The organism is Nonomuraea purpurea (genome assembly GCF_042650645.1).
In the GTDB taxonomy this organism is placed as follows: Bacteria; Actinomycetota; Actinomycetes; order Streptosporangiales; family Streptosporangiaceae; genus Nonomuraea; species Nonomuraea purpurea.
Genome location: NZ_JBHSBI010000003.1, coordinates 1 through 114,449 on the forward strand (window position 1 = coordinate 1; position 114,449 = coordinate 114,449).

The window sequence follows — 114,449 nt, forward strand, 5'->3', positions numbered from 1 at the left end:
GAACCACCACGATCGCCTTCCTCAAGGTCGGCAACACGGTGGTCATCGCAGAACCCACCAATATCCAACCCAACACCACGGTCAACGTCGGCGTCGTTAAGCTCGTCCTCAACGAGCAGATCGCATTCACCACCCCCGACAAGGGCCTGACCGTCAACGCCGTCCACATCGCCGTCGACGCCCTCGGCCTGGCCAAGACCAACGTCGTCCTGGCTTCCTCCGAAAGCGACATCGGCAACTGCCCATAACCCAACCCGAGGCCGGGCGGAACACCGTAGCTCCGCCCGGCCTCGGGGGACTGTCCAGGCGGCTTCAGGGGGGTGCCCAGGGGTGGCGCTGGAACGAACTGCGCGCAGAGATCATGTCGGGGCGTCTCCCGGTTCGCTACTCGTCTCGGCGGTGAAGTCGGCTTCGAGCTGGTAGGCGACGTGCCCGCCGAGTTCCAGGTCGGGGGTGTTGGCCGCCAGCGGGGCGCCGGGCTCGCGCACGCCGTGGCGCAGCCGCCCGTTCAACGCGTCGTCCTTGTATGCCTGCAGATGGTCCTCGGTGACGGCCAGCAGCCCGGCCGGGCGTCGGTGGGCGTCCAGCGTGTTCACCCAGGCCAGGAACCCGGACAGGGCGGCCAGGTAGGTGCGGCGGGTCTCGGCGGTCTTCAGGCTTTGCAGCCAGGTCGCCGCGGCGTGCCAGGCGGCCGGGTCGAGAGCGTCGACGCGGTCGACGTCGTGTAGCCGGTGCAGGTGGGGCGGAAGCGGGACAGCGAGATGCGGCCGACCTTGCCGCGGGTGTCCCGCAGGATCGGCCCGCTCGGGTTGCGGCCCGGCTTCGTGTAGGCGTCCAGGTCCCGCTGCGTGGCGTCGCTGTTGGTGAGGACCGTGCACACGGCCTTGTCGCCGTCGATGCTGTCGACGTGGATCGTGCGGCCCGTGCATCGTGGATCGTAGTCCGCCAGGCCGCGCCGGGCGGCCAGGCCGGCCACGATGGCGTCGCGGTCCTCGCCGCCGCGGGCGTAGAAGACCACCTCGGCCCCCAGCGCGGGCCGCAGCTCACGCGGTATCAGGTCGATCCGGTGAAAGCCGGGTATCGAGTCGAGCCTGACGATGATCAGGTGCTGCTGGTGCGGACGGCTCGTGACCCAGTGGTCTACCGGGTGGTGTGGGAGTCAGCGGGTACGGCGACGCTGGACGCCGGCTGGGCGCGCGCATGCAGGAGTGTCAGCAGCGTGCGGATCGCGATCACGTACAGCACGAGCGCGGCCGCGGCGAGAATGACAATGGTCGGAACCTGCAGCACGGGCGGGAGGCCGAGGGGGAAGGTCCAGAAGGTACGGCTCGGTGTGCGGGTCGCCAGGTTGACGAGGGACAGCACCGCGGACAACAGCGGAGTCCAAGCAGTCCCCAAGCACAGCCCGATCAGGAGCCTGCGCCGGCCGTGGCCCGGCAGTGGGACGGCGGGTCGCCCGGTCGTGGCGGACCGGCCGGTGCGCAGCCGCAACAGCAGTTCCGGACCCGCTGTCTGCAGCCGGCGATAGGCGATCCGGCCGAACAGCCATGCGTAACCGACTCCGGTCACGACGGCGAGTGCCACGCCGGCCCACTGCAACGCGATCAGGTTCAGGAGATGACCGGCGGCGACGGCAGCGGCCGACGGCAGCGCGCACGCGGCGATGAGGCCGATCATCGCCCAGACCAGCCCGACGATGTTCGCGCCGTCGGCGGCGGCGTTTCCAGTGCGGCGATGCGCGTCCGGCATCCGGACCGGTGCCATCACCGACAGCAGGACCGCGAGGCCGGCGCCGGCGCCGAGCGCGACGGCCTGCAGGGCCAGTACGGGCGGCCAGGCCCAAGCGAGCCCTGACAGACCGGTTCCGGCGACGGTGGCCACGATGCTCAGGGGAGCCACCTTCAGCAGCCAGGCGATCTGCCGACCGCGCACGTCCGTCCGCTCCGCGCCCGGCCGCATCAGGGTCAGCCACAGAGCGGTGCCGTCGGTGCTGAAGAGCGTCGCAGCTCCGGCCGCCGCCATCCAAGTGACCACGACGCCGGTCCACGGCAGGTACCAGGTGAGATCGACAGCCAGCGGCATCAGGCACAGGAACAGGCCGAACGCGATCGCGAAGTACCAGTGGTAGGAGCGCAGGGTGTCCCGCGACCACTCGCGCAGTTCCTTGGCCGCGACCGCGCCGAGCGGGGTCGCGGGCAGGTGCCGCACCAGGAGCCCGTCGCCGGCCGGGTGCCGGGTCCGGCGCGCGAGAACGCCGCTCATGCGCCGATCGAGCAGCCGGGCCCAGGCGGCCAGCAGCATGACGATCAAGAGCGCGAGGCCGATCAACGCGCTGACGCACACAAGCCAGTCGGCCCTCGCCGCCGCCTGCACCGCGACGATCCCCCAGTTGGGGGGAAAGACGAGCAGCCAGCGGCTGACGTCCACGTCATAGCGCGCGAGCGCGAGCGCGACGATGCCGATGTTGGACGCCGCGGCGATGGCCGCCGCCCACGGCAGCGCCACGAGCGCCGCGCCGAGCCGGGTACGCATCACCTCGCCGAGCAGGCCCACGACCACCCGCGAGGCGAGGACCACCAGCACGAGTTGCGCGGCCGCGGCGGGCACCGCGACCAGGCCGGCAAGCCCCCCGAGGCGAGCGCCGAAAACGACCAATGAGGCGAACGCCACCGCCGTGATCACCGGTCCCGGGCCCGCGAACGCGGCGGCCAGCAGCCCGGTGGCAAGCCCGCGCGCTGTCATCGGCAGCCGGGTGAAGTACTCGGGGCGCAGGCCTCCGTCGCCGCCGCCGGTGAACAGCGGCCCGATCAGCCAGCCGAGCGCCCACACGGCGAACGCCGCGGCGAGGACGTCCGCGGAGACACCGAAGATGACGGTGGCCAGGGCGAGGAGAAGGCCCGCCACCACACCGGCGATCAGCACGCCGTTCGTGACGCGCCACAGCAGCAGCAGCCGCATGCGGGTCAGGACGACAGCCACGACAGCCCTCCTGTCACCGTGTTCTCGGCGCCGGCCAGGCGGATGAAGGCGTCCTCGAGGCTGCCCGCGCCGCGTATCTGATGCAACGAACCCGCGGCGGCGACCTTTCCGTCGACGATGACCGCGACGTGATCACACAACCGCTCGACCAGCGCCATCTCGTGACTCGACACCACCACTGAGCCGCCGGAGTCGACGAACCGCCGCAAGATCGCCCTGATCGTGGCGGCGGACACCGGATCCACAGCCTCGAACGGCTCGTCGAGCACGAGGAGTTGTGGCCCGTGCAGCAGCGCTGTCGCCAGCCCGATCTTCTTGCGCATACCCGCCGAGTAGCCGGCCACCGGTGTCCGTTCGGCCTCCAGCAAGCCCAGCAGCGCCAGCAACTCCTGTGCCCGCTCGGCCACGACCTGCTTGTCCATCCCGTACAGCAGTCCTAGATAGGTCAGCACCTCACGCCCGGTCAGACGTTCGGGCAGCGCCAGATCGTCGGGCAGCACCCCGAGCATCGCCTTGGCACGTGCGGGATCGCGCCAGAGATCCACCCCGAAGACCCGCACGGTGCCCGCCTGCGGCCGTAGCAGGCCGGTCGCCATGGACAGCGACGTCGTCTTGCCCGCGCCGTTCGGCCCCACCAACCCGAAGAACGTGCCGCTCGGCACCCGCAGCCCTATGCCGTGCACCACGGTGCGACCGGCGAATGTCATCGATAACCCTGTGAGTTCCAGTGCCAGCTCCATGGAACCCATGCTGGCACCCTTGCTAATGTTTTGACCATGCCGTCAAAGGATCAACAGCTTGTTCAGAAGGGGCGCACCTTCACCGAGACGGCCCGCCGGACCCAGATCGTGCGGTGCGCGATCGAGACGATCGCCGACATCGGGTACGGCAAAGCGTCCTTCGAGGAGATCGCTCGCCGGGCCAATATCAGCCGCAGCCTCATCTCCTACCACTTCACCGGCCGCGACGAACTCGTCGCCGAGGTGCTCACATCGGTCTACTCTCGCGCGGCCGAATACATGACGGCCATCATCGCCGAAGCCGATACGCCCCCTGCCCAACTCGAAGCCTTCATCCGGGGCAATCTCGCCTTCATCGGTGAGAACCGGCAGGACATGGCCGCCGTCTTGGGCATCGTCTTACACGCCAGGACCCAGAGCCTGACCGCCAAGCCCGAATCCAGCGCCGCGCAGCCACGTCTCCGGGGCTTGGCGAGCATTCTCGAATGGGGCCAGCAAAGCGGTGACTTCCGGCCGTTCTCCTCCTCGGCCATGGCACTGGCGATCTTGCAGGCCATTGACGGCGCCCACCAGCTGACGTCCTCGGCCGAAGACGTCGACCTCGACGTGTACGCGGACGAACTGGTGACGATCTTCTCCAAGGCAACCCGCCAAGAGGACGTTTGATTTGAGCGGAACGTCGACGCGCAAGGTGCGCCAGTCGGCCCGGTCGAGGTCCCAGGCGATGAGGTACAGGCGGTTCTCGACGCGGACGATGTGGTGCGGGTGGACTGTCCTGGCCGCGGTATGACCAGTGCGGGTGCGGTAGGCGAACCCCACCGTCTCGGTGTCGCGGCAGGCCAGGGCGAGGGTCGTCAACGAGGCGACATCGGTGATGTCCACGCGTGCCACGGTGATGCGAGCCGCACCGGCACGACCTCCGCCCCCTGCCCGCCGATGATCCCGTCGAATACGTGCGCACCCGGATCAGGGCGATGCCCGCCAGGTATCCCGTCCGCGCCACGGTCGGAGCCCCCGCCGAAAGGGTGCGGAAGGAGATCTCGCACTACGGGACGGTGGAACCCATCGACGACACCTCATGCCGGGTGGAGATCGCCACCGACTCCCTGGGCTGGGCCACCTTCTGCATCGGAGCCCTCGAGGCCCCCGTTGTGGTCCACGGCCCACCGGAAGCCATCGCCTACATGCGCGCCCGGGGACGACGCCTCACCGCCGGCACCCAAGAGCCCCCGTAACCCGCGCAACGATCTTCAGGGGGCGTAGAACCGGGCGCCCGGAGCAGCGGGCCCAGGCCCCGGCCCACCCGCGGCCCCTTTGCGTCAACGCCCCGCGCCGGGCTGCATGGCCGGTGAAGGGTAGACGGTGAACACCCGCTGGCCGTCGAGCCACGCGCTGAGCCGCCGCGCTTCGGCCGCCAACACCTCGCGGGCCTGCGGCGGGACATCGTCATCAAGCAGGCGCAACTCGACCACACCGCCGGGATCCTGCACCCATGCACCGACGACGCGTCCATCGACCCAAGCGGTGGTCCCGGCGTTGCCCGCACTGTCGAATAACTGGGTCCTCCAGGGACACCCGCTGCGCGCCGATGTCGTCCAGCGCGGTGCGGACTGCGGACTTGGTCCCGCCGAGCCACCAAACGAGGTCATCGACGGTGCCGGGACGTAGGACCACAGCCACCGGGACACCAACTCGGCATAGCCCTGAGGCATCCTCGCCTTCGTATCCGGCGCCCCGGCCCATCGGTGACGGAACATGACCGACGGGAGGTGTCCGACTGGCGCCTGCTCTGCAGGGCTCCTCAGCCGCCGTGTCACCACCGTTTGCGCTCATCCCACACTCCAGAGCACCTGGACGATGGCTTCTTCCTCGGTGTTTGGGGTTTGAGTTTGGGAATCAGGATTTTGCACTACCCCAGCGCCTTTACATTGTAGATTTCTAACTCTCGATCAAGGCGATCCGACATAACCGCCGCGCTTCCTGGACGAGCCTGCTCGACCCCTTGCGGGCCGCGATCGCCGCCACCTCCGGCAGCTCCGCCCGCGCCCCCGCGATTCTCGCCGCCCTGGCCCCCGCCGCCAGCAGGTCGGCTGACCCGGCACGCGGCGACTCCCCGTCCTTCGGCAGCAACCCCGGCAACGCCCCCACGATCACCGCCCACACCGCCTCGTGCGCCCCCGCCTGCGTGGCGTCGTCCAGCACCGCCACGACCCGGTTGAGCTTGACGACGTCGGCGCCGACCAGCGTGGAAACCGCCTCGCCCAGCGCCGCCACCGGCACCTGCCCGCGCGCGGCCAGCGTCAGGAGGGCATCCGTGGCGGCGGCGCGGGCGCCGGCGTTCATGTGGCCCATGCCGCACACCAGCGCGTACGCCGCCCCCTCCCCCAGCGGCCCATCACCGTGGGCCAGGCCGGCCAGCGCCTGCGTCTGCCGGTCGAGGGCCTCCATCGAATGGGGTAGGTAACAGGCCAGGTGAGCGGACACGATCTCCCGATGCGAAGGCATCACGAGCGGCCACCAGGTCAGCGTGTACGAGTGACCGGACCGGGTCTCCAGCAGCTCCGCGACGAAGTCAGGCGGTTCTGCGGCCCCAGGGCGCAGGGTGAGCGCGGCCTCGAGCCCACGGAAGCCCCGGCCCGCGTTCCCGCGCACGGACACGGCCACCTCCGGATCGGCCAGCCCGCCACTCCGCATCCAGGCCGCACACCTCAGGCCCGCCCACGACCGCAGGCTCTTCGCCCGCCGGACGTCAGCGTCGGCGAACGCGCGCGGCAGCCGGAGCAGCGCCTGGGCCAGATCGGCGGGCAGGGCCTCCACCCCGGCGGCTTCCAGGCGTTCGAGCCGGTCGAGCAGCACGCCAGGATCGAGGTGGCCGGTGCCCGACGTGGGCGTGGCCAGCAGGACCGGATAGCCCGAGCCCGCCTCGAACGGCGCGACCAGCTCCAGAGCACGGCGCAGGTAGAGCCGGTCGAAGGCGGCGTACCCCGTCGGACGGTGACGTTTGGACGTGGCCTCCCCGGTCAGCGTGCTGCTGACCGCGGGGGCGAAGAACGCCAGGAACGCCCGGCGCACCCCCTCGATGACCCCCTCGTGAACCTCGCGGCTGCCGTGCCCGAACAAGTGCGGGTCGAACGGCTGCCACCCAGGACGCCGCAGCGCCTCGCGCAGCGCCTCGGGAGCCCGGTGCGACCACTCGGCCAGACCGGCCAGAAGGCGTTCGAACGTGTAGACGTCCGGCGGCCAGCCGAAGAGCGCGACCTCATGCGCGAGCTCCTCCGGCGAGCCGACGGGCGGCGGCAGCGACGGCCCGTCACCGGCCGACGGCAGCGTGGCGACGGGCGAAGGTAGCCACAGCCCATCACCGGCCGACGGCAGCGGGGCGGCCAGCGAAGGTAGCCACGGGCCGTCACCAGCCGACGGCAGCGGCGCGACGGACCCCGCCGCCACGATGTCGGCTCCGTATGCGGCCGAGATCTCCTCCCGCAGGTCGGCAGCCAGCCCCCGGGCCGCCTGCCTGACCGCTTGCCTGCCGGACTCACCCGCCTGTGGGGCCAGCTTGACGACCAGGCGTACGGCCCGTTCCTGCAGCGCAGGTGTGTCCTGCGTGAAGATCGGCGACATGGCGCGCAGCACGCCATCCACCCTGCTCACCTCACGCAGCACCGCGTCACCCGCCCATGAGACGGCGGCCCGCAGCAGCTTCTTCTCCGGCCGGGACGCCAGCGCGCCCATCGCCTCCGTGAACAACCCCTCCGCCAGCAGCCCGGCCTCCTCCAGCCGCCGCACCTGCGCCAGCGCCATGTCGGCCACCGCCACCGGACCGGCCGCCAGCATGCCCGCGTAGTCGCCGGCCCGCGCCGCCGACTCGTCGATGTCGAGGTTGAGCCGGTCGTGCAGGGTGACGAGAGCGCTCAAGGCGTTCGGCCCGTCACGCAGCAGCCGGCAGACCAGCCCGTCGATGACGGCCGCCCGATCGAGCAGACCGTCCTCCACCAGCCGGACGATCGTCCCCACCTGGTACGGCAGGGCCTCGTCCAGGGCGTCGACGTCGAAGAGGCGTGGCCCGAGCACGCCGAGCAGCGGATCTCTGCCCGCCGTCAGCGGCTCCAGCGCGCGCAGCCAGCCGACCACGAATGGGTCGCTGTCCGGCGGTTCGATGCCCGTCTCACGAACAAGCGCGGCGGCCACTCCCCAATGTCGCAAATAAGGCAGCCGAAGTCGTGCGACGATGCGGCGCGCGACGTTCGCCCGCCACGGTTCCGGACGCGAACGCAGCAGCTCGAGTATGCGGTCGTCACTGCTGATCCGCTGGAACTCGCGCCTGAACATCCACGCCGTCACCGCCGACGCCCCGCTCAAACACCCCACGCCCGCCAGCAGCAACGGCACGAGCCGCTCACGGCGTGGCGACCGGCGTTCAAGCGAGCCAGCCGAACTCTGCCGGTCCAGGGACGGACGACGTTCAAGCGAATCGGCCGAACCGTACCGGGCCAGGGACGGCCGATGTTCGGGCGAGCCGACCGAACGGTGCCGGGCCAGATAGCTGGGCAGGCGTGTCGCCACCTCCTTGCGGCCGACTGCGTCGAGCTCGCTCACCAGACGGACAGTGCCCGGGGTGTCGGCGGCCTCAATGAGTTTGACCAGGTCTTCCCAGGCGTTCACCCGCCGACCTCCCAGTAGCCCCGAACAAGCTGTTGGAGGCGGACCCGGCACCCAACGACATGACATGGCCTGATCGCGCCGAGCCTGGCGGAGTGCCACCGGAAGATAGCCGGACCGCGACGACCCGCCGCCCCCAGGCCCGGCACGGCCGCCGGATGGCCGTGTCCGGCGGGGCTCGCCGAACGTCCGCTCCGAGGAGCATCAGAAGATCCGGCGCACCGATGCGCCACCGCCACGTCAGCCATGCCGGGACACTATCGATCGCCCACGACAAAACTCGGGCGCGGCCAGGCGGCCCTGCCCGGAGGTGCGGTGAGGGAGGGCCGCCTGGATCGGTGCGGAGGTCAGGCGGTGCCGTGGGGGTTGTCGATGACGTAGCGCCATTGGCCGTCGGCGCCACGCCGGACCACGTCGGTGGCGGTGCCGCTCATGTCGATCTCGGTGCCGTCGCGGGCGGTGCCGCGCATGGACCAGTCGACGATGAGCAGTGCGATGTCGCCCGCCACGTACACGTGCCTGAGCCGCGCCTCGATGGGCAGTCCGAAGCTCTGCATGTGCTGGTTGGCAGCCAGGCGTGCGGAGCCGCTGACGGGGTGGCCAGGGACCGGGACGAGGATGCCGTCGTCCTCGTAGATGTGGTCGAGGGCTTGTGAGTCGCCGGCGTTCATGGCCGCGACGAAGCGTGCGGCGGGGCTGTCGGGGTCGCCTGCGAGCACCATGTGCGGCGGCGAGATGTCATGACTATTCATGACAAAATGATCATATCACATCTGGGAGCAGCGCCCTCATGCGAGAAAGCGGACGCCACGCTGGAACCGTCCACCGGCAAGGCGGCCACGCCACCGCGTTCGGCGGTTCAGAACGATGTTCGAGAACGGTTCGGGGCCGGGCGATGAGGATCGCGGCCCTCCGCCCGGTTGTCAGTACGTGCCCGTGAAGGCCGCGCGATCGACCTCCGGCAGCCACTGCCGTCCCGGATCGAACGGCCGGAACCTCCCCTCGACGAACTGGATGAGCCGCGCCAGCACCGGATGATGGTTCTGCCGGTGGCACAGCAGCGAGGACGGGTACACGGGCCAGGGCTCGATGAGGGGAATCCGGACCGTGCGCGGATGCCACGGCACCCGGCACGTTTCCCCTACGATCCCGATGCGTCCGCCGGCGCCGATCTCCTTGACGAAGTGGTCCCACCCGAAGTCGGGCCCTCTGTCGTCGATCCGGAGGTCGAACGCGGCGCCGAACAGGCGGTAGTACTCCGCCCATTCGCTCCCGGAGGCGTTGCCGGGCATCCACACGGCCGACCCCGACAGCCGTTCCATCTCCACCTCCCGCAGGGAGGCGAGGGGGTGGTCGCGGTCGACCAGAAGGTGCAGCGGTTCCAGGCAGGCGGGCACGGACCGCAGGTCCTCCTCCAGGGGCCCGCTGACGCGGGCGAACGCGGCGTCCACGGAGCCGCGCACGAGCGCCCCGCGGGCCGATCTGAGCCCGTTGGAGGTGGTGACGTCGATGTCGGCGTCCTCGCTCTCGTGGAAGGCCTGGACCAGGTCGACCGACGACAGCCGCGTGTCCAGCACGTCGACCCGCAGCGCCCGCCGCCGGCCGCGCAGCATGTCGAGCGCCTGGTCGGCGATGCCGACGAGGGCACGCGCCTGGTGCAGGAACACCCGGCCGTCATCGGTGAGGGCGGCCCCGTTGCGCGAGCGGTAGAACAGCCGCACGCCGAGGTCGGCCTCCAGCTTGGCGATCCGCTTGGAGACGGCCTGCTGGCTGATCCCCAGCCGGGCCGCGGCCTCGCTGAAGTAGCGGTCCTCGGTAACGGCGACGAAGGCGCGCACCGCCCCGAGGTCCAGATCCGCCGGAGCTCCCTCGACAACCACCGGTTGTGGCGTATCGGTGTGTCGATTGTTGGACAACAGGGCCTGCTCTCGTGTCGAATGCTCGGGTTCGCAGCTCAGACTACAACCAGGGGGCGTGGTTCCGGTGGGGTCTTTCGTGCATCTTCACGTGCACACCGAGTACAGCATGCTCGACGGCGCCGCCAAGGTCGGCCTGCTGATGGAGGAGGTGGCCCGGCAGGGGATGCCGGCCGTGGCGATGAGCGACCACGGCAACGTGCACGGCGCGTACGAGTTCTACCAGACGGCGCGCAAGGCGGGCATCAAGCCCATCATCGGCATCGAGAGCTATGTCGCCCCCGCCTCCCGGCGCCACCGCCAGCCCGTCTACTACAGCGACAACCTCGCGCTGCGCCGCTCCAACGACGAGACCGGCGAGGGCGGCGACGTCTCAGGGCGCGGCCTCTACACCCACATGACGATGTGGGCGGCCGACGCCAGGGGGCTGCGCAATCTGTTCCGCCTGCAGTCACGGGCATGGCTGGAAGGGCATGTCCAGAAATATCCACGTATGGATGAGGAGCTGCTCGCCGAACACCACCACGGCATCATCGCCACCACCGGCTGCCCCTCCGGCGAAGTGCAGACCAGACTCCGACTCGGCCAATACGACCAGGCCATCGAGGCCGCCGCCCGCCACCGCGACATCTTCGGCCCCGGCAACTACTACCTGGAACTCATGGACCACGGCCTGCCCATCGAACGCCGCGTCCGCGACGACCTCCTCAAACTCGGCAAACAGCTCAGCCTCCCGCCCCTGGCCACCAACGACTCCCACTACGTCACCGAGGACCAGGCCCGTGCGCACGACGTGCTGCTGTGCGTCGGCACCGGCAAACGACTGGCCGACCCCGACCGCTTCCGGTTCAGCGGCAGCGGCTACTTCATCAAGCGGGCCGAGCAGATGCGCGCCCAATGGGACGCCGAAGTGCCCGGCGCCTGCGACAACACCCTCCTCATCGCCGAACGCGTCGGCGACTACGACGAGGTCTTCGCCCACCGCGACCTGACCCCGCGCTTCCCCGTCCCGGAAGGCGAGAACGAATCCACCTGGCTGCGCAGGGAAACCCTCGCCGGAGCGCACCACCGCTACGGCGGCCGGCCATCGCAGGAGGTCCTCGACCGCATCGACTACGAACTGTCCGTCATCGACACCATGGGCTTCCCCGGCTACTTCCTCGTCGTGGCCGACATCTGCCGCCACGCCCGCGACAACGGCATCGGCCTCGGCCCGGGACGCGGCTCCGCCACCGGCTCCATGGTCGCCTACTGCACCGGCATCACCCAGCTCGACCCCATCGAGCACCAACTCATCTTCGAACGCTTCCTCAACCCGGAACGCATCACCATGCCGGACGTCGACCTCGACTTCGACGACCGCCGACGCGACGAAATGATCGACTACGTCACCCGCAAGTACGGCGACGACCGCGTCTGCCAGATCGTCACCTTCGGCACCATCAAGGCAAAAGCCGCCATCAAGGACTCCTGTCGCGTCCTCGGCCTGCCCTACGCCCTCGGCGACCGCATCACCAAAGCCTTCCCCGCGGCCGCCGGCGGCAAGGAAATCCCCCTGGCCGCCATCCACGACGGAAAGCACCCCCGCCACGGCGAAGCCTCCGAACTCCGCCAGATGTATGAGCAGGACCCCGACGTCAAGCGCGTCATCGACACCGCCACCGGCATCGAGGGCCTCACCCGAGGCACCGGCATCCACGCCGCCGGCGTCATCCTGTCCGCAGAACCCCTCATCGACGTCATCCCCCTGGCCAAACCCAAAGCCGACGGCCCCGTCATCACCGGCTTCCCCTTCACCCAGGCCGAGGACATGGGCCTGCTCAAAATGGACTTCCTCGGCCTGCGCAACCTCACCGTGATCGGCGACGCCATCGCCGGAGTCCAGGCCAACAAGGGCATCGACATCGACATCTTCGACGTCCCGCTCGACGACCCCACCACCTACGAACTCCTGGCCCGCGGCGACACCCTCGGCGTCTTCCAACTCGACAGCGGCGGCATGCGCGTCCTGCTCAAACTCATGCAGCCCACCACGTTCACCGACATCGCCGCCGTCAACGCCCTCTACCGGCCCGGCCCCATGGAGATGAACGCCCACACCCACTACGCCCTCCGCAAAACCGGCAAACAACCCGTCGAACCCATCCACCCCGAACTCGAAACCGCACTCCAGCCCATCCTCGGCGACACCTACCACCTGGTCGTCTTCCAGGAACAGGTCATGGCCATCGCCCAGCAACTCGCCGGATACTCCCTCGGCGCCGCCGACATGCTGCGCCGCGCCATGGGCAAGAAGAAAAAAGAGGTCCTGGACGCCGAATGGGACCGCTTCTCCACCGGCATGCGCGAACGCGACTTCTCAGAAGAGGCCATCAAAGCCGTCTGGGACGTCCTGGTCCCCTTCAGCGGATACGGCTTCAACAAATCACACACCGCCGGATACGGCCTGGTCTCCTACTGGACCGCCTACCTCAAAGCCAACCACCCCCAGGAATACCTCGCCGCCCTCCTCACCTCCATCGGCGACGACAAAGACAAAATGGCCGTCTACCTCTCCGACTGCCGCCGCCTGGGCATCAAAGTCCTGCCCCCCGACGTCAACGCCAGCCTGCTCAACTTCGCCGCCGTCGGCACCGACATCCGCTTCGGCCTCGGAGCCGTACGCAACGTCGGCGCCGGCGTCGTCGACGCCATCGTCGCCACCCGCGAAACCCAGGGCCCCTACACCGACTTCAACGACTTCCTCAGCAAAGTCCCCGCGACCGTCTGCAACAAACGCGTCATCGAATCACTGGCCAAGTCCGGCGCCTTCGACAGCCTCGGACACCACCGCAAAGCCCTCGTCGACATCCACGAGAACGCCGTCGACGCCATCATCGACGTCAAAAAGAACGAAGCCCGCGGCCAGGACTCCCTGTTCGGCGAACCGGGCCGCACCGACGCCTTCTCCACCACGATCCCCGAAGGGGAATGGAGCACCGCCACCCTGCTCGCCTTCGAACGCGAAATGCTCGGCCTCTACGTCTCCAGCCACCCCCTCGACGGCGCCGAACGCGTCCTGGACGCGGGCCGCGACACCACCATCGCCGACCTGCTCGCCTCGGGACGCCAGGACGGCGCCACCCGGATCAGCGGCATCATCTCCGGCCTGCAACGCAAGGTCACCAAACAGGGCAGCCCCTGGGCGATCGTCACCCTCGAAGACCACGACGCCTCCGTCGAATGCCTCATCTTCCCCAAGACCTACACCCTGTACGGCGAAACCCTCGCCCAGGACCACGTCATCTCCGTACGAGGACGCGTCAACGTCCGCGACGAAACCATGAGCGTCTACGGCGAGGAGATCACCCTCCTCAACGTCACCCAACCCGACACCGAACCCCCCGTAGTCATCTCCATCCAGGAAACCCAGCTCAACCCACGACTCGTCCAGGAGTTCAAGCACATCCTGACCACCCACCCCGGCAGGGCGCCCGTCCACGTGCGCCTGCACCGCCACGGCGCCGCCGGCGTGCTGCTCGACCTCCAGCCCTTCCAGGTCGCCCCGGAACCCGCACTCTACGGCGACCTCAAAGCACTGCTCGGCGTCGCCGCGATCGGCGGATCATGATCTGCCCCCGCTGCCGCGCCGACGACGTCCTGGCCGTCCTGCGCCGCCCCCACACCTGGACCGACGCATCGGGTGGCCAGGTCAGAGGCGTCCGCGAGATCGTCCTGTGCGCCCGCTGCGACGCCGGCGACCCTCTTGTCTCCTTCTTCGCCGTCCACGGGACCGCGACGAAGGAGACGGCGGCCGAGCTCGCCGGCCACCTGCGCCGCTGGATCGACCGGACCCAGCTGTAATCAAGCCGCGCGCCTTTACATTGTAGATTCACGGACGTACGCGTCCAGCGCGGCGGCGCCCGACAACATCGCCAGCCCCCGTGCGGCCAGCCGGTCATGCCACTCAGCCAACGTGGCCTCCAGCGGCTCCGGCCCGCCCGCCGCCCTGATCCGCTCCAGCAGCTCGGCGATCTGCTCCAGCAGGTGCCCGCCCCGCCTGAGCTGGTGGGCGAGCCGGGCGTCGCGCACGTCGGCGGCGGTGTAGACGCGATACCCGGTCTGCGGGTCCCGCCGGGGCCTGACCAGCCCCGCCCGTTCCCATTTGCGCAGCGTCGCCGGCCGGATCCCGAGCCGGCGCGCCAACGGCCCGATGAACGTCACCCCCGGCTCGGGCGGGCCGGGCGGCGCCAGATCCCTGAGCGCCCGCTCCACGGACGCGAGCGTCCGCCGATCCTCCAGAAGCTGGACGTGGCTCTCGTCGATCAGCCGCAGCGCCTCCTCCACCGCGCCCTCGTTCACCGCCCGCATGATCGACGTCGCCGTCTGGTGCCCGTGCCCGGATATCAGGGCGATGAACGTGCCCAGCGCCCGCACGTGCCGCAACGTGTAGGCGCGGTAGCCGCTGGGGGTGCGTTCCGCGCCGGGCAGGATCCCCGCCTCCTCGTAGTTGCGCACCGCCTGCGTGGACAGGCCGTGCTCGCGCGCCAGATCGATGGGCCGCAATCGCATTTGAAGGTACGTCCTTGTGAACGGGAGAAAACCTCAAAGAAGTTTACACGGCGAGTTCAACGATACCGTTGAAGGTATGAACGCTTCCCTCCAGAACGCCGCCCGGCCCTTCACCCCCGACGCGATCGTCCGGCTCCTGCCCCCCACCACCCGCCTGCTCGGCCTCGGCGAGCCCACGCACGGCGTCGAGGCCTTCCTCGAACTGCGTAACGAGCTCTTCCGCCACCTCGTCGAGCACAAGGGTTACCGCTCGATCGCGATCGAGAGCGACATCCTGGCGGGCCTGATCGTCGACGGCTACGTCACCGAGGGCACGGGCACGCTCGACGACGTCATGAGCCGCGGGTTCAGCCACGGCCTCGGCGCGTCGGCCGCCAACCGCGAGCTCGTCCGCTGGATGCGCGCCCACAACCGCACCCGTCCCGCGCAGGACCGGCTGCGCTTCTACGGCTTCGACGGCCCCTTGGAGATCACCGGCCCCAGCAGCCCCCATACGCCCCTGACCACCCTGCACGGCTACCTCGCGGCCCACCTGGAGCTCCCCCACGCCGCCGAGACCGTCAACCGGCTGCTCGGCACCGACGAACGCTGGACCAACCCCGACGCCACCCTGGACCCCACCCAGTCCATCGGCCGCTCCCCCGAAGCCAAGGAGCTGCGCCTCATCACCGATGACCTGCTCGCGCTGCACGCGGCCAACGCGCCGCACCTGATCGCCCTCACCTCGCGGGAGGACTGGTGGCGCGCGGGGCTGCACGGACGCGTCGCCGCCGACATGCTGCGCTACCACGCGGGCATGGCCGACACCACACCGGCGCGTCTGCCGCACCTCATCGCCCTGCGCGATGCGATGATGGCCGCCTACCTCGGCGACATCGTCGGCCGCAGCGGACCCACCCTGGCCTTCGCCCACAACCTCCACCTGCGGCGGGACAAGAGCCGGATGCACTTCGGCGGCATGCCGCAGCAATGGTGGAGCGCCGGCGCCCTCGTCGGCGCCGCGCTCGGCGACGAGTACGCCTACGTCGCCTCCACGTTCGGCACCCAAGGGGACGACGTGCCCGCCCCGGACACCGTGGAGGGCGTCCTGTCCGCGCTCACGGACGAATACTCGGTCATCGACCCCCGCGACCTGGACCTCGCCCGCGTGACGGCGCGCGTCCCGGCCAGTTTCCGCTACTTCGCCCTCGATCCGGCCACCGTGAACCAAGCCGACGGGATCGTGTTCGTCAAGGAGATCCCGCCAGTCTGACCCGGCCCTTGCCGCCGGTCGCGGGCACGAGCAGGTCCATGGCCAGCCGCACGACCGTGCCGCCCGGTCCTGTCACGTAGTCCGTCTCGTCCGACAGCCGCCGCGTCAGCCAGATGCCGCGCCCGCCCAGGGACGACGGCCCGGGCAGCACCGCCGCCTCCAGCACCCCGGCGGGGATCCCCGGCCCGCGGTCGGCGACCTCGCACACGAGCCGTCCGTCCCGCTCCCACATCCGCAGCCGCCCCCGGCCGCCGCCGTGCTCGACCGCGTTCACCAGGCATTCGTTGACCGCCCCGAGAAGATCACCCAAACGTTCCCCCGTCATCCCGAGCCGCCGGGCCGAGGCCGACACCATGGCGCGCGTGCGTGACAGGCCTCCCTTGTCGAAGTCCACGCTGAGCAGCTCCATGATGTCAAGGTCGCTGTCGATTCGGCGCCGGGCAGTGCCGGAGGTGACAGAACGTGAGATTCTACAGACCTCTGGCCTTTACATTGTAGATCACTGTTGTCCTGGGCGTCGGGCCGCCGCCGGAGGCGGGCCCGCGCTCCCGTCGGTGAAACGGCCGGGACGGAACGGCGCCAGCAACGACGACTCCTGTCCGAACACCTCGCCCGCCACCTCCGACATCAGCAGCGGCGCCAGCGTCACCCCGCTGTGCGTGGCCACCGTGTACACCCGCCGCCCGGCGTCGGCGAAGCCCGCCACGGTGAGCCCGTCGCCGGGCATCGCGCGCTGGCCCACGACCGCCCGCTCCACCGCGGCGCCCTCCGTGGCGCGCAGCACGGCGGCCAGCCGGCCCATGATGTCCGACGACACCTCGGCCGGCACCGGGAGCGTCGGGTCCGCCCGGCCGTCCAGCGACAACGCCTGCAGCAGCAGCCGTCCGCCGCCGTCGGGGCGCAGGTTGAGCCCGGCCGTGGTGAGCACCCGCGACAGCCGCGCGGGCACGGGCGTCGTCGTGACGAGGAAGCCGTTGGTGATCCTGCCGGACACCAGCGGGTCCAGCATCGGCACCGTCACCCCCGCCAGCGCCGCCACCTGCTCGCTCCACCGGCCCGCGCAGGTCACGACGACGTCGGCGGCGAATGTCCGCCCGTCGGCCACCGTCACCTTGACTCCCGACGACGACGACTCGATCGCGGTGGCCTCGGCCCCGAGCTCGACCGCCGCCCCGTCGTCGCGGGCCGCGCCGAGCAGGCGGCCCAGCAGCCGCACCGGCTGGACGTAGGCCTCGACGGGGAAGAACACGTACTCGGCGCCGGGAGGCGGCGGCACCAGGTCGGGTTCCAGGGCCAGGGCGCGACGAGCGGTCACCCGCTCGACCGGGTAGCCCATGCCGACCAGCCGCCGCACGCGGGCCTCGAGCAGCTCCTTGTGCTCGTCGGTGACGGCGTACTCGAGGTTGCCCGTCGGGAAGAACCAGTCGCCGGGGAGCTGGTGGTGGGCCCAGACGGCGGCGTGGTTGAGGTCGAAGTACTCCTTCGGCACCTTGTTGTTGGCGTTGATCCACGCGACCGACGTGGAGGTCGTACCGGCCCCCGGGATGCGCGCCTCCAGGACGGTGACCTGCGCGCCGCGCCGGGTGAGGCCGGCCGCGACCGCGGCTCCGACCACCCCCGCGCCGATGACGACGACTCGCACGCTGTCTCCTCTCACTTGTGCTCCTGATCGGCGCCGAACAGCTTGGCCACGCCGACGAAACGCTCGATGACCACGACGGCGACCGCGGCGAACACCACCATCAGGGTTCCGATCGCGGTGACCGTGGGGTCGTAGTCGTACTGCATGTAGTTGAAGATCCGCACGGGCAGCGTCTGCAGGTCGGTCGTGACCACGAACAACGCCACCGTCAGGTCGTCGAAGGAGGTGATGAAGGCGAAGAACGCGCCCCCGATCAGCGCCCCGCGCACGGCCGGCAGCGTGACGTGCCAGAACACCAGGAACGGCGCCGCGCCCAGCCCCGCCGCCGCCTTCTCCGCCGCCCGGTCCAGGCCCGCGAGCCCGGCCAGCACCAGCCGCACCGCGTACGGAACGGTCAGCACCAGGTGGGCCAGCAGCAGCGTGAACGGGCTCGAGGCCAGCCCCATCTGCGCGAACCACTGCAGCAACCCGATGCCGAGCACGATCGTCGGCACCGCGAACGCGCTGGACAACACCGCCTCAAGCGCGCCCCGCCCGGGGAAGCGGTAGCGGTGGATGGCCAGCCCGCCGGCCAGCCCCACCACCGCCGACACCGCCGCCGCGGCCAGCGCGACGCCCGCGCTGAGCGCGAACGACGACAGGAACTCCGGCTTGCCGAACACCTCGGCGTACCAGCGCAGCGTGATGCCCCGCGGCGGGAAGGTCACGTAGGACGTCGTGGTGAGCGAGGAGGCCACGGTCACCAGGATTGGCGCCAGCAGGAACAGCCCGACGAGAAAGGCGAAGATCGTCCCGAGCACCCGGCTCATCCGAACACCACTCCCCCGCCGCCCCTGCGCAGCAGGCGCGAGTAGCCGAGCAGCAGCCCGGTCGTCACGACCACCAGCACGAACCCGATCGCGGCCGCGTAGGGCCAGTCGAGCGTCGTGGTCGCCTGCGTGTAGACGAAGTACGGCATGAGCTTGACCTTCGGCCCGCCCAGGATCGCCGGGGTGACGAAGCTGGAGGCCGTCAGGCTGAACACGATCATCGCTCCTGCCAGCATGCCGGGCGCCGACAGCGGCAGCGTGATCCGCCAGAAGCACGTCCAGGCGGGCGCGCCGAGACCCTTGGCGGCCGGCACCAGCGTCGGGTCGATCCGGTCGAGGCTGCCCATGAGGGGCAGCACCATGTACGCCAGCATCACGTGCACCATGCCGATGAGCACGGCCGTGTCGTTGTAGAGCATCTGGGGCGGGGTCAGGCCGAACCAGGAGATGACGGCCGCGATCGGCCCGTTCGGCCCGAGCACGACCAGCCACCCGTACGCGCGGATGACCATGCTGATCAGCAGCGGCGACAACAGCAACAACGCCAGCCAATTACGCACGCGATCGGAGCGGCCACGCATGTAGAGCGCGAACGGATAGCCGACGAGAAGGCAGCCGATCGTGGTCATACCGGCGACCTTCAGCGTGTTCCACAGCACGTCGCGGTAGAACGGGTCGCCGAGGAAACGCCCGTAGTTGTCCAGCGTGAACGCGCCCGTCTGCGTCTTGAAACTGTTGGCCACCAGCGTGAACAGCGGCGCCACGAACAGCAGCGCGAAGATCGCGAGGGCGGGCAGCGCGAGCAGCAGGCCCGTCCGCCTGCGGGGGCCGCTCAGCGACCGGCCAGCGACGCGTCCGACGGCCGCCATGCGCACCTCACCTCCTCCCCCACCGCGGGCACCTCGGCGTCGAACGGCAGCGCCGCAGTCACGTCCCCCGCGGGGGTGGCGACCACGCAGCGGATCCGCGAGCCGAGAAAGCGCGTCTCGCTCACGACGCCTTTCAGCCCTGGCCCCTCGCGCTGGACGCGGACGACCTCGGGCCGCACGTAGACCCGCACCGCCGCCCCCGCCACAGGCGGGTCACCCACCGGGGTCGCGGCCACCGTGGTGCCCGCGACCTCACAGGCATACCCGTCCGCTGACGTGCCCACAGCGGACCCCATTGCGGCCGGGCCCGCCGCGGACCCCATTGCGGCCGGGCCCGCCGCGGACCCCATTGCGGCCGGGCCCGCCGCGATGCCGTCGAGGGCGTTGACCTCGCCGATGAACTGCGCCACGAAGTCGCCGGCCGGCCGCAGATAGATCTCCTGGGGGCTGTCGAGCTGGTGGATGACGCCGTCGGCCATGACCGCGATCCGGTCGGATACCGCCAGCGCCTCCTCCTGGTCGTGGGTGACGAGGATCGTGGTGGTGCCGATGCGCCGCTGCAGCGAGACGACCTCCTCGCGCAGCCGCACCCGGAGCTGGGCGTCGAGGTTGGAGAACGGCTCGTCGAGCAGCAGCAGGTCCGGCTGGATGACCAGGGCCCTGGCCAGCGCGGCCCGCTGCTGCTGCCCGCCGGACAACTGGCGCGGATGCCGCTCGGCCATGCCGTCCAGGCCGACCATCTCCAGCACCTCGGCGACGCGCTTCCTGCGGCCGGCGGCGGCGACCTTGCGCATGCGCAGCCCGAACGCCACGTTGTCGGCGATCGTCATGTGCGGGAACAGCGCGTACGACTGGAAGACCATGCCCATGGAGCGGCGGTGCGGCGGGGTGCCGGTGATGTCCGCGCCGTCCACCTCGATCACGCCGCCGTCGGCGGTCAGGTGGCCGGCGATCATGTTGAGGGTGGTGGTCTTGCCGCACCCGGACGGGCCGAGCAGGGTGAGGAACTCGCCCGGCTCGGTCTCCAGGTCCACCGCGGAGACCACCTCCTTGCCGCCCAGGACCTTGCGCACGCCGTCCAGCCGCAGCCGCCCCCGGCGCACGGCCGTCTCGGCGGGCGCCTCGGTCACGCTCATCCCCCTCATGAACCCTCCTTCGTCGGGCCCATGTTCCCCTGCTTACTGATGACCTCGGCAAGCTCGGTCATGAGGTCTCGATCTCCTTGTTCCAGCGGTCCGTCCACGCCGCACGGTTCTTGTTGATCAGGGGCCAGTCGAGCTTGCGCAGATCGGCGGCCTGATCCTGGCCGACGACCTTCTTGGCCAGCTCCGGGTCGAGGGTGACGCCGTTGACGGCCGGGCCGTTGAAGTTGAAGGCGGCCATCGTCTGCTGCGCCTCCGGCTCCAGCAGCGTGTTGACGAACGTGTGCGCCAGGTCGGCGTGCGGCGCCTTGTTCACCACGTTCACGGTGGCGATCAGCGGCAGCGCGCCCTCCTCCGGGTAGACGAACGCGATCGGGAAGCCCTTGGCGGCCAGCGTCTGCACCCGCGAGTTGCCCCACACGGTGGCCACGGCCTGGCCCTGCAGGAAGTAGTTGGACACGTCCGCGGTGGTGTCGAAGGTGACCGCGTTCGCGGCGACCTTCTTCACGCCCGCGAAGCCCGGGTCGATGTCCTGCTCGGAGCCGCCGCCGACCTTGGCCGCCATGAGCAGCGCGCCCAGACCGTACGTCTGCGTGATGGACGGCATGACGAGCTTGCCCTTGAGCCCCGCGTTCTCCAGGTCAGCCAGCCGCTTCGGCGCGGGGAGCCCGTTCTTGGCGTAGTAGTCGGTGTTGTAGGCGATGCCGGTGGCGTTCAGGGAGAAGCCCACGCCGACGTCGCCGGGCAGGCGGGCGATGTCGATCACGTTCGCCAGGTTCGTGACCTTCTTGGGGTCGAGCGCCGCGAGCAGGCCCGCCTCGACCGCCTGGTTCTGCACGCCGTCGTCGATGAGGGCCACGTCGATCTGCGGGGCGGCCTGCTGTGCCTTCAGTTTGGCGACCGTGTCGGTGGAGCTGCCGGAGATGTAGGTGACCTTGCAGCCGCAGGACTTCTCGAATCCCGGGATGACCGACTTCTTGAACGCCTCCTCGTACGAGCCGCCGTACCCGGCGATGACCAGCGTGTTCGGGGCGGCGGACGGGGTGGGGGCGCCGCAGGCGGTGAGGGCGAGCAGGAGTCCGAGGGCTGGCGTTGCGGGTTTCATGGCAACCTCCGAAGGGGGCGGTTCGGGGCCAGGTGGCCGATGTCGCGCGTGGTCGCGCCGGTTTCGACCAGGTCGGCGATGATGTCGCCGAAGACGGGGGCGAGTTTGAAGCCGTGCCCGCTGAAGGCGGTGGCGAGCACGGTACGGCCCCGCCTGCCGAGCAGGCCGTGGCCGTCGGGGGTGAAGGCGTCGCAGTACGTCGCCACGCGCACGGGATCGGGCCGCAGACCCGGCAGCGTCTCGGCCACCGCGCGCGCGAGCTGTTCGACGTAGGCGACCGGCACGCTGCGGGCCAGGTCGTCCGGCGAGCCGATCTCCTGCCACGGGACGTGCAGGTTGACCTTGACGCCCACGCCGTCCACCGCGGGGAAGCAGGAGTAGGCGGGCTCGCCGACGCGGATGGCGATCGGGCACCTGTCCGGATCGAACAGGCTCTCGTCGCGGCGCGGGAACCAGGTCGAGGTGATGGCCTTCGTGGACAGGGCGAGGCCGGGCAGCAAAGCCCGCGCCCACGGGCCCGGGGTCATGACGACGTGGCTGAAGCGGTGTTCGCCCTCCTGCGCCAGCACCGTCACGCCGTCGGCGTCCTCCTTGACCTGTTTGACGGGGGTGTAGCGGGCGATGCGCGCGCCCGCCCGCTCGGCCGCCGCCGCGGCGGCCACGACGGACGCCTCGGGACGCAGGTAGCCGGCGTCGCGGTCGACGACCATGATCTCGCCGTCGCGCAGCGGGTGCTCGGGGACGCGGTCGTTGCCGGTCAGGACCTCGACGGGCAGGTCGTGGGCCCGGGCCGACTCCAGCACCGCCCGGATCTTCGGGTGGTCGCGCGGGCCGACCGTGACGCCGCCGACGGGGGTCAGCAGGCGACTGCCGGCGGATCGTTCCAGTTCCTCCCACAGGGCGCGGGCCTGGCGCAGCAGCGGCACGTACGCCGGGCCCTCCTTGTAGGCGGTGCGGAAGATCCGCGACTCGCCGCCCGCGGCGCCGCGGTCGTGGCCGGGGGCGTAGGCGTCGAAGCCGACGGCGGGGATGCCCCGCTCGGCCAGACGCCACAGAGCCATGGACCCGACGGTTCCCGTTCCGATGACGGCGACCGACCTCATGGATGCGCTCCTGTTCTGGTGACGGCTTTCGGGTACGCCTGGGTGGGGCACCTGGTCGCAGGCACCCGATATCGTCGGTCGGCTAGGAGCGGTCGGCGGAGCCGCTTAAATCGGTCTCCACGTAGAAACGATCGGACCTGGTCGGCACGATCTCTTCCAGGAGTTCGGCGATCTCGCCGCGGCGGGTCCACGTCTCGCGGGTCCAGCGGAAGACGGGGGTGCCCTCCGGCAGGCCGAACAGCTCGGCCTCGACCTCGTCGAGCACGTGGGGGTCGACGTAGAGCCTGGCGCGCACCAGTTCGACGCCGCGGTCGCGCAGGTAGGCGTGGGTGGTCAGGGGGCCCAGCGGCTGCTGCAGCAGGTCGGGGGCCAGCCGGAACGGCAGCACGTGCAACTCGGTGTTCATGACGTGGCCGTCAGCGCCTATCTTGTGGCGCTCCATCTGGACGACGGCCTCGTCGCCTGGCACGCCGGGCAGCCGCAGGCGCGCCGCCTGGGCGGGCAGCACCTGCGCCGAGATGACGCGGTGGTCTCCGTGCGCCTCCGGGCCCTGGATCAGCAGGCCGGTGAAACGCAGCAGGTTGTGCCGGCCGACGGCCTGGGCCACGAAGCTGCCGCGCTTGCGGAAGCGGACGATGAGCCCGGCGTCGGCCAGGTCGCGGAGGGCTCGCTGCACGGTGATGCGCGAGACCCCGAACTCCTCGCAGAGATCGACCTCGGTGGGGATGCGGGTGCCCGGTCCCCATTGACCGGTGCGGATACGTGCCTCCAGCGCTCTGCGGATCCTCACGTGGAGCAGGAGGTCACGTTCTGACATGCCAAAATACTGGTTGCCACAATTAGTTATGTCAATACTCCTTTAGACATAACTTATGGGCCTTGACGATGGTGAGGCGGCAGCTTGCGCGGACGGGGCGGGCTGGCTTTAATACGGCCCCAGCCATCACCGCCCTCATCGAGGAGCACTCGTGACCATCTGCGCAGGCCGGACGCCCAGCGCGCCTCTGTTAGCGCTACCACGGCGCTATTCGGCTCCATGAAACTTTCTTTTCGCCCATCGGGAAAGCGCTTACCAACTCCCCCGGCACGGAAGGACACCACCATGCGGTTACCCCACCTGACCGCCGTACTCGCCCTGGCCGCAACCCTCATCACCCCGGCCGCCGCCGCCCACGCGGCCCCGCCGACCAAACAGATGGAAGACCTCGACCGCGGCCTGATCAGCGTGCGTTCCGGTTCCGGCAACCTCCTCTCCTGGCGGCTCCTCGGCACCGACCCCGACGGCGTCTCCTTCAACCTCTACCGAGGCTCCACCAGGGTCGCCTCGGGCGTGACCGCCTCCACGAACTACCTGGACAACGGGGCCGCCGCCGACGCCTCGTACACGGTCAGGGCGGTGGTCGGAGGGGCCGAGCAGGCCGCGTCCCCCGCCTCGCTCCGCTTCACCGGCGGCTCCTACCTGGACGTCCCGATCCAGCCGCCCTCGGGCGGCACCACGCCCGACGGGGTCGCCTACACCTACAGCGCCAACGACGCCGGCGTCGGCGACATGGACGGCGACGGCCAGTACGAGATCGTGCTGAAGTGGGACCCGTCCAACGCCAAGGACAACTCCCAGTCGGGCTACACCGGCAACGTCTTCGTGGACGCCTACCGCCTCGACGGCACCCGGCTGTGGCGCATCGACCTGGGCCGCAACATCCGCGCCGGCGCCCACTACACGCAGTTCCAGGTCTACGACTACGACGGCGACGGCCGGGCCGAGGTCGCGATGAAGACCGCCGACGGCACCAGGGACGGCCGCGGCACGCTGATCGGCAGCTCCAGCGCCGACTACCGCAACTCCAGCGGGTACGTGCTGAGCGGGCCCGAGTTCCTGACCATGTTCAACGGTCTGACGGGCGCCGCCATGTCCACGGTGAACTACGACCCGCCACGCGGCACGGTCTCCTCATGGGGCGACAACTACGGCAACCGGGTGGACCGCTTCCTGGCGGGAACGGCGTACCTGGACGGTGAACGTCCCTCGCTGATCATGGCGCGCGGCTACTACACCCGCAGTGTCATCGCCGCCTGGGACTTCCGCAACGGCACGCTGACCAAGCGGTGGACGTTCGACAGCAACTCGGCGGGCTCGCAGTGGACCGGCCAGGGCAGCCACAGTCTGTCCGTCGGGGACGTGGACGCCGACGGCCGCGACGAGATCGTCTACGGCGCCATGGCCGTCAACGACAACGGCACCGGCATGTGGACCACGGGAACCGGCCACGGCGACGCCCAGCACCTGGGCGACTTCGACCCGGCCAGGGCGGGCCTTGAGTACTTCAAGGTCAGCGAGTCGACCTCCCAGCCGGGTTCGCTCTACATCGACCCGCGTAACGGCCAGATCCTCTGGTCGACCGCCTCCGGCTCCGACAACGGGCGCGGCGTGGCGGGCGACATCTCGACCGTCAGGATCGCCGGCGAGTTCTGGTCGGCCTCCGACGGCAACCTGCGCAGCGTCACCGGCAACAACGCCGGCCGCAAACCGTCCTCGGTCAACTTCCTCATCTGGTGGGACGCCGACCCGGTCAGGGAACTGCTCGACCAGACCAGGATCGACAAGTACGGCACCAGCTCGGACACCCGCCTGCTGACCGCCTCCGGCGTGCACTCCAACAACGGCACCAAGGCGACGCCCTCGCTCTCGGGCGACCTGTTCGGCGACTGGCGCGAGGAGGTCATCTGGCCCACCAGCGACAACCGCGCGCTGCGCGTCTACTCCACCACCACGCCCACCGACCGGCGCATCTACACCCTCATGCACGACCCGCTCTACCGGGTGTCGGTCGCCTGGCAGAACACCGCCTACAACCAGCCGCCGCACACCGGTTTCTTCCTGGGAGACGGCATGCCCACGCCGCCCAGGCCGAACATCTACGTGCGCTGATCATGACGGCCGCCCGGTGGGGTCTTCGGGCCGCTTCTGGGCCGCCTGGTGACCGACCGGCCGGGCGGTCACCCCAGCGTGAGGTGCACAGGACCGCCCGCCGGGTCGGCGCCGGCCACGAGGGAGAAGGGGACGCGGAAGACCCGGCCCGGGGCGGCGGGCCACGGGAGCCGGGTGCGGCCGAGGAGGCGTCCGTCCTGGACGGCGGCGACGCGGGGCAGCGCTCTGAAGTCGTCGGACCACAGCAGGAGCCTGCCCCGGGAGGGCGGCGGCCCGCCGGGACGGACGATCTGCGGCGCGACCCAGCGCAGGGGCGCCTCGGCCACCAGCGGCACGCCCCCGGCCGGGGCGGGATCGCCTGCCAGGTGCCCGAGGACGGCCGAGGCCACGTGGCGGCCGTCGAGCGCGGCCACGTCGGCGGTGTCGACCGGGTGCAGGAGGTTGCCTGCCGCGAACACGCCGGGCAGGCTCGTGGCCAGGGAGGTGTCCACACGCGGCCCGAGCGTGGCCGCGTCCATCTCCAGGCCGCCCGCGCGGGCGAGCTCGTGGTCGGGGATCCAGTCGCCGGTGGTGATCACGGTGTCGCAGGGGACGCGGTGGCGGGTCCCGGTGTCGAGGTTCTCGATGTCGACCGAGGTCACCCGGCCCTTGCCGTGGATGGCGACGAGCCGGGTGCGGGCGCGGACGAGCACGCCGAAGGCCAGCCGTCCGGGAACGCGGAAGGCGGTGTAGGCCTCGGGCTTGGCGTACTCGCTGGTCATCAGCACCGTGCGGCAGCCGGCTTCGTGCAGTGTCAGGACCGCCGACCAGCTCACCAGTTCGGCGCCGACGACCACGGCGCGCCGTCCGACCTCGCGGTGGTGCAGGTGGACGAGGTTCTGGAGCTGCCCGGTGGTGTAGACGCCGTCGGGCCGGTCGCCGGCGATGAGCCGGGCCGGGCGGGGCCGTTCCCTGGCGCCGGTCGCCAGCACCACGGCGTCGGCCTGGACGAGGCGGCGGCCGCGCGGCGAGGTCACCTCAAGGGCGAGCGGCTGGGTGGCCTCCAGGGCGCGTGACGACGTCGCCTCCAAGGCGCGCGGCGACGTCGCGTCCGGGACGCGCGGCGGCATCGCGTCCGGGGCCGGGGGTGCGGCCCAGCCGGTGACCATGGCCTCGGTTTCCAGCCGTGCCCCGGCCTCGCGGGCGGAGCGGGTCAGCCTGCGGGCGTATTCGGGCCCGGAGATGAATCTGCGCAGGTCGCGGATGCCGTAGCCGGGGTGGTCGCTGTGGCGGGGGATGCCGCCGGTCTCCGGTTCGCGTTCCAGGACCAGGACGTCGCCGTCCACGGCCGGGGCGAGGGCGGCGGCCGCGGTCAGTCCCGCCGGGCCGCCGCCGATGACGGCCACCCGTACCCGCTCGGTCATTTCTTCTCCCCCTCGAAGATCTCGCGTACCCGGGCTCCGCAGTAGAAGCCCTGGCAGCGTCCGTTCATGGCTCTGGTGCGGCGGCGCAGGCCGTCCGGCCCGGCGGGCGGGATCGCCGACGTCAGGGCGTCGCGGATCTCCCCTCGCGTCACCCGCTCGCAGAAGCAGACGATCCGGCCGTATTCGGGGTCGGAGGCGATCGCGGCGGCGTCCTGGTAGGGGCGGGGGAAGGCCTCGCCGAGGTTGGGCATGCGGGGCGGCGCGGGCAGGCCGGCGCGCGGGCTGAGGTCGAGATGGCCCTTGAGGAGGTCTCCGGCGTGTTCCGCGATCGCCATGCCGGCGGTCAGGCCGGTGGAGCGGATGCCGCCGATCAGCAGGTAGCGCTGTTCGGCGTCGAGGTCGATGAGGTAGTCGTCGTGCCCGCTCGCGGCGCGCAGGCCCGCGTAGGTGGCGGTGACCTCCTCCTTCATCAGCCGGGGCATGAGCGCGGCGCCCTTTTCGCGCAGGAACCTCAGCCCCGCTTCCGAGGTGCCGGTGGCGGTGCGGTCGGTCAGGTCCTCGGCGGTCGGGCCGAGCATGACGTTGCCGTAGATGGTGGGGCTGACGAGCACGCCCTTGCCCGCGGACGAGGGCACCGGCAGCACGATGCAGGGCGCCAGCGGCCGGGCGAGTTTGTCGAAGACCAGCAGTTCGCCTCGGCGCGGCGTGACGGTGAAGCGGTCGTGGCCGAAGAGGGCGTCGAGCGCGTCGGCGCCGAGCCCGGCGGCGTTGACCACCCAGCGGGCGGTGACCTCGCCCCGGGTGGTCGCCAGCCGGGTGGCACCGGGGCCGACGTGGGCCTGCGTGACGCGGTGGCCGCGCAGCAGCGTCACGCCGCGGTTGACGGCGTCGGTGGCCAGGGCGAGGTTGGTGGTCCATGTGCAGATGACGGATTCGCCGGGGACGGTCAGGCCGCCGAGGGCGCCGGGGCCGAGGGCGGGGACCCGGCGGTAGACCTCGGCGGCCTCGACGATCTCGCAGGCGTCGTAGCCGTTGCGTTCGGCCTTGGCGCGCAGGCCGGGCAGGGCGTCGAGCTGTTCGTCCGTCCAGGCGACGAGCAGCGCTCCTGTGCGTTCCACGGGGATGCCGGTGGCCTGGGCGTAGTCGCCGAGCAGGTCGTAGCCTCGGGCGACCAGGCGGGATTCCAGGGTGCCCGGTTTGGCGTCGAAGCCGGTGTGCAGGATGGCGGTGTTGGCCTTGCTGGTGCCGTCGCCCACGTCGTCGCGCGCCTCCAGGAGCGCCACCGACAGGGTGGTGCCGCCCACCAGGCGCGCGACGGCCGCGCCGACGATGCCGCCGCCGATCACGGCCACGTCGTAGGTGTTCACTGCTTCTCCTTCGGCGACTTCGGCGACTTCGGCGACTTCGGCGACTTCGGCGACAGGGTGGCGCGGGCGGCGGCCTGCCACCGCTCCAGGTGGTCGGCGGCCCGGTCGGCGGGCCAGGCGGGTTCGTAGGTGGCCGACGGCTGCCAGCCGCCGACCGTCTCGGCCAGGTCCAGGGACGGGTCGAGTGCTGTCAGGGCGCAGGCTGCGGCGCCGAGCGGGGTCGCGTGCGGTGACGGGTAGACCTCCACGGGGATCTGGGCGAGGTCGGCCTGCGCCTGCATGAGGACGCGTGAGCGGGTCAGGCCGCCGTCGACGCGCAGCCGGGACAGCGGCGCGCGCAGGTCCGCGCCGACCAGCGCGGTCAGCTCGGCGACCTGGGCGGCGATCCCTTCCAGGAGCGCCCGGACGAGGTGGCCCCTGCCGGTGCTGAGCGTCATGCCGGTGAAGGAGGCGGTGGCGGCGGAGTCCCACCACGGCGCGGCCAGGCCGGCGAGCGCGGGCACGCACAGCACGTTTTCGCTGGAGGCAGCCGCGACCGTGTCGAGCTGGTCGGCGCCGGAGATGAGGCCGAGGTCGGCGAGCCAGCGCACGGCCGAGGCAGCGGTGTAGACCTGGCCGTCCACGCAGTAGCGGGTTTCGCCGCGCAGCCGCCAGGCGATCGAGGTCGCCAGGCCCGACGCCGAGCGGGCCGCGGACGTCCCGAGCTGGGCGAGCAGGAACGCGCCCGTGCCGTAGGTGCATTTGGCGGTGCCCGCCTCCAGGCACGCCTCGGCCAGCAGCGCGGCCTGCTGGTCGACGATCAGCCCGGTCACCGGGAGTTCCGGCCCGAACGCGGTGGTCGTGCCGACGACGGCGTCGCTGGCGACGATCTCGGGGAGGCGTTCCGCGCCGAGCCCGAACACCTCGAGCAGCTCGCCGTTCCAGTGGGTGTCCTCCAGGCCGAGCAGCAGGGAGCGGCCCGCGGTGGAGGCGTCGGTGACGAAAGCGCCGCACAGGTGGTGGATCAGCCAGGTGTCGGTGGTCGTCACGACGCCGTCGGTGGTGAGCTCTTCCCTGATCCAGCGCATCTTCGGCGCCGAGAAGTAGGGGTCGAGCACCAGGCCGGTGAGCGTGGCGAGCCGGTCGGTGTGCGCGGCCCGCGCCGCGCACACCCGCTCGGCCCTGCGGTCCTGCCAGACGATGGCGGGGGTGAGCGGCGTGCCGGTCGCGGGGTCCCAGGCCAGGACGGTCTCGCCCTGGTTGGCCAGGGCGACGGCGTCCAGGGGCACGCCCGCCTCGGCGGCGGCGCGCCGTCCGGCGGTCAGGACGGAGTCGAGCAGGGCCCGAGGGTCCTGTTCGACTCCGCCGCCTTCCAGGTAGTGCGGGCGCAGGGTCTCCTCGGCGATCGCCAGGACGGCCCCGGCGGCGTCCACGACGATGGCCTTGGTCCCGGACGTGCCCTGGTCGATCGCGAGGATGTGCATCGTCAGCTCTGCTCCTTGCGCGCGAAAGTGGCGTCGATCGAGTGCATGTCGGGCATGTCCAGTGCCCTGCGGCCGCGGGTCGCCAGCAGCGTCACGAGGTACGCCGCGCCGATCACGACCATCACCAGAACGTAGAGCCAGGCGTCGCGGAAGGAGGCGTCGCGGAAGAGGGACAACTCGAACACCAGCCAGACGACCGACACGGCCAGGACGGGTTTCTCCCACCGGCCCAGGTCGAACTTGCCGCCCGCCGGCAGCGAGCGCCGCTTGGCGAGGTAGAGCGCGACGGTCGCGGCGTAGATGACGGCCGGCAGCAGGGTGGCCGCGCCGAACAGGGTGAACAGGGCGTCCTGCGAGAAGGCCGAGAACAGGCCCAGGATCACCTCGGCGAGCGCCACGTAGAACAGCGTCGCCCGCAGCGGGGTGCCGAAACGGGGCGAGACCCGCTTCCACTGACGCCAGCCGGGGAAGCGCTCGTCGCGGGACATCGCCCAGGTGAGGCGGGTGCCCGTCATCATGATGACCAGGCCGCAGGCGAAGATCGCCAGCACGACCAGCAGCAGCAGGAGCGTGGCGACGATCGGGCCGAGGGTGTGCTTGATGACGTCGGCGATCGGGGTGCCGGACGCGGCGAGCGCCACCGGGTCACCGGCCGCGAGCGTCACCGCGACCAGGAACAGCATTCCCAGGACGCCGGAGGCCAGGACGGCCTGCCACATGGCCCGTGGCACCACCCGTTCCGGGTCGTTGGTCTCCTCGGCGAGGTTGGCCGCCGACTCGAACCCGACGATGGTGAACGCGCCGAGCAGGAAGCCCAGCACCCACGGCCCGGCCGAGGTCAGGTCGCCGAAGCCCCAGTACCCCTCCGCGGGCACGGCGCCGCGGCTCCACAGGTTGGCGAAGTCCATGTCGTTGCGGACCGCGGCCACGACGAGCAGCAGGACGGTCAGCAGCACCATGCCGACGAGTTCGGCCGACACGGCGGCGTTGTTGACCTTCTCCGACCACCGCGTCGAGCCGCCGACGAGCGCGGCCTGCCCGAGCAGGATCACCGCGGTGACGGCCCAGGTGATGCCGCCGCTCGCCGTGTAGTCGAGCAGGACGGGCAGGACGGTCGAGGCCACGGTGTAGTCCACGGCCACGACGACGACGGCCAGGAACATGAACGAGATCCAGCCGATGATCCAGCCGAGCACCGGGTTGGCCAGGCGGGAGGTCCACTGGTAGGCGTAGCCGGTCACGGGGATCCGGGAGGCCAGCGAGCCGATGACGAACGCGACCGCGAGCTGGCCGACGACCGCGATCGGCCAGGTCCAGATGCCGAGCGGCCCTGAGGAGTTCAGCACCGACCCGTAGGTGGTGAAGATGCCGGTCGCGATCGAGACGAACGCGAAGGCCACGGCGAACGAGGCGAACCTGCCGGTCCGCCGTTCGAAGGACTGTTCGTAGCCGAACCGGGCCAGCCCGTCGCTGTCGGTCGAGCCCGCGCGCTCTGTGTGTTCTCTCATCGCAACCTCCCTCTTGGTATATACCATGTGGTGTGGACCGAAAGGTATCGTCCAGACGGGCTAAGGTGTCAACCATGGGGACGAGAGTTCACAAGACCGTGACATCACCGCGTTACGTGACGATCGCCGCGGAGCTGCGCGACCGCATCACCGGTGAGAAGCTCGGCCCGCACACGCTCATGCCGTCGGAACGGGAGCTCAGCCAGAGCTACGGCGTCAGCCGGATGACCGCGCGCCAAGCCCTGGCGCTGCTGGAGAAGGAGGGGTACGTCTACCGGCGGCCGCCGCGCGGGACGTTCGTGGCCGAACCCCGGGTGCCCTTCCACATCGGCAGCTTCTCCGACGAGATCATCCTGGCGGGGCGGCACCCGTCGGCCCAGCTCATCTGGGCCGAGGAACGCCCGCCCACCCCCTCGGCCCGTGAGGCGCTCGACCTGGCCGGCGAGGAGACCGTGCACGCCCTGCACCGGCTGCGCTTCGCCGACGACGAGCCGATCGCGCTGGAGACCACCTACTTCCCCGCCGCCTGCACGCCCGGCCTCCTGGAGCGGCCACTCACCGGGTCGCTCTGGCACATCCTGCGCACCCACTACGGCGTCGTGCCGGCCGACGCCTCCGCCGTCATCGAGTCCATCGTCATCGACGACGCCTCCTGCGCCCGGCTAAAGGTCCGCAGCGCCTCCAGCGGGATCCTCCTGACCCGCCGCACCTACACCGAAGGCGGGCGCTGCATCGAGTTCGCCCGCGACGTGTACCGCGCCGACCGCGCCTCGTTCAAGGTCGAGGCGCGGATCCCGGTGCCGGTCGAAGGCGCCTGAAGGTCAGCTCTTGGCCGCGAAGTTCCAGCGGTACAGGCGCGAGCCCTTGGCGTAGTAGAGGTTGCCGTCGCCGCCCTCGGCGAGTTGGGCAACGCCTGCGGTGGCGAGCCTGGTCGCCCGCCAGGTGTTGCGGTCGACGTGCCACAGCGACCCGGCCATCGCGGCGTACAGGTCGCGTCCGCCGCTCAGCACGATGCCGCGGTCGTGGCCGTACATCGTGGACTCCCGGGGGAACAGCTTCTTGACCCGGGTCACCTTGCGCGCGGCGGTGTCGTAGCGGAACAGCGCACCGTCGGCGAGCCCCCAGACGGCCCGCCCGCCGTCGGAGGCGAGCGCGTTGACCGAGGCGGCGCCGGGCACCGGCACGGCGGAGGAGGTCACCTTGCCGCGCCGAGGGTCGAAGACGAACAGCTTGGCCTCGGTGGCGGTGGGGTCGATGCCGTAGCCGCCGTTGACGGACGTGCCGCCGTACAGCAGGCCGTCGTGGGCGGCCAGGGAGACCACGCTCTGCTCGGGAACGACGTCACGGCGCACGTCGATCTCACCGGACGCCGGCCGCCACAGCGTGAGCGCGCCGCCGAGGCGGCCCGACTTGGGCACGCTGCCCACCGCGACGGTGTCGCCGAGGGTGGCGAAGGCCTGCGGCCGGTCCTGCTCGGCGCCCAGCGTGACGGGCGGCGCCGGGTTCGTCCCGTACGCCCACGGCGAGGCGGTGTCGTAGTCCAGCAGCAGCCCGTCCGGGTAGCGGCCGTAGACCAGGTGTGTGCCGAACCGGCCGAAGCCCTCGACCTGGCCCGCCGAGGCGAGCAGGGTCGTGGCTCCCGTGGCCGGGTCGAACCGGGCCATGCCCGGCGGGGACAGGAAGCCGCCGACGTGGATCGCGCCGTCGGGGCCGGCGCCCACGGCCTGGATCGGGTTGGGCGAGCCTTCCAGGTCCTGTTCGCCGATGTAGCGGGTCTTGCCCGTCTGCGGGTTCCACACGTAGATGCGACCGTAGTAGTAGGTCATGACCAGCGACAGGCCGGGGAAGTCGGCCGAGCCCAGGTCCGCCCATGCCCAGGAGCCGGGGAAGGCGTTGGGGGCCCAGCCGGTCTTGGTCCAGGTGCGGGTGTCGAGGTCGTAGCGGACGACCCCCTCCGCCGGGATCCTGAAATATACGTACTTGCCCGCTTCGTCCGGCGGCGAGATCGCCCGGCCGCTGATCGCCGGAACCGTGTCGACGAAGGCCCCGGCGGCGATGTCGTACACGAGCAGGTCGTTGGACGGCTGCACCCGCAGCAGCAGAAGGTCGCGGGCGCGGGTCATGTCGTAGACGACCTCGTGCGAGCCGTAGGCCGCCGGCAGCGGGATCTGGGTGACGCGGCCGGTGGCGCGTTCGAAGCGGGCCAGCCTGGCGCGCGGCTGGGTGCCGAAGTAGACGTGGGTGTCGTCGACCGCGAGCGAACGCCCGTAGGTCTCCCCCGGCACGACCTGGCCATGGTCGGTGAACGCGCCCGTCGCCGGAGAGTAGGAGATCAGTTTGCCGCCCGGGTACGTGCCGCCGTAGATCGTGCCGTCGGGCGCGGCGGCCAGCCGCCAGATGCCCTCGCCGGCGAAGGGCACGCCGAGCGAGGTGATCGCCTCGTCGCCGGGCCGCCACTTGTAGAGCCGGCCCTCGGTCATGCCGAAGTACACCGCGCCCTCGGAGGCGGAGAACGTGCTCGCCCAGCTGTTCACCCCGGCGGGCAGGCGCTGACGGAACACCACCGTGCCGGATCGTACGTCGGTGACCTGGAACATCGCCGGGATCTCGGCGTTGCCCGCGGTCACCCAGTACGCCTGCGGCTTGCCGTCGGCGTCCACCCCCTGCGCCTGGTCCTGCGACAACACGCGGGAGTCGATGGGATGGCCGAGATCCTGCTCGGCGCCGGAGGTCGCGGGCGGCGCTTTCACCGTGCCGGCCGTCGCCGTGCCGGGTGGCGCGAGCGTGATGCCGGTCATGAGCGCCACCCCGATCAGGGCGGCACGCAGCCTGGTTCGTCTCATGTGCTCTTCCTCCGGGTGAGGAGCGGACGTGATCAGCCCTGGATGCCCGAGCTCCCAATAGCGGCCCAGACCGAAACTAGCCATTAGCGGGAGCACGGTCAAGAGATCTTCCCTTTTCGGGCGGGACCGTTATAAGGTTGGCCGGGGCAGTCGAGAAGAGGGTGAGGCCCGCGTGCGCGTCCTGCTCATCGGCGGTGGCGGCCAGGTCGGCCACACCGTGACACCGCACCTGCTCGCGGCGGGTCACGCGGTGCGTGTGCTGGATCGGGCGCCGCCTCGGCCGGCCGTCGCGGGGGCACGGCTCGCCGAGTTCGTCCAGGGCGACGCGACCGACACGGCGGCCCTCGACCGGGCCTGCGCGGGAGTCGAGGCGGTCGTGCATCTCGCCGCCGTGGTGCCGCGGGGCCCTGAGGCGGGCGACGCGGGCCGGATCGCCGCGGCGTACGCGGTCAACATCGGGTCGGTGCACGCCGCGCTGCTCGCCGCGCGCCACCACAACGTGCCGGCGTTCGTGCACATCAGCACGATGTCGGTGTACGCGGCGTTCGGCGAGCGAGTGGTGGACCCGGCCGTGGACCTGCCCGACGCCGGCCAGCCGTACGGTCTGTCCAAGCGGCTGGCCGAGGAGGTGTGCCGCACGGCCGCGCGCGACGGCGCCACCACCGTGACCTCCCTGCGGCTCGCCTACCCCACCCCCGACGAGGACTGGCCACTGTGGCGCCCGCCGGACGGGCGTCCCCCGGTGCGCCTGGATCTCGCAGGAACGGCCTTTCCCGCCCTGGCGGCGAGCGACGCCGCGACCGCGATCCTGGCGGCGGCCCGGCGGCGCGGCGCCTACCGCGCGTTCGCGATCACGGGCGACCGGCGGGGCGTGTGCGTCCACGACGACGGCACAGCCGCCGTCCTCGGCTGGACGCCCCGGCGCGGGACCTGATCATCGCACTGTCACGGCACGGCCGCCGCCCTCGGCCGCACGGCCCGGCGCCTGATCATCGCACGGCCTGCTGCCCTCAGCCGGGCGGCCCGGCGCGGCGCGTGATCATCGCACTGTCTAAGCTGTCGCGCTGTACCCGCAGTGAGGAGGCCGCGAAGTGGCCCTGTTCGACCTGCCGATAGAGCGGCTGAGGACCTACGAACCCCCGCGCGAGGAGCCTGCGGACTTCGAGGAGTTCTGGCGGCGCACGTTGCGGGAGGTTCGGGCCTATGATCTCGACCCGGTCCTGACTCCCCAGGACACGCCGCTGGCCCTCATGGAGGTGGCCGAGATCCACTTCTCCGGCTTCGGCGGGCACCGCATCGGCGGCTGGTTCATCCGGCCGCGCGACGCCGGGGACGCCCCGCTGCCCTGCGTCGTGCGCTACCTGGGCTACACGATGGGCCGCGGCCTGCCGCACCAGTGGCTGGCCTACCCGTCGGCCGGGTTCGCGACGCTGGTCATGGACACCAGAGGCCAGGGCGGCGGATCCGGCGTGCCCGGCCGCACCCCGGATCCGGCCGGCGGCAACACCCCCGAGGTGCCCGGCTTCCTCACCAGGGGCCTGAGCGACCCGGACACCTACTACTACCGCCGGGTGTACGCCGACGCGGTGCGCGCCGTCGAGGCCGCCGCCGCGTTGCCCGGAATCGACCCGGAGCGGATCATGGTGGTGGCCGGGAGCCAGGGGGGCGGTGTCGGGCTGGCCGTGGCCGGGCTGGTCCCGGAAGCGCTGCGCGCGGTGATGCTCGACGTGCCGTCACTGTGCATGTTCCGCCGGGCGACGGAGATCAGCAACGTGGGGGCGCGCGCCGAGATCGCGGAGTACCTGCGCACCCACCGCCGCCGGGTGGAGGAGGTGTTCGGTGTGCTGTCCTACTTCGACGGCGTCAACTTCGCCGCCCGCGCGACCCCGCCGGCCTGGTTCTCCGCCGCCCTGATGGACCAGGTGTGCCCGCCGTCGACGATCTTCGCGGCCTACAACCACTACGCGGGGCCTCGGGAGATGCGCGTGTGGCCCTACAACGGGCACGAGGGCGGCGGCGCCGAGCAGGAGGCGGACAACCTCGAACTCGCCCGCCACCTGCTCATGGGCTGAGCCGTCCGACTCCGCCCCGAAGGTCCCCCAGGGCGGCGGTGACGCGATCGACGTCACCCCGCTCGGGGCAGGCGCCGAACCGCCCGGCGGATGTACGTTTCATGGACCGATGGCGGGCCTCGTCGGCGCGTTCTCGTATCGTCCCTGGTCAGAGGGCAGGAAAGCGCCACAAGGGCGGGCGTCGTGATCGCGGGCCTGGTTGTGACGGCGGACGAGCCGATACCGTCCGGTCGGACACCCGACGAAACCCGCCTCTGGAGCCAGACATGCCAGGAAAACGCTGGGCAGCCCCCGTGCTGCTCGCCTTGTCCCTGCCACTGCTCGCCCCCGTGAGCGCCCTGCCCGTCGCCGCGGCGACACCCTCACCCGCCCTGGCCGCGCTGCTCGCCGAGGCGGGGGCGCCGCTGGAGGAGATCAACGCGACCACCACCCAGGTCGCCTTCGGGTTACGCCGCCCCACCGCCATCGCCGCGCCCGACGACGGGACGAACAGGCTGTTGATCACCGAGAAGCGCGGGACCGTGCGTGTCTACCGCCCGGACACCGGCCTCGAACAGACCCCGATCATCGACATCACGGCGTCGGTGGACGAATCCGAGAACGAGCGCGGGCTGCTCGGCATCGCCCTGTCGCCGGACTTCGCCCAGAGCCAGGACCTGTACCTGGCCTACACCGCGCTGCCGGACGGCGCGGTGACCCTGGCCCGGTACAGGCTGGACGAGGCGAAACTCGAACCCCTGCTCTCCCAGGCGCACGCCGACTTCGGCAACCACAACGGCGGTCAGATCACCTTCGGCACCGACGGCAAGCTCTACATGAGCATCGGCGACGGCGGCGGCTCCGGGGACCCCTTCGACACCGGGCAGCGCCTGGACACCCTGTTGGGCAAGATCCTGCGCGTCGATGTCAGCCGGAACTGCGGCGAGTTGGCCTACTGCGTTCCCAAGGACAACCCGTTCGTCGGCGTGAAGGGCGCACGGGGCGAAATATGGATGTTAGGCGGGCGCAACCCGTGGCGCTTCTCCGTCGATCCCGCGGACGGCTCGATGTGGATCGCCGACGTCGGCCAGGGCAGCTGGGAGGAGATCAACCACATCCCGACCGGACGGCAGGCCGGCGCGAACCTCGGCTGGTCCTGCTATGAGGGGCTGGCGGTGTTCGACCAGACCCAGTGCCGTTCCGGCACCGAGTACACCAAGCCCGTCTTCACCTACTCCCCGCACACCGGCGGCTGCGCGGTCATCGGCGGAGTGGTGTACCGCGGCAAGCAGTTCGCCGACCTGGTCGGCGACACCTACATCGCCACCGACTACTGCTACTCCACCGTGTGGGCGCTGCGCAAGAACAGCTCGGGCGGCTACTCCCAGGCCGAGATCGGCCAGACGCCCACGCAGGTCACCGCGTTCGGCACCACGCCGGCGGGCGAGCTCTACGTCGTCAACGACCTTCCCGGCGGCCTGCACCGCGTCTCGTTCGAACGCTCGCTGCCGACCTGCCGGATCGGCTACACCACACAGACCTGGGGTGGCGGCATGACCGTCGACCTCACCGTCACCAACATCGGCACCGCCCCCATCAACGGCTGGACGCTGAGGTTCCCCCTTGCCCGGGGACAGAGCGTCGTCTCCGACTGGAACACCGACCTCACCCAGAGCGGTGACATGGTCACCGCGGTCAACGCCTCCCACAACGGCTCCATCGCCCCTGGGCAGAGCGTCACCATGGGCTACCTCGCCAACCACACGGGCGACGCGTCCCTGCCGAGCCGGATCACCCTCAACAGAGACACCTGCGCCGTCACCCGCTGACCGGCACCTGGCCGTTGAGCGTCAAGGGGAACAAGGGCCGGCCGCCGCTATGGCAGGGCGGTCAGGTCCCGGCCTTGGGCCTGTGCGGGGGGACGGGTTCCGAGGAGGGCCGCGATGGTCGGGGCGACGTCGATCAGGCGTGGACGGTGCGGGCGGATGCCAGGGCGGATGCCCGCGCCGGACAGCAGCAGGGGAACCTTGATCTCGCCCAGGCTGCCGTGGGACCCCCGCCACTGCCCGGCAGGCGGCTCGGCGAGAGCGAATCCCCACGGCGGCCTCGCCTCGGCCACCAGGTCACCGAGCTTGTCCCCGGCGTGCAGGGAGCGCAGCGCGCGGTCGTCGAGCACCCGGCTGATCTGTGGAAGCTTGCGGAGCGCCGCCTTGATCCGGTCCCGGGCGCGCGGTTCTGACGCGCCGCCGCGCAAGGTGATGTCGCCCACCCGCACCGCGTTGGGCACGATGACGACCTCGACGCCGGGAGCGGGGGCGCTGCCCGAGGGGACGACCTCGACGGTGTGGCCGAGAGCTTCGACGGCCCCGACGACCTGCGGGATCAGGGTGCGGTTCCAGGCCGTCATGCCGTGATCTCCGGTGAGCAGGAACGCCGTGTCTGCGTGGATCCCGACGTCCTTTGTGGCCTGCACCAGCCTGCCCAGCTGACGGTCGTGCTCGGCGAGCAACGGGGCGATGCCCGGGCTGTCCGGTCCCTCCTCGTGGCCCAGCCCGTCGAGGTCGGAGCTGTAGACGGCGAGCAGGTCGGGAATTTTCGCAGCGGTCACCGACTGTCCGTTGGAATCCACCGGGCGCAGGTTGAGGATGTCGATCGCCACGTCGACCCGCTGCCCGAATCCGCCGCCCGGCTGGACGTACAGGTGCTCCGGGTCGCCGTAGCGCACGCCGTGGTCCTGGACCATGTACCACTGCACGGAGGCGACGGTCCGCCCCTCGGCCGCCAATGACTCGGCGATGGTCTCGGCCGCCAGGAACCGGCTCTGCCCCTGGGCCCTGCCGCTGACCGGGTCGTACACGTACGCGACGTTGCCGTGCGCCTCCGGATAGGCGCCCGTGCTCATGGACGCGCGGCAGGGGTTGGAGACGGTGTGGAAGGTCCCTTCCGCGATCGCGAGGGTGCCCCGGGCGGCCAGCCGGTCGAGGTTCGGGGTCGCCACGCGGCCCAGGTAGCCGGGGTCGAAGCCGTCCCAGTCGACCACGATGACGTGCTTGGCGCGGCGCGGCCCGCCGTGGCCGTCCGCCCGTGCGGCGGGCGCCAGGCCGCCGACTCCTGCCGCCGCGAGGCCGCCCAACATGGTGCGCCGAGAAACCGACATAGACCATCCCTGCCTTCGACGACCGTCGCCGTGACGGCCGCAGTCACCGTAAGAGAGGGCAGGCGACGATCACAGCGGCCTCCGGGTGACGGCCACGTGAACACCGGCGGCAGGACGGTCGCCGGCCGGGGCGGACAGGTGCTCCGCCCCGGCCGGCACGCGTTCTCAGAGTCGCAGACCCACCAGCAGCGGGTCGTGGTCGGAGGAGCGGAAGGGGTCGGGCGCGTACAGGGAGGGCGGGTTGAACTCGGTGTTGTAGTCCATGAACCGGCCCTCGTCGGCGTTGACGTGCCAGATCGTGGCGCCGGTCACCAGCTTGCGCGCGCTCTTGTCGGCCATGACGTGGTCGAGCTCACCGGACAGCCCGCCGAAGACGTAGCTGTAGCGGTCGTCCTTCTTGACGTACTCCTTGCTCAGGCTGGTCAGCCCGCCGTTCTCGAAGGTGCGGATCGGGTCCTCCTCGCCGTAGGCGTTGATGTCGCCGAGAACCAGCACGTTCTTCAACTGGAGGCTGTCGATCAGCGCCAGCACGGCGTTGGCCTGCTTGACCCGCTTGGCGTTGTAGCAGCTCTGCCCGTCGCCCTGGTCGGCGTCGGGGCCGGTGGCCGGGCCGTCCGCGTCGGTGCAGCCCTTGGACTTGAAGTGGTTCACCACCACCGTGAACGTCTTCCCCTTGTCCTTGGCGCTGCCGAAGGTCTGCACCAGCGGCGGCCGGCTGAAGATCGGGTCGGACGACGACCGCGCCTGGCCGATCGGGGTGACCTTGCCCGGCTGGTAGATCAGCGCGGTCTGGATGGCGTCGGTGCCAGGGCCGGGGTGCGTCACCGCCTTGTACGTGCCGGCGCCGGCCTTGGCGTTCAGCGCGTCCACCAGCGTGTTCAGCGCCGCGTCGTTGTTGCGCTCGACCTCCATCAGCCCGGCGACGGCCGGGTTGAGCGTGGTGATGTTGGCGACCAGCTTGGCGAGCTGGCGGTCCCGCTCGGCGGCGTTGGTGGCGCCGCGGGAGCCGAGCGTGGTGAACCAGTTGAGGGTGTTGAGGCTGGCCACCCGGACGTCGCCGCCGACCTTCGCCGGCTGGGCGGGGCGGGGGTTTTCCGCTCGGAAGACCACGGGCTCGGTCGGCTGGATGCGGTAGAGGTCGAAGCCGTAGGTGAGGACGCCGGTCAGGCCACGCACCTCGTCACCGATGCGGACGGTGTTCGACCCCTTGGTGGTGTACGGCAGCGTGGGCGGGTTCTGGACGGTCGAGCCGTCATCGAGCAGAATCGTCCGCCGCGCGTCCTTGTCTGTGTCCACGCCCGCGCGGTCCGTCGGCTGCCACAGCCGGCTGCCCTCGGAGAGGGTGATCTCGCCGTACCTGGCCAGGTTGTAGGTCTCGGAGACGGCGAGGTCGTCGCCGAAGGTGACGAGCATGCCCTCGTAGCGTTCGAAGGTGACGCCCTTCTTGAGCGGCAGGTCCACCTTGGTCGGCTTGATCACGCCGGTGCCGCAGACGTTCACGGCGGTGGCCGGGGAGATCTCGGTGAGGCCGTTGTACTCGATCACCTTGCCGGAGACGAGCACGCGGTCGCCGGTCTTGACCTGCGAGGAGGAGAACACGAACAGGCCCTCGGAGGTCGCCGGGTCGGCGTCGGGCCGGGTGGCCTGGAGGTAGAAGCCGCCGAGCTTGCCGGAGCCCTGGAAGGAGCCGGTGACGACGCCCTCGACCCGGACGTTCTGGCCGGCGACCGGGCTGGTCTCGCCGCTGCCCTGCACCTGGGAGATCTGGTGCGTGGGCGCGGTGTCACAGCCTTCAGCGGGGGCCGTGGGAGTCGGGGTGGGAGTGGGGGTCGGGGTCGGCGTGGGCGTCGGGGACGGGTCGCCACCGCCGCAGGGAGCCGGGGTGGTGGCGCTGTTGCGCGGCGCCGGGGCCGCGGTCTCGAAGTCGGCGCCGTTGTCGTCGGTGTCGGCGCAGCCGCCGCTCTTGCGGAACCCGCCCGTGGCGTTGGTGAGCGCGGGGGCGGCGGAGCCCTCGAAGAAGTTCGCGCCACCGTAGCCGACCAGGTCGGCGAGCTGGGCGAGCTGGGTGTCGGAGCAGGGAGTGGAGGAGCCGTTGCAGGCCAGGCCCTCGGCCGAGCTGACCAGCGCCACCTTGCCCGCGGTGCCGCTCATGTTGATCGAGCCGACGTTGTCGGGCTGGGGCAGCGCACCGCTGGGATTGGTGCCGGCGGCGAGCTGGAGGAGGTGGTACTGACCCGGTTCCAGGGTGCCGGAGAGGTCGGCCTTGTTGGAGGCGAAGTTCCCGGTGCCGGCGGCACTGGTGTACTGCACGGACCAGCCGTCCAGCGCCACGGGAGCGCCGCTGCGGTTGAACAACTCTACGTAATCGTTGGTGAAGGGAGCGCCGGAGTTGCCGCCTCCGCCGTAGACCTGGCTGATGACCACGTTTCCGGGCGTCGCGGCCACGGAGGGTGAGGATAGGGCGACGATCGAGCCGGCCATGATGGCCGCGCCAAGGATCGCCGAAACCCGGGACATAACACGCATGCGGGGGATCGTAAACCGGAAAACGTCGAAAACCCTGTATCAGGCATGGACGAGTCATGAAATCTTAGACTTTGACATTCCATGTCCATTCCGAGTTGCGGATGTTCGTCATCGGATGATGCACGATCGTCACGAAGCGTCATGATCCGTTCACACCCGACGTGGCGCAGCTGGAGGAGAACCTGGCCGCCGTGGACCTGGAGCTGAGCGAGGACCAACGCGCCCGCCTGGACGCCGCCCACTGACCGGTGCCGTGGCGGGCGCGCTCCCGTCCTTCGTCACGAGGTGAGCAGGCCGACGCGCCGCAGCCACGATTCGACCTCGGCGTCCGCGTCGGCGACCTCCTCGCCGCGCACCGCGAGCCCCTCCCCGAGGGTCGCGCCGGGGCAGGAGGCGGCGTAGTCGCGTTCGGTGGTGCCCAGGCCGCTCATGGCGTACGTCGTGAGCGGGAAGACGGTCTTGCCGCTGAAGTCGAGGCCCTCGGTGAAGGTTGACATGATCATGGGCGCCCTGACGTTCCAGATGGGGCTGCCCAGCAGCACCGTGTCGTAGCGCTGGATCGCGGGCAGGGGGCCGGCGATGGCCGGACGCGCGCCCGCGTCCTGTTCGCGGACGTTGCGCTGGACGGTCGCCTCGTAGTCGTCGGGGTAGGGGTCGGCGGGTTGGATGCGGTGCACCTCGCACCTGATGCGCCTGGCGATCATCTGACCGAGAACCTCGGTGTTGCCGACCGCGAGCCGGCGACGGCCGCCGTAGTGGTAGTTCTCTCCTGGCCTGGAGAAGTAGGCCAGCAGGACCGAGGGCGCGGGCCGGCGTGGCGGGGAAGCGGAACAACCGCTCGCGATCATCGCCGCTCCTGTCATGAACGCGCGGCGAAGTAGCGAGCGGCGCCCCATCGTGCCGCGGTCAGGCGTCGTCATAGACCTGGATGTCCTTGTCGGGGATGGGGCCGGTCAGCGTTCGATCAGCCGCATCTGCTCCTCGTTGTGGTCGTCACCGGCGGCCGGGGGCAGGTTGTCGAGCTTGGCGATCTGCTCGGCGGTCAGCTCGACGCCGTCGGCGGCGGTGTTCTCCTCCACGCGGGCGACCCGCTTGGTGCCGGGGATCGGGACGATGTGCTCGCCCTTGGCCAGCAGCCAGGCCAGGGCGACCTGTGGCAGGGTGAGCCCCGCCGCTGCGGCGATGGCCCGTACCTCGTCGGCGAGGGCCAGGTTGCGCCGGAAGTTCTCGCCCATGAAACGCGGGTTGGTCCTGCGCCAGTCGGTGGCGTCGAACTGCTCGGGCGAGCGGATCGAGCCGGTCAGGAAGCCGTGGCCCAGCGGCGAGTAGGGGACGAAGCCGATGCCCAGCTCGCGCAGCACGGGAAGCACCCGCTCCTCCACCTCCCGGGTCCACAGCGAGTACTCCGACTGCACCGCGGTGACCGGGTGGACGGCATGGGCGCGGCGGATCGTCTCCGGCCCGGCCTCCGACAGGCCGATGTGGCGGACCTTGCCCTCGGCCACCAGCTCGGCCAAGGTGGCGACGGTGTCCTCGATGGGGGTGTTCGGGTCGACGCGATGCTGGTAGTACAGGTCGATGTGGTCGGTGCCGAGGCGTTTGAGCGAGCCCTCGACGGCGCTGCGGATGTTGGCCGGGCTGCTGTCGAGCTGTCCTGGGCCGCCGCCGGTGTGCGAGATCATGCCGAACTTGGTGGCCAGCACGACCTGGTCGCGGCGGCCCTTCAGGGCGCGGGACAGGAGTTCCTCGTTGGCGTACGGGCCGTAGATCTCGGCGGTGTCGAGGAAGGTGACGCCCAGCTCCAGCGCCCGGTGGATGGTGCGGATGGATTCGGCGTCGTCGCTGCCCGCGCCGGTGTAGCCGAAGGACATGCCCATCGTGCCGAGGCCGATGCGGGAGACGTCCAGGTCTCTCAGGGTGGTGTGCTTCATGGTTACCTCTCGGGGTCAGGGCTGGATGAGCACTTTCAGCGCGGTGCGGTCGTTCATCGCGCGGTAGCCGTCGGGCACCTGCTCCAGGCCGATCGTCCGGTCGAACACCCGGCCCGGCTCGACCCGGCCCTCCAGCACGTCGGGCAGCAGTTCCTCGATGTAGGCGCGCGCCGGGGCGGGGCCGCCGGTGAGCGTGATGTTGGGGCCGAACAGGCTGGCGAACCCGATCGGGGCGTCCTCGTACTGCGGCACGCCGACCCGGCTGATCACCCCGCCGGGACGGACGACGCCGAACGCCGTCTCGTAGGCCTCTCGGTAGCCGACGGCCTCCAGCACCGCGTGGACGCCCTGGCCGCCGGTCAGCTCGCGCACCCGCTCGACGCCCTCGGCACCGCGCTCGGGTACGACGTCGGTGGCGCCGAAGTCGATGCCGAGCTTGGTGCGGTCGTCGTGGCGGCCCATCAGGATGATCCGCTCGGCTCCGAGCCGCCTGGCCGACAGCACCGCCATCAGCCCGACGGCGCCGTCGCCGATGACCGCAACCGTGGTGCGCGGGTTGACCTCGGCCTGCTTGGCGGCGTGGTAGCCGGTGCCGTAGACGTCGGCCAGGGTCAGCAGCGACGGCAGCAGCTCCGAGTCCTCGCCGACGGGCAGCTTGACCAGCGTGCCCCGTGCCTGCGGCACGCGGATCGCCTCGGCCTGGCCGCCGCCGACGCCGCCCGCGGCCCAGAAGCCGCCGTTGAGGCAGGAGGTGTGCAGGCCCTCGCGGCAGAAGACGCACGTGTTGTCCGAGTAGGCGAACGGGGCCACCACCAGGTCACCGCGCCTGAGCCCTGACACCTGCGAGCCGAGGTCCTCGATCACGCCGAGGAACTCGTGCCCCATCGGGGTGCCCTGCTCCGAAGCCGGCAGGGAGTGGTACGGGTGCAGGTCGCTGCCGCAGATGCACGAGCGCACGATGCGCACGATCGCGTCGGTGGGCTGCTGGATGACCGGGTCGGGCGCGTTCTCCACACGCACATCACCGGCACCGTACATAAAAGTAGCTCGCATCAGAATATTTCCGTATCTCGTGTTCGTCCTCGACCGGCAGACCCGGTCCAGGCACCCGTAGGAAGGGCGTGGTCACCACGTCACCGTGGGCGCCTTCCATCCAATACGCCTGCTCGGAGGCATGGCAGGGCCTGCTGTTACAGGTAATGGCAGAACCCCCCTGCGGGGGTCAGGTCTGGTCCGGGTTCGCCTGCGCCTCGGCGAGGTCCTGGGTGGCCGCCCAGCTCGCGAGCATCTTCAGCCCGTCGGCTGTGGGGCTGCCGGGGGCGGCGGTGTAGACGTTGAGGGTCAGGCCGGGCTCGGAGGGCAGTTCCATAGACTCGAAGTTCAGGTCGAGCTGGCCGACGACCGGGTGGCGCAGCCTTTTCTGGCCGCTGCGGTGGAACTGCACGTCGTGGGAGGCCCAGCGCTGCCGGAAGATCTCGCTCTGCGTCGAGAGCTCGCCGACCAGCTCGATCAGCGCCCGGTCGTGCGGGTTGTGGCCCGCTTCGAGCCGGAGCATGGCGGCGGCGTCGTTGGCGATCCGGTCCCAGTCGACGAAGAACTCGCGCGCGGCCGGGTCGAGATAGAGGAACCGGGTGGTGTTCGCCGGGCGGCGGGGGTCGGCGAGCACCGGGGCGTAGAGGGCGCGGGCGAGGCGGTTCATCGCCACGATGTCGTGGCGGGCGTTGCGCACCCAGGCCGGCGCGTCGGTGATGGCGTCGAGCACCTGCTGGATCGCGGGCCGCACGCTGGTCGCAGGCGTACGGCGCCGGCGAGGGCCCTGGCCGGCGGTCCTGGCCAGGGAGAACAGGTGATCACGCTCGGCCTCGTCCAGCCGCAGGGCGCGGGCCAGGGCGTCCAGCACGCTGTCGGAGGCGCCGGAGAGGTTCCCCCGCTCCATGCGGACGTAGTAGTCGATGGAGACGCCCGCGAGCATCGCGACCTCCTCCCTCCGCAGCCCCTGAACGCGGCGGTTGCCGCCGTAGACGGGTAGCCCGGCCTGCTCAGGGGTGATGCGTGCCCGCCGCGAGCTGAGGAATTCGCGGACCTCGGCGCGGTGGTCAATCTTGCCCATAACCCCAGGGTATGCAAGGTGACGGGTGTGAAGGAGGTAACGCCAGTACCCCGATCAAAGGGCCTCAACCGCTCCGGCGGAATGGGTTTACGTTGCGAGCGTGACGGGAAACGACCGCAGAGTGACACGCTCCGTGGGCTTGAAAAGCGTCCTGTGGCGCCTGGGGCCGGTCGTGCTGGCCATCGCGGCGGCCTTCGGGTGGGCCTACCTCAACGCCTACGGTCCCAAGGGCTGGGTCAGCGTGGTGCTGTGGATCATCGGCTGCGTCGTGACGCTGGCGCTGATCGCCGTGGCGTTCTTCAGCTGCACCAGGGCGTTGCTGAGCCTGGCGCTGGCCGTGGCGCTGGTCTTCTGCCTCAACATGGCCCACGAGGCCGTGGCGGAGCAGGCGCTGGCCGAGCACGGCAAGGTGAGCGACTGCCTGGTGCGGCAGGAGATCCCGCGGCAACGAACCGTCACCGAAACCCACCATCTGCCCGGGACCTCGCCCGGCGACCCGGGCAGTACGTGGACCTCCACGCGCACCGAGACCTCCTACGAGTACCGGCTGGCCTGCCCGCAGGCCCGTCCTGACTCGATGACGACCGACACCTCCGTGGCGAAGGCGGGCGCCGTCATCGCGGTCAGCTGGGATCCGACCGGGCGAATCTCCCCCCGCCCGGCCAAGGCCGGCGCCCCCGCCGAGGGTTTCCTGGCCGCTGGGCTCGTGGGAGGCGCGGCCATGCTGCTCACCCTGCTTGACGCCGTGCTCGACGCTGCCGGCTTCACCGCCAGACGTTCCTGTCGGCAGGCCGTGAGCCGCCTGCGGGAACGGCTTCGGCGCCGACGCTGACGCCGATTTCCGAGCACGGGGCCCGCTCACGCCCGGTCGAGATGTTCGTGCAGGCGGCGGGCCGCGCGGATGAGCCCGCTCGACCCCTTGCGCGCGGCGATCCCCGCGACCTGCGGGATCGTGCCGCGCGCACCGGCCCAGCGCGCGGCCTCGGCGGCGAACTCCAGCGCCCGCGTGTGCGCGCTGGTGGCGCGCTCTCCCGGCTCCGGCAGGAACACCGGCAGCAGACCGCTCATGATCTCCCACACCTCCCGGTGCGCGCCCCTGCGCGCGCAGTACTCCAGCGCCGAGCTCACCTGGCTCATGGTGATCCCGACCGTGCGCAGGCACAGGCCCAGCTGCCGGCCGCACTCCCCGGCGGGCAGACATCCGGTGGCGGCCGCCCGCAACAGCAGCTCCCTGCAGCGTTCCTCATTCCAGTCGCGCACGGACGCCAGCATGCCGAGCAGCAGCGCCATCCCCTCGCCCACGGGGCCGTCCTGATGGCAGAGCGGAGCCACGTACTGCTCAAGGTGGCCAAGGTTTCTGCCCGGGAACAGCTCAGCAAGAAACAGCATGGCCACCACTTCCCGGTCGGAGGGCAGCATCAGCCGCCACGCCGGCCAGTAGCCTCCGAAGCCACGGATGTCCACGCGGGACAGGTCGGCCATCAGCGTGTCCAGCACCGGGATGCCCATCGGTTCCAGCCGGACGCGCGGGCGCGGCCAGAGCACCGGCCGTCCGGCGCGAGCCCCGGAAGGGGTGTCGGCCCGCGGCCATTCCACGTGGGTCTCGGGCTCGGGCCGCCGCCGCAGCCAGCCCTTCAACGCCACGCCCGCCTCGCAGGTGGAGGCCAGCCGGGCGGCGCGCGCCACCACGTCGGAGTCCACCTCGCGCGGCAGGCGCAGCAGGGCCTGCGCCAGGTCGGCGGGCAGGGGCCGGACGCCTGCTCGCTCGTAACCCTCGATCCGGGCGACCAGTTCGGCGGGGTCGATGTGGCCGGAGATGTGGGTCGGGGTGGCCAGGAGGTAGGCAGGCAGCGTCCCCTCCTTCAGCGCGGCGTGGATCTCGGCGCAGCGCAGGAGCATGAGCCAGTGCAACGGCGCGACCCGCGACCGGGCGGGCAGCCGCTCGTGCGGCCCGCCCTCCTGAGGGCTCGGCTCGTGCGTCAGGAACAGTCGCGCCCCTTCCCGCGGCGGACCGTGCTCGGCGTCGGTGAGGGTCAGGCCCAGCCCGGCCAGGCTCTCCGTGAGACCTTCTCGTACGCGCATCAGCAGGCCGGGACGTTGCCCGGCCGGGGCCTCATGGTGGGCGACGGACGGCTCCCTGCCCGGGTCGGCGGCCTCGCGCAGCAGCGCCTCGGTCCAGTGTGCGAGATTGTGCCACTCGCGGTAGGCGTACAGATCCGTCGGATGGATCGGGGCCTTCCTGGCCTGCGGGTAGCGGACGAAACCGTCGAGCCAGCGGTCGAAGGAGCACTCCTCGTACAGCTGGTCGAAGGTGCCGGCGAGGTTCTCCAATGCCTCGGGGAACGGGCTACGGCCGGGCGCCTCGAACGCCGGTAGCTCGACGGCCTCGAAATCGTCGGCCGGCTCGGCCACGGTGTCCGCCGCGCCGTACGCCTGAGCCAGGAGGGCCGCCAGCTCCGGGGGCAGGAGGCCCGCCGCCTCTCCCACCGTCTCGGCGCCGACGGGCGTGAGCCGTCCCGCGTACTTGACGGCCAGGCGGACCGACCGCTCCTTGACCTCGTAGGACTCGCACAGGAACGCCGAGGCGAGCGCCGGCGCCAGCGGGTCGAGATCGTCGCCGGCCTCGCGGGCGGCCTGCTGGAGCAGGGTGAGGCCGGCACGAACGAGCTTGCTCTCGGAGCGGAACAGCAGCGCCTCCACCGCCTCCTTGACCTCCTCGCCGCTCAGCGCGACCCCGGAGGCGCCGGGGCCGCGCAGCCGGCGCAGGGCCAGCTCGGCGACCGGTCCAGGAGCGGCGGGCAGCAGCCTCAGGTAATCGCGGGTGCGTTCAGGGCTGCGCACAGGGTCGAGCAGGTCGTGCAGGCGGACGAAGAACCGCAGGTCGGTGGCGGTGCCGCCGCGCAGGAACCGGCGCAGGCAGCCGTCCACCAGCATCTCCCGCTCGATCCGTCCCGCGTCGGCCAGCTCGCGCAGAGCGCGCAGCCACGACCGCCGGCCCTCTCGCTCCTCGCCCCGGTCGTCGCGTAGCGCCCGGCCCACGCCTTCGGCCTCGAAGAGCCTCGGGATCAGGTGCTGCGCCAGCGGGTCGTTCTCGAGGTCTGGCGGGGTGGACGCCCAGGCCGCCACGAGCGGCTCATGGTCGGGGGGCTGGGCGCCGGTGCGGCGCAGCAACTCCAGTGTCAGCTCCACGGTGCCGTCCTCCTGCTGCTGCCGGGTGCCGCGCAGACGTGCGGCCAGGCGTACGGCAAGGTCGGCCTGCCATGGGGCCGGGCGCGCGGTGATGACCCGCAGCAGCGGCTCAAGGGGAAGGCTCTGGTCCCAGCCGGAGAAGTCGCGACGGAAGATCCAGGCGGCCACGGCCGCCGCGCCGCCCAGCGTGCCCGCACCCGCGACTCGCATCGGCGCGATCCAGTTCTCGCGCATTCGCCAGTCGACAGAGGGGAGGCCGGGCGTGCCCCACCTCCACCACGCGTGGTTCGCCTCCTGTTCGGAGAGGCCGCCTGCCACCCTTGCTGCGACGATTTCCGTCCTGACCCGCTCGGTCTCCGCCGCAGCCTGCTCCTGCAGGCGGTCGAAGCGCGCGTGCGCGGCCTGCCTGGCCGGGCCGATGTGGCGGGGCAGCAGGCTGGCCACCTCCCGGCGCTCGGCCGTGTCCAGCCGTAACACCTCCTCGGCCATCCGCGCGGCGTCACCCGCGCCGACTGCCTCCCCCACGCTGTCCCATCCGCTCATGCGCCCGCCTCCGCGATGGCGTCGTGCCGGTGGACGCGTGGGCGGGGGGTGAACAGGCAGGCGCGGCTGTGCGCCGCTACGGCAGTCGTCATGGCGCACACAGTAAAGATCACCGCCGACAAAAAGCCGCCGGGCCGCCTCCGTCCTCAGGAGTGGGAATGATCGTTAGAGTGGTGAATCGTCCCCTCCCTGGAGAAGCCGCCATGACCACGCCTGAGCATGTCCCGACCTGGCGCGACGCTCGCTTCGACATGCCCGTCAGCCGGCAGCTCGAACGCTACGACGAGTTGGCCGCCCGAAACGCGTCCGCTCGCGCCCGGGACGTCGCCCAGGGCGCGACCGGTACCTGAGCCCCGGTCGCCCCTTTCACGAAGGTCCGGCCGCAGCCGGCGCGTATGCGCGAGCGGCCCGCCGCGGAGCAAGAAGAGTCTAACTCCTTGTAGGCATGCGATTACATCGCGTATACCATGCGAGTGTCCCAAGCCGTCAGCGAAAGGAGTTCCATGAGGTCCCTCAACCTGCTGGTAGCACCGGTGCTCGCGGCCGGTGTGGTCGCGTTGCCGGCCGCACCGGCCCAAGCCGCCGCTCCCGCGTGCCACGCCCACGTGTGCCTGTGGACCGGCGCGAACTACACCGGCGCCGTCTTCACGTGGTGGGAGGCCAACGGCAACAAGTTCATCGGCGGCACCCACGCCGACAAGGTCGGGTCGTTCGTGGCCACGAGCGGGGCCTGCTTCGTCGACACCGCCGACTCCGAGTGGAAGTGGCGCGCCAAGCGCCTGGCGTCCAAGGGCGATTACAGCTCCAACTACCGTGGCCGGTTCGGCGGCGTGATGGATCGCATCGCGCCCGCCCGTTACTGCTGAACCCGCGACAGCGCGCTGCCGCCTCAGCGGCCGGGCATCCCCCGCCCGGCCGCGCGCCCACACCGATCCCGACGTCATGCGCACCCGGCCGGGCGTCGGCGCTCCTTGCGTCCCGGCGAGAGGAATTTATACTTTACCTACATGAAGAATAGGTTTTACAGGAAGGCCCGCTGATGAGCCCCCAGCTCCTCTGGTACATCCCGAACCAGGCGCAGCCCGGACACCGCGGCGACGACGTCGTCGAGGATCACAACAGCCTGGAAACCCTCACCACCCACGCCAAGGCCCTCGAGGAACACGGATGGAGCGGAGCGCTCATCGGCACCGGCTGGGGACGGCCCGACACCTTCACACTCGCCACCGCACTGGCCGCGCGGACGACGACGTTCCAGCCGCTGATCGCGGTCCGGCCCGGCTACTGGCATCCGGCCAAGTTCGCCTCCGCCGCCGCGACCCTGGACCACCTCACCGGCGGACGGGTGCTGATCAACATCGTGTCGGGCAAGGACAACCTGGCGGCCTACGGCGACAGCGAAGGCGACCAGGCCCACCGCTACGCCCGTACCAGGGAGTTCATCCAGATCGTCCGCAGGCTGTGGACCCAGGAGAACGTCACCTACCACGGCGAGCACTTCAGCGTCACCCACTCCACCGTCGCGCCGCCCCCGGCCGTTCGCGGCGGACGCGAGCATCCCCTGCTCTACTTCGGCGGCGCCTCCGAAGCCGCCGAGAAGGTGGCCGCCGCCGAGGCCGACGTCCAGCTCTTCTGGGGCGAGCCGCTGGACGACGTCGCCCAGCGGATCGACCGGCTCAGGAAGCTCAGCGAGCAGCTCGGACGCGAGCACCCTCCGCTGCAGTTCGGGCTGCGGGTCACCACCCTGGTACGCGACACCGCCGAACAGGCCTGGGCCGACGCCGAGGCCAAGGTCGCCCAGATGGCGGACGGCGGCATCCAGCGCGACCCGAACCGGTTCACCGCCGTCGGCCAGCAGCGGCTCCTCGACCTGACCGCACGCGGCGACGTCCTCGACGACAACCTCTACACCGCGCCCGGCAAGGTCGGCGGGGGCGGTGCGGGCACCACCTGGCTGGTCGGCTCGGCCGAGGACGTGGCCAAGTCGCTGCGCAAATACCAGGCACTCGGCATCACCCACTTCGTCCTGTCCGACACCCCTTACCTTCCTGAGATCAAGCGTCAGGGCGACCAGCTTCTCCCCCTGCTGCGCGGCTGACCACCGGGCGGCCGTCTCGGCGACGCTCAGGCCGCCGCGTGCAGCCAGGCCCCGGTGACCTTGTTCTGCGACCACAGCTGCGGGTTCATGGTGATCGGCTGCGTCTCGATCGCCCAGGTCAGGGCCGCGGCCTGGGCGTTCGGGGCGGGTTGCGCGCCGCACGCGGCCAGGGCCGGCAGCAGGGCGGGAATCAGGCGTTTCACGGGCGGTTCCAGGCCCCGGCGAGCAGCTCGTAGGAGCGCACGCGGTCGTCGTGCCGGTGGGTGATGGTGGTGACGAGCAGTTCGTCGGCCCCGGTCACGCGGCGCAGCACGCGCAGCCCCTCGGCCACCTGCTCGGGCGAGCCGACGAACCGGGTGTCGATCCGGTCCTTGACCAGCTCCCTGTCGGCGTCGGTCCAGACGTGCGCGCGGGCCTCGTCCGGAGTGGGGTAGGGCATGGCGCCCGCGCCCGTCCTGATGCTGCGCACCCACAGGCCGTACCCTTCGGCCAGTTCGCGCGCCGCAGACTCGTCGGCGGCCACGACCGCGTCCGCCGAGACGATCACGTACGGTTCCTCCAGGGTGCCGGAGGGCTTGAACGCCTCCCGGTAGGCCCCGACGGCCTCCAGCACGCCGGCCGGGCTGACGTGGTAGTTGGCGGCGAAGGGCAGCCCGCGCTCCCCGGCGACGCGGGCGCTCTGCCCGCCGCTGCTGCCCAGGATCCACACCTGCACGTCCGCGCCCTCGCCGGGGACGGCGTGCGCCTCGTGGCCGCCGTCGAGGAAGGCGAGCACGTCGTCGATCTGGTCGGCGAAGTCCGGCGTCCGGGCGCCGGGCTGCTGGAGCAGTGTCGCGTAGTGGACGAGGTGCGGGTGGCCGGCGAGCTTGGAGAAGTCGAACGGCGACGGGATGAGCAGCCCGTCGACCGTTCTGGCCGCCGCAGGCTCTGCGGGCGCTGGCCCCGCGGCCAGTTCGGCGCGGCGCTGTCCCGAGCGGCCGATGCCCAGGTCGATGCGCCCCGGGTGCAGCGCGTCGATGAGCCCGAACTGCTCGACCACGGCCAGCGGCGTCTGGTGGCCGAGCTGCACGGCCCCCGACCCGACCCGGATCGTGGCGGTGGCCGCCGCGATGAGCGCGATCAGCACGGCCGGGGCCGCGCTCGCCACGCCGGGCGCGAAGTGGTGCTCGGCCACCCAGTAGCGGCGGTAGCCGAGCCGCTCGGCCCTCTGGGCGAGGTCGAGGGTGTTGCGCAGCGCGTCCGCGGCGGTGCCGCCCGACACGATCGGGGCGAGGTCGAGGATGGACAGAGTCACGCGGCACCTCCGGGGAACGGCCTGCTGGGGATCTCGGCGCGCAGCACGGGCGCGATCTCGGCCTGGAACAGCTCCAGCGCGTCGCGGTGCTGCTTGTGGGTGAGCCCGTCGGCGTCGGCGTGCAGGTGCATGACCTCGTGCCCGAACCGCTTGTGGTAGCGCAGCACCTTGTCGATGATCTGCTGTGGGCTGCCGACCAGGATGGAGCTGCGCTCGATGGCCTCCTCCAGGGTCGGGAAGACGATCGGCAGGCCGAGCCGGCGTTGCAGCGCCACGCGGGCGTCGTAGATCGGCCGGTACACGGCGATCGCCTCCTGGGAGGCGCGGGCCGCGTAGTAGCCGGCCGTCCCGGCTCCCACCAGGGCGTCGGCCGGGTCGTGCCCGTAGAAGGCCCAGCGTTGCCTGTAGTGGTCGATCAGCTCGGCGTAGGGGTCGATGGGGTGGGAGACGTTCGCGGAGAACAGCGGGTCGCCGTAGCGGGCGGCCAGGTCGACCGACTCCTTGCTGGTGGCGCTGCCGTGCCAGACGCGGATCGGTCGCTGCAGCGGGCGCGGCCAGGTCTCGGCCTCGACGAGCGCGGGACGGAACCGGCCCTGCCAGGTGACCTTGTCCTCCCGCCACAGGCGGCGGAACAGCTCGTAGGACTCGTGGTTCCTGTCCCACTGGTCCTCGGCGGTGACGTGGAACAGCTTGGCCTGCGCGGCGCCGTTGCCCTTGCCGATGATCAGCTCCAGCCGGCCGTCCGACAGGTGGTCGAGCGTGGCGTAGTCCTCAAACGCCCGCACCGGGTCCAGCAGGCTCAGCGTGGTCACCGCGGTGAACAGCCGGATCCTGGACGTCCTGGCCGCGATGTGGCTGAGCACGACCGGCGGCGAGGAGGAGATGAAGGGCCGCTCGTGCCGCTCCCCCACCCCGAACCCGTCGAAGCCCAGTTCCTCGGCCAGCACCGCGTTCTCGACGACCTCGCGGAACCGCTCGGTCGCCGATCTTCCGTCGGTGTGCGTGATCAGGGTGATGGCCAGGAATTTCATCGTGCCTCCGCGTATCGGCCGGCCGGGCGCGGCAGGCCGAGCAGCCCCCGGAGCGTGTCCGCCTCGTACCTGCTCCTGAACGCCGCCCGCGCCCGCAGCTCGGCCGTCAGCCCCGAGGCGATCTGCCACAGGTCGTCCGGCACCACCCCGGGACGCAGCCGGAACCCCTGGATTCCGGCCTCCCGCCACCGCAGCAGCAGCTCGGCCAGCTCCCTGACGTGCCCGGTGAAGATCGCGGCGTCGGAGGCGAGCTCGGCCCCGTCCAGCTCGTCGAGACGCGCCTTGCGCCGGGCCGCGTCCTCGCCCAGGAACACGACGAGGTCGGCGAAGATCTTGACGTTCCCGGACAGCTCTCTGATCTCGGTCACGATGGCGCGCGCCTCGTCGGCCGAGTGCGGGGTGACGAACACGACGTCGGCGCTGCTCGCCGCGAACTCGTAGGGCAGCCGCGCGTGCGCCAGCGCCGCCACCACCGGCTGCCCCTGCGGCGACCTCGGCGTGATGGAGGGCCCCTTGACGGAGAAGAACCGCCCATCGAAGTTGATGTAGTGGAGTTTGTCCCGATCGATGAACCTGCCGGTGGCCACGTCGCGGATCTCGGCGTCGTCCTCCCAACTGTCCCAGAGCCGCCGTGCCACCTCCACCGCGTCGGCTGCCTCGGCGAACAGGTCGCGCACGTGCGGATCGGCGGACAGGTCCGCGCCGCCTGGCCGGTTGAGCAGTTGCTCCAGTGACGGGAACGCCCGGCGGCCGAAGTGCCGCGCCTGCGAGGCCCGTCCGGAGATCTGCGGCCGCCAGCCCGCGCGCCCGCCGCTGACGTGGTCGAGCGTGGCGATGCCGATGGCCACGTGGAACGGCTCGGTGTGGGTGGTGGTGGCGGTCGGCACCAGCCCGATCCTGCTGGTGAGCGGGGCCAGCCGGGCGGCCAGCAGCACGGCGTCGAACCGGCCCCGCACCTGGTCGGTACGCTCGTCGGGGCCGTCGGGCAGGGTGGACTGCAGGCCGAAGGCGTCCTCGATGGTGACGAAGTCCAGCAGCCCCCGCTCGGCCTCGGCGACCAGCCCGGCCCAGTAGCGGGCCGAGAACAGGGCCCGCGGCGCGGCGTTCGGCTCGCGCCAGGCCGCGGGGTGCCAGCCCGCGCCGTCCAGCGCCACGGCCAGGTGCAACGTCATGACAGCTCCAGGTGTTCGCGCAGGGTGGCGCCGGTGTAGTCGGTACGGAAGACGCCGCGCTCCTGCAGCAGCGGCACCACCCGGTCCACGAACTCGTCCAGCCCGCCGGGCGTCAGATGCGGGACGAGGATGAACCCGTCGGCGGCCTCCTCCCGCACGTGCTCGTCGATCAGCCGCGCCACGGTCCGCGGCGTGCCGATGAACGTCTGCCGTCCGGTGACCTCGATGACCAGCTCGCGGATCGTCAGGTTCTTCTCCTCGGCCATGGCCCGCCATTTGGCGGCCACGGCGCCGCGGTCCTTGATCGCCACCCGGCCCTGGGAGACGCCTTCCGACAGGTCGGGACCGACGTCGGGCAGCGGGCCGTCCGGGTCGTAGGCTGACATGTCACGACCCCACACCTGCTCCAGGAACGCGATGGCGGTCTGCGGGCCGACCTGGTGGCGGCGGATGGCGGCGGCGTTCTCCGCGGCCTCCTCCTCGGTGTCTCCGAGCGCGAACGTCACGCCGGGCATGATCTTGAGCTGGTGCGGTTCGCGGCCGTACTTGGCCAGGCGGCCCTTGACGTCGGCGTAGAAACGTTTGCCGTCCTCCAGCGAGCCGTGACCGGTGAAGATCACATCGGCGTGGGCGGCGGCGAACTCCCTGCCCTCGCCGGAGTCGCCCGCCTGGATGATGACCGGGCGCCCCTGAGGGCTGCGGGGCAGCGTGAAGCGGCCCTCGATCGAGAAGTGTGTTCCCCGGTGCTCGACCGCGCCGATGGCGTCCTGTCGCAGGAAGCGGCCCTCGCTCTGGTAGGCGAGGATCGCGTCGGGTTTCCAGGAGTCCCACAACTCGCGTGACAGGCGGACGAACTCGGCGGCCCGCTCGTACCGGTCGGCGCGGTCGAGGTAGCCGCCTCGGCGGAAGTTCTCGCCGGTGAAGGCGTCGGAGGTGGTCACCACGTTCCAGGCGGCCCTGCCGTCGCTCAGGTGGTCCAGCGTGGACAGGCGCCTGGCCAGCTCGTACGGCTCGTTGAAGGTCGCGTTGACCGTGCCGGCCAGGCCGAGGCGGTCCGTCACGGCCGCCAGCGCGCTGAGCACGGTGAGCGCCTCGGGCCTGCCCAGCACGTCCAGGTCGTGGATGCGGCCCTTCAGCTCGCGCAGCCGCAGCCCCTCTGCCAGGAAGAAGAAGTCGAACCTGCCGCGCTCGGCCGTCCTGGCCAGATGGGCGAACGAGGCGAAGTCGATCTGGCTGCCCGAGCGGGGGTCGGTCCAGACCGTGGTGTTGTTCACGCCCGGGAAGTGGGCGGCCAGGTGGACCTGGCGGCGCGATGTCATCGGTGCCTCCCGTGCGGGGCCGGCGGGACCTTGTGGGACATGGGGTCTCCGGGGTCTCAGGAGTCGGGGTGGGCCAGGAAGCGGCCGAAGCGGCCTCGGTGGTACAGCAGGGGCCGGGCGGAATCGTGCGTGTCCACCTCGGCGACCAGCCCGACGACCAGGATGTGGTCGCCGACCTCGGCCCGCTCGTACGGCAGGCACACCAGGTGCGCGCAGACGTCCCGCAGCAGCGGCGCGCCCAGCGGCCCCGGCCGCCAGCGGGTGGGCGGCGCGAACCGGTCGATCCCCTTGCGGGCGAACCTGGCGGCCAGGTCGGCCTGATCGCCGGCCAGGATGTTGACGGCGAAATGGTCGGCGGCGCCGAGCCTGGGCCAGGTCGCCGAGGAACGGTCCACGTAGAAGGAGACCAGAGGCGGTTCGAGACTGACCGAGGAGAACGACGTGGCGGTCAGGCCGACGGGGACGCCGTCGGCCTGCGCGGTGATCACCACGACGCCGCTGGCGTGCACGGCCAGGGCCCGCCGAAACGATTCGGCTCCGACGGCGCGGTCAGGCAGCGTGTCAGTCATGAGGCCTCCTTCTTGCTTACTGATGACCTCGGCAAGCTCAGTCATGGCAGCTTCCGTTCGCTCGTGTGTGGGCGCAGGTTCTTGATGAAGGCCAGCGGGCCCTCGGTGGGACGGTTGGTGAGGTCGAACTGCGGCTCGTAGCCGCTGGCCAGATACAGGCCCACGGCCTCGGGCTGGCGCGGCCCGGTGGTCAGGTAGATCCGGCGGTAGCCTCGGCCCCGGGCTTCGCGCTCCAGTTCGCCCACCACGAGGCGGCCGAGCCCGGCCCGGCGGTGGCCCGGGTGCGTCCAGAGGCGTTTCAGTTCGGCCGTCGTCTCGTCGTGGCGGCGGAACGCGCCCCCGGCCACGGTCTCGCCGTCGCGGGCCAGGACGATGAACGCGCCGTGCGGTGGCGCGAACTCGGCCTCCGGGAAGCGGGCGAGTTCGTCGTTCGCCCCGTACCTGGAGGTGTACTCCAGCCGCAGGCCCTCCAGCAGCGGAGCGGCGGCGGGGTCGGACACGCCCACGAGCCGCACGTCCACGATGAGCCCGCTCATGACGCCTGCCGGGGCAGGCCGGGCGGGTTGATCTTCGACTCGGGGATGGCCTCGTTGGCCAGCCCCCAGCGTTCGAGCACCTCCTTGTACTCGCCGTTCGCGATGACCGTGTTGAGCGCTTCGTTGAGCGGCTTGACCAGGCCGTTGTCCTTCTTCGTCATGGCCGCGATGAGCCCCTGCAGGTCGGGCCCGGCCCCGGAGAAGGTGCCGGCGATCCTGGAGCCGCCGCTGACGGCGATGTTGTAGGCGATGTTGGGGTTGGGGCCGAAGTACGCCTGCACGCGGCCCGATTTGAGTGCCAGCAGCACGTCGCCGTACTTCTCGTAGTAGAGGATCTCCACGGGCTTACGCCCGGCGGCGCGGTTCTGTTCGTCCCAGTCGAGCAGGATCTTCTCCTGGTTGGTGCCGGAGCCGACCGAGACGCGCAGGCCGGCGATGTCGGCGGGCCCTTTGATCGCTGTGATGGGGCTGGTGTCGGGCACCTGCCAGCCGAGCTGGTCGATCCGGTAGGTGGCGAAGTCGTAGGTGTCCTTGCGTTCCTCGGTGACGGTGACGTTGCTGAAGACGACCTCGTACTTGCCGGACTTGGCGGCCAGGAAGAGGTTCTCCCACGAACTGGACCGCGGGGCGAATTCCAGGCCGAGCACGTCGGCCACGAGCTGGGCGAGGTCGGTCTCGACGCCGATCAGGGTGGTGTCGTCGGTGGCCGGGGAGACCAGCGGCGGCGCGCCGCCGGCGCTGAAGCCGACGGTGAGCTTGCCGTCGGCGGCGACGTCTTTCGGCACCTGGGCCGCGATGGCCGCGACCTTCCCGGCGCGCACCCGGTTCTGGTCCGGGCCGAGGTTGATCTTCTTTCCCGCGACGACGGGGGCCGGGGCGGCCCGGGTGTCGAGGGCGGGCTCGGCGCCGCACGCGGCACCGGCGAGCAGGAGGAGGAGCGCGGGCACGGCGAAGGCCCGCGCGGCTGTTGCGCGCATGTGTCGTTCCTTGAGGGTCAGAGGACCTTGCCGATGAAGGCGCGGGTACGTTCGTGACGGGGATCGTCGAGGATCTGGGCGGGCGGGCCGAGTTCGACGACGCGGCCGGCGTCCATGAAGGCGACGGTGTCGGCCGCCTCGCGCGCGAACCCGATCTCGTGGGTGACCACGATCATCGTGGTGCCGCCCCGGGCGAGGTCCTTGATCACGTCGAGCACCTCACCCACCAGCTCGGGGTCCAGGGCGGAGGTCGGCTCGTCGAACAGCAGCAGCTTGGGCTCCAGCGCGAGTGCCCTGGCGATGGCGACCCGCTGCTGCTGCCCGCCCGACAGCGTGCGCGGGTAGGCGTCGGCCTTGTCGGCCAGGCCCACCCGCTCCAGCAGCCGCTCGGCCAGCGGCTCGACCTCGGCGCGCGGGCGGCGCTGTGCCGCCAGCGGCGCCTCCATGAGGTTCTGCCTGACCGTGAGGTGCGGGAACAGGTTGAACGCCTGGAAGACGAAGCCGATCTGGGTCCGCTGCCGCAGCACCTCGCGCTCGGGCAGTTCGTGCAGGCGGTCGCCGGCCTGGCGGTAGCCGAACAGCCGCCCGTCCACCCGGACCTGGCCTCGGTCCACCTTCTCCAGGTGGTTGATCGTGCGCAGCAGCGTGGACTTCCCTGAGCCGGAAGGGCCCAGGATCACCAGGACCTCTCCCTTGCGCACGGCCAGGTCCACGCCGCGCAGCACGTGCAGCGGGCCGAAGCTCTTGTGCACGCCGCGCAGTTCCACCATGTGGCTCATGCCCGCCCCCTGCCGTAGTGGCGCTCCACGTAGTGCTGCACGATCGACAGCGCCGTGGTCAGCACGAGGTACCAGATGGCCGCGACCAGCAGCAGCGCCATGACGCGGCCGTTGCGGTTGTAGATCACCTGCACCTGGTAGAACAGCTCGGGCAGCGCCATGATGTACACGACCGAGGTGCCCTTGACCAGGCCGATGATCTCGTTGCCCGCGTTGGGCACGATGGTCCGCATGGCCTGCGGCAGGATGATCCTGAGCAGTCGCCGCGACGGGGGCAGCCCGAGGGCGGCGGCGGCTTCGCGCTGCCCGTGGTCCACCGACAGCAGGCCGCCGCGGACGATCTCGGCGGCGTACGCGGCCTGGTGCAGCGCCAGCCCGAGCACCGCCGCCGTCAGTGGCCCGATCAGGTCCATGGTGCCGACGTCGAAGAAGGCCGGTCCGAAGGGCACGCCCACCGACAGCCGGGGGTAGAGCAGCGCCAGGTTGTACCAGAACAGTAGTTGCAGGATCAGCGGCACCGAACGGAACAACCAGACGTAGCCCCAGGCCACCGAGGACAGCAGCCGGTTGGGCAGCAGGCGCATCACCGCCAGCACGGTGCCCAGCGCGAACCCGAGCACGATGCCCAGCGCGGTCAACTCCAGCGTGAGCAGCACCGAGCGCACCACAGACGGCGCGAACAGGTACTGCCCGACGACGTCCCATTCCCACGCCGGGTTGGTCACCAGGGCGCTGACGACCATGGCGAGCAGGACCAGCACGCAGGCCGCGCCCAGCCACCGCAGCGGGTGACGGGCCGTCACCACCTCAAGGGGCCGCTCCTCCTGCCGGGGTGGTGTGCGGACCTCGGGGAGCGTCACGGGCCGCCCCCGATCGGTAAGAGGTCATCACTGTTGTGGATCACGAATCTCTCCTCTACGGGAGGTATGGGCGTTGAGGACGCGAGTTCGTGATCAGCGACATTGGGCGCTGGCGACGCGGGCGAGGTCCACGTGCGCGCGCCTGGTCAGGTTGAGGCCCTGGCTCATACCTCGACGTTACGAGCCCGATCCACAGAAGTCAACATTTCCTACATGATATATAGGTTTTTGAGTCAGAGGCGGTAGACCCGGGTGGCCGTGGCGGCGAACACGTCGGCGGCCTGCTCGGCGGATCGGCCGGAGAGCACGTCCTGCCAGGTGGAGAGCAGGGTGGGCAGGTCGGTCCAGAGTTTCTCGATCGGGAAGTTGCTGCCCCACATGCAGCGGCGGGAACCGAACAGCTCCAGGCAGGCGGCCGTCACCCGCTCGATCAGCGGCCGGTCCACGCGGTGCACGAAGGTGCCCTGGCCGGTGAGTTTCACCACGACGTTGGGCCGCTCGGCCAGCAGGCTCAAGCCCGAGTGCCATTCCTCGATGCCCGCCGGGCCGGCGTCCACCGGCATGCCGGCGTGGACGAGCACGAACGTCACGTCGGGGAAGCCGTCCACGAGGGCCGCGGCGTCGGCCATCTGGGCGGGGAACACCTGGAGTTCGAACAGCCAGCCGAGGTCGGCCAGCGCGGCGATGTTGCGCAGGAAGACGGGGTCCTTCATGCGGTCGGGCGCCTCGGCGAAGCGGAACTCCGGCCGTTCGTGCCAGTGCAGTTGCAGGCGGGTGCCGCGCATCAGCGGGGTGAGGGCGGCCTGGCGGCGCATGACCTCGGCCGCGCCCTCGTCGAACAGGTCGGCGCAGCCCACCACGGCGGTGGGCCAGCCGGTCTCGGCGTGCACCTCGCGCAGCCAGCGAACCTCCTCCACGCAGCGGTCGAGCGGCCAGTTGGCCTGGACGTAGACGGCCGAGGTGATGCCGCAGGCGGTGGCCTCGGCGACGTACTCGGCGGCGGGATAGTCGCGGCGGATCGGCTCGTACGGGCCGAAGATGCGCGGGACCATCTCCCCCTGCAGCCAGGGCAGGTCGGCGGCGCGCCAGATGTGGTGGTGCGAATCGACGATCATGGGACTGCTCCCGTGGGTCGTGGCGTGGACCAGCGCCTGGCCGCCAGGCGGCGGGGGCCGGACAGGACGGCGGGAAGACGGCGGACCTCCCGCAGCGCGGTGGGCAGGTCGCGGACGCCGCCGAGGTGGTCCAGGCTCGGGAGCTGGGCGGCCATGGCGCGCGTGGCGGGGCGGTAGCCGGGCGAGCAGGCCAGCGGGGACCACCAGACGAGCCGGTGGCCCAGCCGCGACAGGCGGGCCGTGGCGCGCACCATGGGGAGATGGTCGCCGCGTTCGAGCCCGTCGGACAGCACGATCACGAGCGCGCCCCGGGCGAGCGCCACGAAACGCGGGTTGCCCAGGAAACCGTCCAGCGCCGCGCCGATCGCGGTGCCGCCGTCGGCGTCCGTGACCAGGCCCGACACGGTCCGCAGCGCCCGGTCGGCGTGCGGGTGCGACAGCGCGGCGGTGATCCGGGTGAGGCGGGTGCCGAAGGTGAACACCTCGGTGCGGGCCGGGGCCGCGCGCAACGCGGTGTGCGCCACCCGGAGCAGGTCCGGGCTGTGCTGGCGCAGCGAGCCTGAGACGTCGACCAGGATCAGCAGCCGGCGCGGGCGCGGCGGGCGGGCCAGGCGGCGCAGCTCGACGATCTCCCCGTCGTGGCGGTGGGCCCGGCGCCACGCGTGCCGGACGTCCAGCCGGTCCCCCGACCGGGACGGGCGGCGCCGCCGTGACGGTGCGGCGGGCAGCACGGCGGGCCAGGCGGCTTCGAGCGCGCGCATGAGCGCGTGCGCGTGTTCGCCGGTGCGGCCGAAGTCGCGGGTGCCGTAGGTGCGCAGGGCGCTGGCCTCGATCCCGTCGCCGGGCCGCGCCTGGCCCGGCGGCGGGTCGTCGTCGCCGGGGCGACCAGGAGACGGCGCGCTGTCGTCGCCCGCCTCCACGGGCAGGTCGGTGGGGCCGTCCCGGAACCACGCATCGAAGACTCGGTTGAAGGCGGGCAGATCGCCCACGTCCTGGAGCAGGGTGGTGCGGGCGTACCAGTACAGGGTGGCCAGATCGGGCGGCGGGGACTCGGCGATCACCCGCAGGAGGTCCGCGCGCTTGGTCGGCGCGGTGGGCAGCCCCGCGCCGCGCAGCGCCGTCATGAACCCCCACAGATGGTCCGCGGCCGCAGTCGTGGCCGGGTCAGGCATCGCCGAAGACCTCCTCGGCGTGCCCGAGGAGCAGCCGGGTGTCCTCCTCGTCCTTGATCAGCAGGCCGAGTGCCCCGCGCAGCGCCACCGGCCACGGGCTGCCGCCCTCGGCCAGCGCCGTCGCGCCACGGGCCCACTCCACCGACTCGGCGATGCCGGGCCGTTTGAGCAGCGGCAGCCGGCGTACGCGCTGCACCGCCCGCACGAGCCCCTCGGCCGCCCGTTCCTCCAGCCCAGGAACCGCCGCGCGCAGGATCGCCCGCTCGCGGCCCGGCTCGGGGAAGGCGATCCAGTGGTAGAGGCAGCGCCGCTTGAGCGCGTCGTGCAGCTCGCGCGTGCGGTTGGAGGTCAGCACCACGATCGGCGGCGTGCCCGCCCGTACGGTGCCCAGCTCCGGGACGGTGATCTGGAAGTCGCCGAGGAACTCCAGCAGGAACGCCTCGAACTCGCTGTCGGCCCGGTCGATCTCGTCGATCAGCAGCACCGCGCCCCGCTCGGCCCGCACGGCGCGCAGCAGCGGCCGGCGCAGCAGGAACTCCTCGCGGTACAGGTCGCCGACGTCCTGGCCGCGACTCTCGGCCACCCGCACGTGCAGGAGTTGTTTGGGGTAGTCCCATTCGTACAGGGCCTGGCCGGAGTCCAGCCCCTCGAAGCACTGCAGCCGGATCAGCTCCAGGCCGGTGACGCGCGAGAGCACCGAGGCCACCTCGGTCTTGCCGACGCCCGGTTCGCCCTCCAGCAGGAGCGGCCGGCCCAGCCGCAGCGCCAGGTGGATGGCCGTGCACAGCCCCTCGTCCGCGAAGTAGCCCTTCCCCTCCAGCGCGAGGGCCAGCTCGCCGGGGTCGGAGGTCACAACTGCGCGTGCTCGGTGGTCAGCAGGTGCACGCGCTGGGAGGTGTGCGCGGCGGCGTCGGCCGCCGCGGCCTTGCCGTGCTCGGAGCCGAACGCGGCGGCGCGGGCGTCCTCGTCGTCGAAGTACAGCTCGTTGACCGAGTCGTAGGCCCCGCCGTCGCCGGTGGTGACGCTGACGGTGTATTTGCGCAGGCCGGGCAGCTTCTTGGCGAACTCGACGTGGTCCTCCACCACCCACTTGGCGAACTCCTCGTGGGACAGGCCCTCGGCGCGCTTGAGCAGCGAGACGACTTTCAGCATGGTTCCTCCGGTTTCAAGGCGTCCAGTCCGCGCAGGACGCGTTCTGGGGTGAACGGCATCGACTCCAGTCGCACGCCGCAGGCGTCGAAGATCGCGTTGGCGATGGCCGGGATGGGGGCGTTCGCCGTCATCTCGCCGATTCCCTTCGCGCCGAACGGCCCGTTTCCCGAGGGTCGCTCCAGGAACAGGCTGTGCTGGATGGGGATGTCGGCGGGTCCCGGCATCAGGTACCCGGCGAAGTCGCGCGGCCCGTGGTCGCGGGCCGGGTAGTACGGCTCGGTGGTCTCGAACAGGGCGTGCGACAGGCCCATCCAGGCGCCGCCCTCCACCTGTTGCGTGGCCATGGCCGGGTTGAGCGCCCGGCCGATCTCGTAGGCGTTGTACAGCTCCAGCACCTCGACCACCCCGGTCTCGTCGTCGACCTCGACGACGGCGACCGTGCACGCGTGCGCCTGGCAGGAGTCGGGGTCCATCTCCCCCGTCTCGGGCACGGGCGCGCTCGGCTCCTTGAGGTAGATGCCGCGTCCCGAGATCGTCCGCCCGTGCTTGAAGTGCGCGGCCATCGCCAGGTCGGTGATGTGGATGCGCTTGTCCGGCGCGCCCTTGAGCAGGATGAAGCCGCTGCCGTCGGTCTCCAGGTCGGCGGCGTCGACCTCCAGCTCCTCCGCGGCGACCTCCAGCATCACGCCGCGCGCCTCGGCCGCGGCCATGATGACGGCGTTGCCGACGCGGTGGGTGCCGCGGCTGGCGAAGGTGCCCATGCAGTGCGGGCCTGTGTCGGTGTCGGCGGTGTCGACGAGCACGTTCTCGATCGGCAGCCCGAGCGTCTCGGCGGCGCACTGGGCGGCGATCGTCTTGATGCCCTGGCCCAGGTCCACCGAGGACAGCGAGATCACGAACGTGCCCGTGGTCGTGGCGTGGATCAGCGCCTGCGAGGGGTCGCCGCCCAGGTTCATGCCGGTCGGGTAGTTGACCGAGGCGTACCCGCGCCCGCGCAGCCTGGCCATCGCTACAGCCCCTCTCGGCTCGTGGAGGACATGCGCCGGTACGCCTCGGGCAGCTCGTGCCCGGACATCTCCGCCGCCTTCTGGATCACCTCGACCAGGGCGGTGCCCTCGGCGACCTTGCGGTGCGCCTTGAGGTCCCCGTCGCGGTAGGCGTTGATCAGCCGCAGCCGCAGCGGGTCCATGCCGAGCGCGCGGGCGATCCGGTCCATCTGCGACTCCAGCGCGAAGTCGGCGATCGTCACGCCGAACCCGCGCATGGCGCTTGAGGGCGTGCGGTTGGTGAAGACGCAGTGGCAGTCGGCCCACACGTTCGGGATCGTGTAGGGGCCGGGCAGGTGCGCGGCGGCCTTGGTGGTGCCGTACGGGCTGTGGCGGGCGTACGCGCCGGCGTCCACGTACAGGGTGACCTGGCGGCCGATGATCCGGCCGTCCGCCATCACCGCGTCCTTGACGAAGATGCGCTCGGCCGCGCGCGGCGAGGAGACCTGCATCTCCTCGGCCCTGTCGTAGACGAACCTGACCGGCCGGTCGACCGCCATCGCGGCCACGCACGCGATCGGCTCGACCACCACGTCCACCTTGCCGCCGAAGCCGCCGCCGACGGTCCCGCCGACGATGCGCAGCTTGTTGAACGGCGACTCCAGGATGAGCGCGGTGTTGTCCAGGGTGAAGAAGCACGCCTGGGTGTCGGAGTGGATGCGCAGCCGCCCGTCAGGCTGGGGGACGACGACGCAGCCGGTGGTCTCGACGGGGGCCTGCTCGATCGGCGCCGACTGGTAGCGCCACGCCAAGACGTGGTCGGCTCGCGCGAAGGCCGCCGCCACGTCGCCGAAGCGGATCCGCCGGCAGTGGTGGCCCTCGTAGATGAAGTGGTTTTGCCCGTGGTACTCGTTGACCAGCGGCGCGCCTTCTTGCAGCGCCTCCTCGACGTCGAAGACCGGCGGCAGGTCCTCGTAGGCGACCTTGATCCGGGCCGCGCCCTCCAGCGCGGCCGCCTCGGTCTCGGCGACCACGGCGCAGATGGGCTCGCCGAGATAGCGCACCTTGTCCACGGCCAGGATGGGCTCGTCGTCGGGGCCGACGCCGATCAGCTTGAGCGGGGTGTAGAGGTTGTTCGGGACGTCGGCGTGGGTCAGGACGCGCAGGACGCCGGGCACGGCCAGGGCCTCGGCGGGGTCCACGTCCAGGATCCGCGCGTGGTGCCGGGCCGAGCGGTGCATCTTCAGGTGGGCCAGCCGGGGCGGGGCCACGTCCTCGAAGAACTCGGTGCGCCCGGTGACGTGCCCGCGCGCGTCGGAGCGCTGGACCACCGAGCCGATCACGGTGAAGTCCCCCTGTCCCGTCCGCTCGGCGGCGAACGTGCCGGGGTCGGTGGGCGCCAGGCGGTAGGTCATCGCGGCACCGCCTGCTCGCGGCGGCGCCTGGCCGCCTCCAGGATGGCGATCACGATGGGCCGGTAGCCGGTGCACCGGCAGACGTTGCCGGAGATCGCCTCGACGACGTCCGCCTCGCTCGGGTCGGGGTTCCGGTCGAGCAGCGCCTCGGCGACCATGATCATCCCGGCGGTGCAGAAGCCGCACTGGGTGGCGAAGCAGTCGACGAAGGCGCTCTGCACCTCGTCCAGTTCGCCGCCGGCGGCCACCCCCTCCAGCGTGCGGACGGCGCGGCCCGCGACGGTCTCCACCGCGACCAGGCAGGCGGCCTCCGGCCGGTCCTCGACCAGGACGGTGCAGGTGCCGCAGGCGCCCTGCGCGCAACCGCGCTTGGCCGCGGTGAGCCCCAGCGACTCGCGCAGGGCGGCGAGCAGCGTGGTTCCCGGCGCGGCGATGAACTCGCGATGCTCACCGTTGACGACGAGCGAGACGATCTGTGACGGCACGGTTCACCTCTTCCTGGTGCGGCTTCCTGGTGCGGCGTCGGCTAGGGAAGGAAGGCCCGGCGCAGGTGCACGGGCAGGACCCGCGCCCGGTACCACGCGCTGGCGTAGGCGTCGTCGAAGGGGTCGATGTCGGCGCGGGCGGCCCGGCCCGCCTCGGTGAGGGCTTCGTGGGTCAGCGGCCGGTCCTTCAGCACGCGCTCGGCCGACACCGCGCGCACCGGGCGCGGGGCGAGGCCGCCCAGCGCGATCCTGCAGGTGTCCGCCGAGGTGAGGGCGGCGACGGTCACGATCGCCGCCGAGTTCAGGTGGCGGCGCATGGCCTTGTGGTAGTACCAGGTGCCCGGCTCGGGCAGCGCGGCCCGCACCGCCACGACGACCTCGCCCGCGGCGACCCCGCAGGCCAGCACGTCGGCCACCGGAGTTTCGCGCCGGCCGTCCGGTCCGGCGATCTCGCAGGTCGCGTCAAGGGCGAGCAGGCAGACGGCCAGGTCGCCGTACGGCTGGTCGACGAACAGGTTGCCGCCTGCCGTGGCCTGGTTGCGGATGGTCGGGGAGGCGATCGTGCGCAGCGCAGGACGCAGGAAGCCGAGCCCGGGATGCGCACCGATGGCGGCGAGCGTGGCCGCCGCCCCGATCCTGGCCACCTTGTCGCGCACCTCGACGCCGTCCAGCCCCGCCCTGCGCAGGCTGACGAGCTCGGTCACGGGTGCGGCCCCGCTGTTCACCAGCGGCATCACGACGGTGCCGCCCCCCATGATCCAGCCGCCCCGCGCCGAGCAGGCGACCGCGGCGTCGGCGGACTCCGGTACGTGAACCGCGTGGATGACCATGTGCGGGCCTCCTTACTAATTATCGATAATTGATTATCGACACAGGCCGGTCAAGGGATCGGCGATCGATAATCGGTAGGATCGCCCCATGTCCGAAGAGCCCTCTCGGCTGCCGCGGCTCACGCTGGCGCGGCAGATCCGCGACTCGCTGGTCAGCAGGATCGTCTCCGGCCAGGTCAGGCCGGGCGAGCGGCTGGTGGAGACGCGGCTCGCGGCCACGTACGGCACCAGTCAGGCGCCCGTGCGCGAGGCGCTGCGCGAGCTGGAGGCCATGCGGCTGGTCGAGACCCAGCCGCGCCGCGGCACCTTCGTGCGCCCCTTCGTCCAGGAGACGCTGCGTGAGAGCTACGTGGTGCGGGCGGCGCTGGAGGAGACGGCCACGCGGCTCGCCCTGCTGGCCGGAACGGTCCCGGTGGAGGCGCTGCGGGCGGACGTCGAGGCGATGCGCGCCGCCGCGGACCTGGGCGACGGCGAGGCGTCGGCGCGCGCCAGCGTGTCCTTCCACCGGCGGGTCGTCGAGGCCGCGCACAACGAGCTGCTCAAGCGCACCTGGGAGAGCCTGCAGATCGAGGCGCGGACCTCGGTCACGATGGTCGCGACCGAGGTCGACCTGCACGACGTCGCCCGCGGCCACGCCGAGCTGCTGGCCGCGATCGAGGCCGGCGACCTGGAGACCGCGTGCCGGCACGCCCGCGACCACCAGTGGCACTACGCCGACCTCCCGCACGACGCCCACGGGCGCGCGCGTGAGGCCGCGGGCTGACGGGTCTACCTCCCGCCGTACTCCTCGCGCAGTTGACGGCGCAGCAGCTTGCCGGCCGCGGAACGCGGGAAGTCGGAGCGGAAGACGAAGCGGCGCGGGCGTTTGTAGGAGGCCAGCCCGTCCTTGCAGTGCGCGGCAAGCTCGTTCGCGAGCTCCTCGCCGGGGGCGGCGCCCTCGGCGGGCTGGACGACGGCCAGCACGCTGCGCCCCCACTCGGGATCGGGCACGCCGATCACGGCCACGTCGGCCACCGCCGGATGGGTGATCAGGTGCTGCTCGACCTCCGCCGGGTAGACGTTCACGCCGCCCGACAGGATGAGGTCGGTGCGCCGGTCCAGCAGGTACAGGTAGCCGTCGGCGTCGAAGCGGCCGATGTCCCCGACGGTGAACAGGCCGAGGGTGCGGCTGGCGCGGGTCTTGTCCGGGTCGTTGTGGTACTCGAACGTGCCGGAGCCGCCGAAGTAGATCGTGCCCGCCTCCCCGGCCGGCACCTCGGCGCCGCTCTCGTCGAGCAGCCGGACCGTGAAGCCGGGGAAGGGCCGGCCCACCGTGCCCGGCCGCTCCAGCCACTCCCGCGAGCCGACGATGCTCACCAGCCCCTCGGTGGCGCCGAGGTACTCCCACAGGATCGGGCCGACCCAGTCGATCATCCGCCGTTTGACCTCGACCGGGCAGGGGGCGCCCGCGTGCACCAGCGAGCGCAGACTGGACAGGTCGTACCGCTCCCGGACGGCCGGGGGCAGGCGCAGCATGCGGTGGAAGTGGGTGGGCACCATGTGGCTCGTGGTCACCCGGTACCGCTCGATGTCGCGCAGCGTCGCCTCGGCGTCGAACCTCTCGTGGACGACCACGGTGTGGCCTTGCTGCAGGGCCGACATCGCGAACGAGCCGGGCGCCGCGTGGTAGAGCGGCGAGGTGACCAGGTGAACCCCTTCACCGCCTGACACGCCGCACATGCGGGCCAGCCCCAGCGACATCGCGGCCATGTGCTCGGGGGTGACGTCGGGCAGCGACCGTTTGACGCCCCGGGGCCGTCCGGTGGTGCCCGAGGTGTAGCCCATGATCAGGCCGGCGATCCGGTCCGCGGGGTCGTCCGCCGGCCCGCCGAAGTCCTCGTACGCCGGCCAGCCCGCGACCTCGCCACCGACGGACAGGCGGTGCGGGACGGGCACGCCGAGCGCGGCGGCCAGGCCGGCGTGGGCGAGGAGGACCTTGGCGGCGCTGTCGTGGACGATGAACGACGCCTCGGCCGGCGCCAGATGGGTGTTGATGGGCACCAGGTAGAGGCCGATCTGCCCGGTGGCCAGGACGAGCTCGAAGTACGTCGAGTCGTTCCCGACCATCGCGGCGACCACGTCGCCGCGGACCAGGCCCAGGCCGCGCAGCGCGTTGGACACCTGGTTGACGCGCGTGCGCAACTGGCCGAAGGTGAGCCGGCGCTCTCCTGGGCCGATCAGGGCGGGACGGTCGGGGTGGGCGAGGGCCTCGGTGAAGAATCCGGTGGCGGCGGCTTCGGTCGGTGTCACGTGTCCTGGGTCCTTTCGCGAGCACTGGACCAAGATTTCTGCACGTCAGTCGCGGGTCGGCGTCCTGCCGAGCATGTCGACGTCGGGCGCGGCCTTGGCGACCAGGTCGGGGACCACGCGGCCGAGCTCCGCCGCGTCCCACAGGTCCTGCCTGGTCACCTCCGGGCCGAGCCGCCACCCCTCCGCGACGCCGATCCGGCCGCCGCCGACGTCGAACACCCGCCCGGTGACGCCGTCGCTGTCCGCACTGGCCAGCCAGACGACCAGCGGCGAGACGTGCTCGGGCGCGAGGGCGGCGGCGTGGTCGGCGGGCATCAGGTTCTCGGTGAGCCGGGTGAAGGCGGCCGGCGCCACGGCGTTCACGCTCACCCCGTAGCGGCCGAGCTCCAAGGCCGTGATGACGGTGAAGGCGGCGATGCCGGCCTTGGCCGCGCCGTAGTTGGACTGGCCGAAGTTGCCGTAGATGCCCGAGGCCGAGGTGGTGTTGATGAGCCGGGCGCCCAGCGGCCGTCCGCTCTGCTTGGCCCGCGCCCGCCAGTACGCGGCGGCGAAGTGGGTGGGTGCCGCGGTGCCGCGCAGGTGCACGCGGATCACCGCGTCCCAGTTCTCCTCCGTCATGGACGCGATGGTCTGGTCGCGCAGGATGCCGGCGTTGTTCACCAGGACGTCGAGCCCGCCGAACTCGCTCACCGCCTGCTCGACGAGCCGTTGGGCGCCCGCCCAGTCGGCGACGTCGTCGGTGTTGGCCACGGCCTTGCCGCCGGCCGCCAGGATCTCCTCCACCACCAGTTGCGCAGCGTCGGCGTCGGAGCCGGTGCCGTCGGTGGCGCCGCCGAGGTCGTTGACCACCACGTGGGCTCCCTGCCGCGCCAGTTCCAGCGCGTGCGCCCGGCCAAGACCGCGCCCCGCGCCGGTCACGATCGCCACCCGGCCTTCGCAGATTCCGCTCATCAGACCTTGCCCTTCTGTTGTCAGGTTGTTCGAAATTGAACGATCAGGGCCTGCGGGCCGACAGCACCAGGCTCCCCGAGGCGGCGAAGAACATCCCGACACCCTGCACGAAACCGATCTCGACGTCGGGGACCTGGGCGGCGGCCTCGCCTCTGAGCTGGCGGACGGACTCCTGGATGGCGAACATGCCGTACATGCCGGTGTGGGTGTAGCTGAGCCCGCCGCCGTTGGTGTTCATGGGCAGCCTGCCGCCCGGGCGGGTGTGGCCGTCGGCGACGAAGGCGCCCGACTCGCCTCGGCCGACGAAGCCGAGGTCTTCGAGCATGTAGAGCGGCACGTGGGCGAAGGCGTCGTAGCACATCAGGTGGCCGACGTCGGCGCGGCTCACCCCCGCCGTGGCGAACGCCTGCGCGCTGGAGCGCCGGAAGGCCAGGCTGGAGCCCGGGTCCTCCATCTGGGAGACCATCGTGCCCTCGGCCGACTCCCCCGACCCGAGCAGGTACACCGCCCGCTCCCCCGAGGGCAGGCCGGCCGCGCGCTCGGCGCTGGTCAGCACCAGCGCGCCGCCGCCGTCGGTGACCACGCAGCACATGTCCTTGGTGAAGGGGTAGGCGATCAGCGGGGCGGCCAGCACCTCGTCCACGGTGACGATGTCGCGGCGCATCGCGCGCGGGTTCTTCGCCGCCCACTCCCGCTGGGCGACCACGACCTGGGCCAGGTCCTCGCCTCCCATGCCGCGCTCGTGCAGGAAACGCAGCGCGGGCAGGGTGAAGGTGGCGTACGGCAGCACCGCCCCGTACGGCATCTCGAACTGGCCCTGGGGAGAGGACGGGTTCATGCCGTACTGCGGCACGCCCACGCGTGACCTGCCCGATTCGCCGTGCGTGATGAGCACCACCTCAGCGGCGCCGGCCGCGATCGCGGCGGCGGCGTGCCGGACGTGCAGCATGAAGCTGCACCCGCCGACCATGGTGCCGTCCAGCCAGCGCGGCGTGATGCCGAGGTGGTGGGAGACCTCCATGGTCAGCGGGCCGGCGGTGGCCACGCCGTCCACGTCCGCCGCCGTCAGGCCCGCGTCCTCGAGCGCGCGGCGCGCGGCCCCCGCGTGCAGCTCGATCATCGAGACGCCGGGCAGTACGCCGATCTCCTCGCTCTCCGCCGCTCCGACGATCGCGACGTCGCCTCCGTGCATCCTCATACGGCCGCCTCCTCGGGACGGAAGACCGGCAGGTCCTCCTGGAAACAGACCCGCAGCCGCAGGTCCAGCGGCAGGTTCTCCGGGGTGGGCTCGACCCCGACGATGTTGGTCATCAGGCGCGGCCCCTCGTCCAGTTCGACCAGCGCGATCACCGGCGACAGCCCCTCCATGCCGGGCATCGGCCGCTGGTTGATGACGTACGACACAAGCCGCGCCCGGCCCGAGACCGTCACCCACCGCACCTCGCGCGAGGCGCAGTAGCGGCAGGTCGGCCGGGGGTAGAAGTAGTGACGCCCGCATTCCCCGCAGCGCTGCACCCGCAGCTCTCCTTGGCGCGCGCCCTCCCAGTACGGCGCCGTCTCCGGCGTGGGCTGCGGCTTCACCGCCCCACCCCCGTGAAGACGCCGCGGTCGAGCACCACGCTCTCGCCTGCCTTCGTGACGAAGCGGCCGTCGTCCCAGATGTGCACGGCCAGGTCCTGGCCGGGAAGCACCGGGGAGGCGAAGCGGGCCGACATCCCGCCGAACGCGGCCGGGTCCGAGCCGCACAGCGTGTGCAGCAGGGCGCGTCCGGTGAACCCGTAGGTGCACAGCCCGTGCAGGATGGGGCGCTCGAAGCCGCCGCGCGCGGCGAACCACGGGTCGGAGTGCAACGGGTTGCGGTCTCCGCTCAGCCGGTACAGCAGCGCCTGGTCGGCGCGGGTCGGGTAGACGACGACGTGGTCGGCCGGGCGCTCGGGCCGCTCCCACGGCGCCGAGGTGCCCCGCTCTCCGCCGAAGCCGCCCTCGCCTCGGACGAAGATGCCGTTGCTGACCTCGGCGACCAACCGGCCCGTGTCCGCGGCGACGATCGTGGACTCCATGACGGCCAGCGCGCCGCTGCCCTTGTCGTAGATGTTCACCAGGCGGGCGGTCGAGCGCACCCGGCCGTCCACGGGCAGGGGGCCCGCCAGCCGGATCGACTGCTCGGCGTGGAGCACCTGGGAGAAGTCGAAGTCACCCAGTTTGGGGCCCTGGTTGCCGCCGCCTCCGCCGATCACCACGACGAAGGTGGGCAGCACCCGCTGGGCGACCCCGTGTGAGTTCTCGGTGGTGAACGACAGCTCGGCCAGCGGGTCCTGCGCTCCCGCGCCGACTCCCAGGGCGTACAGGATGGCGTCTTTCGAGGTCCATGTGTGCTCGCCTGATTCCCAGGTCTGCCCGATGGCATCGAGGTTCATCGACATGTTCCGCTCCTTTCGCACCCGCAATTTATATAGACGAAACCCGTCTGTAAAGACGTTCAGACGCCCTTGGACACGTGCGCGAGCCGGGCCGCCTCCACCTTCGCCGCGTCCCGCTCGGGGTTGACCAGCAGGGCGAACAGCGCCCCTCCCACCAGGGCGACGACGCCCGTCAGGACGAAGACGGTGGTGTAGCCCTCGGCGAGGGCGTCCGCGGCGCGGGCGCCGTCGAGCACGTGGCCCGTGACCAACGGCCCGCCGGCCGCCAGGACGCCGGTTACGGCCAGCCCGACGGACAGGACGCTGCGCTGCTGCCCCGCCGGCACGATCTGCACGAGAGCCGGGTTGAGCACGGCGTTGACGCTGATGGCCAGCCCGTAGCCGAGCATCAGCAGGGCGATGGGAACCGCCACCCCGGAGGCGAGGGGCAGGGCGGCGAGGAAGACCCCGCCCAGCGCGAGCAGCGCGCCGCCCAGGAACCCCCGGGCGCGGCGGGCCGCCGTCCCCCTCTTCAGCATCCGGTCGCTCCAGGCGCCGAACCCGTACAGGAACACCATGGCGGCGATGCTCGGCACGCCGAACAGCGAGCCCGCCGCCACCGCGGAGAAGCCCAAGCTCACCTGGAAGTAGGACGGCAACCAGGTGAGGACGACGATCGCGAGCATCGCCGAGGCGGTGCTCGCGGCCACGAAGCCGGCGAAGGTGCCCGTCAGCAGGATGGCGCGGATGGGCGCCCGCGATCCGGCGGCGGCTTCCGGGGCGGCCTCCTGGCCGTGGGGCCCCTCCCGCCCGATGAACAGCCAGCCCGCGGCCCAGATGAAGCCCAGGATCGCGACGGCGACGAAGCCCATCTCCCAGCCGAAGGCGGCGATGATGAGCGCCAGCGGCGGAGCGAAGATCAGCTTGCCGAACGACGCCCCCGTCGTGAGCAGCGCCGTCGGCAGGCCGCGCCGTTCGTTCGGCCACCAGGAGTAGGCGGTCGCGTACGCCGCCGGCGCCGCCGGCCCCTCGGCCGCGCCGAGCATGAAGCGCGTGACCAGGAGCAGCGCGCCCGAGGCGGCGAAGAAGACGGGCAACTGGAGCAGCGACCAGATGACGACGACGGTGAAGAGGGTCGCCTTGACGGGCAGCCGGTCGGCGACCAGCGCGTACAGGAACACCGACAGCGGGCCGAGCAGGCCCGCGGCGCTGCTGATGGCGCCGAACTCGGCCGCGGACAACCCCAGGCCGGCCATGGCCGGCTGGGCGACGAGACCGAGGATCGCCTTGTCCAGATAGGCGATCAGCATGACGCCGAGCAGCATCGCGGTCATGCCCCAGGCCAGAACCGGGCGGCGCTTGGAGTCTGTGTCGTGCGCGGTGATCGGTTCGGGCTGTGGTGTGACACGCTCGCTCACCATGATGGGCTCCTCCCGGGAGGCCAAAAGGGGGAATGGTGAAGTAATGCCGATGCGGGCTTCGTGCTTGGGGGGTCGCGCTGCTTCGCCGGGATGCGTGAGCGGCTACGGGGAACTCCGCGATGGCCCGAAGGGAAAGCCCCGGGGCGGGATGGGTGGTACTCGTCGTTAATTTAGACGAAACACGTCTGCAATAAGACGCTAAGTCGTCTCCCCGCCCCTGTCAATGGCGGGCCGCGCGCCGCCCGTGATCAGGCGTCCTGCTCCGGAGCCCGGTAATCGACCCTGGACAACACGAAGTCCACGGTCTCCTCGACGTACTTGTCCTTGCGCGCGACCAGAGCCGGCATCTGGCTGATCGGCGTCGACAGGAAGTGGTTGGTCAGCATGCCGGCGACCGCGTCCAGGACGAGCGCGGGCGAGGTGCCCGGCGCAAGCTCGCCGCGGGCGATGGCGTTGAGCACGATGGTGCGGCCGACCTTGATGCGTTCGCGCTGGAACCGCTCCAGCGCCTGCCCGAACAACTCGGGGTAGACCCTGGCCTCGACCTGGGCCCTCAGGTAGACCAGACCCCTCGGCGTCAGATAGCCGTCGAGGGTCCCCGCGGCCATCCGGATCAGTTGGGTGCGCAGCGATCCCGACTGCGTGTCGAACGGGTCCTGGGTGAGCCCGGCGGTCAGCGCGTCGACGATCAGCTTCTCCTTGCTGCCCCATCTGTTGTACAGAGCGGCCTTGCCGACCCGGGCGCGGCGGGCGAGTACGTCGAAGCTGAACCTGGCCCAGCCGACCTCGCCGTACAGTTCGAGGGCGGCGGTGTGCACGCGCGCCTCCAGGTCGGGGTCCGGCGGGCGACCTCGTCCACTCATGGCCTTCAGTCTGCCAGACGACTGATCATTTCACCGGTACGGGGAAACCCTGGACACAGGCCAGAAAGATCCGGAACATGAGCAACGTGCGAACGTCGCTCCCCACCGAGCTCAGCGGGCATCGGCGCTCCCTCATCACTGACATCCCCCACACGAGGACCGAGGATGACCCAGTCAAGGGCTGTGCTGTCCACGCTCGCCATCACCACGTCCGTCCTACTGATCAGTGCGAACGCCCACGCCGACGCGGAGGTTCCGTTGACGTCGGCGATCTTCCGCGTCACGCACAACAGCTATTCCGGCAACGTCGAAGGCGCCAAGAACTCCATCACCTACCAGCTCGACCATGGGGTTCGCTTCATCGAACTCGACATCCATGACAACGGGTACGCGACGGCGCGTGACTACGCGATCGGCCACGACGCGCCCGGCGACCAGGTCGACCACTCCGGCAACCCGGCCTCGAACCTGCTGCGCGACTGGCTGGAGGTCGTCAACACCTGGTCCGCGCGGCACCCGGACGCCGCCCCGATCGTCGTCATGCTCGACCTCAAGGACGACCTGACCGACAACCCGTCGTTCGCGGCCGGCAACCTGACCGCGCTCAACCAGGAGATCGTCTCCGTCTTCGGGTCGCGGCTGCTGAAGGCCGAGGACTACCCGTCGGGTTCACCGACGGTTGACTCGCTGCGCGGCCGGGTGCTGACGCTGCTGTCCGGCAACGGCAAGAGCCGCACGGAGTACAAACGCGACATCGGCTCCAACCCGGCGATCGCGCTCAACGCGAAGGGGCAGATCGTCGAGGTGCACGACTCCGGCGCGGGCGCGCTGTGGTACTGGACCGGCAGGTACGACAACGGCCGCGTGACCTGGCTGCGCCACGGCAGGTACGACAACGGCCAGACCCCCGCCGTCGCGCTGAACGACAACGGCGACCTGGTGGAGGTCCACCAGTCCCAGAACGCAACCACGCTGTGGTACCGGGTCGGCCGGCTCGGCGCGGACGGCGAGATCACCTGGTCCTCCAGCCGCCAGTACGACGACGGCGTCCTGCCGACGATCGCCTTCACGAACCCGTCCGGCACACAACTGCGCGAGATCCACCGCAGCCAGAACAACGACCAGAACTGGCAGTGGAACGGCACGCTGAACACCGGCACCTCGACGGTCTCGTGGAGCGGGAACGCCAAGACCTCCGACGCCCGCTTCGACAAGACCACCTCGGCGCGCGGCACGTCGAGCGTGCGCGTGTGGACCGGCGCGGACGGCCCGACCCCCGCGCGGACCCTGCGCGTGGACACCGACCGGTTCACCGGCGCCCGCATCCGCTACCCGCAGGTGGCCTTCGACGAGTTCCAGAAGGGCGACAGCGCGGAGCTTCAGCAGGGCGCCCTGTTCTACGCCGCACCGGCGACCGAGTCCGGCTTCATCACCTCGGCGCGGCAGTCGGGGCGGCTCGTGCGCGGCTGGGACTTCGACCGGGCGGACCTGGCGACCACCCCGCTGGCCAACTATCCCGCGACCAATCACCCGTACAACGCCTGGTACGACAACCTCCTCGCGGGCGCCGTCCAGTAGCCTCCGGCGTCCGCCCAGCAGCCCCTGCCGCGACAGGCGGGGGCTGTTTCGCGTTTCAGGAGGGTTTCGGGCTCTTGACAGGAGGGTGGCCGCGGTTAAGTATTCTTCAGCACTAACTTTATTCCTAAAGAAAGTCCTCTCACATGGCAGGCACGGACCGCGGCGACCTCACCAGAACGGCGATCCTCGCCCTCCTGGGCACGGTCGGCCCGCTGAGCCGCAGCGAGATAGCCCGCGAGCTCGACCTCAGCCCGGCCACCGTCACACAGCTCACCAAGGAGCTCATCGGGCACGGAATGCTGGAGGAACTCGACCTCAAGCCGTCGCGCGGCGGCCGTCCTGCCCAGCGGCTCGGGCTGGTCGGCAGCGCCGGGCGGGCGCTCGGCGTGAAGGTGACGGCCGACCACCTGGTGCTGGTGGACGTCCGGCTCGACGGCGAGGTGCTCGGCTCCTGGGACAAGCCCCACGACCCGGCCGCGCCCGACGCCCTGGAACACCTCGCCGACGCGGTGGAGTCGGTGGTCCGCGAGATCTCCGGGGTGCCGCCGCTGCTGGGAGTCGGGGTCGGGGTGCCGGGCAGCGTGGACGACCAGGCGGTCGGCACCGTCAACGCGCCGACGCTCGGCTGGCAGGCCATGCCCGTGGGCGAACGCCTACGCCGCCGCCTCCACCTGCCCGTCCTGGTCGAGAACGACGTGAACGCGCTGGCCGCGGCCGAGCGCCTGTACGGGCGGGGACGCAGGCACAACGACTTCCTCGTGCTCACGATCGGACGCGGCGTCGGCGCGGCGATCGTCGCGGACGGCCGGGTCTACCGGGGGGCGCGCGGCGGCGCGGGCGAGTTCGGCCACCTGCCGGTCGCTCCCGACGGGCCGCAGTGCGGCTGCGGCGCCCGGGGATGCCTGGAGGCGTTCGTGGGCTCGGCGGGTCTGCTGGCGGCGGCCGAGCAGGCCGGACGTCCCCCGGCCGAACGGGCGGAGCTACCAGCAGCGGCCGACCGGGCGGGGCGGTCCCCGGCCGAGCGGGACGGCGGTGAGTCGCTGGGCGCGGTGGCCGAACTCGGCCGGGCCGGAGCGGGCGGCGATCCCGTGGTGCGGGCGGTCTTCGCCGAGGCCGGGGCGATTCTCGGGCGCGCCACCGCCGGGCTGATCAACGTCGTGGACCCCGAGGTCGTGGTCGTGCTCGGCGAGGGCACGGCCGACTGGCCGCTCTGGCAGGAGGGCTTCGACTCGGCGCTGCGGGCGCAGCTCTACCCGGGCCGGCGCGACATCTCCGTCGAGGTAGAGAGCTGGGACGACACGAGCTGGGCCCAGGGGGCGGCGGCGCTCGTGCTGGCCACCCCGTTCGACGCCGCGGGGGCGGCGGGCGAGCAGGGCCGCCTGGTCCGCGCCCGGCTGATCGGAGCCGCCCCATGAGCGCCCGGCAGGTCCCACTGAACGGCAACGGACCCGCGAAAGATCCCGACGTCGCCAAGCCCGTGACAGGACCCGACCTCGCCGGCTCCGCCACAGAACCCAACGTCGCCGAACCCGCGACACAACCCAAAGCCGCCCGCTCCGGAACACAACCCGACATCCCCGAACCCGCGACACAACCCGAAGTCGCCGACGCCACAACTCCCCCGGCGTCGCGCAAGCCGCCGATCGGCCGCGAACAGCCGAAGCGGGGTGGCGGGTGGCGATACGCGGGCACGGTCGCGGTGTTCCTGCTGCCCAGCCTGGTGCCGCTAACCCTCTACACGCTGATCCCGATGGTCGGCTCGTTCTGGACCAGCCTGCACGAATGGGACCTCATCACCGACATGCGGTGGGTGGGGCTCGGCAACTACGTCGAGCTCATCGGCGACCCCGACACCAGGGCCGCGTTCCTGCACACGCTGTACTTCATCGCCGGCTACCTGCCGCTGGTCTACGCGGGCGGGCTCGGCCTCGCGGTGCTGCTCAACCGGGCCATGAAGGGCCGCGCTCTGCTGCGCGGCGTGTACTTCCTGCCGGTGATCACGAGCTGGGTGGTCGTCGCGCTGATGTGGAAGTGGCTGCTCAACCCGGCCAGCGGCATCGTCAACTGGGCGCTCGGCCTGCTGGGGATCACCGGCCCCGGCTGGTGGACCGACCCCGACTGGGCGATGCCGTCGATCATCCTCGCCTCGGCCTGGAAGGACCTGGGCTTCGTGATGATCATCCTGCTGGCGGGACTGCAGGCGATCCCTCGCGAGTACCAGGAGGCCGCCATGGTGGACGGCGCCACCGCCTGGCGCAGGTTCCGGCACATCACGCTGCCGCTGCTGTCCCCCTCGACGTTCTTCGTCATCGTGATCTCGCTGATCAACGGCTTCCAGGTGTTCGACCAGGTCCAGATCATGACGGGCGGCGGTCCCGGCGGGGCCACGCAAGTGGTCGTCTCGCAGATCTACGACCTGACCTTCCGTTACGGCAGGGCCGGCGCGGCCTCGGCGCTGTCCTGGCTGCTGTTCGCGCTGGTGCTGCTGGTGACGATCGTGCAGATCCGGGGCCAGAGGCGGTGGGTGACGTATGGGTAGGGCGCGAGGTTGGATCCGCAGCGAAGCGAGGACATCCATCCGAGCCCGCCGAGCGAAGCTCGGCCAAAAAACGCGTTGGCTTGGCCAGATGATGCGCTACGTGCTGGTGGGTGTGGGCGCGCTGGTGATGTTGTTCCCGTTCGCGTGGGCGGTGATCACCTCGATCACGCCGGGCGACGCCGTGCTGTCCGTGCCGCCTGACTTCACGCCCGAGGGCGCGAGCCTGGACGCCTACGGCAAGCTGCTGGAGACGCTGCCGTTCTGGCGGATCGTGCTCAACAGCGCCTGGATCGGCGCCGCTTCCACCACGTTGCAGCTTGTCACGAGCGCGATGGCGGCCTATGCCTTCGCCCGGCTGCCGTTCCCCGGCCGGGGCGCGCTGTTCTCCGTCTATTTGGCGACGCTGATGATGCCGTTGCCGGTGCTGGTCGTGCCGCTGTTCATCGAGATGCGCACGTTCGGGCTGGTCGACACGTACTTCGCGTTGCTGGCGCCGACGATCGCGTCGGCGTTCGGGGTGTTCCTGCTGCGGCAGGCGATCAACCAGGTGCCGAGGGAGTTCGACGAGGCGGCCGTACTTGACGGTGCCGGGCATTTCAGGATTTTTCTGTACGTGGTGCTGCCGTTGATCCGCCCGGCCCTGGCCACGTTCGCCATCTTCGGCTTCATGGCGAGCTGGAACAGCTACCTCTGGCCGTTGATCATCATCAAGTCGCCCGAGTTCATGACGCTCCCCCTGGGCCTGGCCACCCTGCACGGCCAGTTCTCCACGCGGTGGGACGTGGTGATGGCGGGCTCGGTCGTCAGCGTCGTCCCGATCCTCATCCTGTACCTCTTCGCGCAGAAGCACGTCATCGCCAGCGTCGCGCAGAGCGGGCTCAAGTAAAGGAATCCCCCCATGCCCAGACATTTCACCATTGCCAGCGTCGCCGCGGTCGCGCTGCTCGCCTCCGCCTGCTCCCAGGGCTCGGCCACCAGGGGCGCCACCAGCGTGGACGGCAAGGTGACCCTGCGGTACCTCACTTTCTCGGCCGCCCCCGACCACGTCAAAGACCTCGACACGATCGAGAAGGCCTTCGAGAAGGAGAACCCGAACGTGGACGTGGTCGTCGAGACCGCACCCTTCGACCAGTACTTCACCAAGCTCCAGACCAGCATCGCGGGCGGCACCGCGCCCGACGCCTTCGAGCTGAACTACGAGAACTTCGTCACCTACGCCAGCGCCGGCTCACTGCTCGACCTGGCCACGGTCGCGGGCGACGGCGACCCCTCGGTGTACGCCCAGGAGTCGCTCAACGCCTTCAAGCGCGACGGCAAGCAGTACGCGCTGCCCGCCTCGTTCTCCACGGTCGTGCTCTTCTACAACAAGGACCTGTTCGACAAGGCCGGCGTGGCTCCGCCCACGGCGGACTGGACGTGGGCCGACGAGCAGGCCGCGGCGGTGAAGCTGACCGACAAGAAGAAGGGCGTGTTCGGCGACTTCCAACCGGTGCAGTTCTTCGAGTTCTACAAGACACTCAAGCAGGCCGGCGGCGAGTTCCTGACGGCGGACGGCAAGAAGTCCGCCTTCGACAGCCCTCAGGGCGTCAAGGCCGCCACCTGGCTGGTCTCCAAGGTGGGCAAGACGATGCCGACCGAGGCCGAGATCGGCGGCACCGCCGACTACGACACGAACCTCTTCAAATCCGGCAAGCTCGCCATGTGGCACAACGGCATCTGGCAGTTCGCGGGGCTGAAGGACGTGCCGTTCGAATGGGACGTGGTCGTCGAACCGGGTGACACCGCCAAGGCCAGCGCGGTCTTCCACAACGCGGTGGCCGCCTCCTCAACCACCAAGCACGGCAAGGAGGCCTGGGCCTGGGCCCGCTTCCTGTCCGCCTCGGCCACCGCGGCCACCACCCGCATCCAGTCGTCGTGGGAGCTGCCGCCGATCTCCGACCAGCAGGTCCTGTCCGGCTACCTCAAGGACCCCAAGCCCGCCAACCGGCAGGCGGTCTTCGACTCGCTCACGTCCATCGCGCTGCCTCCGGTGATCAAGCGCCAGCAGGAGATGCAGGACGCGGTGACCAAGGAGCTCGGCGAGGCCGCGGCCGGGCGCACGTCCGTGGCCGACGCGCTCAAGGCGGCCGCCGCCGAAGTCGACGCGCTGCTCGGCTAAGTCTTCCCTTCCAGGTACTTGAGGAGTTTCGTTGTCCCTCGTCGCGCAGAGCCTCGACGTGATCAAGAGATTGCAGGCACCTTCCGGGGCATATCCGGCATCGCCCACCTTCTCCGCCTACCGCGGCTACTCCTGGCTGCGCGACGGCGCGTTCATCGCCGAGGGGGTGAGCAGGCACGGCGACGTGGCCGGCGCGGACGCCTTCCACGCCTGGTGCGCGCGGGTGGTCGGCGACCGCGCGGGCCAGGTGGACACGCTGGTGTCCCGCGCGGGACGCGGTGAGGAGATCCCGTCCGCCGAGATGCTGCCGACCCGCTTCACGCTGGACGGCGTGGACGGCGAAGACGACTGGTGGAACTTCCAGCTTGACGGGTACGGCACGTGGCTGTGGGCGCTGCGCGAGCACTCCACGCGGCACGGCAAGCTCGCGCCCGGCGTGGAGAAGGGCGTCAGGACGGCGGCCCGCTACCTGACGGCGTTCTGGCACGTGCCCTGCTACGACTGGTGGGAGGAGCACGTCGAGCAGCGCCACGTGGCCACGCTCGGCTCGGTCCACGCGGGGCTGCGGGCCGCCGTCGCGCTCGGCGTGCTCAGCGCGGCGGAGTCGGCGGCGGCGACCTCGGCTGTCGAGGGCATCGCCGAGCTGGTGGCGCGGGAGGGCGTCACCGAGGGCGGGTTCCTGCGCAAGTGGCTCGGTAGCGACGCGGTGGACGCGAGCCTGCTGGCCTGCGTGGAGCCGTTCGGGCTGTATCCGGCCGGGCATCCGGTCGGCGCGGCGACGGTCGCCGAAGTGGAACGGCAGCTCGCCCGCGACGGCGGCGTGTACCGCTATCTGGCCGACACCTTCTACGGCGGCGGGCGGTGGGTGCTGCTGGCCGGGTTCCTCGGCTGGAACCACGCCCGCGCGGGGCGGCGCGACGACGCTCTGCGGTATCTGGAGTGGATGGCCGCCCAGGCGACCCCTTCGGGCGATCTGCCCGAGCAGGTGTCCGACCTGCTGCTGGCGCCCGAGCGGCGGCAGGAGTGGCTGGATCGGTGGGGGCCGGTGGCCACGCCGCTGCTGTGGTCACACGGCATGTACCTCATCCTCGCCGACGAGCTGGGGGTGACGGCGTGATCCGGCATCGGCCTTTCGGATCGGGGCATCCGTACGCGGAAACGGAGGATCAGCGCGTTCCTGCCAGGCCGCTGGACGGGCAGCCCGTGGAGCTACGGGTACGCGCGTCGGCGCGGGTCGTCTCCGTCGTCTGCGACTGGACCGTGGACGGCGCCGCACCCGTGGAACTGCCGCTGACCAAGCGGATCGCGGATGACCCTCCCGCGACCGACACCACGACCGACGCTGCGGGCGAGTCCGTTGGAGGGGCTGCGGGGGGTCCGCCCGGCGATCGGCCCGACGTGGTGGACGGCGGGCATCTGGCCGCGGCCCAGGCGCGGACCGCCAGGGCCGCAGCCGGTTCGTGGAGCGTGCACACCCCCGTGGTGAATGCGGGAAGCCGTTACGCCTACCGCTTCCGCGCCACGACCGACGACGGCGCGAGCCGGGCGAGCCGCTGGTTCGAGATGACGGCGGCGAGGTGGTCGGACGCGGGCGGCAAGCTGAACGTCGAGGGCGGCGACCGGATCGTGCCGGGCAGCGTGCGCTGGCTGGCCGACGGCGACGGAGTGCTGCGGGTGCGGTTCGAGCTGGCCCTGGAGCCGGACGAGCACGTGGTGGGGTTCGGCGAGCGGTTCGACGCCGTGGACCAGCGGGGCCGCGCCCTGGACGCGGTGGTCTTCGAGCAGTACAAGGCGCAGGGCCGGCACGGGCGCACCTACCTGCCGATGCCGTTCGCCATGGTCGTGGGCGGCCGGGCGAGCTGGGGCTGGCACGTCCAGACGTCACGGCGGACCTGGTACGACGTCGGCGCGGCACGGCCCGGCCGGATCGTCGTCGAGGCGGAGACCGGCCAGGACGGCGAGCTGGGCGTGCGCTTCCACGGCGGCGACGCCCCCGCCGACGTGCTGCGGGGCTTCCTCGACGACGTCGGGCGGCCCACGGAGCTGCCGGACTGGGTGTTCCGGCTGTGGGCCAGCGGCAACGAGTGGAACACCCAGGAACGCGTGCTGGCCGAGATGGACCGGCACCGGGAGCACGACATCCCCGTCGGCGCGCTGGTCATCGAGGCGTGGAGCGACGAGACCACGTTCACGGCGTTCAGGGGCGCCACGTACGAGCCGTCGGAGGAGCCGCACGAGCTGGCCGACTACACCTTCCCCGCCGACGGCCCCTGGCCCGACCCCAAGGGCATGGTGGACGAGCTGCACCGCAGGGACGTCAAGGTGCTGCTCTGGCAGATTCCGCTGCAGAAGATGCGCCCGCATCCCGGGCATCAGGCCGCCGTGGACGCCCGTCAGCTCGTCGAGCGCGGGTACGGCGTGCGCGAGGCCGACGGCCGCCCCTACCGCAACCGGGGGTGGTGGTTCCCGCTCGCGCTCATGCCGGACCTGTCCTGCCAGGAGGTGCGCGACTGGTGGACGGCCAAGCGGCGCTACCTGGTCGAGGAGGTGGGGATCGACGGGTTCAAGACCGACGGCGGCGAGCACGCCTGGGGCCACGACCTGCGTTACGCCGACGGACGCGACGGCGCGGCCGGCAACGGGCGTTTTCCCGTGCACTACGCCCGCGCGTTCGGCGACCTGCTGCGCGCGTGCGGGAAGGCGCCGGTGACGTTCAGCAGGGCCGGGTTCGCGGGCTCGCAGCCGCACGGCGCGTTCTGGGCCGGGGACGAGGACTCGACGTGGGAGGCGTTCAGGTCGTCGATCAGGGCCGGGATCACGGCCTCGGCCTGCGGGATCGTGTACTGGGGCTGGGATCTGGCCGGGTTCTCCGGGCCGGTGCCGGACGCCGAGCTCTATCTGCGGGCGGCGGGAGCGTCGGCGTTCATGCCGATCATGCAGTACCACTCGGAGTTCAATCACCATCGCACGCCCGTCAGGGACCGCACACCGTGGAACGTCGCCGCGCAGACCGGGGACGGGCGGGTGATCCCGGTGTTCCGGCAACTGGCCGGGCTGCGGGAGCGACTGGTGCCGTACCTGGCCGAGCAGGCCCGCACTGCGGTCGGCGGCGGCGCGCCGCTGATGCGGGGGCTCTTCTTCGACCACCCGGACGACCCCGAGGTGTGGCGGCATCCGCTGCAGTTCAAGCTCGGTGACGCGCTGCTGATCACCCCCGTGACCGAACCCAACATTTCGAAAATCTCCGTCTACCTTCCCGAGGGAAGCTGGGTCGACGTCTGGACCGGGCGCGACCTGACCGGCGGGCGGACCGTGACCCTGCCCGCGCCCCTCGACCGCCCGCCCGTCCTGTGCGCGGCGGAGCACTGGTCCAGGCTCTCCCCCGTGTTCGCCGCCTGAGAGGAGCACACCCATGAGCCTGTTACGGTCGGGCGCCGTCATCATGGCGCTCGCCCTGCTCGCCTGCCTCGTCACCGTGCCCGCCCACGCGCTGGACGGCCTCTACCACGACCCGGCCGGGATCGACGACCTCTACTCCAGCCAGCCCACCGAGCGCGTGCCCCGCGATCCGATGGCCGGCGAGGCGGTCCAGATCAACGCGACGACCTGGCCGATCGAGTCCGGCCAGACGGTATGGGTCACGTGGACGAAGAACGGCGTGAACCAGACCCCGGTCGGCGCGGCCTGGGACCACAACAGCGGTAACAACAGCTACTGGAAGATCGACCTCGGCACGTTCGCCCGGGGCGACAAGATCTCCTACACGGTCAACGCCGACGTGAACGGCGGCGGGCAGAAGAGCACCGGCCCGTTCGCGTTCACAGTCACCTCGTGGAGCACGGTGACGAACGTGACCGGGTTCGTGAACAACACCACGTCAGTAGATGTCACGACCGGCGATAGCGCAGGAAGCTTCACACCGAAGATCCGCTTCGCCTTCCCCGCGCTCGACCGGTTCAGAACGCAGATCGCCCCAAGCGGTTCAGGTCTCAATATTTCCGGTGTATCCGGATATACGGTGACGAATTCTGCGAGCACCTTGACGATCTCCACCAACTCGCTCGTCCTGAAGATCCAGAAGTCGCCCTATCGGTTGTCGGTCTACAAGGGCGACGGCACGACGCTGATCACCCGCCAGTACGACCCCGCCATGTTCAGAAACATCGGCTGGGCCAGCGACGGCGCCACCACGATCACCAAGATCGAGGACCACTTCATGTCGCCGGCCGGCGAGCGCTTCGAGGGCTTCGGCGAGCGCTACGACCGGCTCGACCAGCGCGGCACCGACGTGCACAACTACGTCTACAACCAGTACAGAGACCAGGGCGCGACCCGGCGCACGTACCTGAGCGTGCCGTTCTTCCTGAACTCGGCCGGGTACGGCGTGCACGTCGCCGGCACCCGCTATGCGATCTTCAATCTGGGCACGCACCTCAGCGACCTGGCAGGCTTCACCGTCGACACCGGCGGCGGGCTGGACTCGACGCTCGACTACCACTTCTTCGCCGGCACCCCCGCCAAGATCGTGGACGACTACACGGCGGTCACCGGGCGGCCGCAGCTCCCGCCGAAGTGGGCGTTCGGGGTGTGGATGTCGGCCAACGAGTGGAACACCCAGGCCGAGGTGAACGCCGAGCTGGCCAACGTCGGCACCTACAAGATCCCGCACACCGCGATGGTGCTGGAGCAGTGGAGCGACGAGGCCACGTTCTACGTCTGGCACGGCGCCACGTACACCCCCAAACCGGGCAGCAGCAAGCCGGCGTACGGGGATCTGACGTTCCCGGCGGGCAGCGCGTGGCAGGACCCGAAGGCCATGGTCGCGGGCGCCCATGCCAAGGGGATCAAGATGATCCTCTGGCAGATCCCGGTGTTCAAGGAGAACTTCGACAGCAACCCGCCGACGGCGCCGCAGCAGCACCTCAACGACAAGGCGTACGCACAGGCGCAGGGATATGTCGCGAAAAATGCTACTAACGGCCCCTATCGCATCCCAACCGGCCAGTGGTTCGGCGACAGCATGGTCCCCGACTTCACCAGCACGGCCGCGACGAACTGGTGGATGAGCAAGCGCGACTACCTGATCGACGAGATCGGCATAGACGGGTTCAAGACCGACGGCAGCGAGGCGATCTTCGGCCGGGGCGTGCAGTTCGCCGACGGCCGCAAGGGCGACGAGATGCACAACGCCTACCCCAACAGCTACACCGGCGCCTACAACTCCTACGTCAAGGGCAAGAAGCCGAACGGCACGATCTTCAGCCGGGCGGGCACGACGGGCGCCCAGAGCAGGTCGATCTTCTGGGCGGGCGACCAGAACTCCAGCTTCTCCGCCTTCCAGGAGGCGGTCAGGGCGCAGCTCAGCGCCGGGCAGTCGGGCGTGCCCTACACGGCCTGGGACCTGGCGGGCTTCACCGGCGACTTCCCCAGCGCGGAGCTCTATCTGCGCTCGGCGGCCCAGGCCACGTTCTCACCGATCATGCAGTACCACTCCGAGAAGGCCAACCCGGGCCTGTCCGAGGCCCGCACGCCGTGGAACGTGCAGGCGCGCACCGGTGACACGAGCGTGGTGCCGGCCTTCCGCACGTTCGCCAACGTGCGGATGAACCTGATCCCCTACCTCTACACCGAGGCCAGGGCGAGCTCCACGACGGGCGTGCCGATGATGCGGGCCATGAGCTTCGCCTTCCCCGCAGACGCGACCGCGGCGGCCCAGGACCAGCAGTACCTGTTCGGCTCGCAGCTCCTGGTGGCGCCGATCACGACGCAGGGCGCCACCTCCAAGAACGTTTACCTGCCCGCCGGCGAGTGGTACGACCTGTGGAACGGCGGCCGCTTCACCGGGCCGGGCACCAAGACCTACAACGCGGGCCTGGACACGATCCCCGTCTACGCCAAACCGGGGGCGATCATCCCGCTCAACCTCAACGCCGACTACCAGCTCGGCGGGGAGATCGGCAACAGCGTGGACACTTACACCAACCTGACCTTCCGCATCTATCCCGCGGGATCGACGTCATACGCCTACTTCGAGGACTCCGCGAACGCCACCCGCACGATCAGCGCAGCCGAGAACTGGGCAGGACACGCGGTGACCGTCACCGTGCCCGCGCTCACCACGACCAGCACGCTGCAGGTCGCGAGCACGAAGCCGGCCTCGGTGACCGGCGCGAGCGCGCGGGCGAGCCTCGCCGACCTCAAGGCCGCGGCCGAGGGCTGGTGGTGGGACCCGGTGCGGCAGCTCACCCACGTCAAGCTGACCGGCGCCACGGCCGGCCGGACGATCACCCTGAACGGCGTGGACAAGGCGGCCTACGAGGCCGAGTTCGCCACCGGCACCGGCACGTCCACCAACGCCGACCACCCCGGATACACCGGCACGGGCTTCGTGGACGGCTTCGCGAGCCCGGGTGACGCGGTGACGTTCCAGGTCAAGGCGGACGCGGCGGGCAGCCACCAGCTCAGGTTCCGCTACTCGACCACCGTGGCCTCAACCAGGACCGTCTCCGTGGACGGCGTCTCGGTGGGCACACTCTCGCTGCCCGCCCTCGCCGACTGGGACACCTGGGGCACCGCGGCGCTGACCACCTCACTCACCGCGGGGGCGCACACCGTCAAGATCACCTACGACAGCGGCGGCGTCAACCTCGACAACCTGGTGGTGGCCCGACCATGAAACGCTTGCCCCTCCTCCTGACCACGCTGCTCCTGCCGCTGCTGGTGGCGCAGCCCGCGCACGCGGCCGTGCAACGCGTGCAGTTCACCAGCGGCGCCACCTACCTGATCGTGGAGTTCCTGGACGACGACCTGGTGCACTTCGAGCTGGCGAACGGCACGTCGCCGGGCACGGGCTCGCCGATCTTCACCACGCCCCAGGTGGCCAAGACCGACTATCCGGGCCCGGCGAGCTTCACCCAGTCGGGCAATACGCTCACCACGGGCGGGATGAAGGTCGAGGTCACGGCCGGGACGCTGTGCGTGAAGGTGTCCGACCCCGCGCGGCTGCTGTACGAGGCGTGCCCGCGCAACCTGACCCAGGCGTGGAAGGGCCTGACGATCACCAAGGGGGCGATTCAGAACGCGTACGGGCTGGGCCAGCAGTTCTTCATGGGCGGCAGCGCCGACGGCGACTGGGTCGGCCGCAGCCGCACGCCGGGCGGCGCGTACGGCAACGCCATGGTGTACGACACCGACAACGGCCCGGTGGGCAACACCCAGATCCCCGTGCTCTTCGCCGTCGGGGCGGCCAACCTGAACTACGGGCTGCTGCTGGACCAGGTCTACAAGCAGGAATGGAACCTGACCGGCGACCCGTGGACGGTCGACACCTGGGGCGACCAGCTCAGGTGGTACACGATGACCGGGCCCGACCTGCCCGATCTGCGCAAGGACTACATGGAGCTGACCGGCCGGCCGCCGGTGCCGCCGAAGAAGGCGTTCGGCATGTGGGTGTCGGAGTTCGGTTACGACAACTGGGCCGAGATCGACAACCGGCTCTCCGGGCTGCGCGCGGCGAAGTTCCCCGTGGACGGATTCGTCCTGGACCTGCCGTGGTTCGGCGGCGTGACGGCGGGCTCCGACAACACCAAAATGGGCGGCCTCACCTGGGACACCACCGCCTTCCCCAACCCGTCGGCCACCATTGCCGACTACCAGGCGAACAAGGGCATCGGCCTGATGACGATCGAGGAGTCCTACATCGGCAAAAACCTGCCGGAACACGCCGACCTGGCCTCCCGCGGCTACCTTGTCCGGGCCGGCTGCGGGACCTGCGCGCCCGCGTACCTGACCGCCAACGACTGGTGGGGCCGGGGCGGCATGATCGACTGGACGCGGGACGCCGCCGGCGACTACTGGCACACGCTCAAGCGCAAGCCGCTGATCGACGCCGGGATCCAGGGCCACTGGCTGGATCTCGGCGAGCCGGAGATGTACGACGCCGGTGACTGGACCTCCGGCGTCCTGCCCGGCAAACACGCCCACGCCGACTACCACAATGTTTACAACCTCAAGTGGGCGGAGAGCATCGCCCGCGGCTACACCTCCGAGACCAGGCGCCCGTTCATGCTGGCCCGCTCCGGGGCGGCGGGCATGCAGCGGCACGGCGTGGCCATGTGGTCGGCCGACATCGGCTCCAAGCTGAGCGCGCTCGCCCAGCAGCACAACGCTCAGATGCACCTGTCGATGTCCGGCATCGACTACTACGGCTCCGACATCGGCGGCTTCCGCAGGGAGATGCTCGACTCGGACCTGGACGAGCTCTACACCCAGTGGTTCGCCGGCGGCGCGTGGTTCGAGGTGCCGGTGCGCCCGCACACCGAGAACCTGTGCAACTGCGCGCAGACCTCACCGGACAAGATCGGGCACACCACCAGTAACCTCGCCAACCTCCGCCAGCGTTATGAGCTGACGCCGTACTACTACTCGCTGGCCCACCGGGCTTACCGGTTCGGCGAGCCGGTCGTGCCGCCGCTGGCGTACTACCACCAGAACGACCAGAACGTGCGCGAGGCCGGTCACGAGAAGCTCATCGGCCGCGACCTGCTGGTGGGCGTCGTCGCGGGCGCGGGCGAGCGCAAGCGCGACATGTACCTGCCCGCGGGCACCTGGTACGACTACGCCACGGGCGAGAAGCTGACCAGCACCGGCCAGTGGTTCGCCGACCGGCCGCTGTGGGTTGACGGCGTCTTCCGCCTGCCGGCCTTCGCCAGGGCGGGCGCGATCCTGCCCAAGATGTACGTGGACGACAAGACCATGAACGTCATGGGCAAGCGGACCGACGCCACCACGAGGAACGAGCTGGTCGCCCGCGTCTACCCCGACGCCGCGGCCACGAGCTTCACGCTCTACGAGGACGACGGCGCCTCGACCGGCTACCAGGGCGGCGCCGTCCGCACCACGCAGATCAACCAGCAGCTCACCGGCGGCACGGCGAGCGTCACGGTGGCCGCCTCCAGCGGCACGTACACGGGCGCCGCGAGCAGCCGGTCGAACGTCGTCGAGCTGATCTCCGGCACCCAGGCCTCGGCCGTCACACTGAACGGCGTCGCGCTCACCCAGCATGCCACCAAGGCCGCCTTCGACGCGGCCGCCGACGGGTGGTACAACGCGGGCGGCAACCTCGTCGTGGCCAAGTCGGCGAGCACGGCCGTCACGACGGCCAAGACGTTCGCCTTCACGCTCGGACAGGCTCCGGTCTCGGCCACGTTCACCTGCGCAAACGGCACCACCACGCCCGGCCAGTCGGTCTACGCCGTCGGCAGCGCGCCGCAGCTCGGCGCGTGGTCGGTGGCCGGGGCGGTCAAGCTGTCGCCGGCCGCCTACCCGACCTGGACCGGCACCGTCGGCAAACTCCCACCCAACACCACGATCGAGTGGAAGTGCGCCAAACGGCAGGAGGCGAACTTCCCCGACACCGCCGACCAGTGGCAGCCGGGCGGCAACACCGTTCTCACCACGCCGGCGAGCGGCAGCGCCGGCACCACGACCGGCACGTTCTGACCGCCCATCAGAGGCGCGTGTCAGGCGCCGCCGGGACCGCTGGGTGGATGGTAGGGCGGGCGTTCGCGGATGCGTGCCCGGTCGGCGTCGGACCCGAATCGTGCGTCGATCCGCCGGGTGGCCTCGGCCCAGCCCGCCGGGCTCGACGCCGATCGCAGCAGGCTCGTCACCCACGGATCACTCCACCGGCTCACGGCCCGTTCCCACAACACGAACGGATCTTCTTGCAGGAGGCTGCCCACGGTGCCCTCGTAGATGGGCATCGCCCGTACCAGTCCATCGGGCTCGACCTGCATCGCGGGGATCTCTCCTGCCGCGAGCCGGTCGGGGTGCATCTGGAACATGCCGTTGTCGCTGGTGCGGATCTCGATCGCGGGCACCAGGCGCTGCAACTCCCGCCGCAGGCTGCCGTCGCGCAGCCGCTCGGCCTGCCCCTCGTCGAGCAGCTCGTGTTCGGCGAAGCTCGGCCTGCTGGCCAGCCCTGTCGGCAGCACGGCGCCGAAGAAGACGGAGTCGAGGTTGGCGAAGCGCGAGGCCACGTGCGCGCAGAAGCCGGCCAGCTCCTCGTGGTTGCTGCGGACGACGACGAAGTCGATCCCGAGGGCGGGCGCCGCTCTGCCGGCCCGCCTGCGCCTGCCGATCGCGGTGTCGAGCTGGGCGAGCACCGCCAGCGCCCGCTCGAAGGAGCCGACCCGGCCGCGGATGCGGTCGTGTGTCGCGGCGAGCGCCCCGTCGAGGCTGACGGTGATCCTGGCCATCACGTCCATGAGGGCCGGGACGGCGGCCGGGGCGAGCTTCCAGCCGCCGGTGTAGAGGTGAGGCTGGACGCCCGCCCTGCCGACGCGCCGGGCCACGTCGAAGATCTCGGGAACGCTCAGCGGCTCGCCTCCGGCGAAGACGATCGCGTGCGGGCGCAAGGAGACGAGCGCGTCGGCCACCCGGAACAGCCGGGCGCCGCTGAGCTGCCGGGACGGGCGGCGCCCCGATTCGGAGTAGCAGTGCGCGCAGCGCAGCGGGCAGGCATAGGTGATGTCCCACACGACGTCTCTCGGCGGAGCCGTCACCATGCCGTCACCATGCTCCGTTCTCGCGTGCCGCCCGCGGCAGCAGGTCGCGGATGCAGGTGGCGCGGCCCCTGGCGCCGGTGCACAGCGGGTTCGTCGTCTCCGAGCCCGGGATGATCGCCCGTACGGCGTGGGCGGGGCGGATGCGGGCCATGGTGTAGTCGGCGACGAGAACGTGCCGGTAGCCCGCCTCCTCCACCCGGTCCACGATCCACTCCAGCTCTTCCAGGACGTCCCCGCTGACGAATCCCACGCTCTGGTCGAAGGGCCGGACCGGGCGGTCGTCGCCGAACCAGAACACCTGTGAGGCCGGGATGCCGGTGCGCGGCCGCTCGTGCCGGCCCAGGCTGCGCGCTTGCAGGGAGAAGTCCTCACGGCTGCCCGCCACGAAGCCCGCCTTGGTCTGCGCCGCCTCCAGGAGCGCCATCGTGACCGCTGCCTCGGGGTCGGGATGGCAGGCGAAACCGTCGGAGGAGGTGCTGGCCGCGCCCGCGAAAGGGTCCTCGAAGATCCTGGCGTAGAAGGTCGGCACGGCGATGTCGGCGGTCATGTCGAGAACGCGGACCCGCATGCCGCCCTCGCGGTACTTGCCGATGATCCGCTTCGGCGTCTGCGGCAGCGTCTCCTCATCGACGAACCAGAACCGGCGTACGCCCACACCGCCGGGATTGTCCAGTTCCAGTTCGGCCAGCCGCTGCGCGTGCCGTTCGATGAGCTCGGCGACGGCGTGCACGGCCGCCTCGGCCAGGCTGAACCCCGAGCCGAGCCCGCTGGAGGAGAAGACCTTGCCGCCCAGCCTCGGCGAGTAGTAGACGTCGTTCGGCAGCCGCTCTCCCACCAGGCAGGCGGCGGGTACGAGCACGGTGCCGCCGCCGAGCAGGTCGGCGCACTCCACCCAGTCGATCTCCAGATCGTGGCGGTAGCGGGAGTCGTAGGGCAGGGACAACGTCCAGGGATCGATCAGCGGAAGGCGCCGCGAGGAGGCCGCGAACGACGTGCGGACCGGCGGCCCCGGCTGGTAGGCGTCCTGGGCGTGCAGCTCGGCCTCCTCCATGATGGCGCCCGCCCGCGCGCCCTGCCGGGTCTCGGCCTTGCCGCTGCTGAAGCTGGAGGACCACCTGCTGCGGTCGCCGAAGGCCTGCGCGACGTGCACGCCGAGAGTCGTCAGCTCCCCGACCAGGCCGACGCGGCGGATGCCGACCTGGTCGGCGATCTGGTCGGCCAGCCGCACGGCCTCGGGCTCGGGCAGGACGAACCGGTTGGAGCCCGGCGCCTTGGGGCTGCTGTGGAGGGCGAGCCCGAGATCGCGCCAGCCCTCGGCGCGTTCGGACGGTGGCCGGGGCGCGCGCCGGCCGTCCATGGCCGCGACGAGGGAACGGGCGGCACGGCGGGCGAGCGCGAGGCAGGTGACGACGGAGTCGATGTCCTCGGGTGACAGTCCCAGCGTCGCGAGCTCGGCTTCGACGTAGGGCCACTGCAGGGCGGACCTGAGCCTGGTGACGCAGCGCCGGGCGTCCTCGATCTCCGCCTCGTCGGGCGGGCCGGCCTCGGCGCCCTGTCCGGCGAACCAGGTCAACGCCCCGAGCCGCAGCGTCTCCCGTTTGAGCGCGAGGTCGTTCATCCACAGCTCGGCCCGCAGCGCCTTGGCGAAGCGTTGCGCCGGGCGGCGCGCGACGGTCTGGACCAGGCGTGCGGTGACCGTCTCGGCCTGCAGCGAGTCGGCGGCGTCGGCGAGCCCGAGCCCGAGGTCGCGCATCGTGACGTGCGCCTCCTCCGGCGACTCCCAGCCCCACTGCGTCCGGGTGACGTCCAGCAGGGACTGCGCGTCCAGCCCGCCCGCGCCGGGTTCGACGGGCGGCAGCAGGCCGCCGACGGCCATGCGCGCCAGCGCGTTGCGGGCGTGGCCCTCGAAGGCGCCCGTCACCTTGAGGAAGCGGACCAGCGAGGGGAAGTCGGCGCGGTCGCCGGACTCCCACACCATGACCGGCGCCTGGCCGTCCTCCCGGTCACGGACCCGCAGAGCGGGCCCGTCCTGGCCGGAGGCCACCTCTGCGCCGGCGCGGACCGGCACCTCGGCCAGGGTCTCCAGGAGAAACTGCGCGTCCTCGCGTTTGAGGTCGAAGTTACGCAGCAACCGGACGAGGTCGCCGGCGTCGGAGGCGCCGGCCAGCGCCGAGCACCTGATGATGTTCGGGTACGTGCGCTCGCTGTAGTGCAGCTTCTCGGCGGCCTTGACGAGCTCGTCCCCGGCCTGGCGGGCCAGGGTGCCCGAGCTGACCAGTCGTTCGACCGCGTAGCGGACGTTCACCAGGGGCTCGGTGACGGGGAGGTGGGTGTCCGGGTCGAACAGCAGCGCGACCTCGTCGTCGCGGTCGATGGTCCCGGTTCTGTACATGTCGTGGATGCGGCCGACGCCGACGACTCCCTTGACGTCGGCCGCGCGCAACGCTCCCATGCTCGCCGCGCCGTACACCACGATCCCCCGCCTGATCGCCTCCCGGATCTCGGCGGGGCTGATGGCCAGGCTCTGGTCGAAGACGCCGTCCACGATGCCCACGACCGCGCCTTCGGGCAGGGCGTCGAGGTCGCCCCGCCTGATCGGCGGCCGGAAGTCCGCGTCGGGCAGGGTCCGCCTGGCCAGGTCCAGCCCGATCGACGGGCCGAGGAAGACGATGTGGCGGCCACCGGCGGTCCGGTCCTTCGTCAAGGTCATCTGCTCGCACGGCCTTCGTCGGGCGCGGCCTGCGGGAAGGGCTCCTCGGGCAGCGGCTCGATCGGGCCCGGATCGAATTCGGGAGCGACGATCTTCTTGCAGTGGTGCTGGCTGGACTTGCACGACTCCGGGAAGGCGTAGATCCGCTTGGGGGAGGCGTCGGGTTCCGCCGAGTAGCCTCCGACGACCTTGTCCAGGGTGAGCTGCGGCCTGCCGGCCAGCCCGACGCCGAACGCCTCCTCCCACAGGTCCTGCGTGAAGGCGAACAGGTCGAGGTTCTCCTGCCACTCCTGCTCGTCTTCGAGCCCGAAGTACGGATAGTGGTGCAGGAAGCGGCCGAAGACCATGTCGCAGTCGGCGGCGTATTTGCGGGTGTCCAGAATGTGCTGGTGCCAGTACTCGTCGAGGGTCTTGTTGACCGACAGCGCCGTGGCCGGGCGGAGAATGTTGAGCGCCAGGAAACGGCGGTAGTCGAGCTCCGCCTGGGCGATCACCTCGTCGGTCCAGAACTCCGGGTCGTCGTGCCGCAGCTTGGCGTTGATGGGAGTGAGATCGATCTGGGCGACCGCGGCGAGGGCGGCGGTGGCCTCGTCCCTGATCGTGGCTGTTTTCGACATCGTTGTCCCCTCTCGATGGATGTCGCCTCGGGTCAGGCGCGCTCTTCGCTGATCTGGGTCGGGAAGCGGTCGCCGGTCGGGGTTCGGTCCATGGTGTTCGGGTCGACGTCGAACGTGCTCTGCGTGAACCGCAGGACGACCTTCCCGTCCTGGGCGGTGTAGCGGTAGAGGCCGTCGGAGGCCACCGGCTTGCGCGTGCCGCCGTAGTCGAAGAAGTCGGCGTATCCGACCTGTGTGTCCTGGATGACGAGCTCGTCGCCCTCCATCCGCATCCGGACGAGGAAAAAGGTGCCGGAGAACGGGTCCGACGCCGTGTTGGTCGAGCTGATGAAGCGCGCGAACCCCACGAGCCTGCCCGAGCTGGCCCGTTCGGTCATCTCGTAGCGGTAGACCCGGACGGCGTCCAGGACGCCCGCGTTCTCCTGGTGCCTGCCTTCGTCGTCGAGCCCGTAACGGCGGCCCAGGCTGACCGTGGTCAGGTCGAAGCGGAATCCGTCCGCCGTGTGGACCAGGCCGCTGAAGAACGTCTGGTCGATGTAGGTGCTTTCCGTCCGGCCCTGGTTGGTGTAGGTCGTGATCGGCTCGGCGACGACCGTCCTGCCGATGACGTTGCGCTCCAGGAAGTCGATGACACGCGACCGCTCTGATGTCTTCACCACGAGTCCCCCGTTGCTGGCCGGCCGTCTGAATCGCGGATTCCACCTGGCCCCTGCCAGCATCGTAAGTGACGTCTTCGCAGGTCAGCGGCATTGCCGCGCGGTGGTGCGGTGGCGTCGTCCGCCCCGAGGGCGGTGACTCAGGGTGATCGTTCGGGAGCGGCCCCCCTTGACGGCGCGTGTAAGGTTCTCGAAGTGCCTGACCAGCATCGCGACAAGGGTGATTCGTATGTCATATGGCCCCCACGATCACTATGATCGCCGCCCGGGATCGGCCCGTCCGAGGGTGAATCCGGCGCGGGTGTGGGGCGGCGGGGTGGCAGCCGCCGCGGTGTCCGCGCTGATCGTGGTGGTCGGAGTCATGATCACCAGGAGGCTGCTCGGCATCCGCGTGCTGACCCCCGACGGGACACCCGTCTTCGGCAACGCGGCGACCACGCAGTACGCCATCTCGGCCGCCGTCGTCGCGCTCGTCGCCACGCTGCTGCTCTACGTGCTCATGTTGTCGACGCCGGAGCCGACCAAGTTCTTCAGTTGGATCGCCGGGCTCTGCACCGTGATGATCACAATCCTGCCGTTCATGAACTCGGCCGAGCTCATCCCGCAGATCGCCACCGCCGTCATCAATCTGATCATCGGCGTCGCGATCCTCTCGCTGCTGACCTCGATCGGACGCGGGGCCCTCGAAGAGGTGCCGGACGCCTACCCGTACGAGCAGCCGCGCGAGTACGAGGCGCGGGGCTACGAACAGCCCCGCTACGAACAGCCCAGGTACGAGCAGCCTCGGTATGAGCAGCCCAGGTACGAGCAGCCCCGGCATGAGCGGCCCCGCCAGTACGAGCGCCGCGACCACAACCCGTACGACTGAGCCCACCGCAAGCGGGGGCGCCGCGCCCCTCGGCGCTCCCGCGAGGCGTTCAGCGCAGTACGGTCGTGGCCTTGTTGCCGGCGTAGTTCTCCAGGACGGCGATCACCTTGCCGGTGCCGGACATGGTCACTGTCAGCGCGGCGCGGGTGGTGCGGCCGCGGACGATGTACGGCTTGGCGCCCGACCCGTACGTCGTCGCGAACGACTTGGCCTGTCCGTCCTCCAGGATCGTCAGGGTGTGCCAGTCGGGAAGAAGCGGCCGGGAGAAGGTGAAGGTGTTGCCGTCGACCGTCACCGCCGAGGCCGGGTAGGGGCTGATCTCGGTGTCGGCGAACCTCCCGCGCACGGCGGTGGTCGTGCCCGTTCCCGACCGCAGGGTGAGCAGGTAGCCGTCGCCGTTGACGGGCACGCCGGTCAGCGTCGTGCCCGTGCTCGTCCCGGGGAGTTCGACCTCCTTGGTGTACGGGCGGGCGGTGTCGCGGCTCTGGACCTTCAGCGTGACGGGCCCGCCGCCCGCCGGGGGCGTCCAGGTGGCCGCGAGTGTGCCGTCCGGCTTCGCCGACGCCTTCACCTGCCCCGGCGCCGTGGCCAGGTCGAAGGAGGCGGTCGCCGCCGGGCTCTGCGAGCCGTCGTGGCCGACGGCCACAAGCTTGATCGTTCCGGACGTGGCCGTGAAGCGCTTGACGTAGTAGACGTCGTCGTAGATCCCGCCGAGGTAGCTGTCGTCCAGGTAGACGTCGTAGCGGCGTACCTGGTCGTAGCCGGCGCGCTGCCACGACAGGAACAGCTCGCCGGTCCCGGGGAGCAGTTCGGAGACGCGCAGGCCCTGCGGCGCGGCAGGGGTGCGGTTCTCGCCGTCGCGCAGGGCCAGGGCGCCCAGATTGACCTGGTATCCGGGGATGGCCTTGGCGCCGGCGGCGACGACCAGGCCGAGCGCGGCGACGCGCTGACCGGCGTACGCCGACAGGTCGGCCGTCCTTGTCGTCCAGCCCGTGGTGCGCCGTCCTGAGCCGGCGAGCGGCACCTGGATCACCCTCGTTGGGTCGGAGGCCAGGACGAGGGCGAGCCGGAGTTCTGAGTCGTCGTTCGCCGAGGGCTTGGTGTAGGTCAGGTCGAGGGTCGAACGCTTGGTGATCTTCAGGTCGGTCTTGTAGAGGCGCACGGTGTTGTCGCTGTCGAGGGTGCCGCTGAGAACGAGCGAGCTGCCGCCGTCGTAGCCGCCGATCTTCTGGTAGGAGAACCGGCTCGCCGGCGTGTAGGCGGGCCCGTAGTCGAAGTCGGCGCCGAGCGGCGTGCCCGCCGCGTCGATCCACCACTGCCAGGTCACCGGGATGTCCTGGAGGTTGATGTTGCCCCACTCCTTCGGGTTGGACAGCCGGCCCTTGGTCCAGGCAGCCAGGCCGTGGCCGGTGTTGAAGGAAGTGGCGAACGTGGTGCCGTCGATGACCGAACGTTCCGCGATGGAGGAGGAGATTCCCTTCCAGGTGCCCTCCGGCGTGGTCGTGCCGCGTGAGGAGCCGGTCCACCAGCGGCGTTCCCGGTCGAAGACGTCTCACTGGGCGGCGTCGTCGGTCTTGTTCGCGTAGTCGGAGGAGACGAAGTCGGCGCCGAGGGTGGCGATGGCGTTCATCGGCGCGCCGCCCGCGTCGAGGTTGTCATCGAGGTTGTACGGCTGGTTGAACTGGTCCTTGCCGGCCTCCACCCCGGCGAAGACGCTCTTGCGGGAGTCCAGGAGATGTGCTCGGGCCATCACAACTTCTCACTGTGGGTATCGGGAGTGGTCGAATGGACGGATGGTCTCGTGCAGGTCCTCGACGTACAGGTCGGTGACGGCCCGGCCGGTCGCGCCGTCGGCGAAGCAGCGTGCGGTCGGCAGGGTCCAGACGACGGTGGTGCGGGCGTCCGCCGGGACGCTCACCCTGCGGAAGGCGAGCAGTTCGCGGACGCGCGGCAGCACGACGCCCCCGGTACGGCGTCCGAACAACGGCACGATGACCTCGGCGTCGGCGCCGGAGGGGTTGACGACCTCGACGCTCACCTGGACCGTGGCCGCCTCCGCCGTCGCGGTCAGCCGCTCGAAGCGGACGGGCCGGTAGCGCAGGCCGGCGCCGAAGGGAAACAGCACCGGCTCCTGGGCGTCCTGGTAGACGCCGCCGGCCGGGTGCCGGTCGTTGTGGCGGACCGGCACGGCCCCCGGATGGCGTGGTGCGGTGAACGGCAGGCGGCCGACCGGCTCGTGGTCGCCGAGCAGCGTCTCGACGATCGCGTGACCGCCGTGCGGGCCGGGGTAGCCGGCCCACAGCAGGGCGTCGGTGTGGGCGAGTACTCCGGTCAGCACGTGCGGGCGGCCGGCGATGACGACGGCCGCCACGGGGCAGCGGGCCCGCGCGCGGACGGCGGCGACCAGGTCGTCCTGGCCGCCGGGGAGGGACAGGTCGGCCAGGTCGACGCCCTCCCCTGCGGTCGCGACGGCCGCCGCGCCGCCGATCGCCCCGTTGGCGGCGAAGTCCTCGGCGTAGGTGCGGTGGCTCGTCCCGCCGAGCGCCAGGATCACCACGTCGGCGCCGCTCAGCTCGGCCGCCGTGGGCACTCCGTCGACGCACGTCACCTCGGTGTCGGGCAGCGCCTGCCGCAGGGCGCGTTCCAGTCCGGCGGCGGAGTTCTCTGGCAGGGGCGGCACGTAGTCGCCCAGCAGGGCGGTGACGTCGCGGGCGTTGGGGCCGGCGAGGACCACCTTGTTCAGCGTCCGCCGGTCGAGCGGCAGCAGCCCGCCGTCGTTGCCGAGCAGGACCAGCGCCTGCCGGGCCAGCCGGCGCGAGAGGCCGTCGGCGCCAACCAGCGTGACCCTTCCACGCACGCCCGCATCCGTGGCCGGGGTGGGCGGGTGGTTGGGGAGGAGGCCGAGGTGTTGTTTGAGGGTGAGGATCCGGCGGCAGGCGGCGTCGACCAGGTCGGCCACCCGGGGGTTGTCGGCGGCGGCCCGCTCCAGCAGGCCGAAGGACTCGTCCCAGAGCGACAGGAGGTCGCCGGCCTCGATCGCGGCCACGGCGGCGCCTGTCGCGTCGCCGGTCATCGCGGTGAGCCGGTCCACGGCCAGGCCGTCGGCCATGACGATGCCGTCGAAGCCGCATTCGGCCCGCAGGAAGCCGGTCAGCAGGTCGCGGTTGGCGCAGCACGGCACCCCGTCGATGTCGTTGTAGGCCGCCATGAAGCCCAGCGCCCCGGCCTCCACCGCCGCCCGGACCGCCGGTAGGTGCAGTTCGCGCAGGTCGCGGGGGCCGATGACGGCGGACTGGCCGTTGCGTCCGCCGACGGCCTCGCCCTGCGCGGCCAGGTGTTTGAGCACGATCGCGACCCCGTCGCCGCCCACCGCGCCACGGTCTGCGCCCTGCATGCCGATCACCAGCGCCCTGGTGAGCTCGGCCGCGAGCAGCGGGTCTTCGCCGAAGCACTCCTCTGCCCGGCCCCAGCGCGGGTCCCGCAGCAGGTCGAGCGCGGACACCAGGGCCAGGTGCACCCCGCCGGCGGCGAGTTCGGCGGCGACGGCGGCCGCGGCCTCGGCCAGCAGCCCGGGGTCCCATCCTGCGGCCACCGCGAGGTTGACGGGCAGCAGCGTCCCGCCGAGCGCCTGGTGCCCGTGCGGGGCCTCTTCCGACAGCAGCACGCCGATGCGGTGCCGGCCGGCCCGCTCCACCTCGTCCTGGACGAGGGCGGCGACCTCGGCGCGTTCCTCCGGTCTGATCCCGCCGGCCCATGAGCGGCCGGACCAGGCGTCGGCGCGGAAGAGGCCGTACAGGGCGCCGAGCCCGCCCCATCGGTCGAGCTCGGCGCGGGCGAGGCCGGTGAGCCGGAAGCCGCCGCGGGGAGCCCGTTCGACGGCCTGCCAGCCGAACAGGCGCTGGTTGAGCTGGCCGACCTTCTCGCGTAATGACAGCTCGGCCAGGAGCCGCTCCACGACGTGGGGGTGCTCAGTGTTCGGCATGCGCGGCCATCCGCTCCAGCACCTCCGCGTCGGCGACCGAGCTGTAGAAGGTGCGGCCGGTCGGTTCTGCGTGGACGAGCCGTTCGACGCCGCGGGCGCGTAGCGCCTGCGGGTCGGCCGCGGTCGCTGAGGTGACCAGGGTGGGGCGGGCTCCGGCGCGGGCGCGGCTCATCCAGGTCTCGAAGACGCCCCCGCCCGGTGAGAGCTCGGCCCGGGAGACGGGGACGTCGGCCGCGTCGACGGGGACGACGACGGCTTCGCTCCGTGGGGCGGGGCGCGGCCGGTGCCGCAGCTGCGCGGCCAGTTCGGCGAAGCGCTCGCCGATCGGCTTGACCGCGCCGTCGGCGCCGATCAGGCCGAGGCTGTGTTCCAGGTCGGGGAAGTCGGACAGGTCGCGTGTCACGTCGTGTGAGCACCACCATGTGACGCCCCACAGGGCGTCGCTGTCGGCCGCCGCCCGTACGGTCCCCTCGCAGAAGCCGGGCGCCTGCTCCTCGGTGAGGTGGTTGAGCGGCGCGCCGACCTCCTGCAGCCACACCGGCCGGGCGGGGTCGAGGGCGAAGGCGCGCGACAGCTCGATGAGGTAGGCGGCGTGGCTGAGGCTTTCGTGCGACATCGCACCGTAGCCCTGCGCCGTGCCGTTGAAGATCCACGAGTGGATCACGCTCATCTGGCCGTGCCTGGCCGAGTGCGCGGGGGTGAAGGGGTGGCCGTCGGCGTACCAGACGGCGTCGTATTCGGCGTTGAGCCGGAAGTGGCGCCGCTCGCGCGGCCCCTGGCCGTGCAGGGCCTGGAGCCAGGCCGTCACCTGCTGTGCCGTGGCCGCCATCGGGGCCGGGTGGAGGGCGGAGGTGAACTGGTTGACCTCGTTGCCCAGGGTCAGGCCGAGGAAGTTGGGCAGGTCGTGCAGGTGCCCGTCGAGCGCCTCGACGAGCGCGGCCTGCGCGGCGACCGCGTCGGGGTCGGTGAACATGCTGCGCCGGTGCCAGTCCGTCAGCCAGCTCGGCACGAAGTCGAAGCCCGACAGGTGGCCCTGCAGGACGTCCACACCGGCCTCGAGGCCGGCCTCGCCGGCGATCTCCACGACGTGCCGCACGTCGTCGAGGGCGCGGCGGCGGATCAGCGTGCGGTTCGGCTGCAGGAGCGGCCAGAGCGGCAGGACGCGGACGTGGTCCAGTCCGAGCCCGGCCAGGGCCTTCATGTCGCGCCGGGTGGCCGCCCAGTCAGGATCCAGCCAGGAGTAGAACCATTCGCGGGAAGGTGTGTAGTTGACCCCGAATCTCAGCATTTCACCCTTTCAAGCCTCCCGCTTCGAGCCCGCGGAAGAAGTAGCGCTGCAAGATGGCGAAGAACGTGACGATGGGAACCAGGGCGATGATCGTGCCGGCGGCGATGAGGCGCGGATCGTCGTAGAAGGTGCCGTGCAGGCGGTTGAGCCCGATGGTGAGGGTGTAGTTGTCCTCGTCGGACAGCACGATGAGGGGCCACAGGAAGTCGTTCCACGAGCCGACGAACGCGAAGATCGCCACGACGGTGATGACGCCCTTGACCTGGGGGACGGAGACGCGGATGAACCGCTGCCAGGCGTTGGCGCCGTCGACGATGGCCGCCTCCTCGAACTCGGCGGGCAGGTTGCGGAAGGCGTTGCGCATGAGCAGGACGTTCAGCGCGGCCACGATCGTCGGCAGCACCACGCCCAGCAGGGTGTTGGCCAGACCGGCCGCCCTGACCAGCAAGAACTGGGAGATCAGCACGGTCTCCGCCGGCACGAGCAGGGCCGCGACGCAGATCCCCGCCGCCACCCCCCTGCCGCGGAAGCGCAGCTTGCCCAGCGCGTAGCCGGCGCAGGTGGCGCCCACCACGTTGCCGCAGACCGCCATGGCGGCCACGAGCAGGGAGTTGAGCAGGTAGCCGGGCACCGGGATCCGGTCGAGCACCGTCGCGAAGTTGTCCAGCGTGGGATGGCCGGGGATCAGTTCGGGCGGCCGGGTGTAGAGCGGGTCGCCGGCGCCCTTGAGCGACAGCGAGACCTGCCACAGCAGGGGGCCCGCCAGCAGCACCGCCATCAGCACGAGAATCAGGTAGCGCACGACGAGGCCGGGCGAGAGCTTCGGGCGGCGGGCCATCAGGTGGTCCTCTGCTTGCGTTGCAGGACGAGCTGCGCGATCAGCAGCCCGCCGAGGATGACGAACATGACCAGGCTGATCGCGCCCGCGTAGCCGGTGCGTGCCTGCAGGCCGGTGCCCTCGCGCTGGATGAGCATGGTCATCGTGAGATCGCCGCCGCCCACGCCGCCGGTGCCGTCCGTGAGCACGTAGATCTCGCCGAACACGCGGAAGGCCGCCACCGAGGACAGCACGCCGATGAGCCCCATCGTCGAGCGCACTCCGGGGACGGTGACGTTGAGGAAGGTGCGCACCGGGCCGGCGCCGTCCATCGCCGCCGCGTCGTACAGGGCCGGATCGATGTTCGCCAGCGCGGCCAGGTAGATGACCATGTAGTAGCCCAGGCCCATCCACACGGTGACGAACATGGCGCTGAACAGCAGCAGCCAGCGGTCGGTGAGGAAGGGAACGGGCGCGGTGACCGCCTTCAACGTGCCGAGCAGCTCGTTGACCAGGCCGCGCTGGTCGAGCATGTTCGTCCAGATGAGCCCGACGATGACCGGCGACATGATCACCGGCAGGTACATGGTGGTGCGGAAGAACCCCATCAGCCGTCCGGCGCCGCTCAGCAGCGAGGCGAGCACGAGCGGCAGCGCGACCATGAGCGGCACCACGCACACCGTGTAGAGGGTGGAGTTCAGCAGCGCGGTGCCGAAGCGCTCGTCGGCGAACATCCGGCGGAAGTTCTCCCAGCCGATGAACTCGCCGCTCCTGAGCAGGGTGGAGTCGGTGAACGCCAGCCGCAGCGTGTTCAGGAACGGCAGCAGCACCAGGAGCACGATGACGGCCAGCCCGGGCAGCAGGAACAGCCACGGGGTCAGCCGCCAGCGGTGGGTGGCCGGGGCCGCCTCCTCGGGCGAGGCGGCCCGGTGCGGGGCGGAGAGCGTCATCCGTGCGCGGCCAGCCGCTCGTCGGAGTACCTGACCGACTCGTCCAGCGCCTGCTGGACGGTCTTCTTGCCCAGCAGTGCCTGGGCGATCTGCTCGCGCAGCGTCTCGGCGTCGGCCGAGCCGGAGAACGCCGGCGGCCACCACACGACCGCCTTCTTGACCTGGGCGGCGCTTTCCAGGCGCACCTTCGTGGCGGGGTCGCCGTCGTCCTTGGTGAAGTACTCCTCCTCCATCGACCCGGCCGAGGAGGGGAACACCGAGGCCTTCTGGGCGAAGGCGAGCTGGTTGGCGGGGTTGGTCACGTACTTGGCGAAGGCCGTGGCCAGCGGCTGGTTCTCGCCGGCGGCGTTCACGACGAGCGACTCGATGTACATGTTGGGGGCGGCCGTGCTGATCCTCGGCCCGATGCCCAGCGACTTGTAGACCTCTGGCGCGGTGTCCTTCAGGTCGTTCAGGGTGTAGGAGCTGCCCGACAGGTAGGCCAGCCGGCCGGCCTTGAACTCCTCCACCTCCTTGGTCTGCAGGTTGTTCAGCGCCTGCGGGGTCAGGCCCTTGCTCGCGTACAGCTTCTTGAAGCGCTCGACGAACTCCGCGCCCTTGGCGTCGTTGTAGATGAACTTCTTGCCCGTGGCGTCCATGAGCGGCACGCCGTACTCGCCGAACATCTCGATGACCGGCATCCGGGCGATCATCGACACCTCCGAGCAGTTCTTGGCCATGGTCTCGGCCTGGCTGAACAGGTCGTCGTAGGTGGCGGGCAGCTTGTCGGGGTCGAGCCCGCACTTGTCGAACAGCGCCTTGTTGAAGAACGAGGGGCCGGTGTTGAGGTACCACGGGTAGCCGTAGGTTCCGCCGCCGAGGCCGCCGAACGTCATGGCCTGCCACGCCTTGTCCAGGTACAGGGCTTTGGCCTGGGGGTCGGCCTTGGCGACGTCGAGCAGGACCCCCGCCTGGGCCAGGGTGTAGGCGGCCTCGGGTCCCATGTCCACGACGTCGGGCAGCGCCCCAGCCGCCGCGTCGGCCGACAGCTTGTCCTGGTAGCCCTCGGCGGGCTGGTCCACCCAGGTGATCTTCGTACCGGGGTTCTGCTTCTCGAAGGCCGCGATCAGCTCGGTGAAGTAGGGCGTGAACTTCTCGTTCTTCAGGTTCCAGGTCTGGAACTTGATCGATCCCGACAGTGCCCCGCCCGAGGCCGGCGGCGTGGTGTCGGCACCGCACCCGGACAACAGCAACGAGCCCAGGGCCAGCCCCGCCATCAGGGCCCGGCCTTTGCCGACAGTGGTCATCGGATGTCCTCCTTGATGCGTTGTGCGTGGCAGATCCGCAGGGTCGCCACCTGGAAGGGGCCGAGCTCCAGAAGGGCTCCGCTCGCCGGACCGCGCCCGCCGGCCAGGGCCGGGGGCAGGTCCTCCTCGCCGCCGAGCTCCCGTTCGAGCAGGTCGGTCTCCCACAGGACGGCGTCCGCGCCGAGTTCCGCGTGGCAGCGCAGCCGGGCGCCGGCCCGTCCGCCCTGCGTCTCGTACACCCGGACGACGAGGTCGCCCGAGCCGTCGTCGGCCGGTTTCACCCAGTCGATGAGCGCGTGCCCGGTCAGGGCCTCCAGGCGCACCAGCGGCGCCACCTGCGGGAGGCCGGCGAGGTCGGGCGTGTTGAAGGCGTAGGCGGCCTCGACCGTGGCGGGCAGGTCCGCGCCGGGCAGCACCGCCCAGCGGAAGGTGTGCGTGCCCAGGTCGGCCTGGGGGTCGGGGAAGCGCGCGGCGCGCAGCAGCGACAGCCGGACGACGGTGGAGTCGCCGTCGGCACGGGCGTCGGCCCCGTACATGGCGTCGTTGACGACGGCAAGGCCGAAGCCGCCGTCGGCCACGTGCACGTAGCGGTGCATCGCGGCTTCGAACATGGCCTCCTCGGCGGCGGTGTTGGCCAGCAGCGGCCGTTCGACGTACCCGTACTGGGTCTCGAACCGCGCGGAGCGCGCCATGATCCGCACCGGGAGGGCGACCTTGAGCAGGCGTTCGCGTTCGCGCCAGTCCACGGCGCACTCGGTCTCGAACCGGCCGGTGCCGGCCCGCAGCCACATCGTCAGCGTGATCGTCGAGGCGCCGACCCGCCGGACCACCTCGATGCCGGCGTCGGGCCCGCCGTGGAGCACCCTGCGGCTGCTGACGTCGTCGATCACCCGGGGGTGGCGCAGCACGTGCCGGTCCACGTCCCAGGCGTCCCAGCGCACCGGTTCGTCGCGGAAGATCTGCAGCTCGTTGAGTCGCCTGCCGGGCGGGACCGTCTCCCGGCCGGTGCGCAGGTCGACGAGCGAGGTGACGTGGCCGTCGGCGCCGATGACGACGCGGAGCAGGCCGTCGTCCAGGACGGTGCCGCCGTCCCCTTCGCCGGTGACCGCCGCCGTGGCCGAGGCCGGCCGCTTGCCCGTGAACGGCGGGAGCGTGTCGGCGTCGGGTCCGGCCAGCCCGCCCAGGGCCGCGCCGGCCTGCTTGATCAGGTCGCGCAGGCGTTCCTCGACGGCCTGGTAGGTGTCGCGGGCCTCGCGGTGCACCCAGGCGATCGAGGTTCCCGGGAGGATGTCGTGGAACTGGTGCAGCAGCACGGTGCGCCAGATCTCGTCGAGCTCCTGACGCGGGTAGGGCGCGCCGCGCAGCGTGCTCGCCGCCGCGCCGAGGTATTCCGCCGCCCGCAGCAGCGACTCGCAGTGCCGGTTGTGGCGCTTCATGGCCGCCTGCGAGGTCAGGGTGCCCCGGTGCAGCTCCAGGTAGAGCTCGCCGCGGTGGACCGGCTGCAGCGCGCCGGCCTGCCGCAGTTCGGCCTCGGCGTCGGTGAAGAACTCCGCCGGCGACCTGGAGGTGACGCGGGGGGCGCCTTCCAGGTCGGCGAAGCGGCGCAGCCGTTCTGCCATCTCCCTGGTGGGGCCGCCGCCTCCGTCGCCGTAGCCGTAGGGCAGCAGCGAATGGGAGGCGATGGCCTTGTCCTTGAAGGTCGCCACGGCGTGGCGGAGCTCGCGGGCGCTCACCTCGGCGGCGTACGTCTGCGCGGGCGGGAAGTGCGTGAAGATCCGCGTGCCGTCGATGCCCTCCCACCAGAAGGAGTGGTGCGGGAAGACCGTGGTGTCGTTCCAGGAGATCTTCTGCGTCAGGAACCAGCGGGACCCGGCCCTGCGCGCCAGTTGCGGCAGGGCTCCGGAGTAGCCGAAGGAGTCGGGCAGCCACATCTCGCGCGGTTCGCGGCCGAACCGGTCGATGAAGTACCTCTTGCCGTAGGTGAGCTGGCGCACCATCGATTCGCCGGTGGGGATGACGCCGTCCGCCTCCACCCACATCCCGCCGACCGGGACGAACCTGCCCTGCTCGACGTGGCGGCGCACCCGGGCGAACAACTCGGGATAGTGCTCTTCCAGCCAGCTGAAGTGCTGCGCCGACGACATCGTGTACACCAGCGCCGGGTCGGCGTCGAGCAGGGCCAGGGCGTTGGAGACCGTGCGGGCGAGCTTGCGCACCGTCTCGCGCAGCGGCCACAACCACGCCGTGTCCATGTGCGCGTGCCCGACGGCGGTGATCCGGTGGGCGCTGGCGTGCGCGGGCGCGGCCAGGAGGGGAGCCAGGACCGTGCGCGCGCGACGGGCGCCGGCCTCCGCGTCCGCCTCGTCGTAGGCGTCCAGGGCCTCCTCGATCGCGCGCAGCAGCCGCCAGTGGCGCGGCTCGTCGGCGCTCAGCTCGGCGGCCAGTTCGCCGGCGACGTCCAGGTCGCAGCACAGGGCGTGGATCTGCGGTGAGAACGCGGCGACCTCCGCGCGGCGCAGCCTGAACTGCTCGAACGGCTCCCGCGCCCCCTTCTCGCCGTGCTCGGTGACGACGAACGGCGGCAGCCCGAGCAGCAGGGGGTTCGCCGCCGCCTCGACGTGGAGCAGGAAGGCGCCGTCGGCGTCGAGCAGGCCCGGCACCGCTCCTTCGCCCCGTAACCGGATGCCGGACTGGCGGGGGTGCAGGCCCTTGACGATCGTGCCGTCGGGGGTGAAGACCAGTCCCTCGCAGTGACCGCCCACGGAGTGGTCGAACCAGCCCAGGTCGAGCACGAGGTCGACGGGGCCTGCCTGGCCGGGGGCGAGCGTGCCCCGGATCCGGAACCAGGTCGTGGACCAGGCCTCCCCCCAGGCGGCGCCCAGCGGGAACGGGCGGTAGCCGGGTGCGGTGCGGCCGGGGTCGCGGGCGAGCCCGAGGGCGTGCCGGGCGCTGACCGGCTCGCCGTCGTCGGCGACCGTCCATGCCTCGATCTCCACGCCGCTCAGCCGGGTGTGCGTCCGGGGCAGGATCCGTTCGCGCTTCACACGGGCGAACCGCTCAAGGGTGCGGCCGAGGTGGTTGTGCATCCCGTACCTCTCCGTAGTGGAGGCGTGACAATATGCCTGATACGTTTTAGTTGCTTTATGATCCTCAAGTGACCGCAGACTAATACGTTTGAGTTGTCCTGGTCACCCGGGAGGCTCATCTCGTTTGCATCACGACGCCCGGCCGTGCCGCCCGGGTCGCCGACATCGATGGAGGAGCGATGCCGCCGAACGACGAGGTTCCGCCCCAGGAACCCGCCTCTCCCGAGCCCGCGCCGGCCCGGCTGCGCAGCACCGACATCGCCCGGCTCGCGGGCGTCTCCGTCTCGGCGGTGTCGCTGGCGTTCAACGCCCGCCCCGGCATCAGCGACGCGACGCGCAAGCGCATCCTCGACGTCGCCGCCGAGCTCAACTGGCGGCCGCACCGGGCCGCGCGCGCCCTCAAAGGGGCCAGCAACGACGTGGTCGGCATCGCCATCGCCCGTCCTGCCCGCACGCTGGGCGTCGAGCCGTTCTTCGGGCATGTCCTGTCGGGCCTGCAGTCCCGCCTGTCCAACGAGGGCATCGCCACCCAGCTCCTCATCGTCGAGGACACCGAGGCGGAGATCGCGGTCTACCGCCGCTGGGCCGCCGAGAACCGGGTCGACGGGCTCGTGCTCTTCGACCTCGCGGTCGACGACGTCCGGCCGCGGCTCATCGCCGACCTGCGCATTCCGGCCGTGGTCCTGGGCGGCCACGGCGCACCCCTGCCGCTGACCAGCGTCTGGGCCGACGACCACGCGGCGATGACCCGCGTCCTCGACTACCTGGCCGCGCTCGGCCACCGCTCCATCGGCCACGTCAGCGGCATCCCCTCCTACCAGCACACGCGCCGCCGCCTCCAGGCCGTCGCCGACGCGCGCGGGGCGCTCGACATCCTCAGCGTGGCGACCGACTACTCCGACACCCAGGGCGCCTCCGCCACGCGCCAGCTGCTGCAGGCCCGCCCCCGGTGCACGGCGATCATCTACGACAGCGACGTCATGGCGGCGGCGGGGCTGGGCGTGGCCACCGAGATGGCCGTGCGCGTCCCCGATGACGTCTCCATCGTCTCCTTCGACGACTCCGTCCTGACCCATCTGCCCCATCCCCCGATCACCGCGCTGACCCGCGACACCTACGCCCTCGGCACCCTCACCGCGACCGAACTGCTCCACGTGATGGCCGAGCGCCCCGAGCCCAGGGCGGTGCAGGCGCCCACCCCCGAACTCGCACCGCGCGGGAGCACCGCACCGCCCCGCGCCTGATCGCCCACCTTCCGTCGCTTCGACCTCCATGCCTTGATCACCTTGCCGGTACGGACCACTGGAGAGTTTCGTGACAAGACGCAAGATCGCCCCTGCCCTGACGCTGGCCGCGCCCCTGCTGCTCCTGCCCGTCCCCGCGGCCCACGCCGCGCCCGTTCCCGCCGCCTCCTTACCCTCGGTGTCGCCGGCCCCGCAGTCGCTGACCGGCGTCGGCGCCGACGCCGAGGTCACCGGCCGGGTGCTCGTGATCGCCGACGCCCAGACCGACACCGCCGCCCGCGACCGCCTCGTCAGGGAGCTCAAGGCGCACGGCGCCGACCGGGTCGACACCGTCGCGCCCGGCACCGCGACCGCGCCCGGCCTGCTCACGGTCCGGCTCGGCCCCGCGACCCGGCCGGACGTCACGCGGGCGCTCGGCGACACGGTCGTGCCCGACAAGGCCGAGGGGTACGCGGTGCGGGTCTCGGGCGGCGATCCCCGGCAGATCGCGCTCGGCGGCAGGGACGCCGCGGGCCAGTTCTACGCCGTGCAGACGCTGCGCCAGTTGTTCGTCCGGTCAGGCAAGGCGTGGAAGGTGGCCGGGGTCCAGGTCAGCGACTTCCCTTCGATGCCGCTGCGCGGCACCATCGAGGGCTTCTACGGCGCGCCGTGGACGCACGCGGAACGCCTCGACCAGATGGACTTCCACGGCGACGTCAAGGCCAACACCTACGTCTACGCCCCCAAGGACGACCCGTACCACCGCGACAGGTGGCGCGAGCCCTACCCGGCCGACAAGCTCGCCGAGCTGGGCGAACTGGTGGCACGGGCCACCGCCAACCACGTGCGTTTCACCTTCGCGCTCTCGCCCGGCACCTCGATCTGCTATGCGGACCCCGCCGACCGCGCCGCCCTCAAGGGCAAGCTCCAGGCGCTCTACGACCTGGGCGCCAGGGCGTTCTCCATCCCGCTGGACGACATCAGCTACACCCGCTGGAACTGCGCGGCCGACGAGGCCGCCTACGGCCAGGCCGGGCGCACCGCCGCGGCCAAGGCCCAGGTCGATCTGCTCAACGACGTGCAACGCACCTTCATCGCCGGCCGCGAAGGCGCCCGGCCGCTGCAGATGGTCCCCACCGAGTACGGCGACCTCACCGACACCACCTACAAGCAGACCATGCGGGCCTGGCTCGACCCCGCGATCGAGGTGATGTGGACCGGCATCGAAACCGTGCCTCCCGAGATCACCAACGCGCAGGCGGAGCAGGCGGCGGAATTGTTCGGGCGCAAGGTCTTCGTCTGGGACAACTACCCGGTCAACGACTACGGCAACACCAGCGGCCGGCTGCTGCTGGCCCCCTACGACAAGCGTGAGGGCGGCCTGGCCGCGTACCTGTCCGGCATCGTGGCCAACCCGATGAACCAGCCGTACGCGAGCAAGGTCGCGGTCTTCGGCGCCGCGGACTTCACCTGGAACGACCGGGCCTACGACGCGCGCAAGAGCTGGCCGAGGGCGATGGCCTATCTGGCCGGCGGCGACAAGGCGGCCACCGAGGCGCTGCTGGTGTTCGGCGACCTGGAGCACCTGGCCCCGACCTTCGGCGGCACCCCCTGGCAGCCCCAGGCGCCCGAGCTGGCCGCGCGGGTGGCCGCGTTCTGGCAGGCGTGGGACGGCGGGCGGCGCACGGAGGCGATCGCCGCGCTGCGCCCGTACGCCAAGGCCATCGCCGCCGCCCCGGCCGTCATCCGGAGCGGATCGGTGCAGCGGGGCTTCGCCGAGGACGCGGCGTCCTGGCTGGACGCCACGGCGCTGTGGGGCAGGGCGATGACGGCCACCCTCGACGCCCTCCAGGCCCGGCAGGCCGGGGACGAGGCCAGGGCTACCACGTTGCTCGCCGAGTCGCGCGACCTGCAGAGGCAGGCCCGCGCCATCCGGGTCAGCCCGCCGCGCAACCGCTGGGGCGCGGCCCAGCCGCAGGTCGGCGACGGGGTGCTCGACGTCTTCCTGACCAGGGCGGCGCAGGCCCGCGTCGCCGGGTGAGCGGGTCAGCCGAACTCCTCGACGTACTCCTCCGCAGGTCCGAGCTCGGGGCGGTCCCGCAGCTCAAGGACGCCGCCGAGCCGCTGCAGTTCGAGGACCGTCACGGTGTTCTCGCCCGCGTGTAGCAGCGGCGCCGGGCAGTACAGCGTGATCTGCGGCCCGATCTCCCAGTGGCGGCCGAGCAGGAACCCGTTCACCCACACCAGGCCACGGCCCGATCCTGGCAGGGCGAGGAAGGTGTCCGCGGGCGCGTCCACGTGGAGCGAGGCGACGGCGAACCCGGCACCCGCGGACGCCGGCCCGGCGGCGACCGCGCGGGCCAGCTCCGTGGCGGACCACTCCTGCAGCGCCACCGGCGTGCTGTCCCAGCCCTGCACGATGCGCCGGTCGACGAGGACGGGCCCGAGCAGGCCCTTGTGCCGGCCGATCGCGGGCCCGTAGTTCACCCGGCCGAGGCTCTCGACCAGGACCTCCAGGCGGACGACGGCGCCGCTTCCGCGTATCGGGAGGTGCGGGTGGTCCTGGTCGGCGACGCCGAGCAGGTCGCCGTCGCAGAAGACCAGGGCCCGGTCCCGGACGTCGGTGAAGGCGAGCCGGTGCTCCCCCGCCGGGATGCGCGGGTGCGCGGTGTGCAGGACCATGCCCGCCTCCAGCCCGAGCCGCTCGAACGAGGCCGGGCGCGGGCCCGTCGCGGTGGGGGCCGGCACGGCGCGCAGGCCGGTGAGCAGATCGGCGCGGTGGACCAGCGGGAGACGCGCGGGCGGCAGCGTCGGCGTCCGCTCGGGCATCCGCACGGGCCCGCGCGCGCCGAGCGCCTCCCGCACGGCGAAGAACTTGGCGGTGAGCGTGCCGTCCTCGGCGACGGGCGCGTCGGAGTCGTAGCTGGTCACGGTGGGCTGCAACCGGCCCTCGTGTTCGTTGGCGCCCGCCCAGAGTCCGAAGTTGGTGCCGCCGTGCGCCATGTAGATGCTCACGCTGCCGCCGTCGGCGACGATCCCGGCCAGGGTGTGGACGACGCTGTCCGCGGCGCGGACGTGGTGCCGCTCCCCCCAGTGGTCGAACCAGCCGTTCCAGAACTCGGCGACGACGAACGGCTCGTCGGGCCGCCTGGATGCCAGGAGCTTCCTGGCGGCGTCCGGTTGGGAGCCCAGGGTGACGGCCGTCAGGGTCCCCGGCAGGGCGCCGCCGTCCAGCATCAGCTCGGTGGGACCGTCGGCGGTGAACAGCAGTTCGCCGATGCCGCGCGCGGTCAGCGCCTCGCGGTTCCAGCGCAGGTAGGCCTGGTCGTCGCCGAAGCTGCCGAACTCGTTCTCCACCTGCACCGCCACGACCGGTCCCCCCTCGGCGGCCTGGAGCGCGGCGATGCGCGGGACCAGGTCGTCGAACCAGCGGCCGACCTCGGAGGTGAAGGCGGGCTCTGAGCTGCGGATCGCGACGTCGCGGCCGGTGAGCCAGCTCGGCAGGCCGCCGTTGGACCATTCCGCGCAGATGTAGGGTCCTGGCCGGACGATGACGTCGAGGCCCTCCTCCCCCGCCGTGCGGATGAACCGCTCGACGTCCCGCCAGCCGTCGAAGCGCGGCGCCGCGTCCTGGCGGGGCTGGTGGAAGTTCCACGCGACGTAGGTGTCGACCGTGTTGAGCCCGAGGTCGGCGAGCCGGCGGATCCGGTCCCGCCAGAGGTCGGGGTGGACGCGGAAGTAGTGCAGCGCCCCGGACAGGATGCGATGGGGGACGCCGTGCCGGTACAGGCGGCGCCCCCGCCAAGTGAGCGTGGTCGTGGTCGTCGGGGCCGGAGAGGTGTCCGGCGCGGGCAGCTCGATCACTGTGGCAGCCTATGTTATCGATGCCATCCATAACAGAGGCGGTATGATCCAGCGATCGACAGGCAAGAGGGGAACGCGATGACCAAAGCCACCGAGCGGCCCACCAGGCAGCCGAGCATGGCTGACGTGGCCAGGGCCGCCGGGGTGTCGGCGCAGACCGTCTCGCGCGCGCTGCGCGATGCGCCGAACGTCAACCCGGAGACCAGGAGGCGCGTGCTGGCCGCGGTGGAGCGGCTCGGCTACCGCTTCAACAACGCCGCCAGGGTGCTGTCCTCCGGGCGCAGCCACACCATCGGGCTCGTGCTGCTGCAGTCGGGCGGCTACTACTCGCGCTCGGCGGTGACCGCCGGCGTCGAGGCGGCCGCGGGCGAGGCCGGGTACGCGGTGAGCATCGCGACCATCGCCGGGCTCGACACGGCTCTGATGGAGCGTTCCCTGTCCAAGCTCGCCGACCAGGGCGTGGACGGCATGGTCATCGCCGTGCCGCTCATCTCCGTGACACAGAAGATGGAGGACATCACCCGCGACATCCCCACGGTCACGCTCGACGGCTCCCGCACCGCCAGCGCCCGGGTGCTCGGGATCGACCAGAAGGAGGCCGGCAGGCTCGCCACACGGCATCTGCTCGACCTCGGGCACCGCCAGGTGTGGCACGTCTCGGGGCCGGACGAGTGGATCGAGGCCCGCCAGCGCCGGCAGGGCTGGCAGGAGTGCCTGGCCGCCGCCGGCATCCAGGCGCCGCCCCCGCTGGAGGGCGAC

General features: G+C 71.2%; 97 protein-coding genes and 2 pseudogenes (1 of these 99 running past the window's edge). 29 read left to right on the plus strand and 70 right to left on the minus strand.

The window, feature by feature from the left end:
- A partial coding sequence (locus ACFOY2_RS06490) for a choice-of-anchor P family protein (protein ID WP_379527010.1) occupies positions 1-248 on the plus strand: 248 nt, incomplete at its 5' end.
- Positions 249-359: 111 nt separating this feature from the next.
- Here ACFOY2_RS06490 and ACFOY2_RS06495 read toward each other — a convergent pair.
- The 4 genes from ACFOY2_RS06495 to ACFOY2_RS06510 all read right to left on the minus strand — a co-directional run bounded on the left by ACFOY2_RS06495 (position 360) and on the right by ACFOY2_RS06510 (position 3,686).
- The gene (locus ACFOY2_RS06495; protein WP_379527011.1) at positions 360-596 is read right to left on the minus strand and encodes a hypothetical protein; all 237 of its coding nucleotides are present in this window, start codon (positions 594-596) and stop codon (positions 360-362) included.
- A 56-nt stretch (positions 597-652) separates the two neighbouring features.
- Entirely contained in the window at positions 653-1,018 is a 366-nt protein-coding gene (locus tag ACFOY2_RS06500; RefSeq protein WP_379527012.1) for a hypothetical protein, read from the minus strand.
- A 122-nt stretch (positions 1,019-1,140) separates the two neighbouring features.
- Positions 1,141-2,979 carry a hypothetical protein gene (locus tag ACFOY2_RS06505; RefSeq protein ID WP_379527013.1) on the minus strand — a complete coding sequence of 613 codons (1,839 nt, stop codon included), beginning with the start codon at positions 2,977-2,979 and terminating at the stop codon, positions 1,141-1,143.
- Positions 2,964-3,686 (minus strand): ABC transporter ATP-binding protein, encoded by a 723-nt coding sequence (locus ACFOY2_RS06510; protein ID WP_379527014.1) that lies wholly within the window; start codon positions 3,684-3,686, stop codon positions 2,964-2,966. The genes ACFOY2_RS06505 and ACFOY2_RS06510 overlap by 16 nt, the downstream gene beginning before the upstream one ends.
- A gap of 69 nt (positions 3,687-3,755) precedes the next feature.
- On the opposite strand from ACFOY2_RS06510, the gene ACFOY2_RS06515 reads away from it, so the two are divergent.
- Positions 3,756-4,385: a TetR/AcrR family transcriptional regulator gene (locus ACFOY2_RS06515; protein WP_379527015.1), complete on the plus strand. Its 630-nt coding sequence runs from the start codon at positions 3,756-3,758 to the stop codon at positions 4,383-4,385.
- 24 nt (positions 4,386-4,409) lie between these two features.
- Here ACFOY2_RS06515 and ACFOY2_RS06520 read toward each other — a convergent pair.
- A pseudogene (locus ACFOY2_RS06520) lies at positions 4,410-4,610 on the minus strand (WYL domain-containing protein); the annotation flags it as partial.
- A 62-nt stretch (positions 4,611-4,672) separates the two neighbouring features.
- On the opposite strand from ACFOY2_RS06520, the gene ACFOY2_RS06525 reads away from it, so the two are divergent.
- Positions 4,673-4,954, plus strand: a complete 282-nt coding sequence (locus ACFOY2_RS06525) for a hypothetical protein (RefSeq protein WP_449290129.1) — start codon at positions 4,673-4,675, stop codon at positions 4,952-4,954.
- A gap of 84 nt (positions 4,955-5,038) precedes the next feature.
- Here the strand turns inward: ACFOY2_RS06525 and ACFOY2_RS06530 are convergent, their stop codons facing one another.
- The 4 genes from ACFOY2_RS06530 to ACFOY2_RS06545 all read right to left on the minus strand — a co-directional run bounded on the left by ACFOY2_RS06530 (position 5,039) and on the right by ACFOY2_RS06545 (position 10,258).
- A complete protein-coding gene (locus tag ACFOY2_RS06530) occupies positions 5,039-5,209 on the minus strand; it encodes a hypothetical protein (protein WP_379527016.1) in 171 nt (56 codons plus the stop codon).
- Positions 5,210-5,657: 448 nt separating this feature from the next.
- Positions 5,658-8,381: a hypothetical protein gene (locus tag ACFOY2_RS06535; protein ID WP_379527017.1), complete on the minus strand. Its 2,724-nt coding sequence runs from the start codon at positions 8,379-8,381 to the stop codon at positions 5,658-5,660.
- A 344-nt stretch (positions 8,382-8,725) separates the two neighbouring features.
- Positions 8,726-9,130, minus strand: coding sequence for a YybH family protein (locus ACFOY2_RS06540; protein ID WP_379527018.1), 405 nt, complete (start codon positions 9,128-9,130; stop codon positions 8,726-8,728).
- Between the two features lie 171 nt (positions 9,131-9,301).
- Complete coding sequence (locus ACFOY2_RS06545; RefSeq protein ID WP_379527019.1) at positions 9,302-10,258, minus strand: LysR family transcriptional regulator; 957 nt, start codon at positions 10,256-10,258, stop codon at positions 9,302-9,304.
- Positions 10,259-10,373: 115 nt separating this feature from the next.
- Between ACFOY2_RS06545 and dnaE the strand changes: the two genes are divergently transcribed.
- A complete protein-coding gene (gene dnaE / locus ACFOY2_RS06550; RefSeq protein WP_379527020.1) occupies positions 10,374-13,904 on the plus strand; it encodes a DNA polymerase III subunit alpha in 3,531 nt (1,176 codons plus the stop codon).
- Entirely contained in the window at positions 13,901-14,137 is a 237-nt protein-coding gene (locus ACFOY2_RS06555; protein ID WP_379527021.1) for a DUF6300 family protein, read from the plus strand. The genes dnaE and ACFOY2_RS06555 overlap by 4 nt, the downstream gene beginning before the upstream one ends.
- 15 nt (positions 14,138-14,152) lie before the next feature.
- Here the strand turns inward: ACFOY2_RS06555 and ACFOY2_RS06560 are convergent, their stop codons facing one another.
- Positions 14,153-14,845, minus strand: coding sequence for a TioE family transcriptional regulator (locus ACFOY2_RS06560; RefSeq protein WP_379527022.1), 693 nt, complete (start codon positions 14,843-14,845; stop codon positions 14,153-14,155).
- Positions 14,846-14,921: 76 nt separating this feature from the next.
- Here ACFOY2_RS06560 and ACFOY2_RS06565 point away from each other — a divergent pair, with 76 nt between their 5' ends.
- Positions 14,922-16,097 (plus strand): erythromycin esterase family protein, encoded by a 1,176-nt coding sequence (locus tag ACFOY2_RS06565; RefSeq protein ID WP_379527023.1) that lies wholly within the window; start codon positions 14,922-14,924, stop codon positions 16,095-16,097.
- Here the strand turns inward: ACFOY2_RS06565 and ACFOY2_RS06570 are convergent.
- The 8 genes from ACFOY2_RS06570 to ACFOY2_RS06605 form a co-directional block, all read right to left on the minus strand.
- Positions 16,075-16,506 carry an ATP-binding protein gene (locus ACFOY2_RS06570; protein ID WP_379527024.1) on the minus strand — a complete coding sequence of 144 codons (432 nt, stop codon included), beginning with the start codon at positions 16,504-16,506 and terminating at the stop codon, positions 16,075-16,077. The two genes, ACFOY2_RS06565 and ACFOY2_RS06570, sit on opposite strands and share 23 nt — an antisense overlap.
- 90 nt (positions 16,507-16,596) lie before the next feature.
- Positions 16,597-17,739 carry an NAD(P)/FAD-dependent oxidoreductase gene (locus ACFOY2_RS06575; protein ID WP_379527025.1) on the minus strand — a complete coding sequence of 381 codons (1,143 nt, stop codon included), beginning with the start codon at positions 17,737-17,739 and terminating at the stop codon, positions 16,597-16,599.
- An 11-nt stretch (positions 17,740-17,750) separates the two neighbouring features.
- Positions 17,751-18,548 carry an ABC transporter permease gene (locus ACFOY2_RS06580; RefSeq protein WP_379527026.1) on the minus strand — a complete coding sequence of 266 codons (798 nt, stop codon included), beginning with the start codon at positions 18,546-18,548 and terminating at the stop codon, positions 17,751-17,753.
- Positions 18,545-19,417, minus strand: coding sequence for an ABC transporter permease (locus ACFOY2_RS06585; RefSeq protein ID WP_379527027.1), 873 nt, complete (start codon positions 19,415-19,417; stop codon positions 18,545-18,547). The genes ACFOY2_RS06580 and ACFOY2_RS06585 overlap by 4 nt, the downstream gene beginning before the upstream one ends.
- A complete protein-coding gene (locus tag ACFOY2_RS06590) occupies positions 19,381-20,562 on the minus strand; it encodes an ABC transporter ATP-binding protein (protein WP_379527028.1) in 1,182 nt (393 codons plus the stop codon). Before ACFOY2_RS06590 ends, ACFOY2_RS06585 begins: the two co-directional genes overlap by 37 nt.
- A 58-nt stretch (positions 20,563-20,620) precedes the next feature.
- Positions 20,621-21,664, minus strand: coding sequence for an ABC transporter substrate-binding protein (locus ACFOY2_RS06595; protein ID WP_379527029.1), 1,044 nt, complete (start codon positions 21,662-21,664; stop codon positions 20,621-20,623).
- The gene (solA, locus tag ACFOY2_RS06600; protein ID WP_379527030.1) at positions 21,661-22,767 is read right to left on the minus strand and encodes an N-methyl-L-tryptophan oxidase; all 1,107 of its coding nucleotides are present in this window, start codon (positions 22,765-22,767) and stop codon (positions 21,661-21,663) included. The genes ACFOY2_RS06595 and solA overlap by 4 nt, the downstream gene beginning before the upstream one ends.
- Before the next feature lie 82 nt (positions 22,768-22,849).
- Positions 22,850-23,584: a GntR family transcriptional regulator gene (locus ACFOY2_RS06605; protein ID WP_379527031.1), complete on the minus strand. Its 735-nt coding sequence runs from the start codon at positions 23,582-23,584 to the stop codon at positions 22,850-22,852.
- 285 nt (positions 23,585-23,869) lie between these two features.
- On the opposite strand from ACFOY2_RS06605, the gene ACFOY2_RS06610 reads away from it, so the two are divergent.
- Positions 23,870-25,696, plus strand: a complete 1,827-nt coding sequence (locus tag ACFOY2_RS06610; protein WP_379527032.1) for a rhamnogalacturonan lyase — start codon at positions 23,870-23,872, stop codon at positions 25,694-25,696.
- 68 nt (positions 25,697-25,764) lie between these two features.
- Here ACFOY2_RS06610 and ACFOY2_RS06615 read toward each other — a convergent pair whose 3' ends face one another.
- Genes ACFOY2_RS06615 through ACFOY2_RS06630 form a run of 4 tightly spaced genes read right to left on the minus strand, consistent with a single transcriptional unit; the run spans position 25,765 to position 31,437 of the window.
- Positions 25,765-27,099: an NAD(P)/FAD-dependent oxidoreductase gene (locus ACFOY2_RS06615; protein ID WP_379527033.1), complete on the minus strand. Its 1,335-nt coding sequence runs from the start codon at positions 27,097-27,099 to the stop codon at positions 25,765-25,767.
- On the minus strand, positions 27,096-28,466 hold the full coding sequence (locus tag ACFOY2_RS06620) for an NAD(P)/FAD-dependent oxidoreductase (protein ID WP_379527034.1): 1,371 nt from the start codon (positions 28,464-28,466) through the stop codon (positions 27,096-27,098). The genes ACFOY2_RS06615 and ACFOY2_RS06620 overlap by 4 nt, the downstream gene beginning before the upstream one ends.
- Positions 28,463-29,929, minus strand: coding sequence for an FGGY family carbohydrate kinase (locus ACFOY2_RS06625; protein WP_379527035.1), 1,467 nt, complete (start codon positions 29,927-29,929; stop codon positions 28,463-28,465). The genes ACFOY2_RS06620 and ACFOY2_RS06625 overlap by 4 nt, the downstream gene beginning before the upstream one ends.
- A gap of 2 nt (positions 29,930-29,931) precedes the next feature.
- Positions 29,932-31,437 (minus strand): amino acid permease, encoded by a 1,506-nt coding sequence (locus tag ACFOY2_RS06630; protein ID WP_379527036.1) that lies wholly within the window; start codon positions 31,435-31,437, stop codon positions 29,932-29,934.
- A gap of 74 nt (positions 31,438-31,511) precedes the next feature.
- Between ACFOY2_RS06630 and ACFOY2_RS06635 the strand changes: the two genes are divergently transcribed.
- A complete protein-coding gene (locus tag ACFOY2_RS06635) occupies positions 31,512-32,255 on the plus strand; it encodes a GntR family transcriptional regulator (RefSeq protein WP_379527037.1) in 744 nt (247 codons plus the stop codon).
- Positions 32,256-32,258: 3 nt separating this feature from the next.
- On the opposite strand, the gene ACFOY2_RS06640 is transcribed toward ACFOY2_RS06635, so the two are convergent.
- Positions 32,259-34,280, minus strand: coding sequence for a hypothetical protein (locus ACFOY2_RS06640; RefSeq protein ID WP_379527038.1), 2,022 nt, complete (start codon positions 34,278-34,280; stop codon positions 32,259-32,261).
- A 172-nt stretch (positions 34,281-34,452) separates the two neighbouring features.
- Between ACFOY2_RS06640 and ACFOY2_RS06645 the strand changes: the two genes are divergently transcribed.
- The 3 genes from ACFOY2_RS06645 (at position 34,453) to ACFOY2_RS06655 (ending at position 38,160) form a co-directional block, all read left to right on the plus strand.
- The gene (locus ACFOY2_RS06645; RefSeq protein WP_379527039.1) at positions 34,453-35,214 is read left to right on the plus strand and encodes an NAD-dependent epimerase/dehydratase family protein; all 762 of its coding nucleotides are present in this window, start codon (positions 34,453-34,455) and stop codon (positions 35,212-35,214) included.
- 157 nt (positions 35,215-35,371) lie between these two features.
- Positions 35,372-36,352: an acetylxylan esterase gene (locus ACFOY2_RS06650; protein WP_379527040.1), complete on the plus strand. Its 981-nt coding sequence runs from the start codon at positions 35,372-35,374 to the stop codon at positions 36,350-36,352.
- Positions 36,353-36,618: 266 nt separating this feature from the next.
- Complete coding sequence (locus ACFOY2_RS06655; RefSeq protein WP_379527041.1) at positions 36,619-38,160, plus strand: PQQ-dependent sugar dehydrogenase; 1,542 nt, start codon at positions 36,619-36,621, stop codon at positions 38,158-38,160.
- Between the two features lie 47 nt (positions 38,161-38,207).
- On the opposite strand, the gene ACFOY2_RS06660 is transcribed toward ACFOY2_RS06655, so the two are convergent.
- The 6 genes from ACFOY2_RS06660 to ACFOY2_RS06685 all read right to left on the minus strand — a co-directional run bounded on the left by ACFOY2_RS06660 (position 38,208) and on the right by ACFOY2_RS06685 (position 46,055).
- Positions 38,208-39,488, minus strand: a complete 1,281-nt coding sequence (locus tag ACFOY2_RS06660; RefSeq protein ID WP_379527042.1) for an alkaline phosphatase family protein — start codon at positions 39,486-39,488, stop codon at positions 38,208-38,210.
- A 165-nt stretch (positions 39,489-39,653) separates the two neighbouring features.
- Positions 39,654-42,014, minus strand: a complete 2,361-nt coding sequence (locus tag ACFOY2_RS06665) for an ExeM/NucH family extracellular endonuclease (protein ID WP_379527043.1) — start codon at positions 42,012-42,014, stop codon at positions 39,654-39,656.
- 278 nt (positions 42,015-42,292) lie between these two features.
- Entirely contained in the window at positions 42,293-42,934 is a 642-nt protein-coding gene (locus ACFOY2_RS06670) for a flavodoxin (RefSeq protein WP_379527044.1), read from the minus strand.
- A gap of 33 nt (positions 42,935-42,967) precedes the next feature.
- A complete protein-coding gene (locus tag ACFOY2_RS06675) occupies positions 42,968-43,945 on the minus strand; it encodes an aldo/keto reductase (RefSeq protein ID WP_379527045.1) in 978 nt (325 codons plus the stop codon).
- Between the two features lie 15 nt (positions 43,946-43,960).
- The gene (locus tag ACFOY2_RS06680; RefSeq protein WP_379527449.1) at positions 43,961-44,983 is read right to left on the minus strand and encodes a zinc-binding dehydrogenase; all 1,023 of its coding nucleotides are present in this window, start codon (positions 44,981-44,983) and stop codon (positions 43,961-43,963) included.
- 184 nt (positions 44,984-45,167) lie between these two features.
- Positions 45,168-46,055, minus strand: a complete 888-nt coding sequence (locus ACFOY2_RS06685) for a helix-turn-helix transcriptional regulator (RefSeq protein ID WP_379527046.1) — start codon at positions 46,053-46,055, stop codon at positions 45,168-45,170.
- A 139-nt stretch (positions 46,056-46,194) separates the two neighbouring features.
- On the opposite strand from ACFOY2_RS06685, the gene ACFOY2_RS06690 reads away from it, so the two are divergent.
- Entirely contained in the window at positions 46,195-46,887 is a 693-nt protein-coding gene (locus ACFOY2_RS06690) for a hypothetical protein (RefSeq protein ID WP_379527047.1), read from the plus strand.
- Positions 46,888-46,913: 26 nt separating this feature from the next.
- Here the strand turns inward: ACFOY2_RS06690 and ACFOY2_RS06695 are convergent, their stop codons facing one another.
- Positions 46,914-49,787 carry a DUF7824 domain-containing protein gene (locus ACFOY2_RS06695; protein WP_379527048.1) on the minus strand — a complete coding sequence of 958 codons (2,874 nt, stop codon included), beginning with the start codon at positions 49,785-49,787 and terminating at the stop codon, positions 46,914-46,916.
- 203 nt (positions 49,788-49,990) lie between these two features.
- Between ACFOY2_RS06695 and ACFOY2_RS06700 the strand changes: the two genes are divergently transcribed.
- The 3 genes from ACFOY2_RS06700 to ACFOY2_RS06710 all read left to right on the plus strand — a co-directional run bounded on the left by ACFOY2_RS06700 (position 49,991) and on the right by ACFOY2_RS06710 (position 51,885).
- Positions 49,991-50,137 (plus strand): hypothetical protein, encoded by a 147-nt coding sequence (locus tag ACFOY2_RS06700; RefSeq protein ID WP_379527049.1) that lies wholly within the window; start codon positions 49,991-49,993, stop codon positions 50,135-50,137.
- A 153-nt stretch (positions 50,138-50,290) separates the two neighbouring features.
- Positions 50,291-50,653 (plus strand): peptidase inhibitor family I36 protein, encoded by a 363-nt coding sequence (locus tag ACFOY2_RS06705; RefSeq protein WP_379527050.1) that lies wholly within the window; start codon positions 50,291-50,293, stop codon positions 50,651-50,653.
- 173 nt (positions 50,654-50,826) lie between these two features.
- Positions 50,827-51,885 (plus strand): LLM class flavin-dependent oxidoreductase, encoded by a 1,059-nt coding sequence (locus ACFOY2_RS06710; protein WP_379527051.1) that lies wholly within the window; start codon positions 50,827-50,829, stop codon positions 51,883-51,885.
- Positions 51,886-51,911: 26 nt separating this feature from the next.
- Here ACFOY2_RS06710 and ACFOY2_RS06715 read toward each other — a convergent pair whose 3' ends face one another.
- The 19 genes from ACFOY2_RS06715 to ACFOY2_RS06805 form a co-directional block, all read right to left on the minus strand.
- Complete coding sequence (locus ACFOY2_RS06715) at positions 51,912-52,088, minus strand: hypothetical protein (RefSeq protein WP_379527052.1); 177 nt, start codon at positions 52,086-52,088, stop codon at positions 51,912-51,914.
- Positions 52,085-53,179: an MsnO8 family LLM class oxidoreductase gene (locus ACFOY2_RS06720; protein ID WP_379527053.1), complete on the minus strand. Its 1,095-nt coding sequence runs from the start codon at positions 53,177-53,179 to the stop codon at positions 52,085-52,087. The genes ACFOY2_RS06715 and ACFOY2_RS06720 overlap by 4 nt, the downstream gene beginning before the upstream one ends.
- Complete coding sequence (locus ACFOY2_RS06725; RefSeq protein WP_379527054.1) at positions 53,176-54,210, minus strand: LLM class flavin-dependent oxidoreductase; 1,035 nt, start codon at positions 54,208-54,210, stop codon at positions 53,176-53,178. Before ACFOY2_RS06725 ends, ACFOY2_RS06720 begins: the two co-directional genes overlap by 4 nt.
- Positions 54,207-55,382, minus strand: a complete 1,176-nt coding sequence (locus ACFOY2_RS06730; protein WP_379527055.1) for an LLM class flavin-dependent oxidoreductase — start codon at positions 55,380-55,382, stop codon at positions 54,207-54,209. The genes ACFOY2_RS06725 and ACFOY2_RS06730 overlap by 4 nt, the downstream gene beginning before the upstream one ends.
- Entirely contained in the window at positions 55,379-56,701 is a 1,323-nt protein-coding gene (locus tag ACFOY2_RS06735; protein WP_379527056.1) for an NtaA/DmoA family FMN-dependent monooxygenase, read from the minus strand. The genes ACFOY2_RS06730 and ACFOY2_RS06735 overlap by 4 nt, the downstream gene beginning before the upstream one ends.
- Positions 56,702-56,757: 56 nt before the next feature.
- Complete coding sequence (locus ACFOY2_RS06740) at positions 56,758-57,270, minus strand: flavin reductase family protein (RefSeq protein ID WP_379527057.1); 513 nt, start codon at positions 57,268-57,270, stop codon at positions 56,758-56,760.
- A 41-nt stretch (positions 57,271-57,311) separates the two neighbouring features.
- Positions 57,312-57,806 carry a GNAT family N-acetyltransferase gene (locus ACFOY2_RS06745; protein WP_379527058.1) on the minus strand — a complete coding sequence of 165 codons (495 nt, stop codon included), beginning with the start codon at positions 57,804-57,806 and terminating at the stop codon, positions 57,312-57,314.
- A complete protein-coding gene (locus tag ACFOY2_RS06750; protein WP_379527059.1) occupies positions 57,803-58,783 on the minus strand; it encodes an ABC transporter substrate-binding protein in 981 nt (326 codons plus the stop codon). The genes ACFOY2_RS06745 and ACFOY2_RS06750 overlap by 4 nt, the downstream gene beginning before the upstream one ends.
- Before the next feature lie 17 nt (positions 58,784-58,800).
- Positions 58,801-59,562, minus strand: a complete 762-nt coding sequence (locus tag ACFOY2_RS06755) for an amino acid ABC transporter ATP-binding protein (protein WP_379527060.1) — start codon at positions 59,560-59,562, stop codon at positions 58,801-58,803.
- On the minus strand, positions 59,559-60,422 hold the full coding sequence (locus ACFOY2_RS06760) for an amino acid ABC transporter permease (RefSeq protein ID WP_379527061.1): 864 nt from the start codon (positions 60,420-60,422) through the stop codon (positions 59,559-59,561). Before ACFOY2_RS06760 ends, ACFOY2_RS06755 begins: the two co-directional genes overlap by 4 nt.
- Before the next feature lie 93 nt (positions 60,423-60,515).
- Positions 60,516-60,590 carry a putative leader peptide gene (locus ACFOY2_RS06765; RefSeq protein WP_357830662.1) on the minus strand — a complete coding sequence of 25 codons (75 nt, stop codon included), beginning with the start codon at positions 60,588-60,590 and terminating at the stop codon, positions 60,516-60,518.
- Between the two features lie 65 nt (positions 60,591-60,655).
- On the minus strand, positions 60,656-61,537 hold the full coding sequence (locus ACFOY2_RS06770) for an amidohydrolase family protein (protein ID WP_379527062.1): 882 nt from the start codon (positions 61,535-61,537) through the stop codon (positions 60,656-60,658).
- Positions 61,534-62,709: a VWA domain-containing protein gene (locus tag ACFOY2_RS06775; protein WP_379527063.1), complete on the minus strand. Its 1,176-nt coding sequence runs from the start codon at positions 62,707-62,709 to the stop codon at positions 61,534-61,536. The genes ACFOY2_RS06770 and ACFOY2_RS06775 overlap by 4 nt, the downstream gene beginning before the upstream one ends.
- Entirely contained in the window at positions 62,702-63,562 is an 861-nt protein-coding gene (locus ACFOY2_RS06780; protein WP_379527064.1) for an AAA family ATPase, read from the minus strand. Before ACFOY2_RS06780 ends, ACFOY2_RS06775 begins: the two co-directional genes overlap by 8 nt.
- Positions 63,559-63,861 (minus strand): EthD family reductase, encoded by a 303-nt coding sequence (locus tag ACFOY2_RS06785; RefSeq protein ID WP_379527065.1) that lies wholly within the window; start codon positions 63,859-63,861, stop codon positions 63,559-63,561. The genes ACFOY2_RS06780 and ACFOY2_RS06785 overlap by 4 nt, the downstream gene beginning before the upstream one ends.
- Complete coding sequence (locus ACFOY2_RS06790; RefSeq protein ID WP_379527066.1) at positions 63,855-64,868, minus strand: xanthine dehydrogenase family protein molybdopterin-binding subunit; 1,014 nt, start codon at positions 64,866-64,868, stop codon at positions 63,855-63,857. Before ACFOY2_RS06790 ends, ACFOY2_RS06785 begins: the two co-directional genes overlap by 7 nt.
- 2 nt (positions 64,869-64,870) lie before the next feature.
- A complete protein-coding gene (locus ACFOY2_RS06795) occupies positions 64,871-66,262 on the minus strand; it encodes a xanthine dehydrogenase family protein molybdopterin-binding subunit (protein ID WP_379527067.1) in 1,392 nt (463 codons plus the stop codon).
- Positions 66,259-66,747: a (2Fe-2S)-binding protein gene (locus tag ACFOY2_RS06800; protein ID WP_379527068.1), complete on the minus strand. Its 489-nt coding sequence runs from the start codon at positions 66,745-66,747 to the stop codon at positions 66,259-66,261. The genes ACFOY2_RS06795 and ACFOY2_RS06800 overlap by 4 nt, the downstream gene beginning before the upstream one ends.
- A 41-nt stretch (positions 66,748-66,788) precedes the next feature.
- The gene (locus tag ACFOY2_RS06805; RefSeq protein ID WP_379527069.1) at positions 66,789-67,577 is read right to left on the minus strand and encodes an FAD binding domain-containing protein; all 789 of its coding nucleotides are present in this window, start codon (positions 67,575-67,577) and stop codon (positions 66,789-66,791) included.
- An 88-nt stretch (positions 67,578-67,665) separates the two neighbouring features.
- Here ACFOY2_RS06805 and ACFOY2_RS06810 point away from each other — a divergent pair, with 88 nt between their 5' ends.
- Positions 67,666-68,340: a GntR family transcriptional regulator gene (locus ACFOY2_RS06810; RefSeq protein WP_379527070.1), complete on the plus strand. Its 675-nt coding sequence runs from the start codon at positions 67,666-67,668 to the stop codon at positions 68,338-68,340.
- 5 nt (positions 68,341-68,345) lie between these two features.
- Here ACFOY2_RS06810 and ACFOY2_RS06815 read toward each other — a convergent pair whose 3' ends face one another.
- From ACFOY2_RS06815 to ACFOY2_RS06845, 7 genes are all read right to left on the minus strand, one after another.
- Positions 68,346-69,866 carry an AMP-binding protein gene (locus ACFOY2_RS06815; protein WP_379527071.1) on the minus strand — a complete coding sequence of 507 codons (1,521 nt, stop codon included), beginning with the start codon at positions 69,864-69,866 and terminating at the stop codon, positions 68,346-68,348.
- A 45-nt stretch (positions 69,867-69,911) separates the two neighbouring features.
- A complete protein-coding gene (locus ACFOY2_RS06820; RefSeq protein ID WP_379527072.1) occupies positions 69,912-70,817 on the minus strand; it encodes an SDR family oxidoreductase in 906 nt (301 codons plus the stop codon).
- 43 nt (positions 70,818-70,860) lie between these two features.
- A complete protein-coding gene (locus ACFOY2_RS06825; protein WP_379527073.1) occupies positions 70,861-72,015 on the minus strand; it encodes a thiolase C-terminal domain-containing protein in 1,155 nt (384 codons plus the stop codon).
- Positions 72,012-72,398, minus strand: coding sequence for a Zn-ribbon domain-containing OB-fold protein (locus tag ACFOY2_RS06830; protein ID WP_379527074.1), 387 nt, complete (start codon positions 72,396-72,398; stop codon positions 72,012-72,014). The genes ACFOY2_RS06825 and ACFOY2_RS06830 overlap by 4 nt, the downstream gene beginning before the upstream one ends.
- A complete protein-coding gene (locus ACFOY2_RS06835; protein WP_379527075.1) occupies positions 72,395-73,240 on the minus strand; it encodes a MaoC family dehydratase in 846 nt (281 codons plus the stop codon). Before ACFOY2_RS06835 ends, ACFOY2_RS06830 begins: the two co-directional genes overlap by 4 nt.
- 56 nt (positions 73,241-73,296) lie before the next feature.
- Positions 73,297-74,637 (minus strand): MFS transporter, encoded by a 1,341-nt coding sequence (locus tag ACFOY2_RS06840; RefSeq protein ID WP_379527076.1) that lies wholly within the window; start codon positions 74,635-74,637, stop codon positions 73,297-73,299.
- Between the two features lie 248 nt (positions 74,638-74,885).
- A complete protein-coding gene (locus ACFOY2_RS06845; RefSeq protein WP_379527077.1) occupies positions 74,886-75,500 on the minus strand; it encodes a TetR/AcrR family transcriptional regulator in 615 nt (204 codons plus the stop codon).
- Positions 75,501-75,665: 165 nt separating this feature from the next.
- On the opposite strand from ACFOY2_RS06845, the gene ACFOY2_RS06850 reads away from it, so the two are divergent.
- From ACFOY2_RS06850 to ACFOY2_RS06890, 9 genes are all read left to right on the plus strand, one after another.
- Positions 75,666-77,078: a hypothetical protein gene (locus ACFOY2_RS06850; protein ID WP_379527078.1), complete on the plus strand. Its 1,413-nt coding sequence runs from the start codon at positions 75,666-75,668 to the stop codon at positions 77,076-77,078.
- A gap of 143 nt (positions 77,079-77,221) precedes the next feature.
- A complete protein-coding gene (locus tag ACFOY2_RS06855; protein ID WP_379527079.1) occupies positions 77,222-78,493 on the plus strand; it encodes an ROK family protein in 1,272 nt (423 codons plus the stop codon).
- Positions 78,490-79,617 (plus strand): carbohydrate ABC transporter permease, encoded by a 1,128-nt coding sequence (locus tag ACFOY2_RS06860; protein WP_379527080.1) that lies wholly within the window; start codon positions 78,490-78,492, stop codon positions 79,615-79,617. The genes ACFOY2_RS06855 and ACFOY2_RS06860 overlap by 4 nt, the downstream gene beginning before the upstream one ends.
- Before the next feature lie 88 nt (positions 79,618-79,705).
- On the plus strand, positions 79,706-80,503 hold the full coding sequence (locus tag ACFOY2_RS06865; RefSeq protein WP_379527081.1) for a carbohydrate ABC transporter permease: 798 nt from the start codon (positions 79,706-79,708) through the stop codon (positions 80,501-80,503).
- A gap of 12 nt (positions 80,504-80,515) precedes the next feature.
- Positions 80,516-81,775, plus strand: a complete 1,260-nt coding sequence (locus ACFOY2_RS06870) for an ABC transporter substrate-binding protein (RefSeq protein WP_379527082.1) — start codon at positions 80,516-80,518, stop codon at positions 81,773-81,775.
- A gap of 31 nt (positions 81,776-81,806) precedes the next feature.
- The gene (locus ACFOY2_RS06875; RefSeq protein WP_379527083.1) at positions 81,807-82,892 is read left to right on the plus strand and encodes a glycoside hydrolase family 15 protein; all 1,086 of its coding nucleotides are present in this window, start codon (positions 81,807-81,809) and stop codon (positions 82,890-82,892) included.
- Positions 82,889-85,174 (plus strand): glycoside hydrolase family 31 protein, encoded by a 2,286-nt coding sequence (locus ACFOY2_RS06880; protein WP_379527084.1) that lies wholly within the window; start codon positions 82,889-82,891, stop codon positions 85,172-85,174. The genes ACFOY2_RS06875 and ACFOY2_RS06880 overlap by 4 nt, the downstream gene beginning before the upstream one ends.
- Positions 85,175-85,187: 13 nt before the next feature.
- Positions 85,188-88,451 (plus strand): TIM-barrel domain-containing protein, encoded by a 3,264-nt coding sequence (locus ACFOY2_RS06885; protein WP_379527085.1) that lies wholly within the window; start codon positions 85,188-85,190, stop codon positions 88,449-88,451.
- Positions 88,448-91,276 carry a TIM-barrel domain-containing protein gene (locus ACFOY2_RS06890; RefSeq protein WP_379527086.1) on the plus strand — a complete coding sequence of 943 codons (2,829 nt, stop codon included), beginning with the start codon at positions 88,448-88,450 and terminating at the stop codon, positions 91,274-91,276. The genes ACFOY2_RS06885 and ACFOY2_RS06890 overlap by 4 nt, the downstream gene beginning before the upstream one ends.
- A gap of 20 nt (positions 91,277-91,296) precedes the next feature.
- Here ACFOY2_RS06890 and ACFOY2_RS06895 read toward each other — a convergent pair whose 3' ends face one another.
- Genes ACFOY2_RS06895 through ACFOY2_RS06910 form a run of 4 tightly spaced genes read right to left on the minus strand, consistent with a single transcriptional unit; the run spans position 91,297 to position 96,329 of the window.
- Positions 91,297-92,343, minus strand: coding sequence for a radical SAM protein (locus ACFOY2_RS06895; RefSeq protein ID WP_379527087.1), 1,047 nt, complete (start codon positions 92,341-92,343; stop codon positions 91,297-91,299).
- A gap of 4 nt (positions 92,344-92,347) precedes the next feature.
- Positions 92,348-95,047, minus strand: coding sequence for a YcaO-like family protein (locus tag ACFOY2_RS06900; RefSeq protein WP_379527088.1), 2,700 nt, complete (start codon positions 95,045-95,047; stop codon positions 92,348-92,350).
- A gap of 2 nt (positions 95,048-95,049) precedes the next feature.
- A complete protein-coding gene (locus ACFOY2_RS06905; RefSeq protein WP_379527089.1) occupies positions 95,050-95,670 on the minus strand; it encodes a glycine-rich domain-containing protein in 621 nt (206 codons plus the stop codon).
- A gap of 32 nt (positions 95,671-95,702) precedes the next feature.
- A complete protein-coding gene (locus tag ACFOY2_RS06910) occupies positions 95,703-96,329 on the minus strand; it encodes a hypothetical protein (RefSeq protein ID WP_379527090.1) in 627 nt (208 codons plus the stop codon).
- Between the two features lie 283 nt (positions 96,330-96,612).
- Between ACFOY2_RS06910 and ACFOY2_RS06915 the strand changes: the two genes are divergently transcribed.
- A complete protein-coding gene (locus ACFOY2_RS06915) occupies positions 96,613-97,194 on the plus strand; it encodes a DUF6069 family protein (RefSeq protein WP_379527091.1) in 582 nt (193 codons plus the stop codon).
- Positions 97,195-97,243: 49 nt separating this feature from the next.
- On the opposite strand, the gene ACFOY2_RS06920 is transcribed toward ACFOY2_RS06915, so the two are convergent.
- The 9 genes and pseudogenes from ACFOY2_RS06920 to ACFOY2_RS06960 form a co-directional block, all read right to left on the minus strand.
- Positions 97,244-98,521 (minus strand): hypothetical protein, encoded by a 1,278-nt coding sequence (locus ACFOY2_RS06920; protein WP_379527092.1) that lies wholly within the window; start codon positions 98,519-98,521, stop codon positions 97,244-97,246.
- 81 nt (positions 98,522-98,602) lie between these two features.
- Positions 98,603-98,725, minus strand: a pseudogene (locus ACFOY2_RS06925) (endo-beta-N-acetylglucosaminidase); the annotation flags it as partial.
- Between the two features lie 21 nt (positions 98,726-98,746).
- The gene (locus tag ACFOY2_RS06930) at positions 98,747-98,944 is read right to left on the minus strand and encodes a hypothetical protein (RefSeq protein ID WP_379527093.1); all 198 of its coding nucleotides are present in this window, start codon (positions 98,942-98,944) and stop codon (positions 98,747-98,749) included.
- A gap of 9 nt (positions 98,945-98,953) precedes the next feature.
- A complete protein-coding gene (locus ACFOY2_RS06935; protein ID WP_379527094.1) occupies positions 98,954-101,176 on the minus strand; it encodes a glycoside hydrolase family 3 protein in 2,223 nt (740 codons plus the stop codon).
- Positions 101,163-102,464: a glycoside hydrolase 5 family protein gene (locus ACFOY2_RS06940; RefSeq protein ID WP_379527095.1), complete on the minus strand. Its 1,302-nt coding sequence runs from the start codon at positions 102,462-102,464 to the stop codon at positions 101,163-101,165. The genes ACFOY2_RS06935 and ACFOY2_RS06940 overlap by 14 nt, the downstream gene beginning before the upstream one ends.
- Position 102,465: 1 nt before the next feature.
- On the minus strand, positions 102,466-103,302 hold the full coding sequence (locus tag ACFOY2_RS06945) for a carbohydrate ABC transporter permease (RefSeq protein ID WP_379527096.1): 837 nt from the start codon (positions 103,300-103,302) through the stop codon (positions 102,466-102,468).
- A complete protein-coding gene (locus ACFOY2_RS06950; protein ID WP_379527097.1) occupies positions 103,302-104,231 on the minus strand; it encodes a carbohydrate ABC transporter permease in 930 nt (309 codons plus the stop codon). Before ACFOY2_RS06950 ends, ACFOY2_RS06945 begins: the two co-directional genes overlap by 1 nt.
- Positions 104,228-105,517 carry an extracellular solute-binding protein gene (locus tag ACFOY2_RS06955; RefSeq protein WP_379527098.1) on the minus strand — a complete coding sequence of 430 codons (1,290 nt, stop codon included), beginning with the start codon at positions 105,515-105,517 and terminating at the stop codon, positions 104,228-104,230. Before ACFOY2_RS06955 ends, ACFOY2_RS06950 begins: the two co-directional genes overlap by 4 nt.
- Positions 105,514-108,603: an alpha-mannosidase gene (locus ACFOY2_RS06960; protein ID WP_379527099.1), complete on the minus strand. Its 3,090-nt coding sequence runs from the start codon at positions 108,601-108,603 to the stop codon at positions 105,514-105,516. The genes ACFOY2_RS06955 and ACFOY2_RS06960 overlap by 4 nt, the downstream gene beginning before the upstream one ends.
- Positions 108,604-108,782: 179 nt before the next feature.
- On the opposite strand from ACFOY2_RS06960, the gene ACFOY2_RS06965 reads away from it, so the two are divergent.
- On the plus strand, positions 108,783-109,847 hold the full coding sequence (locus tag ACFOY2_RS06965; protein ID WP_379527100.1) for a LacI family DNA-binding transcriptional regulator: 1,065 nt from the start codon (positions 108,783-108,785) through the stop codon (positions 109,845-109,847).
- Between the two features lie 70 nt (positions 109,848-109,917).
- Complete coding sequence (locus ACFOY2_RS06970) at positions 109,918-111,867, plus strand: beta-N-acetylhexosaminidase family protein (RefSeq protein ID WP_379527101.1); 1,950 nt, start codon at positions 109,918-109,920, stop codon at positions 111,865-111,867.
- Positions 111,868-111,872: 5 nt separating this feature from the next.
- Here ACFOY2_RS06970 and ACFOY2_RS06975 read toward each other — a convergent pair whose 3' ends face one another.
- Positions 111,873-113,690 carry a glycoside hydrolase family 35 protein gene (locus ACFOY2_RS06975; RefSeq protein WP_379527102.1) on the minus strand — a complete coding sequence of 606 codons (1,818 nt, stop codon included), beginning with the start codon at positions 113,688-113,690 and terminating at the stop codon, positions 111,873-111,875.
- 78 nt (positions 113,691-113,768) lie between these two features.
- Here ACFOY2_RS06975 and ACFOY2_RS06980 point away from each other — a divergent pair, with 78 nt between their 5' ends.
- Positions 113,769-114,449 carry the 5' portion of a LacI family DNA-binding transcriptional regulator gene (locus ACFOY2_RS06980; protein ID WP_379527103.1) on the plus strand. It continues 342 nt past the right edge of the window, so 681 of the gene's 1,023 nt are visible here — the first part of the coding sequence; it begins with the start codon at positions 113,769-113,771; the stop codon falls past the right edge of the window.

What these genes read in the sequence shown, in the direction of transcription:
- ACFOY2_RS06510 (WP_379527014.1), bottom strand. Translation starts at nt 3,686, where the DNA reads ATGACATTCGCCGGTCGCACCGTGGTGCACGGCATAGGGCTGCGGGTG.
- ACFOY2_RS06515 (WP_379527015.1), top strand. Translation starts at nt 3,756, where the DNA reads ATGCCGTCAAAGGATCAACAGCTTGTTCAGAAGGGGCGCACCTTCACC.
- ACFOY2_RS06540 (WP_379527018.1), bottom strand. Translation starts at nt 9,130, where the DNA reads ATGAATAGTCATGACATCTCGCCGCCGCACATGGTGCTCGCAGGCGAC.
- ACFOY2_RS06555 (WP_379527021.1), top strand. Translation starts at nt 13,901, where the DNA reads ATGATCTGCCCCCGCTGCCGCGCCGACGACGTCCTGGCCGTCCTGCGC.
- ACFOY2_RS06560 (WP_379527022.1), bottom strand. Translation starts at nt 14,845, where the DNA reads ATGCGATTGCGGCCCATCGATCTGGCGCGCGAGCACGGCCTGTCCACG.
- ACFOY2_RS06565 (WP_379527023.1), top strand. Translation starts at nt 14,922, where the DNA reads ATGAACGCTTCCCTCCAGAACGCCGCCCGGCCCTTCACCCCCGACGCG.
- ACFOY2_RS06570 (WP_379527024.1), bottom strand. Translation starts at nt 16,506, where the DNA reads ATGGAGCTGCTCAGCGTGGACTTCGACAAGGGAGGCCTGTCACGCACG.
- ACFOY2_RS06580 (WP_379527026.1), bottom strand. Translation starts at nt 18,548, where the DNA reads ATGAGCCGGGTGCTCGGGACGATCTTCGCCTTTCTCGTCGGGCTGTTC.
- ACFOY2_RS06585 (WP_379527027.1), bottom strand. Translation starts at nt 19,417, where the DNA reads ATGGCGGCCGTCGGACGCGTCGCTGGCCGGTCGCTGAGCGGCCCCCGC.
- ACFOY2_RS06590 (WP_379527028.1), bottom strand. Translation starts at nt 20,562, where the DNA reads ATGAGGGGGATGAGCGTGACCGAGGCGCCCGCCGAGACGGCCGTGCGC.
- ACFOY2_RS06595 (WP_379527029.1), bottom strand. Translation starts at nt 21,664, where the DNA reads ATGAAACCCGCAACGCCAGCCCTCGGACTCCTGCTCGCCCTCACCGCC.
- solA (WP_379527030.1), bottom strand. Translation starts at nt 22,767, where the DNA reads ATGAGGTCGGTCGCCGTCATCGGAACGGGAACCGTCGGGTCCATGGCT.
- ACFOY2_RS06605 (WP_379527031.1), bottom strand. Translation starts at nt 23,584, where the DNA reads ATGTCAGAACGTGACCTCCTGCTCCACGTGAGGATCCGCAGAGCGCTG.
- ACFOY2_RS06610 (WP_379527032.1), top strand. Translation starts at nt 23,870, where the DNA reads ATGCGGTTACCCCACCTGACCGCCGTACTCGCCCTGGCCGCAACCCTC.
- ACFOY2_RS06615 (WP_379527033.1), bottom strand. Translation starts at nt 27,099, where the DNA reads ATGACCGAGCGGGTACGGGTGGCCGTCATCGGCGGCGGCCCGGCGGGA.
- ACFOY2_RS06625 (WP_379527035.1), bottom strand. Translation starts at nt 29,929, where the DNA reads ATGCACATCCTCGCGATCGACCAGGGCACGTCCGGGACCAAGGCCATC.
- ACFOY2_RS06630 (WP_379527036.1), bottom strand. Translation starts at nt 31,437, where the DNA reads ATGAGAGAACACACAGAGCGCGCGGGCTCGACCGACAGCGACGGGCTG.
- ACFOY2_RS06635 (WP_379527037.1), top strand. Translation starts at nt 31,512, where the DNA reads ATGGGGACGAGAGTTCACAAGACCGTGACATCACCGCGTTACGTGACG.
- ACFOY2_RS06640 (WP_379527038.1), bottom strand. Translation starts at nt 34,280, where the DNA reads ATGAGACGAACCAGGCTGCGTGCCGCCCTGATCGGGGTGGCGCTCATG.
- ACFOY2_RS06655 (WP_379527041.1), top strand. Translation starts at nt 36,619, where the DNA reads ATGCCAGGAAAACGCTGGGCAGCCCCCGTGCTGCTCGCCTTGTCCCTG.
- ACFOY2_RS06660 (WP_379527042.1), bottom strand. Translation starts at nt 39,488, where the DNA reads ATGTCGGTTTCTCGGCGCACCATGTTGGGCGGCCTCGCGGCGGCAGGA.
- ACFOY2_RS06665 (WP_379527043.1), bottom strand. Translation starts at nt 42,014, where the DNA reads ATGCGTGTTATGTCCCGGGTTTCGGCGATCCTTGGCGCGGCCATCATG.
- ACFOY2_RS06670 (WP_379527044.1), bottom strand. Translation starts at nt 42,934, where the DNA reads ATGACGACGCCTGACCGCGGCACGATGGGGCGCCGCTCGCTACTTCGC.
- ACFOY2_RS06675 (WP_379527045.1), bottom strand. Translation starts at nt 43,945, where the DNA reads ATGAAGCACACCACCCTGAGAGACCTGGACGTCTCCCGCATCGGCCTC.
- ACFOY2_RS06680 (WP_379527449.1), bottom strand. Translation starts at nt 44,983, where the DNA reads ATGTACGGTGCCGGTGATGTGCGTGTGGAGAACGCGCCCGACCCGGTC.
- ACFOY2_RS06685 (WP_379527046.1), bottom strand. Translation starts at nt 46,055, where the DNA reads ATGGGCAAGATTGACCACCGCGCCGAGGTCCGCGAATTCCTCAGCTCG.
- ACFOY2_RS06695 (WP_379527048.1), bottom strand. Translation starts at nt 49,787, where the DNA reads ATGAGCGGATGGGACAGCGTGGGGGAGGCAGTCGGCGCGGGTGACGCC.
- ACFOY2_RS06700 (WP_379527049.1), top strand. Translation starts at nt 49,991, where the DNA reads ATGACCACGCCTGAGCATGTCCCGACCTGGCGCGACGCTCGCTTCGAC.
- ACFOY2_RS06705 (WP_379527050.1), top strand. Translation starts at nt 50,291, where the DNA reads ATGAGGTCCCTCAACCTGCTGGTAGCACCGGTGCTCGCGGCCGGTGTG.
- ACFOY2_RS06710 (WP_379527051.1), top strand. Translation starts at nt 50,827, where the DNA reads ATGAGCCCCCAGCTCCTCTGGTACATCCCGAACCAGGCGCAGCCCGGA.
- ACFOY2_RS06725 (WP_379527054.1), bottom strand. Translation starts at nt 54,210, where the DNA reads ATGAAATTCCTGGCCATCACCCTGATCACGCACACCGACGGAAGATCG.
- ACFOY2_RS06730 (WP_379527055.1), bottom strand. Translation starts at nt 55,382, where the DNA reads ATGACGTTGCACCTGGCCGTGGCGCTGGACGGCGCGGGCTGGCACCCC.
- ACFOY2_RS06735 (WP_379527056.1), bottom strand. Translation starts at nt 56,701, where the DNA reads ATGACATCGCGCCGCCAGGTCCACCTGGCCGCCCACTTCCCGGGCGTG.
- ACFOY2_RS06740 (WP_379527057.1), bottom strand. Translation starts at nt 57,270, where the DNA reads ATGACTGACACGCTGCCTGACCGCGCCGTCGGAGCCGAATCGTTTCGG.
- ACFOY2_RS06745 (WP_379527058.1), bottom strand. Translation starts at nt 57,806, where the DNA reads ATGAGCGGGCTCATCGTGGACGTGCGGCTCGTGGGCGTGTCCGACCCC.
- ACFOY2_RS06750 (WP_379527059.1), bottom strand. Translation starts at nt 58,783, where the DNA reads ATGCGCGCAACAGCCGCGCGGGCCTTCGCCGTGCCCGCGCTCCTCCTC.
- ACFOY2_RS06755 (WP_379527060.1), bottom strand. Translation starts at nt 59,562, where the DNA reads ATGAGCCACATGGTGGAACTGCGCGGCGTGCACAAGAGCTTCGGCCCG.
- ACFOY2_RS06770 (WP_379527062.1), bottom strand. Translation starts at nt 61,537, where the DNA reads ATGATCGTCGATTCGCACCACCACATCTGGCGCGCCGCCGACCTGCCC.
- ACFOY2_RS06775 (WP_379527063.1), bottom strand. Translation starts at nt 62,709, where the DNA reads ATGCCTGACCCGGCCACGACTGCGGCCGCGGACCATCTGTGGGGGTTC.
- ACFOY2_RS06785 (WP_379527065.1), bottom strand. Translation starts at nt 63,861, where the DNA reads ATGCTGAAAGTCGTCTCGCTGCTCAAGCGCGCCGAGGGCCTGTCCCAC.
- ACFOY2_RS06790 (WP_379527066.1), bottom strand. Translation starts at nt 64,868, where the DNA reads ATGGCCAGGCTGCGCGGGCGCGGGTACGCCTCGGTCAACTACCCGACC.
- ACFOY2_RS06795 (WP_379527067.1), bottom strand. Translation starts at nt 66,262, where the DNA reads ATGACCTACCGCCTGGCGCCCACCGACCCCGGCACGTTCGCCGCCGAG.
- ACFOY2_RS06805 (WP_379527069.1), bottom strand. Translation starts at nt 67,577, where the DNA reads ATGGTCATCCACGCGGTTCACGTACCGGAGTCCGCCGACGCCGCGGTC.
- ACFOY2_RS06810 (WP_379527070.1), top strand. Translation starts at nt 67,666, where the DNA reads ATGTCCGAAGAGCCCTCTCGGCTGCCGCGGCTCACGCTGGCGCGGCAG.
- ACFOY2_RS06820 (WP_379527072.1), bottom strand. Translation starts at nt 70,817, where the DNA reads ATGAGCGGAATCTGCGAAGGCCGGGTGGCGATCGTGACCGGCGCGGGG.
- ACFOY2_RS06825 (WP_379527073.1), bottom strand. Translation starts at nt 72,015, where the DNA reads ATGAGGATGCACGGAGGCGACGTCGCGATCGTCGGAGCGGCGGAGAGC.
- ACFOY2_RS06835 (WP_379527075.1), bottom strand. Translation starts at nt 73,240, where the DNA reads ATGTCGATGAACCTCGATGCCATCGGGCAGACCTGGGAATCAGGCGAG.
- ACFOY2_RS06840 (WP_379527076.1), bottom strand. Translation starts at nt 74,637, where the DNA reads ATGGTGAGCGAGCGTGTCACACCACAGCCCGAACCGATCACCGCGCAC.
- ACFOY2_RS06845 (WP_379527077.1), bottom strand. Translation starts at nt 75,500, where the DNA reads ATGAGTGGACGAGGTCGCCCGCCGGACCCCGACCTGGAGGCGCGCGTG.
- ACFOY2_RS06850 (WP_379527078.1), top strand. Translation starts at nt 75,666, where the DNA reads ATGACCCAGTCAAGGGCTGTGCTGTCCACGCTCGCCATCACCACGTCC.
- ACFOY2_RS06855 (WP_379527079.1), top strand. Translation starts at nt 77,222, where the DNA reads ATGGCAGGCACGGACCGCGGCGACCTCACCAGAACGGCGATCCTCGCC.
- ACFOY2_RS06860 (WP_379527080.1), top strand. Translation starts at nt 78,490, where the DNA reads ATGAGCGCCCGGCAGGTCCCACTGAACGGCAACGGACCCGCGAAAGAT.
- ACFOY2_RS06865 (WP_379527081.1), top strand. Translation starts at nt 79,706, where the DNA reads ATGATGCGCTACGTGCTGGTGGGTGTGGGCGCGCTGGTGATGTTGTTC.
- ACFOY2_RS06870 (WP_379527082.1), top strand. Translation starts at nt 80,516, where the DNA reads ATGCCCAGACATTTCACCATTGCCAGCGTCGCCGCGGTCGCGCTGCTC.
- ACFOY2_RS06885 (WP_379527085.1), top strand. Translation starts at nt 85,188, where the DNA reads ATGAGCCTGTTACGGTCGGGCGCCGTCATCATGGCGCTCGCCCTGCTC.
- ACFOY2_RS06890 (WP_379527086.1), top strand. Translation starts at nt 88,448, where the DNA reads ATGAAACGCTTGCCCCTCCTCCTGACCACGCTGCTCCTGCCGCTGCTG.
- ACFOY2_RS06895 (WP_379527087.1), bottom strand. Translation starts at nt 92,343, where the DNA reads ATGGTGACGGCTCCGCCGAGAGACGTCGTGTGGGACATCACCTATGCC.
- ACFOY2_RS06905 (WP_379527089.1), bottom strand. Translation starts at nt 95,670, where the DNA reads ATGTCGAAAACAGCCACGATCAGGGACGAGGCCACCGCCGCCCTCGCC.
- ACFOY2_RS06930 (WP_379527093.1), bottom strand. Translation starts at nt 98,944, where the DNA reads ATGGCCCGAGCACATCTCCTGGACTCCCGCAAGAGCGTCTTCGCCGGG.
- ACFOY2_RS06935 (WP_379527094.1), bottom strand. Translation starts at nt 101,176, where the DNA reads ATGCCGAACACTGAGCACCCCCACGTCGTGGAGCGGCTCCTGGCCGAG.
- ACFOY2_RS06940 (WP_379527095.1), bottom strand. Translation starts at nt 102,464, where the DNA reads ATGCTGAGATTCGGGGTCAACTACACACCTTCCCGCGAATGGTTCTAC.
- ACFOY2_RS06945 (WP_379527096.1), bottom strand. Translation starts at nt 103,302, where the DNA reads ATGGCCCGCCGCCCGAAGCTCTCGCCCGGCCTCGTCGTGCGCTACCTG.
- ACFOY2_RS06950 (WP_379527097.1), bottom strand. Translation starts at nt 104,231, where the DNA reads ATGACGCTCTCCGCCCCGCACCGGGCCGCCTCGCCCGAGGAGGCGGCC.
- ACFOY2_RS06955 (WP_379527098.1), bottom strand. Translation starts at nt 105,517, where the DNA reads ATGACCACTGTCGGCAAAGGCCGGGCCCTGATGGCGGGGCTGGCCCTG.
- ACFOY2_RS06960 (WP_379527099.1), bottom strand. Translation starts at nt 108,603, where the DNA reads ATGCACAACCACCTCGGCCGCACCCTTGAGCGGTTCGCCCGTGTGAAG.
- ACFOY2_RS06965 (WP_379527100.1), top strand. Translation starts at nt 108,783, where the DNA reads ATGCCGCCGAACGACGAGGTTCCGCCCCAGGAACCCGCCTCTCCCGAG.